The 111,112-nt window shown below is 73.4% G+C and carries 105 protein-coding genes, 2 pseudogenes and 2 riboswitches (2 of these 109 cut by a window edge); of the genes and pseudogenes, 59 read left to right on the top strand and 48 right to left on the bottom strand.

What is annotated here, in order from left to right; genetic code table 11:
• The 7 genes from cobF to ABZ945_RS05980 form a co-directional block, all read right to left on the bottom strand.
• Positions 1–594, bottom strand: the 5' portion of a protein-coding gene (gene cobF, locus ABZ945_RS06010) for a precorrin-6A synthase (deacetylating) (RefSeq protein WP_361264532.1). 231 nt of this gene lie to the left of the window's left edge; the window shows 594 of its 825 coding nt (coding positions 1–594); its start codon is at positions 592–594; its stop codon lies off the left edge, out of view.
• 162 nt (positions 595–756) lie between these two features.
• Positions 757–1,560 (bottom strand): enoyl-CoA hydratase, encoded by an 804-nt coding sequence (locus ABZ945_RS06005; protein WP_361264529.1) that lies wholly within the window; start codon positions 1,558–1,560, stop codon positions 757–759.
• The gene (mmsB, locus tag ABZ945_RS06000) at positions 1,557–2,513 is read right to left on the bottom strand and encodes a 3-hydroxyisobutyrate dehydrogenase (RefSeq protein WP_361264526.1); all 957 of its coding nucleotides are present in this window, start codon (positions 2,511–2,513) and stop codon (positions 1,557–1,559) included. The genes ABZ945_RS06005 and mmsB overlap by 4 nt, the downstream gene beginning before the upstream one ends.
• Positions 2,510–3,622 carry an enoyl-CoA hydratase/isomerase family protein gene (locus tag ABZ945_RS05995; RefSeq protein ID WP_361264523.1) on the bottom strand — a complete coding sequence of 371 codons (1,113 nt, stop codon included), beginning with the start codon at positions 3,620–3,622 and terminating at the stop codon, positions 2,510–2,512. The genes mmsB and ABZ945_RS05995 overlap by 4 nt, the downstream gene beginning before the upstream one ends.
• The gene (locus ABZ945_RS05990) at positions 3,619–4,785 is read right to left on the bottom strand and encodes an acyl-CoA dehydrogenase family protein (RefSeq protein WP_361264520.1); all 1,167 of its coding nucleotides are present in this window, start codon (positions 4,783–4,785) and stop codon (positions 3,619–3,621) included. Before ABZ945_RS05990 ends, ABZ945_RS05995 begins: the two co-directional genes overlap by 4 nt.
• A 5-nt stretch (positions 4,786–4,790) precedes the next feature.
• Positions 4,791–6,290, bottom strand: a complete 1,500-nt coding sequence (locus ABZ945_RS05985) for a CoA-acylating methylmalonate-semialdehyde dehydrogenase (protein WP_361264685.1) — start codon at positions 6,288–6,290, stop codon at positions 4,791–4,793.
• Between the two features lie 676 nt (positions 6,291–6,966).
• Positions 6,967–7,161, bottom strand: a riboswitch (cobalamin riboswitch).
• A 90-nt stretch (positions 7,162–7,251) separates the two neighbouring features.
• Positions 7,252–7,464 carry a DUF4287 domain-containing protein gene (locus ABZ945_RS05980; protein WP_361264517.1) on the bottom strand — a complete coding sequence of 71 codons (213 nt, stop codon included), beginning with the start codon at positions 7,462–7,464 and terminating at the stop codon, positions 7,252–7,254.
• A gap of 207 nt (positions 7,465–7,671) precedes the next feature.
• On the opposite strand from ABZ945_RS05980, the gene ABZ945_RS05975 reads away from it, so the two are divergent.
• The 3 genes from ABZ945_RS05975 to ABZ945_RS05965 all read left to right on the top strand — a co-directional run bounded on the left by ABZ945_RS05975 (position 7,672) and on the right by ABZ945_RS05965 (position 9,523).
• Complete coding sequence (locus tag ABZ945_RS05975; RefSeq protein ID WP_361264514.1) at positions 7,672–8,613, top strand: aminoglycoside phosphotransferase family protein; 942 nt, start codon at positions 7,672–7,674, stop codon at positions 8,611–8,613.
• 139 nt (positions 8,614–8,752) lie between these two features.
• Complete coding sequence (gene tatA / locus ABZ945_RS05970) at positions 8,753–9,112, top strand: twin-arginine translocase TatA/TatE family subunit (protein WP_361264511.1); 360 nt, start codon at positions 8,753–8,755, stop codon at positions 9,110–9,112.
• A 15-nt stretch (positions 9,113–9,127) separates the two neighbouring features.
• Positions 9,128–9,523 carry a helix-turn-helix transcriptional regulator gene (locus tag ABZ945_RS05965; RefSeq protein ID WP_361264508.1) on the top strand — a complete coding sequence of 132 codons (396 nt, stop codon included), beginning with the start codon at positions 9,128–9,130 and terminating at the stop codon, positions 9,521–9,523.
• 172 nt (positions 9,524–9,695) lie between these two features.
• On the opposite strand, the gene ABZ945_RS05960 is transcribed toward ABZ945_RS05965, so the two are convergent.
• A complete protein-coding gene (locus ABZ945_RS05960) occupies positions 9,696–11,333 on the bottom strand; it encodes a helix-turn-helix domain-containing protein (RefSeq protein ID WP_361264505.1) in 1,638 nt (545 codons plus the stop codon).
• A 240-nt stretch (positions 11,334–11,573) separates the two neighbouring features.
• On the opposite strand from ABZ945_RS05960, the gene ABZ945_RS05955 reads away from it, so the two are divergent.
• The 7 genes from ABZ945_RS05955 (at position 11,574) to ABZ945_RS05925 (ending at position 19,773) form a co-directional block, all read left to right on the top strand.
• Positions 11,574–12,413 (top strand): FAD binding domain-containing protein, encoded by an 840-nt coding sequence (locus ABZ945_RS05955; protein WP_361264503.1) that lies wholly within the window; start codon positions 11,574–11,576, stop codon positions 12,411–12,413.
• Complete coding sequence (locus ABZ945_RS05950) at positions 12,410–15,331, top strand: molybdopterin cofactor-binding domain-containing protein (protein ID WP_361264501.1); 2,922 nt, start codon at positions 12,410–12,412, stop codon at positions 15,329–15,331. The genes ABZ945_RS05955 and ABZ945_RS05950 overlap by 4 nt, the downstream gene beginning before the upstream one ends.
• Before the next feature lie 299 nt (positions 15,332–15,630).
• Entirely contained in the window at positions 15,631–16,155 is a 525-nt protein-coding gene (locus ABZ945_RS05945; protein ID WP_361264498.1) for a molybdopterin-dependent oxidoreductase, read from the top strand.
• A gap of 18 nt (positions 16,156–16,173) precedes the next feature.
• On the top strand, positions 16,174–16,632 hold the full coding sequence (locus ABZ945_RS05940) for an Rrf2 family transcriptional regulator (RefSeq protein WP_248635831.1): 459 nt from the start codon (positions 16,174–16,176) through the stop codon (positions 16,630–16,632).
• Between the two features lie 444 nt (positions 16,633–17,076).
• Positions 17,077–18,312, top strand: coding sequence for an acyl-CoA dehydrogenase (locus ABZ945_RS05935; RefSeq protein ID WP_361264494.1), 1,236 nt, complete (start codon positions 17,077–17,079; stop codon positions 18,310–18,312).
• Between the two features lie 206 nt (positions 18,313–18,518).
• Positions 18,519–18,854 (top strand): alpha-amylase, encoded by a 336-nt coding sequence (locus ABZ945_RS05930; protein ID WP_361264491.1) that lies wholly within the window; start codon positions 18,519–18,521, stop codon positions 18,852–18,854.
• Between the two features lie 187 nt (positions 18,855–19,041).
• Positions 19,042–19,773: an alpha/beta hydrolase gene (locus tag ABZ945_RS05925; RefSeq protein WP_361264488.1), complete on the top strand. Its 732-nt coding sequence runs from the start codon at positions 19,042–19,044 to the stop codon at positions 19,771–19,773.
• A gap of 102 nt (positions 19,774–19,875) precedes the next feature.
• Here the strand turns inward: ABZ945_RS05925 and ABZ945_RS05920 are convergent, their stop codons facing one another.
• From ABZ945_RS05920 to ABZ945_RS05905, 4 genes are all read right to left on the bottom strand, one after another.
• A complete protein-coding gene (locus tag ABZ945_RS05920) occupies positions 19,876–20,901 on the bottom strand; it encodes a hemolysin family protein (RefSeq protein WP_361264485.1) in 1,026 nt (341 codons plus the stop codon).
• Positions 20,898–22,262 carry a hemolysin family protein gene (locus tag ABZ945_RS05915; RefSeq protein WP_361264482.1) on the bottom strand — a complete coding sequence of 455 codons (1,365 nt, stop codon included), beginning with the start codon at positions 22,260–22,262 and terminating at the stop codon, positions 20,898–20,900. The genes ABZ945_RS05920 and ABZ945_RS05915 overlap by 4 nt, the downstream gene beginning before the upstream one ends.
• A gap of 225 nt (positions 22,263–22,487) precedes the next feature.
• Positions 22,488–23,429 carry a M56 family metallopeptidase gene (locus tag ABZ945_RS05910; protein WP_361264479.1) on the bottom strand — a complete coding sequence of 314 codons (942 nt, stop codon included), beginning with the start codon at positions 23,427–23,429 and terminating at the stop codon, positions 22,488–22,490.
• A gap of 5 nt (positions 23,430–23,434) precedes the next feature.
• Positions 23,435–23,899: a BlaI/MecI/CopY family transcriptional regulator gene (locus ABZ945_RS05905; RefSeq protein WP_361264683.1), complete on the bottom strand. Its 465-nt coding sequence runs from the start codon at positions 23,897–23,899 to the stop codon at positions 23,435–23,437.
• 215 nt (positions 23,900–24,114) lie between these two features.
• Between ABZ945_RS05905 and ABZ945_RS05900 the strand changes: the two genes are divergently transcribed.
• The 4 genes from ABZ945_RS05900 (at position 24,115) to ABZ945_RS05885 (ending at position 28,034) form a co-directional block, all read left to right on the top strand.
• Positions 24,115–24,510, top strand: a complete 396-nt coding sequence (locus ABZ945_RS05900) for a helix-turn-helix transcriptional regulator (RefSeq protein ID WP_248635824.1) — start codon at positions 24,115–24,117, stop codon at positions 24,508–24,510.
• Between the two features lie 20 nt (positions 24,511–24,530).
• The gene (gene modA, locus ABZ945_RS05895) at positions 24,531–25,373 is read left to right on the top strand and encodes a molybdate ABC transporter substrate-binding protein (RefSeq protein ID WP_361264475.1); all 843 of its coding nucleotides are present in this window, start codon (positions 24,531–24,533) and stop codon (positions 25,371–25,373) included.
• Between the two features lie 163 nt (positions 25,374–25,536).
• Positions 25,537–27,453, top strand: coding sequence for an ABC transporter permease (locus ABZ945_RS05890; protein WP_361264680.1), 1,917 nt, complete (start codon positions 25,537–25,539; stop codon positions 27,451–27,453).
• Between the two features lie 47 nt (positions 27,454–27,500).
• Complete coding sequence (locus tag ABZ945_RS05885; protein ID WP_361264472.1) at positions 27,501–28,034, top strand: GNAT family N-acetyltransferase; 534 nt, start codon at positions 27,501–27,503, stop codon at positions 28,032–28,034.
• 8 nt (positions 28,035–28,042) lie between these two features.
• Here the strand turns inward: ABZ945_RS05885 and ABZ945_RS05880 are convergent, their stop codons facing one another.
• Entirely contained in the window at positions 28,043–28,582 is a 540-nt protein-coding gene (locus ABZ945_RS05880; RefSeq protein ID WP_361264469.1) for a flavoprotein, read from the bottom strand.
• 209 nt (positions 28,583–28,791) lie between these two features.
• Between ABZ945_RS05880 and ABZ945_RS05875 the strand changes: the two genes are divergently transcribed.
• The gene (locus tag ABZ945_RS05875; protein ID WP_361264466.1) at positions 28,792–29,946 is read left to right on the top strand and encodes a protein kinase; all 1,155 of its coding nucleotides are present in this window, start codon (positions 28,792–28,794) and stop codon (positions 29,944–29,946) included.
• 24 nt (positions 29,947–29,970) lie between these two features.
• On the opposite strand, the gene ABZ945_RS05870 is transcribed toward ABZ945_RS05875, so the two are convergent.
• Complete coding sequence (locus ABZ945_RS05870) at positions 29,971–30,732, bottom strand: VOC family protein (protein ID WP_361264677.1); 762 nt, start codon at positions 30,730–30,732, stop codon at positions 29,971–29,973.
• A 795-nt stretch (positions 30,733–31,527) separates the two neighbouring features.
• Here ABZ945_RS05870 and ABZ945_RS05865 point away from each other — a divergent pair.
• The 4 genes from ABZ945_RS05865 to ABZ945_RS05850 all read left to right on the top strand — a co-directional run bounded on the left by ABZ945_RS05865 (position 31,528) and on the right by ABZ945_RS05850 (position 34,616).
• A complete protein-coding gene (locus tag ABZ945_RS05865) occupies positions 31,528–31,986 on the top strand; it encodes a hypothetical protein (RefSeq protein WP_361264462.1) in 459 nt (152 codons plus the stop codon).
• A 211-nt stretch (positions 31,987–32,197) separates the two neighbouring features.
• Complete coding sequence (locus ABZ945_RS05860) at positions 32,198–32,794, top strand: toxin (protein ID WP_361264459.1); 597 nt, start codon at positions 32,198–32,200, stop codon at positions 32,792–32,794.
• The gene (locus ABZ945_RS05855; RefSeq protein ID WP_361264456.1) at positions 32,791–34,017 is read left to right on the top strand and encodes an MAB_1171c family putative transporter; all 1,227 of its coding nucleotides are present in this window, start codon (positions 32,791–32,793) and stop codon (positions 34,015–34,017) included. Before ABZ945_RS05860 ends, ABZ945_RS05855 begins: the two co-directional genes overlap by 4 nt.
• Positions 34,014–34,616, top strand: coding sequence for a phosphatase PAP2 family protein (locus ABZ945_RS05850; protein WP_361264453.1), 603 nt, complete (start codon positions 34,014–34,016; stop codon positions 34,614–34,616). Before ABZ945_RS05855 ends, ABZ945_RS05850 begins: the two co-directional genes overlap by 4 nt.
• Positions 34,617–34,626: 10 nt before the next feature.
• Here ABZ945_RS05850 and ABZ945_RS05845 read toward each other — a convergent pair whose 3' ends face one another.
• The 5 genes from ABZ945_RS05845 to ABZ945_RS05825 form a co-directional block, all read right to left on the bottom strand.
• Positions 34,627–35,106 carry a nuclear transport factor 2 family protein gene (locus ABZ945_RS05845; RefSeq protein ID WP_361264451.1) on the bottom strand — a complete coding sequence of 160 codons (480 nt, stop codon included), beginning with the start codon at positions 35,104–35,106 and terminating at the stop codon, positions 34,627–34,629.
• Positions 35,107–35,205: 99 nt separating this feature from the next.
• Complete coding sequence (locus tag ABZ945_RS05840; protein WP_361264448.1) at positions 35,206–36,594, bottom strand: SidA/IucD/PvdA family monooxygenase; 1,389 nt, start codon at positions 36,592–36,594, stop codon at positions 35,206–35,208.
• A complete protein-coding gene (locus ABZ945_RS05835) occupies positions 36,591–38,066 on the bottom strand; it encodes a pyridoxal-dependent decarboxylase (protein ID WP_361264674.1) in 1,476 nt (491 codons plus the stop codon). The genes ABZ945_RS05840 and ABZ945_RS05835 overlap by 4 nt, the downstream gene beginning before the upstream one ends.
• Positions 38,067–38,125: 59 nt before the next feature.
• On the bottom strand, positions 38,126–39,508 hold the full coding sequence (locus ABZ945_RS05830; RefSeq protein ID WP_361264445.1) for a diaminobutyrate--2-oxoglutarate transaminase family protein: 1,383 nt from the start codon (positions 39,506–39,508) through the stop codon (positions 38,126–38,128).
• A 462-nt stretch (positions 39,509–39,970) separates the two neighbouring features.
• The gene (locus tag ABZ945_RS05825; RefSeq protein WP_361264442.1) at positions 39,971–40,387 is read right to left on the bottom strand and encodes an SsgA family sporulation/cell division regulator; all 417 of its coding nucleotides are present in this window, start codon (positions 40,385–40,387) and stop codon (positions 39,971–39,973) included.
• 150 nt (positions 40,388–40,537) lie between these two features.
• On the opposite strand from ABZ945_RS05825, the gene ABZ945_RS05820 reads away from it, so the two are divergent.
• The gene (locus ABZ945_RS05820) at positions 40,538–41,758 is read left to right on the top strand and encodes a D-alanyl-D-alanine carboxypeptidase (RefSeq protein ID WP_361264439.1); all 1,221 of its coding nucleotides are present in this window, start codon (positions 40,538–40,540) and stop codon (positions 41,756–41,758) included.
• A 44-nt stretch (positions 41,759–41,802) separates the two neighbouring features.
• On the opposite strand, the gene ABZ945_RS05815 is transcribed toward ABZ945_RS05820, so the two are convergent.
• Positions 41,803–42,408 carry a Uma2 family endonuclease gene (locus ABZ945_RS05815; protein WP_361264436.1) on the bottom strand — a complete coding sequence of 202 codons (606 nt, stop codon included), beginning with the start codon at positions 42,406–42,408 and terminating at the stop codon, positions 41,803–41,805.
• 154 nt (positions 42,409–42,562) lie between these two features.
• On the opposite strand from ABZ945_RS05815, the gene ABZ945_RS05810 reads away from it, so the two are divergent.
• Both ABZ945_RS05810 and ABZ945_RS05805 read left to right on the top strand, forming a co-directional pair.
• On the top strand, positions 42,563–43,357 hold the full coding sequence (locus ABZ945_RS05810; protein ID WP_361264671.1) for a nucleotidyltransferase domain-containing protein: 795 nt from the start codon (positions 42,563–42,565) through the stop codon (positions 43,355–43,357).
• A 34-nt stretch (positions 43,358–43,391) separates the two neighbouring features.
• Positions 43,392–45,245 (top strand): NHL domain-containing thioredoxin family protein, encoded by a 1,854-nt coding sequence (locus tag ABZ945_RS05805; protein WP_361264434.1) that lies wholly within the window; start codon positions 43,392–43,394, stop codon positions 45,243–45,245.
• Between the two features lie 40 nt (positions 45,246–45,285).
• On the opposite strand, the gene ABZ945_RS05800 is transcribed toward ABZ945_RS05805, so the two are convergent.
• Positions 45,286–45,513, bottom strand: coding sequence for a DUF6458 family protein (locus tag ABZ945_RS05800; protein ID WP_361264431.1), 228 nt, complete (start codon positions 45,511–45,513; stop codon positions 45,286–45,288).
• Between the two features lie 197 nt (positions 45,514–45,710).
• Between ABZ945_RS05800 and ABZ945_RS05795 the strand changes: the two genes are divergently transcribed.
• Positions 45,711–45,902 (top strand): DUF1059 domain-containing protein, encoded by a 192-nt coding sequence (locus ABZ945_RS05795; protein WP_361264428.1) that lies wholly within the window; start codon positions 45,711–45,713, stop codon positions 45,900–45,902.
• A 93-nt stretch (positions 45,903–45,995) separates the two neighbouring features.
• Here the strand turns inward: ABZ945_RS05795 and ABZ945_RS05790 are convergent, their stop codons facing one another.
• Entirely contained in the window at positions 45,996–47,288 is a 1,293-nt protein-coding gene (locus ABZ945_RS05790; protein WP_361264424.1) for a M18 family aminopeptidase, read from the bottom strand.
• Positions 47,289–47,465: 177 nt separating this feature from the next.
• On the opposite strand from ABZ945_RS05790, the gene ABZ945_RS05785 reads away from it, so the two are divergent.
• On the top strand, positions 47,466–47,882 hold the full coding sequence (locus ABZ945_RS05785; RefSeq protein WP_361264421.1) for a hypothetical protein: 417 nt from the start codon (positions 47,466–47,468) through the stop codon (positions 47,880–47,882).
• Positions 47,883–47,964: 82 nt separating this feature from the next.
• Here ABZ945_RS05785 and ABZ945_RS05780 read toward each other — a convergent pair whose 3' ends face one another.
• The 4 genes from ABZ945_RS05780 to ABZ945_RS05765 all read right to left on the bottom strand — a co-directional run bounded on the left by ABZ945_RS05780 (position 47,965) and on the right by ABZ945_RS05765 (position 53,447).
• The gene (locus tag ABZ945_RS05780; RefSeq protein WP_361264418.1) at positions 47,965–49,311 is read right to left on the bottom strand and encodes a cation:proton antiporter; all 1,347 of its coding nucleotides are present in this window, start codon (positions 49,309–49,311) and stop codon (positions 47,965–47,967) included.
• 31 nt (positions 49,312–49,342) lie between these two features.
• On the bottom strand, positions 49,343–50,971 hold the full coding sequence (locus ABZ945_RS05775; RefSeq protein ID WP_361264415.1) for a tryptophan 7-halogenase: 1,629 nt from the start codon (positions 50,969–50,971) through the stop codon (positions 49,343–49,345).
• 96 nt (positions 50,972–51,067) lie between these two features.
• Positions 51,068–51,349 (bottom strand): phosphopantetheine-binding protein, encoded by a 282-nt coding sequence (locus ABZ945_RS05770; RefSeq protein WP_361264412.1) that lies wholly within the window; start codon positions 51,347–51,349, stop codon positions 51,068–51,070.
• 271 nt (positions 51,350–51,620) lie between these two features.
• Entirely contained in the window at positions 51,621–53,447 is a 1,827-nt protein-coding gene (locus ABZ945_RS05765) for an acyl-CoA dehydrogenase (protein ID WP_361264409.1), read from the bottom strand.
• A 228-nt stretch (positions 53,448–53,675) separates the two neighbouring features.
• Between ABZ945_RS05765 and ABZ945_RS05760 the strand changes: the two genes are divergently transcribed.
• Complete coding sequence (locus ABZ945_RS05760) at positions 53,676–54,065, top strand: hypothetical protein (protein ID WP_361264406.1); 390 nt, start codon at positions 53,676–53,678, stop codon at positions 54,063–54,065.
• A 4-nt stretch (positions 54,066–54,069) separates the two neighbouring features.
• On the opposite strand, the pseudogene ABZ945_RS05755 reads toward ABZ945_RS05760, so the two are convergent.
• The 3 genes and pseudogenes from ABZ945_RS05755 to ABZ945_RS05745 all read right to left on the bottom strand — a co-directional run bounded on the left by ABZ945_RS05755 (position 54,070) and on the right by ABZ945_RS05745 (position 55,298).
• Positions 54,070–54,641: pseudogene (locus ABZ945_RS05755) on the bottom strand (GNAT family N-acetyltransferase).
• Between the two features lie 28 nt (positions 54,642–54,669).
• Positions 54,670–55,086, bottom strand: coding sequence for an ATP-binding protein (locus tag ABZ945_RS05750; RefSeq protein WP_361264403.1), 417 nt, complete (start codon positions 55,084–55,086; stop codon positions 54,670–54,672).
• Entirely contained in the window at positions 55,083–55,298 is a 216-nt protein-coding gene (locus ABZ945_RS05745) for a hypothetical protein (RefSeq protein ID WP_361264400.1), read from the bottom strand. Before ABZ945_RS05745 ends, ABZ945_RS05750 begins: the two co-directional genes overlap by 4 nt.
• Before the next feature lie 126 nt (positions 55,299–55,424).
• Here ABZ945_RS05745 and ABZ945_RS05740 point away from each other — a divergent pair, with 126 nt between their 5' ends.
• From ABZ945_RS05740 to ABZ945_RS05730, 3 genes are all read left to right on the top strand, one after another.
• On the top strand, positions 55,425–56,303 hold the full coding sequence (locus tag ABZ945_RS05740) for a helix-turn-helix transcriptional regulator (RefSeq protein WP_361264397.1): 879 nt from the start codon (positions 55,425–55,427) through the stop codon (positions 56,301–56,303).
• A 40-nt stretch (positions 56,304–56,343) separates the two neighbouring features.
• Positions 56,344–56,478: a DUF397 domain-containing protein gene (locus tag ABZ945_RS05735; RefSeq protein ID WP_361264395.1), complete on the top strand. Its 135-nt coding sequence runs from the start codon at positions 56,344–56,346 to the stop codon at positions 56,476–56,478.
• 313 nt (positions 56,479–56,791) lie between these two features.
• Positions 56,792–57,958: a lipase family protein gene (locus ABZ945_RS05730; RefSeq protein ID WP_361264393.1), complete on the top strand. Its 1,167-nt coding sequence runs from the start codon at positions 56,792–56,794 to the stop codon at positions 57,956–57,958.
• A gap of 83 nt (positions 57,959–58,041) precedes the next feature.
• Here the strand turns inward: ABZ945_RS05730 and ABZ945_RS05725 are convergent, their stop codons facing one another.
• Entirely contained in the window at positions 58,042–59,427 is a 1,386-nt protein-coding gene (locus tag ABZ945_RS05725) for a transcriptional regulator (protein WP_361264390.1), read from the bottom strand.
• A 261-nt stretch (positions 59,428–59,688) separates the two neighbouring features.
• Here ABZ945_RS05725 and ABZ945_RS05720 point away from each other — a divergent pair, with 261 nt between their 5' ends.
• The 8 genes and pseudogenes from ABZ945_RS05720 to ABZ945_RS05685 all read left to right on the top strand — a co-directional run bounded on the left by ABZ945_RS05720 (position 59,689) and on the right by ABZ945_RS05685 (position 66,944).
• Positions 59,689–59,832: a hypothetical protein gene (locus ABZ945_RS05720; protein ID WP_361264388.1), complete on the top strand. Its 144-nt coding sequence runs from the start codon at positions 59,689–59,691 to the stop codon at positions 59,830–59,832.
• A 100-nt stretch (positions 59,833–59,932) separates the two neighbouring features.
• Complete coding sequence (locus ABZ945_RS05715) at positions 59,933–61,642, top strand: asparagine synthase-related protein (protein ID WP_361264385.1); 1,710 nt, start codon at positions 59,933–59,935, stop codon at positions 61,640–61,642.
• On the top strand, positions 61,636–61,932 hold the full coding sequence (locus ABZ945_RS05710) for a PqqD family peptide modification chaperone (protein ID WP_361264382.1): 297 nt from the start codon (positions 61,636–61,638) through the stop codon (positions 61,930–61,932). The genes ABZ945_RS05715 and ABZ945_RS05710 overlap by 7 nt, the downstream gene beginning before the upstream one ends.
• Complete coding sequence (locus ABZ945_RS05705; protein WP_361264380.1) at positions 61,929–62,351, top strand: lasso peptide biosynthesis B2 protein; 423 nt, start codon at positions 61,929–61,931, stop codon at positions 62,349–62,351. The genes ABZ945_RS05710 and ABZ945_RS05705 overlap by 4 nt, the downstream gene beginning before the upstream one ends.
• A 197-nt stretch (positions 62,352–62,548) precedes the next feature.
• On the top strand, positions 62,549–64,375 hold the full coding sequence (locus ABZ945_RS05700) for an ATP-binding cassette domain-containing protein (RefSeq protein ID WP_361264377.1): 1,827 nt from the start codon (positions 62,549–62,551) through the stop codon (positions 64,373–64,375).
• Positions 64,372–65,494, top strand: a pseudogene (tgmC, locus tag ABZ945_RS05695) (ATP-grasp peptide maturase system methyltransferase). The gene ABZ945_RS05700 and the pseudogene tgmC overlap by 4 nt, the downstream one beginning before the upstream one ends.
• A gap of 513 nt (positions 65,495–66,007) precedes the next feature.
• A complete protein-coding gene (locus ABZ945_RS05690; protein ID WP_361264374.1) occupies positions 66,008–66,745 on the top strand; it encodes a hypothetical protein in 738 nt (245 codons plus the stop codon).
• A 10-nt stretch (positions 66,746–66,755) separates the two neighbouring features.
• Complete coding sequence (locus tag ABZ945_RS05685) at positions 66,756–66,944, top strand: hypothetical protein (protein ID WP_361264371.1); 189 nt, start codon at positions 66,756–66,758, stop codon at positions 66,942–66,944.
• A 112-nt stretch (positions 66,945–67,056) separates the two neighbouring features.
• On the opposite strand, the gene ABZ945_RS05680 is transcribed toward ABZ945_RS05685, so the two are convergent.
• Entirely contained in the window at positions 67,057–68,553 is a 1,497-nt protein-coding gene (locus ABZ945_RS05680) for an FG-GAP and VCBS repeat-containing protein (protein WP_361264369.1), read from the bottom strand.
• A 101-nt stretch (positions 68,554–68,654) separates the two neighbouring features.
• Complete coding sequence (locus ABZ945_RS05675; protein WP_361264365.1) at positions 68,655–69,203, bottom strand: PadR family transcriptional regulator; 549 nt, start codon at positions 69,201–69,203, stop codon at positions 68,655–68,657.
• A 67-nt stretch (positions 69,204–69,270) separates the two neighbouring features.
• Between ABZ945_RS05675 and ABZ945_RS05670 the strand changes: the two genes are divergently transcribed.
• From ABZ945_RS05670 to ABZ945_RS05650, 5 genes are all read left to right on the top strand, one after another.
• Positions 69,271–70,728, top strand: coding sequence for an MDR family MFS transporter (locus tag ABZ945_RS05670; RefSeq protein WP_361264362.1), 1,458 nt, complete (start codon positions 69,271–69,273; stop codon positions 70,726–70,728).
• An 82-nt stretch (positions 70,729–70,810) separates the two neighbouring features.
• Positions 70,811–71,254, top strand: a complete 444-nt coding sequence (locus ABZ945_RS05665) for an SseB family protein (RefSeq protein ID WP_361264359.1) — start codon at positions 70,811–70,813, stop codon at positions 71,252–71,254.
• 185 nt (positions 71,255–71,439) lie between these two features.
• Positions 71,440–72,420: a pirin family protein gene (locus ABZ945_RS05660; protein ID WP_361264356.1), complete on the top strand. Its 981-nt coding sequence runs from the start codon at positions 71,440–71,442 to the stop codon at positions 72,418–72,420.
• A 260-nt stretch (positions 72,421–72,680) separates the two neighbouring features.
• The gene (locus ABZ945_RS05655) at positions 72,681–73,037 is read left to right on the top strand and encodes a VOC family protein (protein ID WP_361264353.1); all 357 of its coding nucleotides are present in this window, start codon (positions 72,681–72,683) and stop codon (positions 73,035–73,037) included.
• A gap of 159 nt (positions 73,038–73,196) precedes the next feature.
• On the top strand, positions 73,197–73,778 hold the full coding sequence (locus ABZ945_RS05650) for a DinB family protein (RefSeq protein ID WP_361264350.1): 582 nt from the start codon (positions 73,197–73,199) through the stop codon (positions 73,776–73,778).
• Between the two features lie 78 nt (positions 73,779–73,856).
• Here ABZ945_RS05650 and ABZ945_RS05645 read toward each other — a convergent pair whose 3' ends face one another.
• Complete coding sequence (locus ABZ945_RS05645; protein WP_361264347.1) at positions 73,857–76,037, bottom strand: SpoIIE family protein phosphatase; 2,181 nt, start codon at positions 76,035–76,037, stop codon at positions 73,857–73,859.
• A gap of 278 nt (positions 76,038–76,315) precedes the next feature.
• Between ABZ945_RS05645 and aspS the strand changes: the two genes are divergently transcribed.
• A complete protein-coding gene (gene aspS, locus ABZ945_RS05640) occupies positions 76,316–78,082 on the top strand; it encodes an aspartate--tRNA ligase (RefSeq protein ID WP_361264344.1) in 1,767 nt (588 codons plus the stop codon).
• 160 nt (positions 78,083–78,242) lie between these two features.
• Here the strand turns inward: aspS and ABZ945_RS05635 are convergent, their stop codons facing one another.
• Positions 78,243–79,253 (bottom strand): aldo/keto reductase, encoded by a 1,011-nt coding sequence (locus ABZ945_RS05635; protein ID WP_361264341.1) that lies wholly within the window; start codon positions 79,251–79,253, stop codon positions 78,243–78,245.
• Between the two features lie 166 nt (positions 79,254–79,419).
• Positions 79,420–81,147 carry a VWA domain-containing protein gene (locus ABZ945_RS05630; RefSeq protein WP_361264338.1) on the bottom strand — a complete coding sequence of 576 codons (1,728 nt, stop codon included), beginning with the start codon at positions 81,145–81,147 and terminating at the stop codon, positions 79,420–79,422.
• Between the two features lie 269 nt (positions 81,148–81,416).
• On the opposite strand from ABZ945_RS05630, the gene ABZ945_RS05625 reads away from it, so the two are divergent.
• From ABZ945_RS05625 to ABZ945_RS05590, 8 genes are all read left to right on the top strand, one after another.
• On the top strand, positions 81,417–83,474 hold the full coding sequence (locus ABZ945_RS05625; protein WP_361264335.1) for a PhoX family protein: 2,058 nt from the start codon (positions 81,417–81,419) through the stop codon (positions 83,472–83,474).
• Between the two features lie 147 nt (positions 83,475–83,621).
• On the top strand, positions 83,622–84,359 hold the full coding sequence (locus ABZ945_RS05620; protein WP_361264332.1) for a GntR family transcriptional regulator: 738 nt from the start codon (positions 83,622–83,624) through the stop codon (positions 84,357–84,359).
• A 153-nt stretch (positions 84,360–84,512) separates the two neighbouring features.
• Positions 84,513–84,644, top strand: coding sequence for a hypothetical protein (locus ABZ945_RS05615; RefSeq protein WP_361264329.1), 132 nt, complete (start codon positions 84,513–84,515; stop codon positions 84,642–84,644).
• Between the two features lie 8 nt (positions 84,645–84,652).
• A complete protein-coding gene (locus ABZ945_RS05610) occupies positions 84,653–84,775 on the top strand; it encodes a hypothetical protein (RefSeq protein WP_361264326.1) in 123 nt (40 codons plus the stop codon).
• A 50-nt stretch (positions 84,776–84,825) separates the two neighbouring features.
• Positions 84,826–85,569 (top strand): class I SAM-dependent methyltransferase, encoded by a 744-nt coding sequence (locus tag ABZ945_RS05605; protein ID WP_361264324.1) that lies wholly within the window; start codon positions 84,826–84,828, stop codon positions 85,567–85,569.
• Positions 85,566–86,744, top strand: coding sequence for a methyltransferase domain-containing protein (locus ABZ945_RS05600; RefSeq protein ID WP_361264321.1), 1,179 nt, complete (start codon positions 85,566–85,568; stop codon positions 86,742–86,744). The genes ABZ945_RS05605 and ABZ945_RS05600 overlap by 4 nt, the downstream gene beginning before the upstream one ends.
• A gap of 122 nt (positions 86,745–86,866) precedes the next feature.
• On the top strand, positions 86,867–87,742 hold the full coding sequence (locus ABZ945_RS05595; RefSeq protein WP_361264318.1) for a helix-turn-helix transcriptional regulator: 876 nt from the start codon (positions 86,867–86,869) through the stop codon (positions 87,740–87,742).
• A complete protein-coding gene (locus tag ABZ945_RS05590; protein ID WP_361264315.1) occupies positions 87,699–87,917 on the top strand; it encodes a DUF397 domain-containing protein in 219 nt (72 codons plus the stop codon). The genes ABZ945_RS05595 and ABZ945_RS05590 overlap by 44 nt, the downstream gene beginning before the upstream one ends.
• An 18-nt stretch (positions 87,918–87,935) precedes the next feature.
• Here the strand turns inward: ABZ945_RS05590 and ABZ945_RS05585 are convergent, their stop codons facing one another.
• Together ABZ945_RS05585 and cobN are read right to left on the bottom strand one after the other, a co-directional pair.
• Positions 87,936–88,640: a GNAT family N-acetyltransferase gene (locus tag ABZ945_RS05585; RefSeq protein ID WP_361264312.1), complete on the bottom strand. Its 705-nt coding sequence runs from the start codon at positions 88,638–88,640 to the stop codon at positions 87,936–87,938.
• Complete coding sequence (gene cobN, locus ABZ945_RS05580) at positions 88,637–92,404, bottom strand: cobaltochelatase subunit CobN (protein ID WP_361264309.1); 3,768 nt, start codon at positions 92,402–92,404, stop codon at positions 88,637–88,639. Before cobN ends, ABZ945_RS05585 begins: the two co-directional genes overlap by 4 nt.
• 37 nt (positions 92,405–92,441) lie before the next feature.
• Positions 92,442–92,576, bottom strand: a riboswitch (cobalamin riboswitch).
• 24 nt (positions 92,577–92,600) lie between these two features.
• Here cobN and ABZ945_RS05575 point away from each other — a divergent pair.
• The 3 genes from ABZ945_RS05575 to ABZ945_RS05565 are packed head-to-tail and all read left to right on the top strand — an operon-like array spanning position 92,601 to position 96,347.
• Positions 92,601–94,055: a cobalamin biosynthesis protein CobG gene (locus tag ABZ945_RS05575; RefSeq protein ID WP_361264307.1), complete on the top strand. Its 1,455-nt coding sequence runs from the start codon at positions 92,601–92,603 to the stop codon at positions 94,053–94,055.
• Between the two features lies 1 nt (position 94,056).
• Entirely contained in the window at positions 94,057–94,755 is a 699-nt protein-coding gene (locus ABZ945_RS05570; RefSeq protein ID WP_361264304.1) for a precorrin-8X methylmutase, read from the top strand.
• Positions 94,756–94,760: 5 nt separating this feature from the next.
• Complete coding sequence (locus tag ABZ945_RS05565; protein ID WP_361264301.1) at positions 94,761–96,347, top strand: precorrin-2 C(20)-methyltransferase; 1,587 nt, start codon at positions 94,761–94,763, stop codon at positions 96,345–96,347.
• Between the two features lie 28 nt (positions 96,348–96,375).
• Here the strand turns inward: ABZ945_RS05565 and ABZ945_RS05560 are convergent, their stop codons facing one another.
• From ABZ945_RS05560 to cbiE, 5 genes are all read right to left on the bottom strand, one after another.
• The gene (locus tag ABZ945_RS05560; protein WP_361264298.1) at positions 96,376–96,762 is read right to left on the bottom strand and encodes a toxin-antitoxin system, toxin component, PIN family protein; all 387 of its coding nucleotides are present in this window, start codon (positions 96,760–96,762) and stop codon (positions 96,376–96,378) included.
• Positions 96,752–97,408, bottom strand: coding sequence for a DUF433 domain-containing protein (locus ABZ945_RS05555; RefSeq protein ID WP_361264295.1), 657 nt, complete (start codon positions 97,406–97,408; stop codon positions 96,752–96,754). The genes ABZ945_RS05560 and ABZ945_RS05555 overlap by 11 nt, the downstream gene beginning before the upstream one ends.
• A 106-nt stretch (positions 97,409–97,514) precedes the next feature.
• Positions 97,515–98,270, bottom strand: a complete 756-nt coding sequence (locus ABZ945_RS05550) for a cobalt-precorrin-6A reductase (RefSeq protein ID WP_361264292.1) — start codon at positions 98,268–98,270, stop codon at positions 97,515–97,517.
• Between the two features lie 74 nt (positions 98,271–98,344).
• Positions 98,345–99,094, bottom strand: a complete 750-nt coding sequence (gene cobM, locus ABZ945_RS05545; RefSeq protein ID WP_361264288.1) for a precorrin-4 C(11)-methyltransferase — start codon at positions 99,092–99,094, stop codon at positions 98,345–98,347.
• Positions 99,091–100,473, bottom strand: coding sequence for a precorrin-6y C5,15-methyltransferase (decarboxylating) subunit CbiE (cbiE, locus tag ABZ945_RS05540; protein ID WP_361264667.1), 1,383 nt, complete (start codon positions 100,471–100,473; stop codon positions 99,091–99,093). The genes cobM and cbiE overlap by 4 nt, the downstream gene beginning before the upstream one ends.
• 274 nt (positions 100,474–100,747) lie before the next feature.
• Between cbiE and ABZ945_RS05535 the strand changes: the two genes are divergently transcribed.
• Genes ABZ945_RS05535 through ABZ945_RS05525 form a run of 3 tightly spaced genes read left to right on the top strand, consistent with a single transcriptional unit; the run spans position 100,748 to position 103,009 of the window.
• Positions 100,748–101,833 carry an LLM class flavin-dependent oxidoreductase gene (locus ABZ945_RS05535; RefSeq protein WP_361264664.1) on the top strand — a complete coding sequence of 362 codons (1,086 nt, stop codon included), beginning with the start codon at positions 100,748–100,750 and terminating at the stop codon, positions 101,831–101,833.
• Entirely contained in the window at positions 101,834–102,523 is a 690-nt protein-coding gene (locus ABZ945_RS05530) for an FMN reductase (RefSeq protein WP_361264285.1), read from the top strand. It abuts the gene before it with no gap.
• A gap of 18 nt (positions 102,524–102,541) precedes the next feature.
• Complete coding sequence (locus tag ABZ945_RS05525) at positions 102,542–103,009, top strand: universal stress protein (RefSeq protein WP_361264282.1); 468 nt, start codon at positions 102,542–102,544, stop codon at positions 103,007–103,009.
• Positions 103,010–103,143: 134 nt separating this feature from the next.
• On the opposite strand, the gene ABZ945_RS05520 is transcribed toward ABZ945_RS05525, so the two are convergent.
• From ABZ945_RS05520 to ABZ945_RS05510, 3 genes are all read right to left on the bottom strand, one after another.
• Positions 103,144–104,010 (bottom strand): ABC transporter permease, encoded by an 867-nt coding sequence (locus ABZ945_RS05520; protein WP_361264279.1) that lies wholly within the window; start codon positions 104,008–104,010, stop codon positions 103,144–103,146.
• Positions 104,007–105,062, bottom strand: a complete 1,056-nt coding sequence (locus ABZ945_RS05515) for an ATP-binding cassette domain-containing protein (protein WP_361264276.1) — start codon at positions 105,060–105,062, stop codon at positions 104,007–104,009. The genes ABZ945_RS05520 and ABZ945_RS05515 overlap by 4 nt, the downstream gene beginning before the upstream one ends.
• 222 nt (positions 105,063–105,284) lie before the next feature.
• On the bottom strand, positions 105,285–105,779 hold the full coding sequence (locus ABZ945_RS05510; RefSeq protein ID WP_361264273.1) for a hypothetical protein: 495 nt from the start codon (positions 105,777–105,779) through the stop codon (positions 105,285–105,287).
• Positions 105,780–106,099: 320 nt separating this feature from the next.
• Here ABZ945_RS05510 and ABZ945_RS05505 point away from each other — a divergent pair, with 320 nt between their 5' ends.
• Positions 106,100–107,665: an APC family permease gene (locus ABZ945_RS05505; protein ID WP_361264270.1), complete on the top strand. Its 1,566-nt coding sequence runs from the start codon at positions 106,100–106,102 to the stop codon at positions 107,663–107,665.
• 62 nt (positions 107,666–107,727) lie between these two features.
• A complete protein-coding gene (locus ABZ945_RS05500; RefSeq protein ID WP_361264267.1) occupies positions 107,728–108,699 on the top strand; it encodes a hypothetical protein in 972 nt (323 codons plus the stop codon).
• 6 nt (positions 108,700–108,705) lie between these two features.
• On the opposite strand, the gene ABZ945_RS05495 is transcribed toward ABZ945_RS05500, so the two are convergent.
• Together ABZ945_RS05495 and ABZ945_RS05490 are read right to left on the bottom strand one after the other, a co-directional pair.
• Positions 108,706–108,933, bottom strand: a complete 228-nt coding sequence (locus ABZ945_RS05495; RefSeq protein ID WP_361264265.1) for a hypothetical protein — start codon at positions 108,931–108,933, stop codon at positions 108,706–108,708.
• 56 nt (positions 108,934–108,989) lie between these two features.
• Complete coding sequence (locus tag ABZ945_RS05490) at positions 108,990–109,796, bottom strand: nitrilase-related carbon-nitrogen hydrolase (RefSeq protein ID WP_361264262.1); 807 nt, start codon at positions 109,794–109,796, stop codon at positions 108,990–108,992.
• 248 nt (positions 109,797–110,044) lie between these two features.
• Here ABZ945_RS05490 and ABZ945_RS05485 point away from each other — a divergent pair, with 248 nt between their 5' ends.
• Positions 110,045–110,869 carry a maleylpyruvate isomerase family mycothiol-dependent enzyme gene (locus ABZ945_RS05485; RefSeq protein WP_361264259.1) on the top strand — a complete coding sequence of 275 codons (825 nt, stop codon included), beginning with the start codon at positions 110,045–110,047 and terminating at the stop codon, positions 110,867–110,869.
• An 11-nt stretch (positions 110,870–110,880) separates the two neighbouring features.
• Here ABZ945_RS05485 and ABZ945_RS05480 read toward each other — a convergent pair whose 3' ends face one another.
• Positions 110,881–111,112, bottom strand: the 3' portion of a protein-coding gene (locus ABZ945_RS05480) for an MFS transporter (protein ID WP_361264256.1). Its footprint extends 1,070 nt past the window's final position; the window shows 232 of its 1,302 coding nt (coding positions 1,071–1,302); its start codon lies beyond the right edge, outside the window; the stop codon is at positions 110,881–110,883.

Here is a 111,112-nt window from a genome sequence, read left to right as displayed (position 1 = left end):
GTCGAGCATCACCACGGTGTCGCCGTCGTGGGCAATGGCGGCTTCGGGGAGGCGGCGGGCGGGGGTGATGTGGATGGGGCGGCCGACGCGGTTGAGGGTGGTGCGGTGGCGGGCGGCCAGGGTCTGGACGCTGGTGATCCCGGGGATGACCTCGATGTCCAGGGCGACCGTGCCGCGGTCCTCGATCTCGGCCAGGATGGCCAGGGTGCTGTCGTAGAGGGCGGGGTCGCCCCAGACCAGGAACGCCCCGGTCTCGCCGGGGGCCAGCTCGTCCAGGATGAGCCGCTCGCAGACGTCGGCGCGGCGGCTGCGCCAGTCGTGGACGGCCGCCGTGTAGGAGCCGCGGTCCTGCTCGGAGCGGTCCCGCCAGGGGTCCTGGCCCTCGGCGACGCGGTAGCCGGGGCGGGCGTGCTCGTCCAGCATGGCGCGGCGCAGATCGGTGAGGGAGGACTTCTCCGGGCCCTTGCCGAGGATGAGGAAGACATCGGCCCGGCGGATCGCCTTGACCGCGGCGAGGGTGAGGTGGTCCGGGTCGCCTGCCCCGATGCCGATGACGAGGAGGCTGCGCCGGCTGCCGGGCTGCTGGGTGGTCATAGGACGAGACCTTAGAGGGGGCGGGGCGGGGATCGGGACGCAGGGGGCGGGGGGCGGGGGCGGGGGCCGGCCGCCCCGCCCCGTCGCGGCCGGGGTGGATGGCCGACCGCCCCCGCCCGGGACCGGTCGGCTGGGTGGTCGGCCGGTCCCGCCTCGTACCGGTCAGCGGTGGGTGAACTCCGGGGGGCGCTTCTCGGTGAACGCGGTCATGCCTTCCTTCTGGTCGGCGGTGGCGAACACGGCGTGGAAGACGCGGCGCTCGAAGCGGACGCCCTCGGTGAGCGTGGTCTCGAAGGCCCGGTTCACGGCCTCCTTGGCCATCATGGCGACCGGCGCGGACATCGAGGCGACCGTCTCGGCCACGGCCAGCGCCTCGGTGAGCAGGTCGTCGGCCGGGACGATCCGGGACACCAGCCCGGCGCGCTCGGCCTCCTCGGCGTCCATGGTCCGGCCGGTGAGGCAGAGCTCCATCGCCTTGGCCTTGCCGACGGCCCGGGTCAGCCGCTGGGAGCCGCCGATGCCGGGGATGACGCCGAGCTTGATCTCCGGCTGACCGAACGTCGCGGTGTCGGCGGCCAGCAGGATGTCGCACATCATGGCCAGCTCGCAGCCGCCGCCCAGCGCGTAGCCGGCGACCGCCGCCACGGTGGGGGTGCGCACCGCGGCGAAGCGGTCCCAGCCGGCGAACCAGTCGGCCTGGTACATGTCCATATAGGACTGCGGGCGCATCTCGCCGATGTCGGCCCCGGCGGCGAAGGCCTTGGCCGATCCGGTGATCACGATGCAGCCGGTGTCCGGGTCGCGGTCCAGCGCCTCGGCCGCGGCGACCACCTCGTCCATCAGCTGGAGGTTGAGGGCGTTGAGCGCCTTGGGGCGGTCAAGGGTGATCAGGGCGGCCCGGCCCTTGCGCTCGACCCGGATGGTGGAGAAGGGATGGGTGGAGGGGTCGAGGACGGTGGTGGTCACGACAGGGGTCCGATCTCGGGAGAGGGAGACGGGGAAGTGGGGGCAGGGTCGCGGAAGGTGCGGATGATGGCGGAGAAGTCCTGCTCGGCGCCGGGTCCTTCGGCGAAGGCCGCGTACATCCGGGCGGCGGCCAGGCCGAGGGCCGCGTCCACCCCGCCCTCGCGAATGGCGTTGGCGGCGAGGCCGAGGTCCTTGGCCATGAGCGGGGCGGCGAAGCCCGGGCGGTAGTCGCGGTTGGCGGGGCTGGAGGGGAGGGGGCCGGGCACGGGGCAGTTGACGGTGAGCGCCCAGCACTGGCCGGAGGCGGTGGAGGCCACGTCGAAGAGGGCCTGGTGGGACAGGCCCAGGCTCTCGCCGAGCACGAAGGCCTCGCCGACCGCGATCATCGAGATGCCCAGGATCATGTTGTTGCAGATCTTGGCGGCCTGCCCGGCGCCGGCCGCCCCGCAGTGCACGGCCTTCTTGCCCATGGCCGCGAGCACCGGTTCCGCCTCGGCGAACTCGGCCTCGCCGCCACCCGCCATGAAGGTGAGGGTGCCGGCCTCGGCGCCCATCACCCCGCCGGACACCGGGGCGTCCAGCGCGCGGTGCCCGGCCGCGGCCGCCGCCGCATGGGCGGCCCGGGCGTCGGCCACGTCGATGGTGGAGCAGTCCAGGAAGAGGGTGCCGGGGCGGGCGGCGGCCAGCAGGCCCTGCTCGTCGTAGAGGGCGAGGACATGGCGGCCGGCCGGGAGCATGGTGATGACGAGTCCGGCCTCGGTGGCGGCGGCCGGGGCGGAGGGGGCGACCTCCACTCCGGCGGCCTCGGCGGCGGCCAGCGATTCGGGCACCAGGTCGTAGCCGACCACCCGGTACCCGGCCTTGACCAGGTTGGCGGCCATCGGCCCGCCCATATGGCCGAGGCCGATGAAGGCGATGGTGGGGAGGGGGGTGAGGGAACGGGGGGAAGTCACCAGGGCACCTCCTGGGCCGGGTCGTCGGTGGTGGAGGGGGCGGACAGGCGGAGTTCGCGGTCGTCGCCGAGGGGGGCGAAGAAGCGGCGTACGTCCTCGTCGGAGACTTCGGCGAGGGTGGCGGGCCGCCAGCGCGGCTGCCGGTCCTTGTCGATCACCTGGGCGCGTACGCCCTCCACGAAGTCCGGGTGGGCGAGAGCCGCGCAGGAGACCCGGTACTCCTGCTCCAGGACCCGCTCCAGCGGCCCGAGCCGGCGGGCCCGGCGCACCGAGGCCAGGGTGACCTTCAGCGCGGTCGGCGACTTGGCGGCCAGGGTCTCGGCGGCCTCCTTGGCGGCGGGCGCACCGTGCGCGAGCAGCCGTTCGATGATCTCCTCCACGGTGTCCGCGGCGTAGCAGGCGTCGATCCACTCCCGGTGCCCGTCCAGTTCGCCGGGCGGGGCGGGGTGGACATGGCGGGAGACGACTTCGTGGACGGGGTCGGTGGTGAGGTCGGTGAGGAGGGTGGGGAGGGCGGTGGAGGGGACGAAGTGGTCGGCGAGGCCGCAGAGCAGGGCGTCCGCGGCGCCGACCGGGGTGCCGGTGAGGGCGAGATGGGTGCCCAGCTCGCCGGGGGCCAGGCCGAGGAGATAGGTGCCGCCCACGTCGGGGACGAAGCCGATGCCGGTCTCGGGCATGGCCACCCTGGAGCGCTCGGTGGTGATCCGTACGGTGCCGTGGGCCGAGACCCCGACGCCGCCGCCCATCACGATGCCGTCCATGAGGGCGACGTACGGCTTGGGGTAGCGGGCGATCCGGGCGTTGAGGCGGTACTCGTCCCGCCAGAACGCGGCCGCCTCCTCGGTGCCCGCCCGGGCGGAGGCGGAGATGGCGCGGATGTCGCCGCCCGCGCACAGCCCGCGCTCCCCGGCGCCGCTGATGACCACGGTCTGAACGGCCGGGTCGTGCTCCCAGGCGTCCAGGGCGGCGGCCAGGGTGGTCACCATGGGGTGGCTGAGCGCGTTGAGCGCCTTGGGGCGGTTGAGGAGGAGGTGGCCGGCCCTGCCCTCGGTCCGTACGAGGACGTCGGAGCTCTCGGTGTCCGGGGTCGGGGTCGGGGCCGGGGTCATCGGAGGGCCTCCGTGAGGCCTCGCGCCACGATCACGCGCATGATCTCGTTGGTTCCTTCCAGGATCTGGTGCACCCGCAGGTCGCGGACGATCTTCTCGATGCCGTACTCGCTGAGGTAGCCGTACCCGCCGTGCAGCTGGAGGGCCCGGTCGGCGACCGTGTACCCGGTGTCGGTGGCGAACCGCTTGGCCATCGCGCACAGCTGCGGCGCGTCCGGGCTGCCCCGGTCCAGGGCGTCCGCGGCCTGGCGGACCAGCGCCCGGGCGGCCGCCAGCTCGGTGGCCATGTCGGCGAGCCGGAACTGCAAAGCCTGGGCGTCCAGCAGCGGTGTGCCGAAGGCCTCCCGGTCGGCGAGGTAGGCGAGGCTGCGGTCCAGGGCGCTCTGGGCACCGCCCAGCGAGCAGGCCGCGATCCCGAGCCGGCCGCCGTTGAGCCCGTGCATGGCGATCCGGAAGCCGTCGCCCTCGGCGCCCAGCCGCCGGTCGGCCGGCACCCGCACCCCGTCCAGGATGACCTGGCGGGTGGGCTGCGCGTTCCAGCCCATCTTGCGCTCGTTGGGCCCGAAGGAGAGCCCGGGGTCGTCCCGTTCGACGACGAAGGCGGAGATCCCGCCGGGGCCGGAATCGCCGGTACGGGCCATCACCACGTACACGTCGGAGGCGCCGGCGCCGGAGATGAACTGCTTGACCCCGGTGAGGACATACGCGTCCCCGTCCCGTTCGGCGCGGGTGCGCAGCGCGGCGGCGTCGGAGCCCGCGCCCGGCTCGGTCAGGCAGTAGCTGCCCAGCTTCTCGGCCGCGCACAGGGCGGGCAGCCAGCGCTCGCGCTGCGCCTGGTCCCCGTACCGGTCGATCATCCAGCCGACCATGTTGTGGATGGAGAGGTAGCCGGCGATGGACGGGCAGCCGGTGGCCAGCACCTCGAAGACGAGGACGCCGTCGGAGCGGGTGAGGGCGGAGCCGCCGTGCTCCTCGCGGACGTAGACGCCGCCGAGGCCGAACTCGGCGGCCCGGCGCAGGACGTCCAGCGGAAAGTGCTTGTCCTGGTCCCAGGCGACGGCGTGCGGGGCGAGGTGCTCCTGGGCGAAGTCGAGGGTGACTTCGGCGAGGGCGAGTTGGTCCTTGCTGAGGGCGGTGCCCCCGCTGGTGGTCGTGGTGGTCATCGCGGTCAGCCCATCGTGGGGATGGTGAAGCTCGCGCCCTCCTTGACCCCGGAGGGCCAGCGGGAGGTCACGGTCTTGGTGCGGGTGTAGAAGCGGATGGCGTCCGGTCCGTGCTGGTTGAGGTCGCCGAAGCCGGACCGCTTCCAGCCGCCGAAGGTGTGGTACGCCACCGGGACCGGGATGGGCACGTTGACGCCGACCATGCCGGTGTCCACCCGGCGGGTGAAGTCGCGGGCGGTGTCCCCGTCCCGGGTGAAGATGGCCACGCCGTTGCCGTACGGGTGCTCGCTGGGCAGCCGCAGCGCCTCCTCGTAGTCGGCGGCGCGCACGACCGAGAGCACCGGGCCGAAGATCTCCTCGCGGTAGATCCGCATGGAGGGGGTGACCCGGTCGAAGAGGGTGGCCCCGGCGAAGAACCCGTTCTCGTGCCCGGGGAGAGTGAAGCCCCGTCCGTCCACGACGAGTTCGGCGCCCTCGTTGACGCCGATGTCCACATAGCGGGTGACCCGCTCCAGGGCGTCCCGGCCGACCAGCGGACCGAAGTCGGCCTCGGGGTCGTCGGAGCGGCCGATCCTCAGGGTGGCGATCCGCTCCTTGAGCTTCGCCACCAGGGCGTCGGCGGTCTCCTCGCCGACCGGCACGGCCACCGAGATCGCCATACAGCGCTCACCGGCCGAGCCGTACCCGGCGCCGATCAGGGCGTCCACGGCCTGGTCCAGATCGGCGTCCGGCATGACGATCATATGGTTCTTGGCACCGCCGAAGCACTGGGCGCGCTTGCCGTGCTTGGCGGCGGTGGCGTAGATATGCGCCGCGATCGGTGTGGAGCCGACGAAGCCGAGCGCCCGTACGCGGGGGTCCTCCAGCAGGACGTCCACGGTCTCCTTGCCGCCGTTGACCACGTTGAGCACGCCGGGCGGCAGGCCCGCCTCCAGGAAGAGCTCGGCGAGCCGCAGCGGGACCGAGGGGTCGCGCTCGGAGGGCTTGAGGATGAAGGCGTTGCCGCAGGCCAGCGCGGGCGCGGCCTTCCAGAGCGGGATCATCGCGGGGAAGTTGAACGGGGTGATGCCGGCGACCACGCCGAGCGGCCCGCGCAGCGAGTGGACGTCGATCCCGGTGCCGGCGTTGTCGGTGAACTCGCCCTTGAGCAGATGCGGGATACCGGCCGCGAACTCGACCACTTCCAGCCCGCGTTGGATGTCGCCGTGCGCGTCGGCGACCGTCTTGCCGTGCTCGGAGGAGAGCAGCCGGGCCAGTGACTCCCGCTCGCCCTCGATGAGTTGGAGGAAGCGGAGCATGACCCGGGCGCGGCGCTGCGGGTTCCACGCCGCCCACTCGGGCTGCGCGGCCTCGGCGTCGGCGATGGCGGCGAGGGTTTCGTCCCGGCCGGCCAGCGGCACCCGGGCCTGGACCTCGCCGGTGTTGGGGTCGTGGACGTCGGCATACAGCCCGGAGGTGCCGGGGGTGTGCTTTCCGCCGATGAAATGGGTCAGTTCGCGGACCATGGAAGCCTGCTCTCGTCGGGTGAGACTCACGTCAGGGGTGATCCGGGCATGGCACGGCAGCCCGGCGCGACGCACCGGTCGGATGCGCGCACGCCGATCGGCCGCCGCGGGACACGAAGGCGCGGGGATCGGGGGCGGGGCGGGCGCGGGGGTAGGGGCGGGGGCGGGGCTACGGATGCCCGGTCGCGCCCGGAGGCACGGACCCGCCCGGACGCCCGGAGGCGCCTGGGTGCGCGGACATGCCTGGGTGCGCGCCGGCGCCCGGGGACGCGGGTGCGCGCCGGGGCGCGGGAACGCACGGGTGCGCAGGTACGTGCCGGTGCACGGCTACGGACCGGGGCGCGGGAACGCCGCGGTACGCGGATTCGTGCCGGTACGCGGGTACGTGCCGGTACGCGGGAACGCACGGGTGCGCAGGTACGTGCCGCTTCACGGCCGCGTACCGGTGCGCGGGGACGCAGAGGTACGTGGGTACGCGCCGGTACGCGGGAACGCCGGGGCACGTGGGTACGTGCCGGAGCGCCGGTACGTGCCGGAGCGCGGCTACGCCGGGGTGCGCGGGTACGGGCCGGGGTGCGGCAACGCCGCGGTACGCGGGGGTGCGCGGAAGCCTCGCCGGATCACCAGGGTCACGGGTACGGACCGGTGCCATGCGTGTCTGCTCCATCCTCGTGGACAACACGGAACACCCCGCGGCCGGTATCCTGACTCCCGGTTCGGCGCACGCTCCCCGGCCTTCCCAGCGGATGGCTCCACCAGTGGCCTGACCTGCCTCTTCGGCAGCTTCTTCGGTAACGCGCTCCCCGGTCACAGTGGCGGGACCGTGCCGGATTCACACCGGCTTCCCTGCACCGCGGGCTTTTTCACGACGATATAGTTGGACGTCCTAGTAAGTCCATACCCCGCCGCGCGCGGCGGGGCGAGCGGACGCCCGGTCATCCACCGTGGTCCTCGGCGCCGGTCACTTCCCGCTGTCCTCGGCCAGGGTGTGGGCGACCAGGGCGTTGGCGTGGCCGTGACCGAGACCGTGCTCGGACTTCAGCCAGGAGACCAGCTCCATGTGCTTGCTCAGCGGCGAGGAGCGGATGAGCTCCTTCCATTCGGCGATGGGCCGGCCGTACTTCTTCTCGATCGAGGGGAAGTAGCTGGCGGGGCCCTTCACTGCGTCGGCCATGACGAGGTCCTCCGGTCTCTGCGAACCTCCGCACGTCACTGCGGGGGACTGCGGATCTTGTGGTGTCACCCGCTATGACCGGCGGAGTGACGCCGACTCATCGGCTGTGCGGTGTGCACCGCGTCACATCCACCGGGTACGGCCTCCCGCCGCCCGGGGGCGAAAAGCCGTGGCATCCCGTACCGCCCCGCGACCAGACTGCGCCGGGTGAAGCTGCATCTGAACGAGGTCCCCGTCGACGTACCACTGGTGCGCTCCCTGCTGGCGGCCGAGCGGCCGGAGTGGGCCGGGCTGCCGCTGGTGCCCGCGGGCTCGGGCACCGACAACGTCATGTACCGCCTCGGCGACGAGCTGCTCGTGCGCGTACCCCGGGACGCCGACCGGGCCCGGCCGCTGCGCAAGGAGCAGACCTGGCTGCCCCGGCTGGCGCCGCTGCTGACCCACCGGGTGCCCGAGCCCGTCCATGCCGGGGCGCCCACCGGGGCCTTCCCGCTCCCCTGGTCGGTGCACCGCTGGATCGACGGCGAGCACCCGGGCCCGGACACCGTGCACGACTGGGCCGCCTTCGGCGCGGACCTGGCCACCTTCGTACGCGGACTCCACACCGCCGACCTGATGGGCGCGAGCCGCGCCGGCGGGGACCTCGACTGGTACCGGGGCGGCACCCTGGCCCCCTGCGACGAGTGGGTCACCCGGGACCTGGCCGCCTGCCGCGCCCACGCCGGGACCGACCCCGCGTCCGAAGAAGCGGACCCCGCACTCGACTTCGACGCCCTGGAGGAGTTGTGGCGGGCGGCACTCGCGCTGCCCGAGCCGTCCGGGCCCCAGGGCTGGCTGCACGGCGACCTCAGACCGGCCAACCTCCTGGTCCGGGGCGGCACGCTGGCCGCGGTCATCGACTTCGGCGGGCTTTCGGTGGGCCACCCCGACGCCGAGCACGCCCCGGTCTGGGACCTGCCACCGGCCGCCCGGGACGCCTACCGGGACGCCCTGGCGCTCGACACCCCCACCTGGACCCGCGCCCGCGGCTGGGCCATCGCGGTCGCCGTCAGCGGGCTCGCCTACTACCGGCGCAGCTACCCCGCCTTCGCCGCCGAGTGCCGGGCCCGGCTGCGGGCCATCCAGGCCGACGCGGGCGGGCGTCGCTGACCTCGGCGGGGGCCGCCTTGCCGCCGTCTCGGCCGCACTTCTAGAGTGACCTTTCAGAGGGACCTTCTACAGCAACGTAGAACCGCCGGAGCGCCTCCGGAGACCGACGGTCCCAGAATGGTTCCGGAGGGCGGAGACCGTGTTCGGACTGAGTGAGCTCGCGATACTGCTGATCGTCGTCCTGCTCGTGTTCGGCGCCAAGAAGCTGCCCGAACTGGCGCGCAACGCCGGCAAGGCGGCCCGCATCCTCAAGAGCGAGGCGCGCGCCATGAAAGCCGAGAACGCGGAGCCGGAGCCGGAGCCGGTCGCCGAGCCTCGTGCCGGTGCGGCGACCGGCCCCGGTACAGCGAGTGGCCCGGCCCAGGACACCGCCGCCGGTGGCCCGGAGTCCGCGCGGCCCGGCGGCCAGGGCGGTGGGCCGGTGCTCCAGGGGCGGATCGTGGACCCGGGCGAGCGGATCGGCTCGGCCGACCCGGACGGGGCGCGGCGGCAGCCGTAGCCCTACAGTGCACGGATGCCGTCGTACAGCATTGGACAGGCCGCCCGGCTCCTGGGCGTCAGCCCGGAGACCGTGCGCAGATGGGCCGACAGCGGGCGGCTGCGCATGGACCGGGACGGGACCGGCAACCGGGTGATCGACGGGGTCGGGCTCGCCGCCTTCGCCACCGAGCGGGCGCGCGGCGCCCACCAGGTGCCGGACAGCGTGGTCACCTCGGTGCGCAACTCCTTCGCCGGGATCGTCACCGGGCTCGCGGTGGATGAGGTCGCCGCGCGGGTCGAGGTGCAGTGCGGCCCCCACCGGGTGGTGTCCGTGGTGACCCGTGAGGCGGTGGAGGAGCTGGGGATCGAGGTCGGGGTGACCGTGACCGCCCGGGTGAAGTCCACCAACGTCCATATCGACCTGGTCTGACACTTCGGCGTACGTGAAGGGCCGTAGGTGACCGGTCGTACGGGAAGGCGCGCATGAAGAGGCCCCGCCCCCAGCGACGGAGGGGGCGGGGCCGGGCGGTGCCGCCCCCGGCGACGGTGGGGGCGGAACCGCGTCCTTACGCCGGCGGCCCGCTGGGCGGGCGCCGGCGGTCTCAGCGGCAGAGCAGCGCCGCGTAGAGGTCGAGCTTGTGGTCCAGCCGGGTCAGGTCCCGGCCGGTCAGATCCTGGATGCGGCGGATGCGGTAGTGCACGGTGTTGACGTGCAGATGGAGCGCCTCGGCGGTGCGCGCCCAGGAGCAGTTGTGGGCGAGGAAGGCCTCCAGGGTGCGCAGCAGGGTGGCGTGCCCGGGTGAGCCTCCGTCCAGGAGGGGGCCGAGGGTGCGGGCGCTGAAGACCTCCCGTACGGCGGTGGGCATCCCGGTCAGCAGCGCCGGCAGCGTGGTCAGTTCGTCGGCCGCCCGCACACCGCCGGTCTCGGGGGCGGTCGCCCGGGCCGCGTCCCGTGCGTAGCGCGCCTGGGACAGCGCGGTGGACAGCGCGCCCGGCCCGGCTGCGGGCAGGCTGATCCCCGCGTACAGCGGCACCTCCGGGCGGGCGCCCAGGACCAGCGGCCAGAGGGCGGCGAGCCGGGCCGGCGTCTCGGCGTCGGCCTCCGGGTCGGTACGCACCACGGCGACCGCCTCACCGCGCCCGGCCGGGGCCACCGCGAAGGCGACCGGCCCCAGCAGCGCCAGCGCCTCCGCGAGCGCCCCCTCGGTGGGCGTCCTCTCCGTGAGCGTCTTCTCGGCGCCGGTCGGCGGGCGCGGCTCCCCAGCCTTCGCCCTCTCCGCCCTCTCCGCCCTCTCCGCCGTCTCCGCCGCCTCCGCGACGACCAGCCGGTACGGGCCGCCGTCGCCCGGCAGCCCCGCCGCCGCGAGGGCGGCCGCCAGTGCCTCCGGGTCGGGCGCGGGCGCGGCCAGCAGCCGGACCAGCTCACCGGCGGCCCGGCGGCGCACCGCGTGGCGGCCGGTGAGCGCCTGCCGGTACTGGGCCAGCACGTCGGCGATCTCGTGCAGCACCCGGGGCGGTGCCTCGGCGGCGCCCGGCACATGGAGGTACCAGGTGTCGTACGGGGTCCCCGCCTCCGCCCGTACCCGCAGCGTGGTCGCCGGAGAGGCGGGCCCGCCGGGCGCCGACGATGCTCGGGGGATCACCGCGGCCGCGCGGTCGGGCGGCAGCGGGGGCGCGCCCGGGGTGCGGGCGACGGTGCGGCCGGTGGCGGTGAGCAGATGGCCGGCCAGCGGGCCGAGGTGGGCGAAGGCCCGTTCCAGCAGCTCGTCCGGACCGGCCCCGCGGTCGATCAGCCGGCCGAGCTCGGCGCGGACGCCGCCGGGCAGCGCGTAGTGGACGCTGGGCGACCGGCTGAGATCGCCCCACCGGCGCAGGTACACCGCCTCGGTGACGGCCCGGAAGGTGGTGCGGGCGGGCACGGCGAGCAGCGCCACCCGGTGCTCCCGGCAGGACGCGGCCAGTTCGCCGGGGACCGCCCCGTGCGTCTCCTCGCCCGCGAGCAGCGCCGACACCCCCGCCCCGCGCAGCGCGGAGACGAACCGGTCGATCTTGCCGCGGCCGTCCCCGGGGGCCCACCAGACCAGGCCGCTGAGCACGATCTCGCCGGACTGGAGGAAGCGGGCCGGGTCCTCCAGATCGGTGGCGGTGACCCCGCCGATCTCCCGGGACAGCAGCTCGTCCTCGGCCCAGACGAGGTCGAGACCGAGGCCGTCGAGCTGGAGGAGGTGTCCGACGTGCACGCCCTGCCCCCTTCCCTCGGCCGAGTGGAGGGTGATCGGTCGTTCATCCGTCGCGATCTCACATTCACCAGGCGAAACTGGTGCTCAGGATTGTAAGTGCCAGGTCGAGGCCCGGGAAGGGCTCTTGGGTGATCACCCAACGGGGTGCCGTTTCCGCCTGGCGTTTTCCGTGTTCCAGCCCAGTCGTCTTCGGCCGGTGCCCCCGCTTCACTGGCCGTACCACCGATCGGCGGGAAGCCCATGGACCTGAACACCATCACCGAGGTGCGCGACGCCCGGCGCGGCGGCCCCTGGCGGCCGGGCGACGCCTGGCTCGGCGGCGGCACCTATCTCTTCTCCGAGCCGCAACCCCGGCTACGGCGGCTGCTGGACCTCGGCCGGATGGGCTGGCGGCCGCTGACCACGCTGCCGGACGGCGGCCTGGAGATCGCGGCGACCTGCACCATCACCGAGCTCTCCCGCTTCGGGCGGAGCCTGCGGGCCCCGGTGGCCGGGCTGGTCGAGCAGTGCTGCCGGGCCTTCCTCGCCTCGTTCAAGATCTGGAACATGGCGACCGTCGGCGGGAACCTCTGCAACGCCCTGCCCGCCGGCCCGATGATCTCGCTGACCGCCGCCCTGGACGGCGTCTGCCTGCTGCGCGCCCAGGACGGCTCCCTCCGGCGCGTCAAGGCGGCCGACTTCGTCACCGGGGCAGGCCTGAAGGACCTGGGCGAGGGGGAGTTGCTGCGCTCGGTCACCGTCCCGGCCCGTGCCCTCGCCTCCCGTACCGCCTTCCGCCAGGCCTCCCTCTACGGGCTGGGCCGCTCCGCCGCCCTGGTCATCGGGGCCCTGGACCCGGTGGACGGCTCGCTCGCGGTGACGGTGACCGCCGCGACCGTACGGCCGGTCCGGCTCTGGTTCCCGCTGCCACCGGACGCGGCCGGGCTGCGCGGCGCCCTGGCGGCCGCGACCCGCGCGCAGGACTGGTTCGACGACATCCACGGGCTGCCCGAGTGGCGGCGGCACATGGCCTTCCGGTACGCCGAGGAGGTCCGCCGCGAGCTGGCGCACCCCGTCCGCGGAGAGGGCGGTACGCGATGAGCTTCGGCATCCGGGTCAACGGGCGGGCCCACGGCGAGGAACCGCGGGCTGGGCAGTGCCTGCGCACCTATCTGCGCGAGCGCGGCTGGTTCGGCGTGAAGAAGGGGTGCGACGCGGGCGACTGCGGCGCCTGCACCGTGCAGGTGGACGGCCGTCCGGTGCACAGCTGCGTCTACCCGGCCGTCCGCGCCGAGGGCCGTACGGTCACCACCGTCGAGGGCCTGTGCTCCCCCGCCCGCCCGCCGGCCGGCGGCCCCACCGCGGCCCCGGGGGCCGAACTCCACCCCGTACAGCAGCGGTTCCTGGACGCCCAGGGGTTCCAGTGCGGCTTCTGCACCGCCGGGTTCCTGATGACCACCGCCGCCCTGGAGGCCGAGCGCGGCACCGAGGACGACGACGGCAAGCTGGACGACCTGCCGCGCGCCTTCAAGGGCAACCTCTGCCGCTGCACCGGCTACCGCGCCATCGAGGACGCCGTACGCGGGGTGAAGCACACCGAGCGGCCGGAGGCGGGCGCCGCCGTGGGGCGGAAGGTCGGCGCACCGGCCGGGCCCCACGTGGTCACCGGCACCGCCCGCTACACCTTCGACATCGAGGTGCCCGGGCTGCTGCATATGAAGCTGCTGCGCTCACCGCACCCGCACGCCCGGATCACCGCCATCGACACCGCCGCCGCCCTCCGGGTCCCCGGGGTGGTCGCCGTGTTCACCCACGAGGACGCCCCGGACCGCCTCTACTCCTCCGCCCGCCATGAGCATCCCACCGAGGACCCGGACGACACCCGGGTGCTGGACTCCACCGTCCGGTACGTGGGACAGCGGGTGGCCGCCGTGGTCGCGGAGAGCGAGCAGGCGGCCGAGGAGGGGTGCCGCAGGGTGGAGGTGGTCTACGAGCAACTTCCGTATGTCACCGACCCGGAGGCGGCCATGCGGCCCGGCGCGCCCGCGCTGCACGGTGACAAGGGTCCCGAGGCGCGGATCGCCCGGGCCGAGGTCAATGTGGCCGGCGAGGTGCACGGCGAGACCGGCGATGTGGAGGCGGGCTTCGCCGAGGCGGACGCGGTCTACGAGGAGACCTTCCGCACCCAGCGGGTGCAGCACGCCAGCCTGGAGACCCACGGCTGCGTGGCCTACTTCGAACCGCGTGGATCGGGAGGTGGCGAGGAACCGCACGGGTCGGGGGGCGGCGAGCGGCCGACCGAGGAGCCGACGGGCGGCCGGCGGCCGACCACGGAACCGGGGGACGCCGAACGGCTGGTCGTACGGTCCTCCACCCAGACCCCCTTCCTGACCCGCCGCGCCCTGTGCGCCCTGTACGACCTGCCGGAGGAGGACGTCCGGATGGTGGCGGGCCGGGTCGGCGGCGGCTTCGGCGGCAAGCAGGAGATGCTGACCGAGGACATCGCCGTCCTCGCCGCGCTGCGGCTGCGCCGCCCGGTGAAGCTGGAGTTCACCCGGGCCGAGCAGTTCCACGGGACCACCACCCGCCACCCGTTCACCGTCACCGTCAAGGCCGGCGCCCGCGCCGACGGCACCCTCACCGCGCTGCGGATGCGGGTGGTCTCCGACACCGGGGCGTACGGCAACCACGGGCCAGGCGTGATGTTCCACAGTGTGGGCGAGTCCTTCGCGGTCTACCGCGCCCCGCACAAGAAGGTGGACGCCTTCGCCGTCTACACCAACTCCGTCCCGGCGGGCGCCTTCCGCGGCTACGGCCTCGGCCAGGTGCTCTTCGCCCTGGAGTCGGTGATGGACGAACTCGCCCACCGGCTGGGCCTGGACCCGCTGGTGATCCGGGAGCGGAACGCCATCGGCCCCGGCGACCACCTGGTGAGCCCCGTCGGTGAGGAAGAGGAGGACCTGCACATCGCCTCCTACGGTCTGGACCAGTGCCTCTCGGTGGTCCGCCGGGCCCGGGCCGAGGGCACCGGCGCCGCCGAGGTCCCGGACGGCTGGCTGGTCGGCCAGGGCAGCGCGCTCGCCATGATCGCCACCAGCCCGCCCGGCGGCCACCACGCCGACGCCCGGGTCTCCCTGCTTCCCGACGGCGGCTACGACGTGGCCGTGGGTACCGCCGAGTTCGGCAACGGCACCACCACCGTCCACCAGCAGCTCGCCGCCGGGGCGCTGGCCACCACCGAGGACCGGGTCGCCATCCGCCAGTCCGACACCGACATCGTCCGCCATGACACCGGCGCCTTCGGCTCGGCCGGCACGGTGGTCGCCGGCAAGGCCGTGCTGCTCGCCGCGACCTCGCTGGCCGAACGGCTGCGGGGCTACGCCGCCCGCCTCAGCGCCGCCGCCCGCCATCTCTGCGTCCTCGGGCCCGAGTCGGTGGACTGCGCCGGCCGTACGGTGACCCTGAAGGAGCTGTGCGAGGCGGCGCACACGAGCGGGCACCTGGCGGAACTGTCCGCCGACGGCCACTTCGGCGGCACCCCGCGCTCGGTGGCCTTCAACGCCCAGTGGTTCAGCGTCGCGGTGGACCCGGACACCGGGGAGATCCGCATCCTGCGCAGCGTGCACGCCGCCGACGCGGGGGTGGTGATGAACCCGATGCAGTGCCGGGGCCAGGTCGAGGGCGGCGTCGCCCAGGCGCTCGGCGCCACCCTCTTCGAGCACGTCCGGACCGACGAGCGCGGGGAGGTCACCACGGCTGCCTTCCGCCGCTACCGGCTGCCGCAGTACGCCGATGTGCCCCGCACCGAGGTCCACTTCACCGAGACCCGGGACGCCATCGGGCCGCTGGGCGCCAAGTCGATGAGCGAGAGCCCGTTCAACCCGGTGGCGCCCGCCTTCGCCAACGCCCTGCGGGACGCCACGGGCATCCGGTTCACCGAGCTGCCGGTCACCCGGGACCGGGTCTGGCTGGCGATGGCCCGAGCGGCGAAGCGGTCGGAGGTGGATCCCGGCGACTGAGACCGCCCAGCGGACGGGACCGCTCGGCCAACAGGACCGCCCGGCGCACGAGACCGCCCGGCGGACGGGACCGCTCAACGCACGAGACCGCCCGGCGGCTGGCGCCTCTCGGCGGATGAGACCGGGAATACGAGCCCTCCTCTCGTACCAAGCTCACAACTGCGAAGTAACAAGCGCCCTTTGACTGACATACGGGATTGGCGATCGACCCGGCCGGGTAATCCCCGCCCAGCCGCGTCAGCCGCGCCGGAGGCGTACCGCCCCGGCCGCCGCCCGCCCGCCGTTCGGAGGGGACCCCGATGACCGCCCGCACCCCCATCACCGACACCACCCCCGTCCCCTCCCCCTCTCCCTCCCTCTCCGCCCGCCCCTTCCGGGTGCACGGGCAGGTCGCCCGGCCGCTGACCCTGACCGTGGCCGAGCTGCGCACGCGCTGGAGCGGGCACCGCGCCGAGGTCGTCTTCCACTGCGCCCAGAGCGGGCCGCGCCGGCACACCTTCCACGGGCCGCTGCTCCGCGAGGTGCTGGCCGCCGCCGCGCCTCGCTTCGACCCGCGCCGCCGCAAGGACCGCTCACGCTTCCTGGTCGCGGTCGGCGGCCGGGACGGCCACCACACGGTGCTCTCCTGGGCCGAGATCGACGCCGACTTCGGCGACGCCCCGCTGCTGCTCGCCACCCGGATGGACGACCGCGACCTCGATCCGGACGGCTGCCAGCTGGTGGTGCCCACCGACCACTGCGGCGCCCGCTACATCAGCGCGGTGACCAGCGTCTGGGTCGGCGCCTGCGGCCTCGATGGGACTCCGCCCGCCGCTCCTCGATAAAGCCCCCATAATGCCCCCATGCGGATCTCAGCCAGAGCGGACTACGCGGTGCGGGCCGCCCTGCTGCTCGCGGCCGGGTCCCCGACCGGCCCCCTGAAGGCGGAGGCGATCGCCGACGCCCAGGACATCCCGCACAAGTTCCTCGAAGGCATCCTCAACGACATGCGGCGCGGCGGCCTGGTCATCAGCCAGCGCGGGGTGAACGGCGGCTACCGGCTCGCCCGACCGGCGACGGAGATCAGCATCGCGGACGTGGTACGGGCGGTGGACGGCCCCCTGGTCTCGGTACGGGGCGTCCGCCCGCCCGAACTCTCCTACAGCGGCCCCGCCGAGTCGCTGCTGCCGCTGTGGATCGCGCTCCGGGCCAATGTCCGGCAGATCCTCGAAGGGGTGACCCTGGCGGATGTCACCTCCGGCCGCCTGCCCGCCGAGGTGCACGCCCTCACCGAGAACCCGGCCGCCTGGACCAATCCCTGACGACCCCTGACGACCCCTGAGGGCTTCTGTCGGCCGACCGCTCCGAACTGGCACTTCTCTCCCATCGAGACGGCGCCGTCCGCCATACGGGCGCCCCTTGCCGTACCACCGGGCTCGCGCGGACCATATCCCTACCTTTCCGATAGGAAAACTCTGCCATTCGGCAGCGCCCGTCCGCGCACCACCCGAACCGAGCGAGGTGACCGACCGTGAGCACCCTCCTCCTGCCGGCACCTGCCGGACTCGGCGCCCAACTCGCGTACCGCAAACCGGGGATGGCATACGGCGGCACCTCCACATCGCCCGGATCGGCGCCCCGGGCGCGGTGGGCGGCCTCATCGTGCTGACCGACGTCCGCACCCCGCCGCACGACCCGGTCACCGACCCGGCCCCCTCCCCCGACGTCTCCGGGTCCCCCACCCCCGCCCCCGAAGGGAGCACGCGATGAGCACCGCCCTGTCGTGCGAACCCCCGTCCCCCGCCCCCGAGGTCTCCCTCCCTCCGGCCCCGGTCGACTCCCCCGGGCGGCCGTTACTGCTCCGGACCGCGCGGGAGGTGGCCGACGACCTCGCCGCCGACGCCGTCGACCGGGACCACGCGGGCAAGCCCCCGGTGGACGAGGCCGGCCGGCTCCGCGACGCCGGGCTGCCCGCCGCGCTCACCCCGCCGGGACGGGGCCGCGGCACCGACTGGCGTACCGGCTGCGCGGTGATCCAGGAGGTGGCCGCGGCGGACAGCGCCGTCGGCGAACTGCTGGCCCGGCACTACGTCCACGGCTGGGACGTGCGCTTCTACGGCTCCGCCGACCGCGCCCCCGCCCCGGAGCGGACGGCCGTCCACGGCGGCCCGCTGTGGGCCGGCACGGTGCACGCCTCCGCCGCCGACCCGGCGCGCGGCCCGGAGCTGACCCTCACCCCCACGGGCGCCGCCTATCTGCTCCACGGGACCCGGGCGGTGGACACCGCGGTGACCGTGGCGGACCAGTTCCTGGTGGACGCCGTCTGTACGGTCACCGGTGACGTCCTGCTCGTCCGGGTGCCGGCCGACCGCCCGGGGGTCGGCGTCGAACCGGCCACCGACCGCCTGGGCCAGCGCGTCGCCGGGGCGGGCACGGTCGCCTTTGACGGCGTCCCCGTGGACGCCCCGCAGGTGGTCGGCGTCCGCCCGCCCGACGAGGAGGCCACCCCGCCCTTCACCGCGCTCGCCCCCTCCGCCCTGCGGCTGGCGCTCGCCCATGTCGGCCTGGGCATCCTGCACGGCGCCCTCGCCGAGGCCCGCGACCTCAGCCGCAACACCCCCCACCACCGGACGCACCATCCCGCCGCCCTCCCACCCGCCGAGGACCCCGACCTCCTCCTCGCGTTCGGCGAGCTCGCCTCCGCCACCCACACCGCGACCGCCGTGGTCGAGCGCGCCACCGACGCCCTGGCCGCCGCCCTCGCCCCCGGTGCCGTACTCGACGGCGACCAGCCCGCCGACATCGCCGCCCTGGTCGCCACCGCCGAGTCCGTCACCACCCGGGCCGCCCTCCAGCTCACCGCCCGCGTCCTCGAACTCGCCGACACCCCCGGCCTGGACCGCCACTGGCGCAACGCCCGCACCCTCACCGCCCACCGCTCCCCCACCCACCTCCTCCGCGGCATCGGCGACCACTACCTCAACACCGCCTACCGCCACTGACGACGACACCCCGGCCGGCCACTTCCGGCAACGTCCGGCAACTTCCAGCCACTTTCTGAAAGTTTCAGAAAGTAGTTACAGAACGACCGTGCGCGCTCCTACGCTGGCGCCGACCGTTCACCGGATGAAGGCAGGGGAACCTCATGCGCCGATCCAGCGGATCCATCCGTCCGACTTCCGTCCGTCCGACTTCCGTCCGCACGGCTTTGGCCACGGCCCTGGCCACGGGCACGGGCATCGTCGCCGTCGGCCTCGCGGCGCTGCTCTACGCCGCCGGGGGCGCGGCGGCGACAGCCACGGGGGCGGGCGAGGCAACCGGCGGCAGCACCTCCGCGCCCTCCTGCCTCGGCCTCTCGGCGAGTTGGCGCTACACCCAGGTCACCAACGGCTGCGGTGCGGCGCACACGGTGACCGTGGAGTACCGCTCGGGCTGGTCGGTGCCCTGCCGTACGGTCGCCCCCGATGCGACCGTCACCTTCCCCGGCTACGGCACCCAGGGCGACGAGGTCACCGGGATACGGCTGTGCACCGCCGCCTCGTAGCGAACCCGGCGCGAAAAATTGCCGGGCGGACGACGGCGGACGCTGCTAGGTTCTCGCCAGACCGCGAAGGACCGAGGAGGTGTTACCCGTGAACGCAGTATCGACATGGGTGCTCCCCTCCGGGGTCGCGGTCGGGCGATAGGTCGTCCGGGAGCGCCGCTTCAGCGCACTCCCGAAAGGCACGACCATGCACCTCACCTCCGAACAGCGCCTCGACGACGGCGTCGTCGAGCGCGAGTTCACCCTCGGCGAGATCCCCGGCACCCTGTGGACGCCCGGGCCGGACACATCCGCCGCGCCCGTCCCGCTGATCCTGATGGCCCACAACAACGGCCTGCCCAAGGCGCAGTCCCGGCTGGTCGCCCGGGCCCGGCACACCGCGGCGGCCGGCTACGCGGTGGCCTCCATCGACGCCGCCGGGTGCGGCGACCGGCCGCGTTCCGACGCCGACGAGCGGGCCCGCGCGGACTTCCGGCGGGCGGTACAGGCCGGCGAGGCGGACGAGGGGGTCTTTGAAGCCTTCGTCGGCCCGCTGGTGGAGCAGGCGGCCCCGGACTGGCGGACCACCCTGGACGCCCTCCTCGCGCTACCCGGGATCGGCGGGCCGGTCGGGTACTCGGGGTGGACCGCCCTGGGCATCCGCCTCGCGGTGGCCGAGCCGCGCATCGCGGCCGCCGGCTTCTTCGCCGGGGGTTACGTCCCCCGCGCCCAGCGCGAGGAGGCCCGGCGGCTCAGCATCCCGCTGCTGTTCCTGCTGCAATGGGACGACGAGGGGAACCCCCGGCAGCGGGCCCTGGACCTCTTCGACGCCTTCGGCAGCAGGGAGAAGACGCTCCACGCCAACCTGGGCGGGCACACCGGCACCCCGTGGTTCGAGCTGGAGGACGGGTTCCGGTTCTACGACCGGCACCTGACGTAGCCGTCGTCACCGGCACCTGACGTAGCCGCCGGGCCGCAGACGCGGCCGTGCCCGGCCCCCTGGTGATCAGAGAGGGCCGGGCACGGTACCGCTGCCGGCGGCTCAGCCGGCCGGGGCCGGGGCGGGGCCGACCAGTTCCTCCAGGACGTCCTCCATCGTCACGTACCCGATGACCGCGCCGCCCTCGCCGGTGACGGCGGCCAGATGGCTGCCGGCGGCGCGCAGGGCGGTGAGGGTGTCGTCCAGCGGGGTGTCCAGGGCGACCCGGGTGACGGTGTGCAGCGCCGAGCGGGGGAACGGCTTGTCCCGTTCGGCGACGCCCAGGGTGTCCTTGATGTGCAGGTAGCCGAGGACCGCGCCGGACGGGCCGGTCACCGGGAAGCGGGAGAACTTGGCCTCCACCGCCGTCCGCTCCAGCTCGTCCGGGGTGACGGTGTGCGGCACCGTGCGCATCCGGGGCGCCGCGACCAGGACCTCGCCGACCGGCCGGGTGCCCAGCTCCAGGGCGTCCCGCAGCCGCTCGCCGTCGGCCGGGTCGAGCAGGCCCGCGTCGCTGGAGTCGGCCACCATCCGGGCCAGTTCGTCGTCGGTGAAGGCCGACTCCACCTCGTCCTTCGGCTCCACCTTGATCAGCCGCAGCAGGGTGTTGGCGAAGGCGTTGATGGCGAAGACGAACGGCTTGAGGGCCCGGGTGATCGCCACCAGGGACGGGCCGAGCAGCAGCGCGGTCCGGGCCGGGGCGGCCAGCGCGATGTTCTTGGGCACCATCTCGCCGATGAGCATATGGGCGTAGGTGGCGGCGGCCAGCGCGATCACGAAGGCGATCGGGTGGACCAGCGCGTCCGGCACGCTGACGGCCGCGAACACCGGCTCCAGCAGATGCGCGATGGCCGGTTCGGCGACCGCGCCCAGCACCAGCGAGGAGACGGTGATGCCGAGCTGGGCGGTGGCCATCATCTGGGAGATGTGCTCCAAGCCCCACAGGGTGGTCCGGGCGCGCTTGTCGCCCTGCTTGGCGGCCGGTTCGATCTGCGCGCGGCGCACCGAGATCAGCGCGAACTCGGCGGCCACGAAGAAGGCGTTGGTCAGCAGGGTGAGCAGGCCGATGAGGATCTGCACGGTGGTCATCGGGCCTCCTCCAGCTGGCGGCGGGCCCCGGCCACGACCGGGACCTCGGGGGCGGCCTCGCCGGCCGGCTCGGTGATGTGGACCCGGTCGGCGCGGTGGTGGCTGACGTCGAGGACGTCCAGCTTCCAGCCGGCCACCTCCACGGTGTCGCCCTGGGCCGGGATCCGGGCCAGCCGGTTGGCGATCAGCCCGGCGACCGTCTCGTACGGGCCGTTGGGCGCGCTCAGCCCGATCCCGGCCAGCTGGTCTATCCGGACGCTGCCGTCCGCCTCCCAGGTGGACCGGCCGTCCTCGGTCGCGGGCGCCGGCAGCAGGTCGGGGACCTCCAGCGGGTCGTGCTCGTCGCGCACCTCGCCGACGACCTCCTCCACGATGTCCTCCACCGTGGCCACACCGGCCGTGCCGCCGTACTCGTCGATGACGACGGCCATGGTCCGCTCGGCCCGCATCCGCTCCAGGAGGCGGTCGGCCGGCAGGGAGTCGGGCACCAGCAGCGGCGGGCTGGCCAGCGCGGTGACCGGGGTGGTGGCCCGCCGGTCGGCGGGCAGCGCGAGCACATCGCGGATGTGCACGGTGCCGACCACCTCGTCCAGGCTCTGCCGGTAGACCGGGAAGCGGGACAGACCGGTGGCGAGGGTGAGGTTCGCGGCGTCGGCGGCGGTGGCGCCGGCCTCCAGCGCCAGCACCTCCACCCGCGGGGTCATCACGTTCTGCGCGGTCAGCTCGCCCAGGTGCAGGGTGCGGACGAACAGCTCGGCCGAGTCCTCCTCCAGGGCGCCCTCGCGTGCCGAGTGCTCGGCCAGCGCGACCAGTTCCTCCGGCGTACGGGCGGAGGCCAGCTCCTCGGCCGGCTCCAGGCCGACGCGGCGCACGAACCGGTTGGCGGTGGAGTTGAGGTGGCGGATGAACGGGCCGAAGGCCGCGGTGAACCCGCGCTGCGGGGTGGCCACCACCCGGGCGACCGCCAGCGGGCGGGAGATCGCCCAGTTCTTCGGCACCAGCTCGCCGATGACCATCAGCACCACCGTGGACAGGGCGACGCCCAGCACGGTGGCGACGGAGGAGGCGGCGGCGCCCAGGCCGATGGCCCGCAGCGGTCCGCCCAGCAGGGCGGCGAAGGACGGCTCGGCCAGCATGCCGATGACCAGGGAGGTGACCGTGATGCCGAGCTGCGCCCCGGAGAGCTGGAGCGTCAGCTTGCGTACGGCCGCCAGGGCGCTCGACGCGCCGCGCTCACCGGCGGCGGCCGAGCGTTCCAGCTCGCCCCGCTCGACGGTGGTCAGGGAGAACTCGGCGGCCACGAACACCGCGCACGCGAGAGTGAGGGCCAGGGCGGCGAGCAGCAGCAGGACCTCGGTCACCGTGCCACCCCCGTTCCCCGGCTCGAATCGTGCGGGCGGGCGGTGGCACGGCTGGTACTGGGAGGTTCACCCATCGCGGGTCCGTGGCTCCTTGTCGGTGGTGTGGGTGGGGGCGGGCGGGAAGAGGCACCCGCGCGCGAGGAAGCCGCTGTGCGTCGCGGCTTCTACAGCCACTGTAAAGGAATCGCCAAAAAGTGGGAGTCCCCCCTTGGTCACCGAGGTCGCTCAGAGCGGGGTCGCCGCCCGCAGGACGAAGAAGAGGGTGACCGCGGAGTTGGCCGAGGACCAGGCCGAGGCCGCCACCCCGGCCGTGGCGCCCCAGGCGGCCAGCCCCGCCGTGGTCCGCAGCGGCGGCCAGCGGTACCCGGCCGGGGCGGGCCGCAGCAGCGCGGCCACCCGGCGCGGGACCGGGCCCGCCGCGGCCAGCCCGGCGAGGGTCGGTACGGGCGCTCCCCGCGAGACCAGCGCCGCCTTGCCGATGGCCCGTGCCACCGTGCGCCGGCTGCCCACCGCCACGGCGGCCTCCTCGTCGGCCCACCGCTCGGCGGTGTACGCCACGGCGGTGCCGAGCGGCCGCAGGAACGGGTTGGCGCCCGCGGCCAGCCGTACCGCCAGCAGATAGCGGTGGTGGCCGGCCGCCAGATGGGCCCGCTCATGGGCGAAGAGCGCCCGCCGCTCGGCTGCCGTCAGCCCGGCCAGCATCCCGGTGCTCACCACCACCCTGCCCCCCGTACCCCGTACGCCGCCGGGCAGCGCGTACGCGTACGGGACCGGGTCCGGCAGCACCGCCACCGAGGACGGGCGCAGCGCGCCGAGCGCCCGGCCGGCCCGGCGGCGCACCCGCCGGTGCCGCCACCCGGTGCGCACCGCCGCGGCCACCACCGCGAGCAGGGCCGGGATCGCGGCCGGGCCCGCCACCTCGTCGTACGGCACGGCCGCCCGTACCTCCGGGTCGGACCAGCCGTCCGGCAGCGGGTTGCCGGGCAGTTGGGCGGTGCCGACCACCATCAGCAGCGCCAGGCACAGGGTGCTGCACAGGGCCAGGACGACGGCGACCACGCCCAGCAGCCGGGTGGCCGTACGCGGGTGGAGGTGCTGCTCGGCGAGGCGGGCCACCGGCCAGGCGCTCAGCGGCAGCACCAGCGGCAGGAAGACGAAGACGCCCACGGCGGTCAGCCCCCCACCCCGCCGCCGGCCCCGTCCCCCTCGTCGTCCCCTTCCCCCTCCTCGGTCTGGGCGAGCAGCCCGCGCAGCAGCTCCTCGTCCCCGGGCGGCAGCGCGGTGACGAAGCTGGCCAGCACCGCGCCCCGGTCCGGCTCCCCGTCCAGCACCCGGCGCATCCGCAGCGCGGCGAGACCCGCCTCGTCGGCCGTCGGGGTCCAGACGAACGACCGCCCGGAGCGCTCCCGGGTGACCGCCCCCTTGGCGTGCAGCCGGGTCAGGATGGTGATCACCGTGGTGTACGCCAGGCCGGTCCCCAGGCGCTCCTGCACCCAGCCGGTGTTCACCGGAGTACGCGCCTGCCGCAGCGCGGCCAGCACCTGCGCCTCCAACTCGCCCTGCCCGCGCCTGCGCGGCGGCTCCGGGGCACCGCCCCGCGCCCCGCCGCCGTCCCCCGCCCGGTCCCGCCCGGTCATCCCCGCTCCCTCCGCCATCCCGCTCCCTCCACCCACCGCAGCTCGCCGCCCACCGCGCTCTCCGCCGGTCGCCCAGCGTAGTGGCCGCCCCCCGCAGGGCGCCGGGCCATCCGCCGCCCCTCCCCTTGGAGGATCCTCCGACCACCCTCGCATCTGCCATGGCCAATGCGCTGAAACATTGCAAACAAGAGGTCATGGTGCCTACCGTTCCGGACATGCAGTCCTACACAATCGGTCAGGCCGCGCGGCTGCTGGGCGTCAGCCCGGACACCGCGCGCCGCTGGGCGGATGCCGGACGGGTCGCGACCCATCGCGACGAAGGCGGCCGCCGCCTCATCGACGGGCAGGCCCTGGCCGCGTTCTCGATCGAGGTGGCGCAGCAGGGCAACGGGGAGGAAGACGTCCCCTACACCTCCGCCCGCAACGCGTTCCCGGGCATCGTCACCGCGATCAAGCTCGGCGATGTCGCGGCCCAGGTCGAGATCCAGGCCGGGCCGCACCGACTGGTTTCCCTGCTCACCCGTGAGGCCGTCGAGGAACTGGGCCTGGAGGTCGGCATGCAGGCCACGGCCCGTGTGAAGTCCACCAGCGTCCATATCGACCGCCCCTGACGACTCCAGGAGTCGCCCCGATGTCCCTGTCCCTGCCCCCGCTCCCCGCCCGCCGCCGCGCCGCGGCCGCCCTCGCCGGTACCGCGCTGCTGCTCCCGCTCGCCGCCTGCGGCTCCGACGCCGACTCCGGCACCAAGGACGAGGGCCGGAGCGCCTCGCCGTCCGCCTCCGCCCCCCAGGCGCCCGCGGCCGATCTCACCGTGCTGGCCGCGGCCTCCCTCACCGACGTCTTCAAGACGGCGGGAGCCGCGTACGAGAAGAGCCACCCCGGCACCAAGCTGAACTTCTCCTTCGCCGGCTCGCAGGAGCTGATCGCCCAGATCCAGAACGGCGCCCCCGCCGACGCCCTGGTCACCGCCGACACCAAGAGCATGGACAAGGTGAAGGCGGACGCCGAGGCGCCGGTGGTGATCGCCAAGAACCGCCTGGTCATCGCCACCGGCGAGGGCAACCCCGAGAAGGTCGACGAGCTGAAGGACCTCGCCGACCCCAAGCTCAAGGTGGTGCTGGCCGCCCCCGAGGTGCCGGCCGGCAAGTACAGCAAGCAGGTGCTGGACAAGCAGAAGATCACCGTGAAGCCGGTTTCCCAGGAGGCCAGCGTCCGCGCGGTGCTGAGCAAGGTCCAGCTGGGCGAGGCGGACGCGGGCCTGGTCTACAAGACGGACGCCGACAGCGCCCCCGACAAGGTGGACGCCGTCGAGATCCCGGACGACCAGAACGCCATCGCCGAGTACCCGGCCGCCGCGCTGAAGGACTCCAAGAACGCGGCCGCCGCCAAGGCGTTCGTCGCCTGGCTGTCCGGCCCCGAGGGGCAGAAGATCCTCCTGGAGGCCGGCTTCCAGTCGCCGAAGCCCCAGGCCTGAAGCGGCAAGGCTGAGAGCGGCGGCTGAGAGCCGCAGGGCTGAGAGCGGCAGGGCTGAGTCGCAGGACACGGACGGCAGGAACGAACGCATGGGCATGAAGGACCGGGTGCGGGCAGGGGCGCGTGCGGGCGCACGCCTCCGTGCCCGGGACGGGCACCCGGCCATGCCCCGGACCCGGGTGCCCGTCCCGCTCGTCCTGCCCGCCCTGCTCGCCGTCGGCTTCCTTCTCCTGCCGCTCGTCGGCATCCTGGCCCGCACCTCCTGGGGCGAGCTGGGCGCCCACCTCACCAGCCCGGAGGCACTCCAGGCGCTGCGGCTGTCCCTGCTGGTGTCCTTCTGGGCGCTGGGGCTGTCGCTGCTCCTCGGGGTGCCGCTGGCCTGGCTGCTGGCCCGGGTGGACTTCCCCGGCAAGGCCCTGGTCCGCTCGCTCGTCCTGCTGCCGATGGTGCTGCCGCCGACCGTGGGCGGGGTGGCGCTGCTGCTCGGCTTCGGGCGGCGCGGGCTGCTCGGGCCGTGGCTGGAGGACTGGTTCGGCGTCACCCTGCCGTTCCACACCTCCGGGGCGGTGGTCGCCGCCACCTTCGTCGCCATGCCGTTCCTGGTGATCAGCCTGGAGGGCGCGCTGGCGGGCCTGAACCGGCGCTACGAGGAGACCGCCGCCTCCCTGGGCGCCTCCCCGGCCCGGGTGTTCGCCACGGTCACCCTGCCGATGGTGGCCCCCGGCCTGGCCGCCGGGGCGGCGCTCACCTGGGCGCGGGCACTGGGCGAGTTCGGCGCCACGATCACCTTCGCGGGCAATCTGCCCGGCAGTACGCAGACCCTGCCGCTCCAGGTGTACCTGCTGCTCCAGGAGCGCCCCGAGGCCGCGACCTCGGTCTCCCTCCTGCTGCTGGCCATCGCCATGGCGGTGCTCATCGCCCTGCGCGGCCGCTGGTCCACCACCCCCAGGGACCGCCACCCGACCGCCCCGGAACAGCCCGCCGACCCCGTCCCCCCAAGCCCGGCGGCACCGCCCCCGCACCAGGAGGCATCGCCCCCCACCACCCCCTGGTCCCTGCACGCCGACCTCACCGGCTTCCTCCAGCTCACCCTGGACGCCGAGCCCGGCACCACCATCGCCGTGGTCGGCCCCAACGGCGCCGGGAAGACCACCCTGCTGCGCGCCCTGCTGGGGCTCACCGACCGGGCCACCGCCCGGCTCCGGCTCGGCGGCGACGAGGTCAGCACGCTGGCCCCGCACCGCCGCCAGGTCGCCTGGGTGCCGCAGGACGGCGCCCTCTTCCCCCACCTCACCGCCCTCGCCAACACCGCCTACGGGCTGCGCGCCCAGGGCACAGCCCGCACCGAGGCCCGGCGCACCGCCCAGGAGTGGCTGGACCGGCTCGGGGTCGGGCAGCTGGCCCACCGCCGCCCGGCCCAGCTCTCCGGCGGCCAGGCCCAGCGGGTCGCCCTGGCCCGGGCGCTGGCCGCCCGCCCCCGCCTGCTCCTCCTCGACGAACCGCTGGCCGCGCTCGACCAGACCACCCGCGCCCATGTCCGGCACACCCTCCGCCGCCATCTGGACGGCTTCGGCGGGGTCTGCCTGATGGTCACCCACGACCCGGTGGAGGCGGTCTCGCTGGCCGACCGGGTCCTCGTCCTGGAGGACGGGCGCCCGGTGCAGTACGCCGCCCCCGCCGAGGTCGCCCGGCACCCCCGCTCGGCCTGGGTGGCCCGGATGCTGGGCCGCAACGCCTGGCCGGGCACCGCCACCACCGAAGGCCTGACCGTCCCCGGCGGCGCGGCCGTGGTCGCCGCCGAACCCCTCATCCCCGGCACCGAAGCCCTGGCGATCATCGCCCCCGAGGCCGTCTCGCTGCACCGCGAACCACCCGGCGGCAGCCCGCGCAACACCTGGCCGGGCACGGTCCGCGAGATCACCGCGGTCGGCTCCCGCCTGCGCACCCTGATCACCTGCGCGGACGCCCCCGACCTGGTAGCCGAGATCACCCCGGCCGCCGCCGCCGACCTCGCCCTCACCGACGGCACCCCGGTGTACGCGGCCGTCAAAGCCACCGAGGTCGTCCTCGTCCCCCGCTGAGCCCTCATCTACCCGACACCCGGCCCCCGGGGATAGGTTCAGCCCTCATGCGGCACTTCGAGCGGGACATCCTCACCGTGGCCGACCAACTCGCGGAGGTGTACGCGGAGGTCTTCACCGCCCCTCCCTGGCAGCACCGGGACCGTGCGGAGACCCGGGCGGCGTTTCGGGCGCGGCTGGAGACCGACGCCTACCGCCCCGGGTTCCGGGCCGTGCTCGCCCTGTCGGACGGCGGCGGGGTCGACGGGTTCGCCACCGGGTGGACCACCCTCGCCCCGTTCCGTACCGACCGCGCCTACCCCCGGGTGACGCGCCGGCTCGGCGCCGAGCGGGTGGCGGAGTTGCTGGTCGGCGCCTTCGAGGTGGACGAGCTGGGGGTGCGGGAGCACGCCCGGGGGACGGGGCTGGGGCGGCGGCTGCTGGGCGCCCTCACCGAGGCGGTGCCGGACGGGCGTGCCTGGTTGCTGGCCTGGGGCGGGGCACCGGACACGCTCGCGTTCTACCGCCGGATGGGCTGGCAGGAGCCCGCACCACTGCCCGGGGACCCGACGGACGTCGTGGTCTTCCTCGCGCCGAGATGATCCTTCGGTTACGCGGCTCCGCCGGTGAGCCGTAGCCGGGCGGGCTCCAGCAGTTCCAGGGCCTCCGCCCAGCGGAAGCCGTTCCCGCCGCCGATCAGGACGCCCATCTCCCGCAGGGTGGCCAGGCTGCGGGCGTACGCGGGGTGGGCGCTGAGCGGGGGGCCGACGGCCGGGAGTGCGGCGGTGGGCACCCCCTTCCCGTAGGCCTCGCAGAGGATGCCCAGGGCCAGGGTGTCGGCGATCCCGGCGGCCCACTTGTTGAGGGTGTTGAAGGTGGCCGGGGCGACCGCCAGGGCGTCCGGGTCGCGTGACGGCCGCTCCTCGCCGGGCAGCCGCCAGGCCGACCGGACCGGGCGGCCGGTCGCCGCCTCCACGGCGGCGCGGTCCAGGAAGCCCAGCCCCTGCGGGGTGGCGATCACCCCGGTCTCCCAGCCCCGCTCCCGGGCCTGGGCCAGCAGTTCGCCGACGCCGACGGCGACCCCGGCCGCGCAGACGACCACCCCCAGCAGCGGCCGCCGGGCGGTGTCCTCGGCCTCGCCTGCGGTCATTGCGGCTCCTGACTCCGGGGGACGGCCAACGGGCGGACGGTACACCGCCCCTGACACCGTGCCGGTCCCGCGGTCGTCCGTCCCACCGTCCTGTCGGGGCACCCGAGCGGGTGAGTACCCTGAGCCTGTCGCGGACTCGCCCCCCACCACGCCCCCTGCGGCGCGGCCGATCCGCCGGAACACTTCAGAGCAGTCGGTCAGGCGGGTAGGTGCACAGGGTGCTGGTGGCGGACCGTTACCGGGTGGAGTCGGCCATCGGCCGCGGTGCGATGGGAGAGGTCTGGCGCGCCACGGACGAGGTGCTGGGCCGGCCGGTGGCACTGAAGCTGCTGCTGGGCGACGACTCCGACGCGGAGACGGCGGCGCGCTTCCGGCTGGAGGGGCAGACCGCCGCCCGGCTGAGCCACCCGCATGTGGTCGGGGTTTTCGACTTCGGCGCCTGGGACGGCCGGTTCTACCTGGTCATGGAGTACGTGGCCGGGCACAGCCTGGCCCAGGAGCTGGCCGGGGCGGGGGCACTCACCCCCGACCGGGTGGCCGTGGTCGCCGCGCACACCGCCGCCGGGCTGGCCCTCGCCCACCGGCAGGGCATCGTGCACCGGGACATCAAGCCCGGCAACCTCCTCACCGACGCCGACGGCACGGTGAAGCTGGGCGACTTCGGCATAGCCCGGTTCGTGGACGACCCGGCCGCCGCGCTGACCACCGCGGGGCAGATCGTGGGCACCAGCCTCTATCTGGCCCCCGAACGGGCCCTCGGGCAGCCGGCCGGGCCCGCCTCGGACGTGTACTCGCTGGGCTGTGTGCTGTACCAGCTGCTCACCGGGCAGCCGCCGTTCCACGCCGACACCTCCACGGCCATCCTGTACCAGCACATCGACTCCGCGCCGGTGCCGCCGACCACCCTGGGGGTGCCGGTCACCCCGGAGTTCGAGCGGCGGCTGCTGGCCATGCTCGCCAAGCGGCCCGAGGCGCGGCCCAGCGCCCAGGAGACCGCCGACTTCTTCGGCTCCGGCGTCTGGCGCACCGCCCCCGCCCACCTGGCCCCGGCCGTCCGCCCGGCCCCGGCGCCCACCACCCGGCCCTCCGGCCCCACCACGTACGCCCTGCCGGGCACCGCTGCCCCGCGTACCGGCCGCGGCCGGCGCGCCCAGCCCACCCGGCGCCCCACCACCTCGGCCCGCGCCTTCGTCAGCCGCCGCCCCCGGGTGGCCAGCGCCATCGCCGGGACGGTGGCCTTCCTGGCCGCCGTCTGGCTGGGCATGGCGATCTTCGCGCCCGACACCGGCTCGGCCAACACCCCCGCCGAACCCACCACCGGCGCCGTCACCGCCCCGGCCGCCTCCACCACTACGGGGCGGTGACCGGGCCGTCCGCTCGCGCCCCCGTCAGGACACGTCCTCCATCCGCGGCATCTCGCCCTTCACCGTGTGGATGTCGATCACCGAGAACGCCGCGCCCATCGGGTCGCCCAGCGCGGCGAACCTGCCGAACGGGCTGTCCATCGGGCCGTAGTAGACGCTGCCGCCCAGCTCGCGGGTCCTGGCGCAGGCCCGGTCCACGTCGTCCACGGTGAAGTAGACGTTCAGATAGGGCGGCATCTCGGGCGGGAAGTCCTCGCCGCTGATCGACATCCGGCCCAGCACGGTGTCCTCGCCCAGGTTGTAGAGGCGGAAGTCGCCGCCGGGGTCGTCCATCCGCTGCTGCCGGTAGCCGAAGACCGCCTGGAAGAAGGCGTCGGCGCGCTCCGGTTCCCGGGTGAAGACCTCGGCCCAGCAGTAGGCCCCGCGCATCGGCGGCCGGGCGTCGAAACCGCGGTGGGTGCCGGGCTGCCAGACACCGAAGACGACGCCGCTCGGCTCCCGGGCCAGCGCCATGGTGCCGAAGTCGCCGACGGTCATGGGCTCCATCAGCAGCTGCCCGCCGTTCCGGCGGATCTTCTCGGCGGTGGCGGCGGCGTCCGGCGAGGCGAGGTAGAGGCACCACGCCGAGAAGTCCTCCGCGCCCGGCATCGGCGGCACCACGGCGGCGGCCGCCTTGCCCTCGGCGTACGCCTGCGTGTAGTTGCCGTACTCGGTGGACGCCTCGCCGAACGTCCAGCCGAGCACCTCCGCGTAGTAGCTCTTGGCGCCCGCGAGGTCGGCGAACATGGCGTCCGCCCAGATCGGCGTGCCCTCGCGCACGTCGGCCTGGCCGGCCGCGGTGGCGTGGACGGTCGGCTCGCTCCCGGCGGCCTGGCCGGTCCGGGTGGACGGTGCGGGTTCTGCGGGGTGTGCGGTCATGGCGATGCTCTTCTCTCCCACTCGGCCGCCGTACGCCGATCCCGTACGCCGATCCCGTACGTCGATCCCGTACGGGGGACCCGATCCCCCCCCTCGGATCGCCCCGGGAGCGCACCCGGGGCTCCTTTCGGATCCCTCTCGGATCCCACTCGGATCCCTCTCGAAATCCCTCTCGGAGATCCCTTCGGATCCCACCCGCGCGCACCCGGGTCGGACGCGGGATCGGACGCGGATCGCACCCGTATCTCGTGCGGATCGCGCGCGGATCTCGCTCGTTCGGCGGACTGTCTCCGGAAAAACCGGCCCGAATTGTCACGCTAGCGAGGCTTGTCCCGTCCCGCGCGTCGAAAATCTGCGAGTCGGTCGGTACATCCGCTTGACGGGGTGTCATACTGAGGGCTGTAGCCCGTCGTGCATCCCCCGTCGCGACGGGCTACACCTATGCCCGCACGCGCCCGAGGGCCGGACCGGGCCATCCGGACCGGGCAAGCGCCAGGCACGGGCAAGGGACTCCCCTCGTGGCCCCCTGCCCGTGTTTTTTCGAGTTAACAGTGACGTAGAGTGGTTACGCAAGTCCGAATCCGCTGTGAAGGCGGAAGGGCGGTGGGCCACCGTACGGGGCCCGTGACCGTATGCGAACAACTCGCGACCGGGAGACACCGGATGACCGACGGCGAACAGCGCGCGCCCGAGCTGAGGACGCTGCAGCAGAAGGTCTCGTACATGGTCGAGCGGACCTTTCCCGGCCAACGGGTCTCCGGCCGGTTCTTCGCCGACCTGGTCAAGGAGCGCGGCGGCTCGCTCTCCCACAGCTACTTCTCCAACATCCTGGCGGGCAAGGTCACCCACCCCTCCGAGGAGATCCTGAAGGCGCTCGGGCTGGGCTTCGGCGTGGACTGGCGGTTCTTCAAGGAGGAGTCGGAGGTCGTCGACGATGTGGTGGCGGGGCTCCAGTTCCTCGCCAAGAGCCGCACCGGGGACATCGTCGGCATCGCGGCGCGCGGGATGGGCGAGGACGGAATTCCGGCCGAACTGCTGGAGCTCGCGCTCTCCCTCCTGGAGGAGGAGAAGCAGAACCGGGGGCAGGGGCGGCCCGGCGCCGCTCCCCAGGACGGGCCGTGAACACCGCCCGATAAGGCCCCGGTAGGGGCCCCGGCAAGGCGTCCGGCAAGGCGTCCGGCAGGGGCCGGAAGCGGAACGGCCGGTAGGATCATCCGGCGCATGTCACCGGCACGGGTGTGTACGCACAGCAACGCGCACCCACGCCCCCGCCGACCGGGCCCGCCTCCGGCACGGGGGAGCGGTCACGACCACACCGAGGCCTGGGGAGCCCATGTCCATGCGGGAGCTGCGCCGGGAGTGCGAGGCCGGGCTGGCCGATCTGCCGGTCCCGGTGCCCTTCACCGTGGAGGCGCTGGCCGCCGCGATGGCGGCCGCCCGCGGCCGGACCCTCGTGCTGCGGGAGCTGCCGGAACGATTCGCCCGGGTGAACGGCGCCTGCGGGCTGCGGCTGTCCGCCGGGGACACCAGCCTGGTCCTCTACCGGCGCCGCCCCACCGCGTACCAGACCCAGCACGTCATCCTGCACGAGCTGTGCCATGAGTGGTTCGACCACGGCACCGGACTGGACGCCGAGGCGCTCGGCCGGCTGCTCCCGGTCTTCGACGCCTCCCTGATCGGCCGGGTGCTGGGCACCGGGGCCACCGTGCAGGCCCGGGCCCAGTACGACACCCATGACGAGCGGATGGCCGAGCTGGGGGCCTCGCTCATCGGGCGGATGGCCCGCGACGCCACCAGCGACGACATGGTGGGCCGGCTCGACAACTCGCTGTCCCGGCCGGTGGCCCACCGCCGCGGGCCGCTGCTGCCGGGCCTGTTCCGCCGCCGCACCGCCACCCCCGAGACCACCGACCCCGAGGACCGCCCGTGAGCGCGCTCGACCTCGCCGGCTATCTGATAGCCGGAGTGATGACCGCCGTCGCCCTGTGGCGGATGCCCGCCGCCCTGTGGGGCGACGAGGAGGACCGGCGGCGCCGGGCCCTGTGGGGCTGCTACGCCGGGTTCGCCGCCGCGCTGTGGACCAAGACCAAGGCCGTGCGCACCGCGCTCAACGACAGCCCGGTGGTGGACCTCGCCGTACTGATCAAGCACTACACCGCGACCGTCGCCATCCTCGCCATCCTGAGCTACATCGTGGCGATCTACGGCCGCTACGAGGACGGCGGCGCCGTCCCCCGCCATGTGCGGTTCGCCCGGCTGGTCCAGCAGGTGGCGGCCAAGGCCTCCGCCGCCACCCTGGTCCTGCTGACCGTGCTCTTCTTCACCGTGGTGGACCGCTCGGCCCCCTCCGACCGGTTCGTCTCCGACCACGCCGGGCAGTGGGGCGCCACGCTCTACATGAGCGTCTTCTACCTCTACCTCGGCGCCGCCTCCGCCGTCTGCGCCTACCAGTGGGCGCTGGCCACCGGCGCCGCCACCGCCCGCCATCTGCGTGCCGGGCTCGGGATGATGACGGCGGCCATGTTCATCGGCGTCGGCTACACCGCCAGCCGGACCCTCTTCCTCTGGATCAGCGTCCTCGCTCCGCCCTCGCACACCTTCGCCCAGACCTTCGACAAGGCCACCGAGCTGGCGCAGATCGTGCTCTTCGCCCTGTTCGCGCTGGGCGCCTCGCTGCCCGCCTTCTCCAAGGGCTGGCGGCGGGTGCGGCTGTGGCGGGCGCAGGCCGCGCTCTACCCGCTCTGGCGCGAGCTGATGACCGCCTTCCCCGACCAGCCCTTCGAGCCGCCCGCCCCGCTCCTGCGCGAGCTGACCCGCTTCTCCACCCCCTCCGACCTGCGGATCGACCGCTGGGCGGCGGATATCGCGGACGCCGGCGAGAAGCTGCGCCACTATGTGCCGGACTCCCTGGCCCCCGCCGCCCGGGACGCCGCCGGCGGCCCCGGCCCGCTGGCCGACGCCTACTGGATCGCCGCCGCCCTCGCCCGCAAGGCCGCCGGGGCGCCCGCCGGACCGGCCGCCGCCGTGGACCCGCAGCACGCCACCGACCAGGACGGCGAGGTGGCCCGGCTGACCCGGGTGGCCGCCGCCCACCGCACCCTCGACCCCGACCGGGTCCGCGCCCTGGCGCACCCCCTGGAGCCCGCCGTATGACCACCGCCCCGACCCTCACCGCCGCCGAGCGCTCCCGGCCCCTCGCCCGGGCCGTCACCGACGCCCTCCAGCCGCGCAATGTGCTGTTGGCCGGGATGACCGGGATCGGCTGGGCGGCGGCCGGGCACTGGAGCGGGCTGCTCTGGGGGCTGCTGGGCGCGCTCTGCGCCGGGATCGTGCCCGCCGGGTACATCGAGTGGGAGCGCGGGCGCGGCCGCTGGGGCGACCGCCATGTGGTGGACCGCACCAAGCGCGCCCCGATCTTCCTCGTCATCCTCGGCTCGGTCGGCACCGGCGCCCTGCTGATGCTCGCCGGGCACGCCCCGACCGGGATCCTCCTCGCCATGCTGGGGCTGTGGGTGATGACCATCGGGCTGCTGGCGATCAACACGGTCTGGAAGATCTCGGTGGACGCCGCCGTCGCCTCGGCGGTGGTCGCGCTGCTCGCCGCCGTGCACAGCCCCTGGTGGCTACTCGGCTACGCGATGACGGCCGCCGTCTGCTGGACCCGGGTGGCCCTGGGCTACCACACACCGGGCCAGGTCCTCGCGGGCAGCGCACTGGGCGCGGCCACCACCCTGGTGTATCTGCCCTGGTGAACCCGCGGGATCAGCCGGGCCGCCCGCTGGCATCGCCCCCGCTGGGAGCCTCGCCCCCGTCCGGTGCCCCGCCCCCGCTCTGGGGCTCGGACCCGCTCAGGTCGGGGAAGGAGTGGTGCTCGTGCGCGACCACCCAGCGGCCCGCCTCCCTGCGCAGCCCCAGGGTCAACCGCATCCGGAAGCCCGGGCGGGCCGCGAGTTCCTCCTCGGTGCCGCACCGCACGAGTGCGTGGGCGAAGGCGACGTCCCGGCCGGCGGTGACCTCCAGTTCCTCGATGCCGAAGACGGCCCCCTGGGCCTGCCACGCGAAGAACGCCGGCCAGACCTCCCGGTACGCCCCGGCACCCCGCACGCCCCGGTAGGGCGGCGGAACGTCGAACATCACGATGTCCTCGGCGTGGTCCTCCACCACGGTGTCGATACGCCCCTGGTGCACCGCCTGGGCCCACCGTTCGATGAGCGCCCGGATCTGCTCGCTGTCGTCCCGCATGACTCCTCGGTCCTCCGCTCCGGGCGTCGGTGCCCCGTCGGCATGCCTCGGTAGGGGAGACCCGCGCGGCCCGGGAAACTCATCGGCCACCACCCTGGTCTACCCGGGCTGAGTCCCCTGGGGCCGGTGCAGGCCGAAGGTGGTGAAGGCGGTACGGGAGGGCAGCGGGTACGCCTCCGGGCCGCCGTCCGCACCGGTGAGCGCGTTGACGATGACCGCGGACCGCCAGGCGGCCAGCCCCAGATCGGGCACGCCCACCCCGTGGCTGTGCCGCTCGGCGTTCTGCACGAACACCGAGCCGCCCACCGCCGGATCGAGCACCAGCCGCTGCTCCCCGTCCACCAGCGGCCGCCCGCCCCCGTCCCGGCCGAGGTACTTCTCCAGCGGGCCGAGCAGCGCCTCCAGCGGCCGCTCGCGGTAGCCGGTGGCCAGCACCACGGCGTCGGTGGCCAGGGTCTCCCGGGCGTCCTGCCCCCGGTGCCGCAGCGCCAGCTCCAGCCGCCCGCCGCGGCGCTCCGCCCCGGTCACCTCCACCCCCGGGGTCAGCACCACGTCCGGCCAGCCGCCGCCCAGGGTGCGCCGGTACAGCTCGTCGTGGATCGCGCCCAGGGTCTCCGCGTCGACCCCCTTGTACAGCTGCCACTGCGCGGGCAGCAGCCGGTCGCGCTCCGCCTCGGGCAGCGCGCGGAAGTAGGCGGTGTAGTCGGGCGTGAACTGCTCAAGCCCGATCTTGGAGTACTCCATCGGCGCGAACGCCTCGGTGCGCGCCAGCCAGCTCAGCCCCTCCGCCCCGGCCGGACGGGCCCGCAGCAGGTCGAGCAGGATCTCGGCGCCGGACTGCCCGGCCCCGACCACGGTGACCCGTCGGGCGGCCAGCAGCTCCGCCCGGTGCTCCAGGTAGTCGGCGGAGTGCAGTACGGGCACCCCGGGGTCGGCGGCGAGGGAGTGCAGCGGCTCCGGTACGTACGGGGCGGTGCCGACGCCCAGCGCCAGGTGCCGCGCGTACAGCCGCCCGGGGCTGGTCTCCTGGTAGGTGAAGTCCACCGCGAACGCGGCCCGTTCGGCGTCCCAGGCCAGCCGCTCGACCCGGTGCCCGAACCGGCAGCCGCCCAGCCCCTCGCTGGCCCAGCGCAGATACGCCTCGTACTCGGCCCGGTCGATATGGAACCGCTCGGCGAAGTAGAACGGGAACAGCCGCCCGGTGGCGCGTACGTAGTTGAGGAAGGACCACCGGCTGGTCGGGTCCACCAGGCTGACCAGGTCGGCGAGGAAGGGCACCTGGAGGGTGGCGCCCTCGATCAGCAGCCCGGGGTGCCAGCGGAAGGCGGGGCGCTGCTCCAGGAACGCGGCCCGCAGCCCGGGCACCCCGTCGGCCAGCGCCGCCAGCGACAGGTTGAACGGCCCGGCGCCCACCCCCAGCAGGTCCAGCGGCCGCTCGGCGGTGCCGTCCGCGTCATCCATGCCGGATATCGGGTCGCTGGCGGTCATACGGTTCCTCCGTCGGTACGTGCGGTGGTGCGTGGTGCGGGTGGAGTGGGAGCGGCGGGTTCGGCGGCCAGGTCCAGCAGCCCGTCGAAGTCGGCGGCCCGGGCGTGCGGGTGGAGCAGGGTGGCCTTCAGCCAGAGCCGGGTCATGCCGGGGTCGGAGTCGGTCTCGCCGTCCTCGGCGCGGGCGCGGCCCAGCACCGCCCGCCCCTCCTGGAGCAGCCGCCGCCGCACCTCGGCCACCAGGGCGTCCCCCTGCTCCGGGGGCAGCCCGTCGGCGGCGGTGGGCCGGAACAGCACGGTGCTGATCCCCGTACCGCCGGGGCGGCGGCGCAGCCCCGGGTGGGCGTCGATCCGGGCGGCCAGCTCTTCGGCGGTGGCCACGCACCGCTCCACCAGCGCCGCCATGCCGTCCCGGCCGAGGGCCCGCAGGGTGGCGGCGATCTTCAGCGCGTCGGGGCGCCGGGAGGTGCGCAGCGAGCGGCCGAGCAGGTCCGGCAGCCCGGCCTCGGTGTCGTCGTCGGCGTTGAGGTAGTCGGCGGTCAGTTGCAGCGGCGCGAGGTACCGGGCGTCGGCGACGGCCAGCACCCCCGCGGCCACCGGTTGCCAGCCCAGCTTGTGCAGGTCGTAGGTGACCGAGTCGGCCCGCTCGACCCCGGCCAGCCGGGGGGCCAGCCGCTCGCTGAACAGCAGCGGCCCCCCGTAGGCGGCGTCCACGTGCAGCCGCGCCCGGTGCGCGGCGGCGGCGTCGGCGAGCGCGGGCAGCGGGTCGATCAGCCCCTCGTCGGTGGTCCCGGCGGTGGCCACCACCAGGGCGGCCGCGTCGGCGGGCAGCGCGGCCAGGGCGCCGCGTACCGCCTCGGGGTCCAGCCGCCCGCCCGGGCACTCTACGGCCACCGGCTCGGGCAGCCCGAGCAGCCAGGCGGCCCGCCGGACGCTGTGGTGGGCGGTGGCCCCGCACACCACCCGTACCGTCCGCCCGCCCGTGGCCCGGGCCTCCTCCCGGGCCAGCAGCAGCCCGAGCAGATTGGACTCGGTGCCCCCACTGGTGATCAGCGCGTCGGGGCCGGAGGTCCCCGGGTAGACCAGCCGGGCCAGCTCGGCGGTGACCGCCCGTTCGACGGTGGTGGCGGCGGGCGCCTGGTCCCAGGAGTCCATGGAGGGGTTGAGCGCGGAGGCGGCCAGGTCGGCGGCGGCGGCCACGGCCAGCGGCGGGCAGTGCAGATGGGCCGCGCAGGCCGGGTCGGCCGGGTCCGCGGCGCCCTCGGCGACCAGCTCCACCAGTTCGCGCAGCGCCGTCTCGGCGCCCACCCCGTGCCGGGGCAGCACCTCCAGCGCGCCGAACCGCTCCTCCACCCCCTCGGGCCCGCCCCCGGGCAGGGGCCCGCCCCGCCGCACCGCCCCGGCCCGCAGCGCGTCCAGCACCACGCCGGTCAGCGGCGCCAGCGCGTCCGCCCCGTCCACCCCTCCGGCCAGCGCGGCGCACCCCCGGGGGTCGGCGGTGGGACCGCCGATCAGGTTGTCCCGTACCCCGCTCACGCGCCCCGCCGCCCCTGCCGAGGGGCCCGCCGGCCACCCGACCGGCCCGGCGCGACCGCCGCCAGCGCCCCCGCGAGCCGCTCCAGCACCGCGTCCGCCTCCCCGTCCGTCAGGGTCAGCGGCGGCAGCAGCCTCAGCACGGTGTCCTCCCGCCCGCCGAGCTCCAGCATCAGTCCGCGCTCCAGGCAGGCGGCGCGCAGCGCGGAGGCCAGCACCGGGTCACCGGGCGGGTTGCCCAGCCGGTCCGGCGGGCCCGCCGGGTCCACGATCTCCACCCCGATCATCAGCCCCCTCCCCCGTACCTCACCGAACTCCGCCCGCCCCTCCGCCATGTCCCGCAGCTCCCGGCGGATCCGCTCGCCCAGTTTCGCGGCCCGCTCGGGCAGCTGCTCCGCCGCCACCGTGCGCAGGGTGATCTCCCCGGCGACCATCGCCAGGGTGTTGCCCCGGAAGGTCCCGGTGTGCGCGCCGGGCAGCCAGCGGTCCAGCTCGGAGCGGTACGCGATGAGGGCCAGCGGCAGTCCGCCGCCGACCGCCTTGGAGGCGACCAGGATGTCCGGAACCACCCCGGCGCGCTCGCAGGCCCAGAAGTGCCCGGTGCGGCCGACGCCGGTCTGGATCTCGTCCACGATCAGCAGCACCCCGTGCTCGGCGGTGATCCGGCGGACCTCGCGCAGCCAGCCGTCCGGCCCCTCCACCACCCCGCCCTCGCCCTGCACCACCTCCAGGATCACGGCGGCGGGCCGCTCGACTCCGCTGCTGGGGTCGGTGATCAGGCTCTCCAGCACCCGGGCCGACAGCTCCCCCGCCGCCTCCGGGGCGCCGCCGACGCCGAACGGGCAGCGGTAGGCGTACGGGTAGGGCACCCGGGTCACCGGCTGGGCGTCGGCCGGGCCGCCCGCCCGCATCCCCGCGGGCCCGGACACGGCCGCCGCACCCAGGGTCATCCCGTGGTACGCCCCGGTGAACGCGACGATCCCGCGCCGCCCGGTGGCCGTACGGGCCAGCTTCAGCGCCGCCTCCACCGCGTCCGTCCCGGCCGGACCGCAGAAGTGCAGCCGGGCGTCCTCGCGCAGCCCACCGGGCAGATGGCGCAGGAACTCGGCGCAGAACGCGTCCTTCTGCGGGGTGATCAGATCCAGCGCGTGCAGCAGCGCCCCGGAGGCCAGGGTGGCCTGGAGGGCGTCGATCACGGCGGGGTGGTTGTGTCCGAGGGCGAGGGTGCCCGCCCCGGAGAGGCAGTCGAGATAGGTCCGCCCGTCGACCCCGGTGACCTGGGCCCCGGCGGCCGTGGCCGGGGCGACCGGCAGGGTGCGGGCGTAGGTGCGAGCCGCCGACTCGCGCTGGGTCTGACGGTCGAGAAGCTGGGCTCGCAGCATGGCGGACAGCGCCCTTCGTCGTTCTGCGTCATCCTTCTGACGGTCAGTTAGGTTAGCCTAACCTGAACATGCGCCTCCGGCGACGGCCACCCGCCCCCACCACCGCACCAGGACAGCGTCCCACCGACACAACCGCCAACGACAGCCGCGAACTTGACGTCACGCCCGCATGGTCCCGCTTGCACGTACGTCCACTAATCGCCCGGAAGAGTGACGACTCGTCCGGTTTGCCCCGCCCCGTAGCGAGCACCCGCACCCCACGAAGGAACACGAAGGAACCGGACCACCGGCAAGGTGACATCGTGAGGAGGGCAGCCGACATGGCACCAGCGGCGACGTCCCCGTCCGCCGCGGCGACCCCACCGGCGACCGCGCAGACCGCAGAGGCCGCGGCGCAGGGCGCGAGGACGGCCACGGAGGCCGCGGGGGCGGCAGCACAGGGCGCGAGGACGGCGGTGCCGCTCAGCCCGCGGCCAGCAGCTCCGCGAGGAAGGCGTCCAGCTCCTCCAGGTTCTCCTGGCCGGCCGGGACGGACGCGTACGAGGAGGCGAGGAAGCGCTCCAGCGAGGGCGCCCAGACCGAGAAGACGGTCTCGCCCAGCAGCTCGATGCACAGCTCCTGACGGCTGCCGTTCAGCGCGGGCCACATCCGCACATCGCCCTCGCCCACCGTGCCCCGCATGCCCTCCCAGAGCATGTCCCGGTCCAGCCGCCATTCGGCGTAGACGCAGCCGCCGTGGGTGAAGCCGACGATGACGGCGTACGGGTCACGGGCGTCATAGGTCAGATGGGCCAGCACGGGCACCTCATGGCCCTCGGCGGACACCAGGCGCATGAAGACCTTGTCGCGCAGGACCGGGGTCATCTCGTCGGGAGCCATCTCGTCCTCCAGGGGTGGGGGTAGCGGGCAGGACAGCGACCTCTTCCCGGTGCCCCGGGCTATCCGCCTCATGCGGACGTTCACCCAGGTGTACTCCGTACGGCCGCGCTCCGGCGCGCGCCGGGCCGTCAACCTTCTTACCGTGACTGAATGATCGTCAGTTCGTTCGCCGCCGCCGTGCTGCCCGCCGTGCTGCTGCTCGCGCCCGCCGCGCCCCCCGCCGGGGCGCACTCCGCACCCGCCGCCGCGCGGTCGGTCACCGGGCCGCGCCCCGTGGAGCCCATGCCGCCGCGCCCGGCCGCGGCGGCCGGTTCCGCGCTGCTGCACCGCCCCGGCACCCAGGTCCGGGTGCCCCCCGGGGTGGCGGGCCCGCCGGCGGTGACGGCCCGGGCCTATCTGGTGGCCGACGCCCGCAGCGGCGACGTACTGGCGGCCCGCGACGCCCACCGGCAGCTGCCGCCCGCCTCCACCCTGAAGACGCTCTTCGCGCTGACCGCGCTGCCCGGGCAGTCCCCCGAACGGCAGCACACCGTCAGCGAGCACGAACTGCGCGGGGTCGGTGACGGTTCCAGCCTGGTCGGCGTCCGCGAGGAGGTCACCTACAAGCTGGCCGACCTGTGGCGGGGGGTCTTCCTCAGCTCCGGCAACGACGCGGTACGGGTGCTGGCCGGGCTGAACGGCGGCTGGCAGCGCACCGCCCGTGAGATGGAGGCCAAGGCCCGCTCACTGGGCGCCCTGGACACCCGGGTGAAGTCCCCCGACGGCTACGACACCGAGGGCCAGGTCTCCTCCGCGTACGACCTGGCGGTCTTCGGCCGCGCCGGGCTCCAGAACCCGGACTTCGCCCGGTACGCGGCCACCGCCGAGGCCGACTTCCCCGGCGGCGGCTGGTCGTACGGCATCCGCAACACCAACCGGCTGCTCACCGGCGACGACGGGGTGGGGCGCTACCCCGGCATCCTCGGCATCAAGAACGGCTACACCACCAACGCCGGGCACACCCTGGTCACCGCCGCCCGGCACGGCTCGCGCACCCTGGTGGTCTCCGTGATGAACCCCCGCAGCGGGGGCGCCTTCGACGTCTACGAGGAGGCCCGCCGCCTTCTCGACTGGGGCTTCGCCGCCGCCCCCAAGGCCCAGCCGGTCGGCTCCATCCTCCCCCCTCCCCAACCCCCCAAGATCCACGCCGCCGCCCCTCCGGCCCCTCCCTCGAAGCCGAAGCCCACCCCCCCGACCCCCGCCCCGGTCACCGCCTCTGCCGCCACCCCCACCGACGACGGCCCCCACCTCCTCCTCCCTCTCACCGTCGTCGGCGCCGCCCTCCTCGCCGCCGCCACCCTCTGGTGGACCCGCCGCCGCCCCCACCGCTGACGCCGAGGGTCACCCGAAAGCGGGACATCGCCGAGCGCACGGGGTCACCCCGGCAGGTCGCCCGGCCCCTCGAAGGTCCGGGAGAACAGCGGCTCCGTCCACACCCGGTCCGCCCGTCTCTGATCCGGCAGCTCGTCCAGGTCGAGGGTGAAGGTGCGGCCGTCGGCCAGCGGAGCGGCCAGCTTGCCGGTGCCGTACGCGCGGGTGTGCGCGGTGCTGTAGCCGGTGGCGGTGGGCTCGGTGTGCAACACCACCTCTCGGGCGTACGGATCGACGACCAGGTAGACGGGGACGCCGTAGCGCCCGTACTTCTCGGTGCAGTCGTCGTAGTCCCTGCGGGCCGAGGCCGTCGAGACCACCTCGGAGATCAGCAGGACGTCCACGAAGCCGTAGTGCGCGCCCTCCCGGCTCGCGTCCTCGCGGAGGACGGCGAAGTCGGGTGCGGAGTGCTCACCGCCCGGGAAGTCGAGGTGCACATCGGAGAGGACCTTCGCCTGGCGGCCGAGGGTGTGGGCGGAGGCGATCTGCATCGACCTGATCGTGCTGGAGTGCACCGCACTCCGGGGGGTCAGGATCACCTTGCCGTCGGTGCCGAAGAGGACTGTGTAACCCTCGGGGAACTCGGTGCGCGCGATCGCGTCGCCGCTCATGGTCGTTGCTCCTTCCGGTGTGCCGTCACCGTACGGCGGCGACCGGACCCCTCAGCACGCAGCGGAAATCCGGCTGCCCCCGCGCCCCCTCCCCCCGCACACTCACCCCATGGCTTCCTCCCTCCTGCTCCCCCTCCCCGCCCCCATTCAAGAAATGGCCGACCGACTCACCCACATCCCCGGCGTCGTCGGGGTGATGCTCGGGGGCAGCCGGGCTCGGGGCGAGGGGCGGGCGGACTCCGACTGGGACCTCGGCGTCTACTACCGCGCACCGCTCGACCTCGCCGCCCTGGGCGCGCTCGCCGGGGACGGGGTGGAGGTCGCCGCCCCGGGTGCCTGGGGGCCGTGGGTCAACGGCGGGGCGTGGCTGCGGGTCGGGGACTGGGCCGTGGACTGGATCCTGCGGGACCTGGACCGGGTGGGGCGGGTGTGGCGGGAGTGCCAGGAGGGGCGGTACGAGGTGGGCGTCCAGGCCGGGCACCCGCTCGGCTTCTGGTCGCCCTGCTACCCCGGCGAGGTCGCCCTCGGCCGGGTCCTCGCCGACCCCTCCGGCGAGCTGACCGCCCTGCGCGCCGCCACCGCCGCCTACCCCGAGCCGCTGCGCCATGCGCTGCTGGACGCCGCCTGGGAGGCGGAGTTCCTGATGGAAGGGGCTGCGAAGGGGGCGGCCGGTGCCGACCCGCTCTACGTCTCGCTCTGCCTCTCCCGCGCCCTCGGGGTGCTCACCCAGTCGCTGCACGCCCACGCCCGCCGCTGGTGCCTCAACGAGAAGGGCGCCCTGGCCACAGCCGAGACGCTGCCCGCCGCCCCGCCCGGCTTCGGCCCCCGGGCCCGCGCCCTGCTCGGCTCCCCGGGTGCCACGGCCGCCGAGCTGTCCGCCACGGTGGCGGCCGCCCGCGCCCTGGTGGCCGAGACCCGCGCCGCCCTGGCCGCCGACGCGGACGCGTGACCCGCCGTTCACACCCGGATGGCACCCTTGAACCATGAACGACTCCACCCCCGCGCCCCGCAGCCGTGCCCGTGTCCGCGCCCCCGAGCTGGTTGGCCGGGGCGGCTGGCTGAACACCGGCGGTGAGAGCCTCACCCTGGCCGGGCTCCGCGGCCGCATCGTCATCCTGGACTTCTGGACGTTCTGCTGCATCAACTGCCTGCACGTCCTGGACGAGCTGCGCGAGCTGGAGGAGAAGCACCGCGACACCGTGGTGGTCATCGGCGTGCACTCGCCGAAGTTCGTCCACGAGGCCGAGCACCAGGCCGTGGTCGACGCCGTCGAGCGGTACGAGGTGCACCACCCGGTGCTGGACGACCCGGAGCTGGCCACCTGGAAGCAGTACGCGGTACGGGCCTGGCCCACCCTGGTCGTGATCGACCCCGAGGGGTATGTCGTCGCCCAGCACGCCGGGGAGGGCCACGCGGGCGCCATCGCGACGCTCGTCGCGGAGCTGGAGGCCGAGCACGGGCCCAAAGGCACCCTGCGGCGCGGCGACGGGCCCTACGTACCGCCGGAGCCGGTCGCCACCCATCTGCGCTTCCCCGGCAAGGCGCTGCCGCTGCCCGACGGCACCTTCCTGGTCTCCGACACCACCCGCCACCAGCTGGTGCGGCTGGCGGCGGACGGGGAGACGGTGGAGCGGCGGTACGGGCACGGGGAGCGCGGCCTCGCCGACGGCCCCGCCCAGCACGCCCGGTTCAGCGAGCCGCAGGGCCTCGCACTCCTCCCGGACGGCCGCGTCATCGTCGCCGACACCGTCAACCACGCGCTGCGGACGCTGGACCCGGAGAGCGGCGAGGTGGCCACCGTCACCGGGACGGGGGCCCAGTGGTGGCAGGGCTCGCCCACCTCCGGCCCGGCCCGCGAGGTGGCGCTCTCCTCACCGTGGGACGTGGCCTGGTGGCGCGGCGAGGTATGGATCGCCATGGCGGGCGTCCACCAGCTGTGGGCCTACGACCCGGCGGCCGGAACGGTACGCGTGGCGGCGGGCACCACCAACGAGGGCCTGGTGGACGGACCGGCCGCCGAGGCCTGGTTCGCCCAGCCGTCCGGGCTCGCGGTCGCGGCCGACGGCACACGCCTCTGGGTGGCCGACTCGGAGACCAGCTCCCTGCGCTGGGTGGAGCCTCAGGACGACGACTACGCCGTCCGCACCGCCGTCGGCACCGGCCTCTTCGACTTCGGCCACCGCGACGGCGAGGCCGGACAGGCGCTGCTCCAGCACCCGCTGGGGGTGACCGCCCTGCCCGACGGCTCGGTCGCCATCAGCGACACCTACAACCACGCGCTGCGCCGCTACGACCCGGCCGCCGGCGAGTCCGGCGAGGTCACCACCCTCGCCACCGATCTGCGCGAGCCCAGCGGCGCGGTGCTGGCCGGGGAGGACATCGTCGTCGTGGAGTCGGCCCGCCACCGGCTCACCCGGCTGCGGCTGCCGGAGCAGGCCGTGCGGGTGGACGCGGTCGCCCACCGCACCCGGCGCGAGGCCACCGCGATCGCCCCGGGCAGCCTCCGGCTGGACGTGGTCTTCCGGGCGCCCACCGGCCAGAAGCTGGACGAGCGCTACGGGCCGTCCACCCGGCTGCTGGTCTCGGCCACCCCGCCCGAGCTGCTCGCCGACGGCGCGGGCACCGGCACCGACCTCTCCCGGACGCTCACCCTGGACCCCTCGGTCACCGAGGGCGTGCTGCATGTCTCGGCGATGGCCGCCTCCTGTGACGACGACCCGGCCAACGATTATCCGGCCTGCCATGTGCACCAGCAGGACTGGGGCGTCCCGGTCACCGTCCGCGAGGGCGGCGCGGACCGGCTCCCGCTGATCCTGGCGGGGATGGACGAGGGCTGACGACGGGCCGGTACGACCCCGCCCACTCCCGCGCCGGTGCTCAGTAGCGGCGCTCGTCGTGGGTGGGGTCGACCACCGTCGGGGCGACCGGCTGGACAATCGCGCGGCGGCGCCGGGCGATGCTGGTGAAGGTCGCGACACCGATCAGACCGACCGCCATCAGGATCAGCCCGACCAGGTCGAGGTTGACGCCACTGGCTTCCCAGTCCGTCGCGAAGGTCAGGATCGCCCCGACCGCAATGAGGATGATGCAGCCACCCAGGCCCATGATTCCCGCCTTCTCGTCGGTTCTCCGGACCTGCGGGTACCCCCGGCCACCCCGAGTACGCAACCCCGCCGCAGGGGTTGACAACTGACGGACCGCTACCGGGCCACCGGCGGGCCGCCGCCCCCGCCCCCCTGCCGGCCGCCCTCGGCCGTCCTACGCTGGGAGAAGCGGCACATCGCACCACCCGGGAGGCCGCCATGACCAGGAAAGTCGCCGACTGCCGGAGGTTCCCCAGCGAGTCCGGCTGCACGCTCACCATCGCCGGTGAGGAGGAAGAGGTCCTGAGGGCCGCGACCGATCACGCGGTCGCCGTCCACGGCCACGCGGACAGCCCTGAGCTGCGGGAACAGGTCCGCGGCATGCTGGAGGACGAGAAGGTCCACGCCTGACACCGACGCCACCGAAGGGATCGCCTCCGGGGCCGCACCGACCGGCTGAACGCCCTCGGTACGGCCCCGGGGCCGCTACCCGCCGAAAGGGCCTCAGCCCAGGAACGCCGCCACCGCGCTCGCCAGCAGATGCGGGTCGTCCGCCCCGCACAGTTCCCGGGCGCTGTGCATGGACAGGATCGCGATCCCGATGTCCACGGTCCGGATGCCGTGCCGGGCGGCGGTGATCGGGCCGATCGTCGTCCCGCACGGCATGTCGTTGTGGGAGACGAAGGTCTGCCACGGCACCCCCGCCCGCTCGCAGGCCCCCGCGAACACCGCGCGCCCGCCGCCGTCGGTGGCGTACCGCTGGTTGACGTTGACCTTGAGGATCGGGCCGCCGTTCGCCCGCGGGTGGTGCGTGGGGTCGTGCCGCTCGGCGTAGTTGGGGTGCACCGCGTGCCCGGTGTCGGAGGAGAGGCAGACGGTGCCCGCGAAGGCGCGCGCCCGGTCCTCGAACCCTCCCCCGCGCGCGTACACCGACCGCTCCAGCACCGTGCCCAGCAGCGGCCCCTGGGCGCCGGTGTCCGCCTCGGAGCCGTTCTCCTCGTGGTCGAAGGCGGCGAGTACGGGGATGTACGCGGGCTTCCCGGCCGCCGCCACCGCGGTCAGCGCGGCCACCCCGGCGTGCACCGAGACCAGGTTGTCCATCCGGGGCCCGGCGACCAGCTCCCGGTCCCGGCCCAGGTACGCCGGGGGCTCCACCGAGTGGACCATCAGGTCCCAGCCGGCCACCTCACCCGCGTCCACCTCGGCCTCCCCGGCCACGAAGTCGATCAGGTCGCCCTCGCGGATGTCCTCACCGAGGCCCCAGATCGGCTGCATATGGCGCTGTCGGTCCAGCTTCAGGCCGTCGTTGGCCGCCCGGTCCAGATGGATGGCGAGCTGCGGTACGCGCAGCAGCGGCCGGTCCACGTTCACCAGCCGGTGCCCGCCGTCCCGCAGGGTCAGCCGCCCGGACAGCCCCAGGTCGCGGTCGAGCCAGGTGTTCAGCAGCGTCCCGCCGTACGTTTCCACGGCCACCTGCCGCCAGCCGTGCGCGCCCATGTCCGGCTGCGGCTTGACCCGCAGGTTCGGTGAGTCGGTGTGCGCGCCGACGATACGGAACGGGGTGTGCGCCTCGGCTCCCTCGGGGACGTACCAGGCGATGAGCGCCCCGCCCCGCACGATGAACGCCCCGCCCGCCGCCCCGTCCCAGGCCGCGGTCTCGTCGAGCTGCCGGAAACCGGCCTTCTCCAGGCGGTCCGCGGCGTTGGCGACGGCGTGGTACGGCGAGGGCGACTCGGCCAGGAAAGCCATCAGGTCATCGGTGTGGCCGCGGTCGAAGCGGGGCGTAGAGCTGGTCATGAGGCCCACCCTACGGGCGGCCCCGGCCCGCCTCCCAAGGGTTCCCCGGGCCCGTTGTCAGTGGTGCCTGCCACCATCGGAAGCGGATGGACCAGCAGGAGCAGCAGGAGCAGTGAGAGCAGTTCGGATGACAGGTGCGGGCCGCACCGGCCCGCCGACTCGACCGGAGGTCCCGAGGTGACCACGACGACGAACGGATCCGTGCCGCTGCCCACCCCGCGGGCGCGGCGGATCCCCGGGCGCCCCGCCCGTCCGCCCGAGCACGCCCGGGTGCCGGACCCTCCCCGTACCACCGCCGAGCCGCCCCGCCCGGCCGGGCATCCGTACGAGGCCGCCGCCCCCGGCCCCGTCTGCGCCGCCTGCGGTACGGCGCCGGGCACGGTCTGGAGCCGGCCGCTGGCCCGCTCGGTGTGGGCGGGCCCGCCCGGGCTGCCGCTCTGCGCCCACTGCGCCGGCACCGCCTCCGGCACACCGGACCGCGAGCCGGTGCTCCTCGGCGACCTCCTCGCCGTGACGGCGGCCGCCCTGCGCATATCCACCCCGCCCCCGACCGCCCCGGAGGGCACCCCGGGCCCGGCGACGGCCGCGGCGTAGCGGCGGGGCCGGGCAGACCGGGCCGGGGGGCCGGGGCCGCACGGGCCGCCGGGCCACGGAGGCCGGGGCGGGGTTACACGGATCACCGGGCCGCGCGGACCGGAGCGGCGCCCGTCTCCGTGTCCGTCGCGGCGCCCGTCTCCGGGTACCCCTCCGTGTCCGTCGCGGCGCCCGTCTCCGCGTACCTCTCCGTCGCCTCCTCCGTTTCCGGGGCCGCTTCGGCGTCCCGGCGGAACCAGCTCAGCAGCGGCCCCGTCATGGCGGTGGTGACGACGGCCACGACGACCAGCAGGGCGTACCAGCGGTCATCGAGCAGCCCCGCCTGCTTGCCCACGTTGAGGGCGATGAGCTCGGTCAGGCCCCGGGTGTTCATCAGCGCCCCGATGACCGCGCTCTCCCGCCAGGACCGGCCGCCCAGGCGGGCCGCGCACGCACAGCCGCCGAGCTTGGCCGCGATCGCCACGGCCAGCAGCACGACCAGCAGCAGGAGGTCTCCCGCGCCCAGTCCGCCGATGTCCACGGAGAAGCCGGTGGTGATGAAGAAGACCGGCAGCAGCAGACCGCCGACCCGGTCCGCCCAGGAGACCAGCCCCGGGTCGGGCCGCCCGTCCCCCCGGCGCGGCATCAGCAGCCCCGCCAGAAAGGCCCCGAACACGGCATGCAGACCCAGCGCGTTGGTCGCCCACCCCGACAGCAGGGCCGCCGCGATCAGCGGCCCGTCCCGCAGCATGCCCGGGAGGGCGTAGGCCCGCCGCAGCACCGGGCGGACCAGCAGCAGCATCACCAGCAGATAGCAGACGAGCAGACCGCCCACCACGGCCGGGGAGTGGGCCTCGGTACCGGCGAGCGCCACCACCCCGGCCAGCACCAGCCAGCCGACGACATCGGTGAGGGCCGCCGCCGCGGTGGCCACGATGCCCGGCACGGTGCCGGCCAGCCCCCGGTCCCGGATGATGCTCGCCAGGACCGGCATCGCGGTGATGGACAGGGCGACCGCGAGGTAGAGCGGGAACGCCCAGCCGTTCGGTACGCCCTCGGGTTCGGCGCCCCGGGCGACGACGGCCCACCCCAGGGCCGCGCCCGCCGCCATGGGGACGGCGAGCGCGGCGAGGGACACCGAGGTGACGGTGCGTCCCTGATGGCGCAGGAGCGAGGTGTCCAGTTCGCAGCCGACGGAGAACATGAACAGCACCAGCGCCACCTGGCCGAGCACTCCGAGGTAGGGCAGCACCTCGTCCGGCACCAGCATGGCGCTGGGGTCGCCGGGCAGATGGCCCAGCACGCTCGGGCCGAGCACGATGCCCGCGAGCACCTGGCCGATGACCGGGGGCTGCCCGATCCGCCGGGCGAGCGCGGAGAGCGCGGCGGCGAGCACCACGACCGTGCTGGTGGCGAGCAGCACGCTCGTGGTGATCTGCTCGGCTGTCACCGGACGTGCCCCGAACGGTCAGTGAGCGTCCTCACGCCGCCGTACCGCCACCACCGTCGGAGCCGGCCCCGACCCCGGCCCCGGAGCCGATCCCAGCCCCATCCCCGGCCCCGACCCCCGCCCCGGTCCCGGCGAGTTCGGCCGTCACGGTGTCCACCGCCGTCTCCGCCACCGCGGGGTCGGCCCAGCCCAGGCCGTCCGGCGAGGCGACCAGTCCGTCCGGGAACAGCGGCTGCTCCAGGGTGGTGGCCCCGCCCAGGGAGGCACGGGCCTGGATCTCGTTCATCCCCTGCATCACCTCGGTCACCACCGTGGTGCCGAACAGCTCGCCCATCCGCTCGCCGCTCTCGGACTGGGCGGGCCCGGTCCGGTCCACGGCGTCGGCGAGGTCGCGGGAGGAGGTGCCGAAGCGCTCCTTGAGCGTGTCGAGGTCCATCAGCGCCGACTCGCCGGAGGAGACACCTCCCACCAGTTCCACGAAGGCGCGCAGGTCGGTGGCCTCGGCCCGGGAGACCTTGCGGGCCTGCCAGAAGTAGGAGTCCTCGTTGTGCTGCATGTCGTAGAAGGCGAGCAGGAACTCGTAGAAGACGCCGTACTCGCGGCGGTAGCGGCGCTCGAACTCGCCGAAGGCCCGCTCCTCGTCCAGGTCGCCGGCGAGCGCGCTGTTGATCGAGCGGGCGGCCAGCAGCCCGCCGTAGGTGGCCAGATGGACCCCGGTGGAGAAGACCGGGTCCACGAAGCAGGCCGCGTCGCCCACCAGCACCATGCCGGGCTGCCAGAACCGCTCCATCGCGTACGAGTAGTCCTTGCGCACGCGCAGTTCGCCGTACGGGCCCTCGGTGACGCGGGTCGCGTCCTTCAGATAGTCCTTGATCATCGGCGCGCGTTCGATGAACTGGGCCATGGCGGCCTCGGGGTCGCGGGAGAGCGTGCCGACCTGGGAGCGGTTGACGACCGCGCCGACGCTGGTGAGCGTGTCGGTCAGCGGGATGTACCAGAACCAGCCGTCGTCCCAGGCGCAGCAGAGGATGTTGCCGGCGTCCGGCCCGGGCAGCCGCTTGCCGCCCTCGTAGTAGCCGTAGAGGGCCACATTGCGGAAGAAGTCGGAGTAGTTGCGGGTGCCGACGGTACGGGCCAGCCTGCTGTTGCTGCCGGAGGCGTCGACCACGTACCGGGCGCCGGTCTCATGAGTCTTGCCGTCCTCGTCGGTCCAGCGCAGCCCGGTGACGCGGTCGCCCTCGGACAGGGTCGCCACCCCCGTGCACCGCTCGCGGACGTCCACGCCCAGCCGGCGGGCGTTGTCCAGCAGGATCTTGTCGAACTTCATGCGCTCGACCTGGTAGGCGGTGCTGGTGGGGCCCGACATCAGCGGGGAGTAGGCGAAGAGGAAGTTCCACGGCTCGGGGTTGGAGCCCCAGCGGAAGGTGCCGCCCCGCTTGGGCATGAAGTTCGCCTTCTCCAGCTCCTCGGTGACCCCCAGGAACCGGCAGACGCCGTGGATGGTCGCGGGGAGCAGCGACTCGCCGATCTGGTGGCGCGGGAAGGACTCCTTCTCCAGCAGCAGGACGCGATGGCCGGCCATCGCCACCAGCGCGGCCGTGGTGGAGCCGCCGGGGCCGCCCCCGACCACGACGACGTCATAGGGGCCGGACTGGGTCATGGGTTGTCTCCCTCAGCATCAGGAACATCAAGGTGGCGGCACACGGAAGGGACGGGCCGGCGTCGGCCGCCCGGTACGGACCGGACTCCGGACGGTTCAGGACCCTGCCTGCGTCGCAGCGGTCTGCGGGACCGTCCGCGGGGCGAGGAGCGCGGCCCACGCGCTCAGGGTCGGCCGCTCGGCCAGTTGGGTGAAGTCGACCTCGGCGCCGTCGGCGCGCCAGCTCTCCAGCAGGGTCATGGTCCGGATGGAGTCCATCCCCTGGTCGAACACGTTCTCGTCGTCGGCGAGCTCGTCGGCTTCGACGTAGAGCACCTCGGCCACGTCCTCACGCAGGCGCGCCAGCGTGAAGGGCCGTGGTTCGGGCGTACCACTCATGCGCTTGTCTCCGTCCATGAAGGACCACGAAGTCCATGAAGGACCACGAACGACCATGAGCGACCTCCGTTCCCGAGGGCCCTCCGGTCACTCCGAGCAAGCTACTTAGGTAAGCCTTGCCTTACACACCAAGTCCCGGTCAAAACCAGGTCAGTTAATGCCCTCGCAACGACCACGCACGGGAAAACGACCGCGGCCCGCCCCCGGGGTCATCCCGGGGACGGGCCGCGGCCCAACACCTTGCCTCAGCCGGTTCGGCTGACCGCTCCGGTCAGAAGGCCGCCTCGTCCAGCTCCATCAGCGAGTTGTCGACCGACTCGGCGATCAGCCGCTCGGTGGAGACGTTCGGCAGCACGTTGGCCGCGAAGAACTTCGCCGCCGCGATCTTGCCCTGGTAGAAGGCGCGGTCCTTGGCGGACGCGGTCTCCAGCTTCTCGGCGGCCACGGCCGCCCCCCGCAGCAGCAGGTAGCCGACGACCACGTCACCGGAGGCCAGCAGCAGCCGGGAGGTGTTGAGGCCGACCTTGTAGATGTTCTTGACGTCCTCGCCGGTGGCGGTGAGGTCGGTCAGCATCTGCCCGACGATCGCCTCCAGGTCCACGGCCGCCTTGGCGAGCGCGTCGCGGGCCGGAGCCAGCTCCGCCCCACCCGTCCCGACCGCCAGGAACTTCTTGATCTCCTCGGCCAGCGCGTTCAGCGAGGCGCCCTGGTCGCGGACGATCTTGCGGAAGAAGAAGTCCTGGCCCTGGATGGCCGTGGTGCCCTCGTAGAGGGTGTCGATCTTGGCGTCCCGGATGTACTGCTCGACCGGGTACTCCTGGAGGTAGCCGGAGCCGCCGAAGGTCTGGAGCGACTGGGCCAGCTGCTCGTAGGACTTCTCCGAGCCGTACCCCTTCACGATGGGCAGCAGCAGGTCGTTCAGGCCGACCAGCGCCTTCACGTCCTCCCCGGCGGACTCCTTGGCGGCGATCTCGTCCTGCACGGTGGCCGTGTAGAGGACCAGGGCCCGCATGCCCTCCGCGTACGCCTTCTGCGTCATCAGCGAGCGGCGCACATCCGGGTGGTGGGTGATGGTGACCTTGGGCGCGCTCTTGTCCATGAAGTTCGCCAGGTCGGGGCCCTGCACCCGCTCCTTGGCGTACTCCAGGGCGTTGAGGTAGCCCGTGGAGAGGGTGGCGATCGCCTTCGTGCCGACCATCATCCGGGCGAACTCGATGATCCGGAACATCTGCCGGATGCCCTCGTGCTTGTCACCGATCAGCCAGCCCTTGGCCGGGTGGCGGTCGCCGAAGGTCATCTCGCAGGTGTTGGAGGCCTTGAGGCCCATCTTGTGCTCGACGTTGGTGGCGTAGACGCCGTTGCGCTCGCCCAGCTCGCCGGTCTCGAAGTCGAAGTGGTACTTCGGGACGAGGAAGAGCGAGAGGCCCTTGGTGCCCGGACCGGCACCCTCGGGGCGGGCCAGCACGTAGTGGAGGATGTTCTCCGACATGTCGTGCTCACCGGAGGTGATGAAGCGCTTCACGCCCTCGATGTGCCAGGAGCCGTCCTCCTGCTGCACCGCCTTCGTGCGGCCCGCGCCCACGTCCGAGCCGGCGTCCGGCTCGGTCAGCACCATGGTGGAGCCCCACTGCTTCTCCACGGCCACGGACGCGATCTTCTTCTGGACCTCGTTGCCCTCCTCGAAGAGGATGCCCGCGAAGGCCGGGCCGGAGGAGTACATCCAGACCGCCGGGTTCGAGCCGAGGATCAGCTCCGCGTACGCCCAGATCAGCGAGCGCGGGGAGGTGGTGCCGCCGATCTCCTCGGGCAGCCCGAGCCGCCAGTACTCGGAGTCCATGAACGCCTGGTACGACTTCTTGAAGGAGGCCGGGACCGGGGCGGTGTTGGTCTCCGGGTCGAAGACCGGCGGGTTGCGGTCGGCGTCCGCGAACGACTCGGCGAAGTCGTTCTCCGCGAGGCGCGCCAGCTCGTCCAGAACGCTCTTGGCGGTCTCGACGTCCATCTCCTCGAACGGACCGGTGCCGTACACCTTGTCGCGGCCGAGGACCTCGAAGAGGTTGAACTCGATGTCGCGAAGATTCGACTTGTAGTGCCCCATGGCGAAGGCTCCGTAAGGCTCGGGGAGGCGGTTTCGGCGCCTCGTACACGCTGTCCACGTACCAGGCAGTAGCTACGATGATGCTACCCGTCGGTAATAAGAGCAACCCCTACCGGGCAATCCGTGACGAGCCCCGCACCGCTCCCCCGCACCGCCCGGTGAATCTTCCCCAACCCCCTGCGCGGAAGGTCCCCACTCGCTCACACTGAGTACAGGAGGTGCCGCACCATGTCCCGTTTCAAGATCAGCTGCCCCGCCCGGATCGTCTTCCGCGACGACGAGATGCGGATGATGGACGCACTCGACGGCGGCTTCCAGCTTGAGCAGCTTCTGTACTGCACGCTGGAGGCCGGCCACACCAGCCTCCACCACACGATCGCCCAGGGAGTGGCCGGTACCGAGACCACCCCGCCGTGGAGCCTGCACGCCCGCTGGGGCGACAACCCGCACGGCCCGGAGCGCGAACTGCTCCGCCTGGACGACTGCCCCGTGACCTCTCTGCCGGGCAGCGTCAAGTCCGAGTCCTGCTGGCTCCAGAAGGACCATGAAGGCCGCCACGCCTACGAGTTCGGGCCGCTCGCCGAGCGCCGCGAGCGCGAGTCGCTGCGACGGGGCTGAGCCCTCAGCGCAGGTCGAGCCGCATCAGCACCCGGGGATGCCCGGCCAGCACCGAGGTGGTGTCGGCGGCGTGGACGAACCCGGCGCGCTCGAAGTTCTTCCGGATCCCCGCGTACGCCATGGTCGTGTCGACCCGGCCGGCGCCAGGGTCGAGCGGGTACGCCTCGACCACCGGCGCCCCGTGGGCCCGGGCGAACTCGACCGCACCCGCGATCAGGGTGTGCGAGATCCCCTTCTTGCGGTGACCGGGACGCACCCGCACGCACCACAGCGACCAGACCGGCAGCTCGTCCACACGCGGAATGGTCCGGCTGTGCGCGAAGGAGGTGTCCGAGCGCGGCGCCACCGCCGCCCAGCCCACCGGCTCCTCCCCCTCGTACGCGAGCACCCCGGCGGGAACTCGGCCCGGCACAGCCCGGCCATGTACTCACCCCGGGCCGGTCCACGAAGCTCGTTGTTGAGCTTGGACGGAAGCCGGTAGCTCAGGCACCAGCAGACGGTGGCCCCCGGCGACTTCGGCCCCACCAGGGCCCGAACGTCCTCGAAGGCCGACGCGGGGCGAACCTCGATGGTCATGGACACCACGATGTCACGCCCCGCCCGCCTAGTCCTGACGGCAGACGCCCACGGACTCCGGCCGGAAGACCGGCCCGGGCCGCACGGCCGGCAGCTCGCACCAGACCGTCTTGCGCCCCGGTTCCGGCACCACCCCCCACCGCAGCGCCACCGCGTCCAGCAGCGCCAGCCCCCGCCCGCCCTCGTCATCCGGCTGGGCGGAGCGCAGAGTCGGCAGGGCACGCGGATCAGGATCGGTCACCTGGACGTGCACGAGGCCGTTGGCCGTGGTGATCAGCACGGTGACCGGGGTGCCCTCCCCCACATGCGTGATCACATTGGCCAGCAGCTCGCTCACACACAGCTCCACCTCGGGGCAGGGCGCCCCCAGATGCGCCCGCACCGCCCGTCGCAGATCAGGCACCTCCTTGGCCACGGCGAGCAGCGAGGCCGTGAACACGCTCACCGCTCGCCCTTCGCCCGCAGCACGTCCACCAGCGCGCGGGCGGTCGCCAGGTTGCAGTTGCCGAGGATGACCAGCGGCGGGTGCCCGAAGTCCCGCCCCAGGGACGGCAGCTTGATCCCGTGCTCGGCGAGGATGGCCCGAAGGTCGTCCACGGTCTCCCGGGTGACGAGGTCCGGGTCGGCGTCGGGGGTGTGGGGGTGGTGGTCGGTCATGGGGATGGCCTGCCTCTCGCACTCGTACGCACCTGCTGTGACGAATCGGTCACACAGTGGCGTGTCGGCCGCTACCGTGGAAGAGGTTTCGGCTACTCGGCAACGGGCGTTGAAAGGCGGGCAACCATGGCCGCGCGCAAGAAGAACGACGACTTCATCACCGTGTCCAAGCTGTACGGCAAGGAGTTGCGCCACAAACGCAACGAGGCCAGGCTGACACTGGAGCAGTTGGCGGAGGACAGCTTCTACGGACTGGGCTTCATCAGCGAGATCGAACGCGGCAACCGCTCCATGCCGGAGGACCTCGCCTCGCATGTGGACCGGGTCCTCAAGACCGACGGCTACTTCCTCCGGAACTGCGAGGACGTCCGCAAGGCCCGCCTCAACGGCCACGCCCCGTATTTCGAGACGGTGCTGGAGGCGGAGCGGCGGGCACTGACCATCGAGCAGTGGTCTCAGTCCATGTTCCCAGGCTTGCTCCAGACCGAGCCCTACATCCGCGCGCTGTTCAAGGCGGACCCGCCGCTGGAGACCGCCGAGGAGATCGAGAAGAAGATCATCGGTCGACTGGAACGCGCCGAGCTGTTCGCGCAGGACCCGATCAGGCCCGAGTACTGGATCGTGCTGCACGAGATCGCACTGCGGAAGCCGGTGCTGCCGCCCGACCTGATGGCGGAGCAGTTGGAGCATGTCGCGGCACTGGTGAGGTCCGGCCGGATCACTCTTCAAGTGCTTCCGTGGAACGAGGGCGCTCATGCCCTGATGGCGAACAACGCCATGATCCTCACCTTCGCCGACGAGCCGCCGCTCTTCTACACCGAGTCGCAGTACCACGGCCAGACCATCGACTATCCGCCGCTCGTGAAGCAGTACCGCAGGTCGTACGATCGGCTGCGGGCCGCCGCCCTCTCACCGGAGGCGTCCCTCGCCCTGATCGAGCAAGCTGCGAAGGACTGGCGTAATGGCGCACACGGCACCGGACTTGAACACCGCGGGTTGGCGTAGAAGCAGCTACAGCAACACCTCCGGTGGAGACTGCGTCGAGGTGGCCGACAACGTCCCCGGCCTCGTCCCCGTCCGCGACTCCAAGGTGACCGAGGGCCCCGTCCTCCTCCTCGCCGCCACCGCCTGGGCGCCGTTTGTCTCCGCGGTGAAGGGCATGGGGCTGCGGGGCGAGTAGTCCGGAAGCCGGGTCGCCGGAGCCCGCACAGGCGGCTTTCGGCGGGGGCGTACTCACTCCGGTGCAAGGGGACGGGGCCCGGTCTGTCCGGCGGGTAGAAGTTTTTTCCGGTCTGTTTCCGGGTGGTGGGGCCGTTGCTACGGTCGCGGACACGAATCCCGGCCGATGGATCCGCCATCCCTCGGCATGTCCGGAACGAGGAGTACCCGTGCCCTCATTACTCGATTCCGCGCGCCCATTCGCGCCCCACAAAAAGCCTCTGATTCACCGGGCCGTCGCCGCCCTGGCCGCCGTTGGCGCGCTGCTTCTGCTGATGATGGTCGCCGCCCCGCAGGCCGGCGCCGACGAGGCCTTCTACGTCCCGCCGTCCCCGCTGCCCGCGGGCGGCAACGGCGAGGTGATCAAACAGCAGCCCTCGAACTACCCGGGCACCAAGGCCACCCGGATCATGTATCTGAGCCGCAACGCCAAGAACCAGCCCATCCCGGTCACCGGAACGATCATCGTGCCTACCCAGGCCTGGACCGGCGCGGGGCCCCGGCCCATCGTGGCGTACGCGCCCTTCACCTCCGGCATGGGCGACCAGTGCGCGCCGTCGAAGACCCTGGTGGGCGAGGGGGCGCCGGATATGACCACCAGCTTCCAGAACAGCTTCGTCAACGGTCTGCTCGGCAAAGGCTTCGCTGTCGCCCAGACCGACTACGAGGGCCTGGGCACCCCCGGTGAACACCCCTACGCCATGCGGCTGTCCGAGGCCCGCACGACACTGGACGTGCTGCGCGCGGCCCAGCGGCTGCCGGGCACCGGCCTCGATCCCCGGGCGCCGCTGGGTATAGCGGGCTATTCGGAGGGCGGCGGCGCCGCGGCCTCCGCCGCCGAGATGGCATCGAGTTACGCGCCCGAACTCCCCATCAAGGGTGTGTACTCCGGTGCTGCCCCCGCCGACAAGGCGACGCTGGCGAAGGCCCTGGACGGCGGCATGTACGCGGGTTTCCTCGGCTATGCGCTGATCGGTATCGACACCGCGTACCCCGAATCGCATATCGGCGACCTGGCCAATGCCGCGGGCCAGCAGTTCCTGGAGGAGGCGCGTAAGACCTGCACGGTGGAAGCCGTCTTCAAATACCTGTTCAAGCAGAGCAGTTCGCTGACCAAGGACGGGCGTCCGGTGTCCGCGTATCTGAGTCAGGCGCCGTTCGACCGGATCGTGGCGGAGAACCGTATCGGCACGGCCAAGCCCGCCGCGCCCGTCCTGGTCCAGCACTCGGCCTTCGACGACGTCATCCCGTACAACGTCGGCAAGCAGCTGGCGAAGGACTGGTGCGCCCAGGGGGCGGACATCGAGTTCCGCGACCTCTTCGTCTTCTCCCCCTTCCTCGCCCACGCGCTCGGGCTGACCTCTGCCGCGGGCGAGGCCTCGAACTGGCTGGCCGACCGTTTCGCGGGCAAGCCCACCGCGAGCAACTGCGCCAAGCCCTGACCGGGACCAACCGCACGGCCGCCCATTCGTCACCGCCGTGAAGGACGGGGGGCCGCTGCAGGGCTGAGCCCGGCCCCGTAGCGTCAACTCGGCTGGAGCGCGGCGCGAATGCGGCCTCGGCTGTCGCTCGTGGCGGCGTCGGCCGGGGCCGCTGCCAGTTCGGTGTCCAGTTCCCGCAGGCGGTCGCTGACGCGAGTGGAGTGCACCTCGCCCATGAGCGTGAGTGCCGTGGTGGTCGCGGTGTCGGCGGCTTCCGTCTGCCCGGCGCGGACATGAGCGCGGGCCAGGGCGATGTGGTCGAAGGCGCGGCTGCGGACCCGCTCGGCCGGCCGGTGTGCGGTGCCCTGGGTGATCAGATCGATGGCGCGCGCCGAGCGGACGGGTACGTGCTCGGCTGCGATGAACTCGCAGACCCCGGCGGTGACATGGAACTCGGCGGTGTCGAACCAGGCGGCCCAGCTCGGGGCCGGGTCGTCACCCTCGCCCGTCAGCGCGTGCTCGGCGGCGGCGGTGGCGCGTTCCATCCCGCCGATGTCGCCCAGGACCGCGTGGCAGCGGGCTTCCAAGGAGGCGAGCAGGGCACGTAGTCGTCCGGGGGGCAGTTTGCGGGTGCCGTACTGGGCGGCTTGGACGAGGTCGAGGGCGTCGTGGGCGTGGCCGAGGTGGTTGGCCTGGCGGGCGAGGCAGTTCAGCAGGTGCCCGCCGATGCCGGTGCCGTCGGGGCCGGCCTGGTGGGCGGCCCGCAGCCCGAGGAGGAGGTAGCGCTGGGCGTCGTCGTGGACGCCGGCGTCATGGGTCATCCAGCCGGCGACACTGGCGAGTTCGGCGATGGCCGCGAACAGGGCGCGGCCGGTCTCCTCGGTGTAGGTGGCGGTGGCGGCGAGGTGGGTGACGTGCTGGAGCTGGCCGACGACGGCCAAACGGGACAGGGCGCCCCCGTGCTCGTTGTCGAGGAGGCGGAAGGCGGCGGTGGTCGCTTGGATACGGGTGACGTCGGACCGGCCGACGTGGCTGCCGGGCCGTACGGGCTCGGGCAGGGGTTCGCCGTCGGGGAGGCGTAGCCAGGGCTGCACGGCCTCCACCAGCGCCGGGCCGGTCAGCAGGCGGGAGAGGGAGGGCGGGCGGGTGTCGGTCACGGCATCGCTCCGGGTGGTGTCGAGTAGGGCGGCGACGACTGCGCGAGCCGACCACCCCTCTGCGCCCGGGCGCGGCGGGCCGGTGGCGAAGCCGAGATCGGCCGGGGTCAGCCGACGGCCACACAGCCGCGTCAGCGCCTCGGCGAGGAACGCGGGCACCGGCGGGCGCGGCTTCTCCGCGTGGTTGATCCACCGGGAGAGCCGGGAGCTGTCCGGCTGGACGTCATACCGCCCGTGGGCGGCCGCGACACGAGCGACCTCCGCGGCGATGTGGCTGTAGCTGGCCTGGGATAGCCGCACCCAGTGCGCCAGCTGGTCATTCGGCTGCGACACCGTGTTCCTCCAGCTCAGAGATGGTGAAGGCGTGGTGCGGTCCAAGGCCGTGCGCTGCTCTCCAGAGTACGAGGCAAGGAGCCGGCCCGGCGCGGTTCGACCGTGGTTCGCAGCGACTCGCAGCGCTCCCGCAGCGAACGGAGGTCCGGCCGAGCGCAGCGAACCGCCCTGGTAACGCCGTGGAGACGCCGCGGCTGCGGGCGCTGAACTGGGTGCAGCCCGGCCGCCACCGCGCCGGAACCCCTCAGGGAGGTCACCCTCATGCAGGACGCCCAGAGCACCCAGCAGACCGCCGACGTGGAGCCGACCGGCTTCGAGCCGAACGTCCACTCGGTGGACGCGGCCACCCTCGGCTCGCAGAACTACAACGACTCCGACAAGGAGCGGTACTTCGAGGGCATGTGACCCTCTCGCTCCACCACCGGGGCCCGGCCCGTGGGCGGCATCGGCCGTCCCGCGAACCGGGCCTCGGCTCGTCCACCGCGTTGCCGAAAGGGGAGCACTGATGGAGAAGAGTGGTGGCGCCACCGCCGAGGAGCTGCGGGCACTGTGCCGCGGACCGGTGAGAGTGGCGTTCGACGGTGGATGTCGGCTCGTCGTGGCCGGGGACTGCGGTGTCGATCGGGCCGGGCTCGACCAGGCGCTGCGCACGGTCGCCGATCACCGTTGGACGGAGCTGACCCGCTGGCCCGGCTCGTACTGGGTCATCGCCCGGACGCCGGACGGCACCCGGTTCATCGCCGGGGACCTCGCCGGGTTGCGCCCGGTGTTCCTCAACCGGACCGGGACCGGCCCACTGTGGGGGCCGGATCTCGGCGACTTGGCCCGCCTCACCGGTGCGCCGCTCGATCTGGGGCTGCTGGCGGCCCGGATCACCCATGGCGAGCATCACTGGCCGCACCGCGCCCCCTACCGGGGCATCGAACTCGTCCCCGGCGGAAGCGCCGTGGTGGTGCGCGGCAGCGAGGTGAGCATCGTGGACGTGTCGGGGATCGAGCCGGCCGCCGACCTTCGCAGCGGTGCCGAGGCGTTCGGGTCCGCGCTGACTCGGGCGGTGCAGCGACGCGTACGCGAGGCCGCGGCGGAAGTCGGGGCCGACCTGTCCGGTGGGCTGGACTCGGGCACGGCCGTGCTCCTGGGGGCCGCGATCGGCCCGGTACGGGCGGTCACCTGCACCGATGCGTACACCAGCGCCGAGGACACCGCGTACGCCTCCCGTATCGCCGCGTACGCCGGCATCGAGCACCACATCGCCTCCGGCTCGGCCGAGCACCTGCCGTTCGCGCTCACCGACGTGCCGCCCACCGGCGAACCGGCCGCCGCAGCGGTGAACTGGGACATGGACCGGCTCTACCGGGCGCCGGTGGCCGGGCATCCGCTGCACCTGACCGGCCACGGCGGGGACGCGGTGCTGGATGCCACCACGGCGGCCTGGGTCGGCATGATCCAGCGCGGCCACCTACGCGACGCCAAGCGGCACGCCTGCACCTGGGCGCGGCTGCGCGGGCAGGCGCCCGGCCCGTACGGGAAGGCGTTGCGGCGGGCCGCCCGCACCGGTCGGCGCGAGAGCCTGCTGTACGCCGCCGGGGCGCTGGAAACCGGCAGGGTGGCCGAGCACCCGCTCGGGTGGGCATGGGTCCCTACCGGCCAGGCCACGAGGTGGCTGACCGGCACCGGCCGGGCCACGGTCGCCGCGCTGCTGCACGAGGCCGCCGACAGCGCCCAACCGGAGTTCGCCGACGAAGCCGACCAGTGGACGGCGCTGCGCTCGACCGGCGCGGCCGCCCGCGCCGAACTGCCGCTGTACGAGGCCATGGGGCTGAACCCGGTCCATCCCTACCTCGACAACCAGGTGGTGCGGGCGGCATTCGCCGTGCCGGCGGCGGAGCGCCGCGGAGTGGCCACCTTCAAGCCCCTGCTGGCCGCTGCCCTGCCGCAGCTTCCCCCCTGGCTGACCGGCCGCCGCTCCAAGGGGTCCTTCACCGCGCAGCGGATCGCCGGTCTCGCCCGCCACCACCGCGCGCTGGATCGCCTGATCACCGACAGCCCGCTCGTCCAGGCGGGCCTGCTCGACGCGGACGCGGCCCGCCGCACGCTACGAGCGACCGCCGCCGGGCAGAGCGCCGCCCCGATCGGGGAGCTGCACTATCTCCTGATCACCTGCCAGTGGCTGGCCACACGCCCCGCTGCCGCAGAGCGGGGGTCGGCATGCTGAGCGTCGCCCCGGGCGTGTATCACGCCGGCACCGAGCAGGGCACGGCCATCCTCGACACGCGGACCGGGCAGTGGCTGTCGCTGCCCCCGGCCGCCGCGCAGGTATGGCGGGAGGCTCTGCGCCTCGGGTCCGTCGACGGGCTGGCCGACCGCATCGCCGTCCCCGCCGGACTCGACCCGGCCGCCACCCGGGCCGCCGTCGCCAAGTGCGTCGCCGACCTGCTGGAACGCGGGGTCCTCATCGACGTCGCCCGCCCGGCTGTCCGGCGGCGAAGGAGGTGGTGGAGATGAGCGTCGTCGCCTCGGGCCCCCGTCCCACCGCGCCCTGGCCGGACCGGGCCCTGGCCTTCATCGCGCTGGTGGCCGCCCTCGCCCTCTCCCGCCTCCCGCTGCGCCGGCGGCTGGCCCTCGTACGCCGGACCCGGCACCTCCCCTACGCTTCCCCATCCCGGCTCGACGCCCTCTACACCGCGGCGTGCGCGGCCGCGCCATGGTGGTGGCCGGGCCGGATCGCCTGTATGGAGCTGAGCCTGGCAACCGTGCTGGCCGCCGCGCTCACCGGGCGCCAGGCCCGCTGGGTCTTCGGCGTCCGGTTCCGGCCGGACGCCTTCCATGCCTGGGCCGAGGTGCCCGGGCACAGCGTCGGCCGGGACATCGGCGACGCGGGCGACCGGCCATGGACCCCCGTGATGACCGTGCCGGATCGCTAGCAGACCTCACGGCCCGCGGCAAAGCTCCCACCCCGAGCCGTCGCCCCGAACAGGTGAATTCATTGCACGTAACTTGACGTCACGCTGACCTGAGCTGGTCCGATCGTCCGGGCGCCCGGATAAAGGCGTTGCCGCCGCCTCGGTGGGGGCCGCTTCCTCTACGGGTGACCTCCACTCCCGGCCGGCAGGCCCCGCACATGCGACTTGCCGCGGACCGGCACCATGACGCCGGCACCCGCCTGAGCACCCGGGCCGTCGCCCGGCGCCTGCCCTCGACCCTGGGCCGGGCCGCCCGGCTCGGCTGGCACGTGGACCGCACGGCCGTCCTCGCCCTGCTTGCCGCCCAGGTCACCGCGGCCGTCCTCACCGCGTTCGCCCTCACCACCACCGCGCACCTGCTCACCACCCTGTCGGCCGCGGACAGTCTGATCCTCGGTATCCAGGGCAACACCACCGCCCTCGCGGCCGTCACCGGCGCGGTGGCCGGCCGCTACCTCGCCGACGCGGGGGCCAGGGCGGCCGCGGCCAGGCTGGCGCCCAAGGTCGTTCGCGAGGCCGATTTGCAGGTCATCGCCGCCGCCAACGGCGCCGAACTCGTCGCGTACGAGGATCCCGACTTCACCGACGCCCACCAGGCGGCCGGCGACGGCGCCGACGCCACGCGCGATCTGATCCTCGACGCCCAGCAGATCACCGGCGCCCTCGCCCAGCTCACCGCCGCGGCCGCCGTCGCCACCGCCCTGCATCCCCTGCTCGTACCACTGCTCGCCATGGCCGCCCTGCCCTGCGCCTTCGGCGCCCTGCGCGCCGCCCGTATCGAGCACACCGCCCACCACCGCAACCTCTCCGACACCCGGTTGCGAGCCGTCCTGCGCAACTACGCCGCCGAGCGCTCCACCGCCGACGAGGTCCGCGCCGGCACCATGGCCCCCTTCCTCATCGACCAGTACCGCGCCGTCTCTGCCCGTCTGGAGACCGAACAGCTCACCGCCTCCCGCCGCGCCCTCCTCGTACAAGGAGTCGGCGACGCCCTGTCCGCCTGCGGACTGCTCCTGACCTGGGCCGCGCTGCTGACCCTGGTCGCCACCGGCCGCATGGAGCCGGCCGCCGCCGGTGCCGCCGCGCTGGCCGTACGCACCTCCAACACCGCCCTGACCACCTCGGTACGGGCTGGCGCCCGCCTCTTCCGCACCTCGCTGTCGCTGGCCGACTGGACCCGGTTCCTGAGCCTGGCCCGGCAGTGGGCCGGCACCCGCGGTCCCGCCCGGATCACCGCGGCGCCCGGCACCATCACCGCCCGCGCGGTCGGCTTCACCTACCCCGGGGCGAGCACCCCGGCGCTGACCGGCATCGACCTCACCCTCCACCGCGGCGAAGTCCTCGCCCTGGTCGGCGAGAACGGCTCCGGCAAGACCACCCTGTCCAAGCTCCTCACCGGCCTGTTCCTCCCCACCACCGGCCGTGTCGTCTGGGACGGCCACGACCTCGCCGACACCGACCCCGCCTCGGTGTACCGGTGCATCGCCGTCGTCCCGCAGGACTACACCCGCTGGCCGCTGAACGCCCGCGAGAACATCACCCTCGGCCACCCCCAGCCCACCGGTGACCACGCCGTCCACACCGCCGCCGAAGCCGCCGGCGCCGACACCGTCCTGGCCCGGCTCCCGCACGGCCTGGACACCTCCCTGGCCCGCTCCTGGTGGGGCGGACACGAGCTGTCCGGCGGCGAATGGCAGCGCGTCGCACTCGCCCGCGCCTTCCACCGCGACGCCCCCGTCCTGGTCATGGACGAACCCACCGCCGCCCTCGACGCCCGCGCCGAGCACCGGATCTTCAGCCGCCTGCGTGACCTCGCCGCCGGGCGCACCACGATCTTCATCACCCACCGCCTGATCAACACCAAGCTCGCCGACCGCATCGCCGTCCTGGACCACGGCCACATCGTCCAAGTCGGCACCTTCGACGAACTGTCCACCGGCACCGGCCCGTTCCACGACATGCTCAAACTCCAGGAGGACCGATGACGTCGGCAAGGCAAGGGCTGGCCGAGAAGATCGCCGCCGCCGACCCCACCCTCGACCCCGCCTGGTGTGACGCCGTCGCATCAGGGCCGCGCGAACTCTTCCTCGGCGACGCCGTCTTCCTGCAGACCCTCGCCGCATGGGAGCCGCTGCGGCGGTCGGAGGTCGGGGAGGACGAGTGGCTGCGGATGGTCTACTCCGACCGGACCTGGGTCACCCAGGTCGACGGGCGAGACGCCGACGGCGCCGCCGGCCCCGTCGTCGGGAAACCCACGTCCTCATCCACCCTGCCTCGCTGGTCGTGCGCACTGCTCAGGTGGCGGAGCTCGCTCCGGGGCAGCGGGTCCTCGAAGTGGGCACCGGCACCGGCTACTCGACCGCGATCCTGAGCCGACGCCTGAGACCCGAGGCCGTGGTCAGTGTCGAGTACGACGCCAGCGTGGCGAATCGCGCAGCCGTCCACCTGGCTGCCGCGGGGGTCGCACCGACGCTCGTCGTCGGTGACGGCCTTCGGGGGAGTGCGGAGCACGGCGACTATGACGCGATCATCGCCACCTGTTCCGTACGGACTATTCCACCGTCGTGGTTCTGGCAGCTCGAAGAAGGCGGGTCGATCACCACCACCATCTGCGGATGGATGGACGCGGCCGGTCTGATCCGTCTCGTCCTGGACGACGAGGGCACCGCCCATGGCCGCTTCGTGGACGACACCATCACCTACGTGCTTGCCCGGCCGCACGAGCGGCCCCCGTCCGCGCGCTTCTTCCGGTTGGACGGTGACGTCCGCCCGACGCTCGTGAACCCCGCCTTCTGGACGAATGGGCCGGGCTGTTCGTCGCCCAACTCGCTGCGCCTTCCGCCGAACTACACACCACCGGCTCCGGCATCGTCCTCCGCGACGTGGCCACCGGTTCACAGGCATGGACCGAGGCCGCCGCCCAGGGATGGCTGGTGCACCAGAACGGACCGCTCCGGCTCTGGGACCAGGTTGAGGAGGCGCTGATCCTGTGGGAGAAGACCGGGGCCCCGACGCTGTCCGGGTTCGGGATGACCGCCACACCCTATGAGCAGACGGCGTGGATCGGCAGCCCGGGCGGGCCGAGTTGGCGGCTCCCGCTCTGACCCGGCCCGGGGCCCGTACCAGCGGGCCGGCCTCGACTCCACCATCCGCCATGACGAAGGGCGGCCCGCGCTGCCCGGTCAACGTGCAGAAGGTGCCCTCGGGCCGAGCGGGGCGTGAAGGTACTGTCCGCCGGGTCCGGCCCCAGCGCCGCCGACAAGGTCCTCCTCCACCACGCCCGTCAGGGAGCGGTCAGCGGCGTCACGCACTTCGTCGTCTCAGCCGACGCCGGCCTCGCCACCCTCGTCGCCCCCGGAGGACTGCGCGTCCCGGCCTGGGAGCACCAACCCGGCCGACGCTACCTCAGGTCTTGATCAACTTTCCGATCTCGGGGGCATCAAGCAGCTAGTTTGACGGTGCGCGCACAAAGAGACCGAGCGCGAGGGGGGCACGGTTCCGGCTGACCACCGGATGCCGAGTCGAACTAGTCATTCAACTTCACATCGCGCTTGATACTTGAAGGGGAAAGTATCTTGCTTATTGCACGACACCGGGGGACGTGGAACCAGGCCGCCATGGCAGTGGTCTCCGCAGCAGCCTTGCTGGCGACCGTGGCGCCCGGGGCAGCGCAGGCGGCGACCAGCGACCAAGCGCCGGACCCGGCGGTGGCGGCGGCGCTCCAGCGAGTGGCCAACGGCTCCTGGACGAAGAGCGACATCTCGCTGCTGAAGTCGATTCCGGAGGTCGCCGCCGGCGTGGTCGACCCGACCAAGCCGGCTGAGGTGACCATCAAGGAAGCCGCCTTCGAAGCCAATGGACAGGCCGTCTCACCGGCCAACGGCGAACCCCTGACGGGCGCCGAACTGGCCGAAGTCACTCCTCCCAGCCACCTCACTGGCCAGCCTCAGCCGGGTGAGCAGACTCTGCCCGCCGAGGGTGAGCCTGTGACGATCGCTCCGCGCATCACCGGCGGCAGGTGGAAGATGACTCACGTCACCCACACCCACCGCAGCCTGCTCGGATCCACGATCTTCAAGTACCACACCTGGGCCGAGTTCAACTACGGCAGCGGCAAGGTCCGCGCCTGGCGCTTCCGGGACGACGACATCACCAACGCCCAATCCATCGTCAACGTCGGCGACCGACGCATCGTCGCTTCCAAGACAGCCGTGGGCACCAGCCAGGCGACGTCCAAGATGAAGCGCAAGATCGAGCTGTGCGTGGCCAAGTACGGCTGCTACGCGACCATGTACCCCTACGCTTACACCACGGTGAAGGGCAGCGGCAGCACCAGCTTCACCAGCGGCGTATAAGGAGACCACCATGAACGCTCTCGTCGGAAAGATCGTCCTCGTCCTGGCCGCCTTCATCACGGCACCCTTCCTGCTCGGCAGTGGAGTGGGGATCATCGAGCTGAGCATCTGGTGCGCGGCCCTCGTCGTGGCACTGGCCGTCACGATCAGGACGCACCGCCGTAAGAGCCGGCACCACGAGGCTCCCGGCGAGGCGTGAACGGCAGCCACCTGACGAAGCACCGGTAGTACGCCTGAGGGGCCTCCACGGATGGAGGCCCCTCAGTGCTGGACGGGCTGCCGCCCGGTGTCGAAAGGAGCCCTGGGGGGGCTCAGCGGGTCAAGTAGGTGCCCAGGGTGCGGTACTTCAGCTTCAGGGAGTCCAGGGTGAAGTGCTTCGCACCGCTCGTGGTGGTGCCGGAGGGCGAGCCCTTGAGGATCTGGACCAGGCCCCAGCGGTTCTTGCCGCCCAGCTCCTCGTTGACGTTGACCAGCAGGTCGGCGCGGCCGTCCCGGGTGTAGTCGGCCAGCTTCAGCGTCAGGCCGAACGCGTCGTCCACCTCCGGGGTGTCGGCCACGTTCGCCGTGCTCTGGTCGAACGCGGTGGCGCCCTTGCCGGTCAGCCCGCCGGAGCCGCCGCGCAGCACGGTGACCATGCCGGTGTTCCGCAGCTTGCCCGCGTCCTCGCCGAACGCGCCGACGGCCAGGTCCGCGTAGCCGTCACCGTTGACGTCCCCGGCGTCCAGCGCCGAGCCGAAGTTGTCACCGTCCTCCGCGGCGCCGGGGACCCCGGCGGTGTCCTGGCTGAGGGTCTGCGTCCGCTTGGGGCGGCCGTCGGCGCTGCCGTAGTGGACGATCACCGAGCCGCGCCCCCGGTCGGTGTTCTCCAGGCCTCGGCCAACCGCCAGGTCCCCGAAGCCGTCCTTGTCGAAGTCGCCGATGACGGAGAGGCCGGGGCCCTGCTGGCCGCCGCCGTCGTCGGGGACGCGGAGCGTGTGCACGGGCCGGTCGGCGAACGAGGCCCCGCCGCGGTGCAGGAAGACAGGCTGCTGCTTGGCGGGGATGTTCTGGTAGAGGTCGTAACCGACGATGTAGAGGTCGGTGCCGCCCTTGCCGTCCACGTTCCCCGCGATCAGCTCCGACACGTTGAGGTAGCCGTAGCCGCCGAGGGGCTGCTGACCGCCGTACTTCCCGGCCCGGCTGAAGGGACCCTTGAGGAACAGCGCACCGGCCGGGCTGTTGCTGGAGGAGACGATGTCCTGGTCGCCGTCCCCGTCGAAGTCACCGGTGACCATGGTCTCGCCGAAGAAGTCGCCCTGGTCGGGTCCCCCGGAGGTCTGGGTGGAGTGCAGGGTGGTGCCCGCACCGAGGCCGGACTTCCCGCCCCAGATGATGGTGAGCCCGCCCCGGTACTTCACCCGGCCGACCTGCTCGCCGGGCGCGGAGACGATCAGGTCGCCGTAGCCGTCGCGGTCCAGGTCGGCGGTGGCCGAGGCCACGCCCCACATGTCCCCGGTCTCGACGGCACCGGGGATGCCCGGGGAGTCCTGGTGGATGACCTGGGTGCGGGTGCCGGGGCCGGAGGCCGTCCCGTAGACGACGGTGACCCGGCCGTCCTTGCCGTGGTCGCCGTTGCCGATGACGAGGTCCCGGTAGCCGTCGCCGTTGAAGTCGTCGCCGAACTTGGCGGGCTTGGCCGGGGCGGCGGGCGCGGCAGCGGACAGGACGCCCGGCACCGAGGCGGTGGCGGACGGGGCGGTCAGCAGGACGCCGCCGGTCAGGGCCGACGCCACCAGGGTGGCGGCGAGGGCGGTGGAGGTGGGGCGCACGGAACTCCTTCGGACTGCGAACGGCCGAGGAGCCCTCGGTCGCTGAACACGCGTTCGACCAAGAGACCCCGTACGGGCGGCGACGGTTGTACGCCCGCCCCTTATCCCCCGCCCTCGGCGGCGCGGCGCTCCAGGTCCTCGGCGGTCTCCTGCGCCCAGTCGCGCAGCACGGTGAAGGTGCGGATGCCGAGGTCCAGCGCATAGCCGCCGAACGGCGGTTCGCCGGGTGCGTCGCCCCGGGCCTCGATCTCGGCCCGGTCCTTCAGCAGGTCGTCCAGGAGGGCGGCGTGCCGCTCCGCCAGCCCCCGCATGGTGGCCGCCGCCCGGTCCGGCGGCAGCAGCGGCAGCAGGAAGGCGCGCAGAGCGGTCTCGTTGCGGACGGCGCGGTGGGGTTCCGGGTGGGCCACCCACGCGTCGATCTCCGTCCGCCCGGCCTCGGTGATCGTGTAGACCTTGCGGCCGCGCCCGCCGCCCGTCTCCTCGACGGTGACCGCCCCGCTCTCCACCATCTTGGCCAGCTCCGGATAGATCTGGCTGTGCTTGGCCTGCCAGACCTGGTTGATCACGTCGTCGAAGGTCTTGGCCAGTTCATAGCCGGAGGCCGGGCCCTTGGAGGCCAGCGTTCCGAGCAGGGCGATGCGCAGGGACATAGCGGAAGGGTACCTCCGGCCATGCCTCCACCTTGACGTGTCAGTCTCTACATGTCACTTTCTTCCTATGACCGATAAGACGCGTGACCGGTCCGGCAACGGACTTCTTCTCGTCGCCGTGCTCGGCGGCATGTTCCTGGCGATGCTGGACCAGACGATCGTCGGCACCGCGCTCCCCCGGATCACCCAGGACCTGGGCGGGGCCAGCCTCTACACCTGGACCGTGACGGCGTACCTGCTGACCTCCACGGTCACCGTCCCGCTCTACGGGCGCCTCTCCGACCTGCACGGCCGCAAGCCGCTGCTCCTCATCGGCATCGTGGTCTTCCTGCTCGGCAGCGTGCTGTGCGCGCTGTCCCAGAACATGGGCCAGCTGATCGCGTTCCGCGCCGTCCAGGGCCTGGGTGCCGGCGCCCTGATCCCGCTCTCGCTGGCCCTGGTCGCCGACACCGTCCCGGCCGAGTGGCGCAGCCGGGCACAGGGCGCGGTGGGCGGGGTCATGGCCCTCAGCTATGTGGTCGGGCCCTACCTGGGCGGGCTGTTCACCGACCACGCCAGCTGGCACTGGGTCTTCCTGGTCAACCTGCCGCTCGGCGCCGCCGTGCTCGCCGTCATCTGGCGCAAGCTGCCCCGGGTGGCCGGGATACCGGGCGGCGGGCGGCCCGACTACGCGGGCATCGCCGTGCTGACCGCGGGCATCAGCGCCCTGCTGGTCGGGCTGACCATGAAGGGCATCGACGGCCATGGGTGGACGGACGCGGTGGTGGTCGGGCCGATCGTGCTCGCGGCCGTGCTGCTGGTGCCGTTCGTGCTGATCGAGAACCGGGCCGCCCAGCCGATCATGCCGATGGGCCTGTTCCGCGACCGGGCCTACACGGTGGCCAACCTGGCCTCGTTCTTCTCCGCCTTCAGCCTCTTCGCCGCGGTGGTGTTCCTGCCGCGCTTCTTCCAGGAGGCGCAGGGGCACAGCGCGGCCGCCAGCGGCCTGCTGATCTACCCGCTGATGATCGCCATGGTGGCCGGCAGCTTCCTGGCCGGGGCCCTGATCAGCGGCACCGGCCGGACCAGGCCGTGGCTGATCGGCGCGGCCGTGCTGGGCGCGGCGGGGTCCCTGCTCTTCACCGGGCTGACCCTGGACACCTCGCGGTGGACCATGGCGCTCTGGATGGCGCTGATCGGCCTGGGCGTCGGCCCGATGCTCTCCGGGCTCACCATCGCCGTGCAGACCGCGGTGGACCCGGCCCACCTGGGCACCGCCAGCTCGAACATCGCCTTCTTCCGCCAGATCGGCGGCTCGATCGCGCTGGCCGTCGCGGGCACGCTCTACGCCGACACCCTCACCGGCCACCTGGGCGAGGGGCTGCACCAGGCCCAGGCCGCCGCCACCGCCACCGCGCTGCCCTGGCTCGCCACCCTCGGCGCGGCCGCCGCCCTGCTCGCCCTCCTCTTCCTGCCCGGACCCCGGCGGGAGGTACGGGAGGCCCCGGCCCCGACCTCGGCCGAGTCTCTCGGCGCATCGGCCTGAGCCGCGCCATCGCCCGGGGGCGGGGCCGGGCAACGGCCTGGAGCCGCCCCCGCGTTCCCTACCGGCCGATAGGCTGGTCCGCATGTACGGGTACGAGCAGACACAGGGCGCCTACGCCCCGCCCCAGCAGGGGTACGCGCAGCAGCAGCCGCTGTATCCGGAGCCGTCTCCCCCGTCGCTCGCGGACGCGGTGCGGGCCTTCACCACCGGGTCGATGACCCCGGAGGACTTCCAGCAGGTCTTCGCCACCTCCAAGGTGTACTGCCCGCGCGGCGACAACCCCGGATTCCTCGCCCTGCACAGCACCCAGCAGCCGGTGATCCCGATGTTCACCTCACTGAAGGAGCTGCGCCGGTACGCGGGCAAGGAGTCCAAGTACTTCGTGATCACCGGCGCCGAGGTGATCGACCTCCTACCGACCGGCTACGGCTTCGTCCTCGACATGGAGGGCGACCACCGGATCGTCTTCGACGCCAAGGCTGTGGAGGAGATGGTCGACTTCGCCATGCGGCGCATGTACGGCTGACGGCTGACGACTGACGGCGACGACTGCGGACGACGTTTCTGACGTTTCACGTGAAACCAAGGACCCGGTGGGAATGCCCGCCGGGTTCTTCGCGTTCCGGGTGGCAAGAAGTTCATCGTTCAACTAATCTAAGGGTACGCAGTCGCCGGGGCAGCCCCTCAGCGGCCCCTCAAGGAGGTCCCGCCATGCCTGCCGTCACCGTCGAGAACCCGCTGGCCCTGCCGCGCGTCACCGCCCCGGCCGGGTCGGACGCGCCCACTCGTCCCGTGCTGGCCGTGACCACCGCGCCCAGCGGCTTCGAGGGCGAGGGCTTCCCGGTGCGGCGGGCGTTCGCCGGCATCGCGTACCGGCATCTGGACCCGTTCATCATGATGGACCAGATGGGCGAGGTGGAGTACGCGCCGGGCGAGCCCAAGGGCACCCCCTGGCACCCGCACCGCGGCTTCGAGACCGTCACCTACCTCATCGACGGGACCTTCGTCCACCAGGACTCCAACGGCGGCGGGGGCACCATCACCAACGGCGACACCCAGTGGATGACCGCCGGATCCGGCCTGCTGCACATCGAGGCCCCGCCGGAGTCCCTGGTGATGTCCGGGGGCCTCTTCCACGGCCTCCAGCTGTGGGTGAACCTGCCCGCCAAGGACAAGATGCAGGACCCCCGCTACCAGGACATCCGCGGCGGCCAGGTCCGGCTGCTCACCTCCGCCGACGGCGGCGCCCTGCTCCGGGTCATCGCCGGCGAGCTGGACGGGCACCAGGGGCCGGGCATCACCCACACCCCGATCACCATGGTCCACGCCACCCTGCGCCCGGGCGCCGAGGTCACCGTGCCCTGGCGGTCCGACTTCAACGCCCTGGCCTACGTCCTGGCCGGACGCGGCTCGGTCGGCGCCGAGCGGCGGCCCCTCACGATGGGCCAGACCGCCGTCTTCGGCGAGGGTTCCACCCTGACCATCCGCGCCGACGAGACCCAGGACGGCAACACCCCGGACCTGGAGATCGTCCTGCTGGGCGGGCAGCCCATCCGGGAGCCGATGGCCCACTACGGCCCGTTCGTCATGAACACCCAGGCCGAACTGCGCCAGGCCTTCGACGACTTCCAGGCCGGCCGCCTCGGCCGCGTCCCCGCCGTCCACGGCATGACCGCGGGCGGTCTGAGCTGAGGCCCTGGGCTGAGGTCCTGAGCTGGGGCCCTGGGCTGGGCCGCACCCGCCTGGCGGCGAGCCCGGCGGGCGCATCAGCAACCGCGCCCCACGGGTGTGGCGTCCGGCTGACGCACCGTCCACGTCCGGGGGGGAGGTCGTGGTGCTCCGCCGCCGTGCCCACGGAACCGGGTCGCTACGGCATCGGCTCCCGCTGCCGGCTCTACCCTGCTGGGACCGGGTGGCCGCCGGGTGGCCGCCCGGCACCGAGGGAGGCAGTGATGGCCGTACGCCGGGTCGTGCCCAACGTCCGCTCGGAGGGCGCGGAGGACGCCGAGGACAACCGCGTCTTCTACGGTCTGCTCGGGTTCGAGGAGGTCATGAACCACGGCTGGATCATGACGCTCGCCCCACCCGGCGCCCCGACCGCGCAGATCAGCTTCATGACCGCCGACCAGGCCGCCCCCGTCACGCCCGACCTCAGCGTGGAGGTGGACGACGTGGACACCGCGTACGCGACGGTGCGCGCGAGCGGCGCGGAGATCGTGTACCCGCTGACGGACGAGGAGTGGGGCGTGCGCCGCTTCTTCGTCCGCGACCCCGGGGGCCGGGTGGTCAACGTACTGAGCCACCGCTGACGCCGGGGCGCGCTCCGGGTGGCGCCGCCCCCGCCGTCCGGACGGATCGCCGTATCCCGTCGTGGCTTCGTGCGCATGGCGGTCACGAACTGTCCTAAATGCCTGTGATCGTGGTGGCACACCGACACCCGGGAAACCGCCGGAAGGGACTGGACCACCATGAGCGACACCACCCCCACCGCCCCCGCCACCGAGCTCGACGCGGAGCGGACCGATCTGCTGGCCGCACTGGCCGCCGCACGCGCCGCCCTGACCGCCACCGTGGACGGGCTCACCGACGAGCAGGCCGGGGAGCGCCCCACGGCCAGCGCCCTCTGTCTGGGCGGACTGGTCAAGCACGTCACCCGCGTCGAGGAGCGCTGGCTGCGCTTCGTGGTCGAGGGGCCCGGGGGCATGCACGCCCGTCTGCCCGAGGGCGTCAGCTGGGGCGACATCATGTCCGGCGCCGCCGAACCCCCGCAGTGGATGATCGACCACCAGCAGGCATTCACCATGCGGCCCGGCGAGACCGTGGCCGAGGTACTCCGCAGCTACGAGGAGGTCGCCGCCCGGACCGCGGAGACCGTCGCCGCCCTGCCGGACCTGTCGGCCGCGCACCCGCTGCCCGAGGCCCCCTGGCAGCCGCCGGGCCAGTCCTGGAGCGCCCGCCGGGTGCTGGCACACGTCATCGCCGAGACCTCCCAGCACGCCGGGCACGCCGACATCATCCGCGAGACACTCGACGGCCGCACCGCCACCTGAGCAGGCGGCCGGGGCCCGGGCCATCGCCCACGTGGGCGGCGGCCACCAGGCCCCGCGCAGGCCCCGCGCCCCTCTTCCTCAGTCCTCGGCCGCCCGCTCCTCGTAGAGCGCGAACCAGATCGACTTGCCCTCGCCGCGCGGGTCGACGCCCCACTCATGGGCCAGCATCTCCATCAGCACCAGGCCCCGGCCGGAGGAGGCCATCTCACCGGGGCGGCGGCGGTGCGGGAGCTCGTCGCTGGTGTCGGCGACCTCGACCCGCAGCCGCCGCCGGCCGTGGTCGCCGGTGGCCTCCACCACCAGCAGGGCGTCGCCGTCGGTATGGACCAGCACGTTGGTGACCATCTCCGACACCATCAGCACCGCCGAGTCGACCTGCTCGGCGTCCGCCCAGTCGTGCAGCAGGGCCCGCAGATGGCGGCGGGCAGCCGAGATCCGCTCCGGCTCGGCCTGCGCCACCGTCATCACACTGCGCCGGATCGCCGCCGGCCGGGCGTCGGCCCCGGTACGGGAGAGCAGCAGCACCGCGATGTCGTCCTCGCGGCGGTCGGCGAGGCGACCGGTGTTGTAGTGCGAGCCGGGCCCGTGCACGGCCTCGATCAGCCGGTCCGCCAGCGCCTCCAGCCCCTCCCCGGCGAGGTCGTGCTCCTCAAGGAGGGCGCAGATCCGGGCCCAGCCGGTCTCCAGGTCATGGCCGCCGGTCTCCAGCAGCCCGTCGGTGCAGACCATCAGCGTCTCCCCGGGCTCCAGGATGAGCCGGGTGGTCGGGTAGTCGGTGTCCGGGATGATGCCCAGCGGCAGCCCGCCTGCCGTGGGGCGGACCATCACCGTGCCGTCCGCCATCCGGATCGCCGGGTCGGGGTGGCCGGCCCGGGCGATGTCGAGCGTCCCGGTGGCCGGGTCCACCTCCAGATACAGGCAGGTCGCGAACCGCGCCGAGGCGTCGATCCCCCCTCCGACGCCTCCCGCACCTCCCGCACCGAGGCCTCCGCCCCGCATCTGGACCCCGCCCAGGCTCCCCGCCCCGGCGCTGCCGCCCCCGTCGGCGATACCGCCCTCGGTGATGCCGTGCAGGAAGCGGGAGGCGCGGGAGAGCACCGCGTCCGGCCGGTGCCCCTCGGAGGCGTAGGCGCGCAGCGCGATCCGCAGCTGGCCCATCAACCCGGCGGCCCGGACGTCATGGCCCTGGACGTCGCCGATGACCAGCGCCACCCGGCCGCCGGGGAGCTGGATCATGTCGTACCAGTCGCCGCCGATCTGGAGCCCGCCGCCGGTCGGCACATACCGGGCGGCGACCTCCATACCCGGGATCGCCGGGCCAAGCACCGGCATCATGGCCCGCTGGAGGCCCAGCGACAGCTCCCGCTCCGACTCGGCGACCCCGGCCCGGGCGAGGGCCTGGGCCAGCATCCGGGCCACGGTGGTCAGCACCGACCGCTCGTCCGGGGAGAAGCCCACCCGGTAGGTGAAGGCGGCCATCCAGGCGCCCATGGTCCGCCCCGCCACGGTGAGCGGCAGAAAGGCCCAGGACTCCCGGCCGTAGGGCTCGGCCAGCGGCCAGGTGGCGGGGAAGCGGGACTTGTACTCGTCCGGGGTGGGGAGGTAGATCGCGCGGCCGGTGCGGATCACCTCGGCGGCCGGGTAGTCGATGTCGAGCGCCATCTCCGTGAACGGGCTCTCGTCGGTGACACCGTGGCCATGGTGGCCGATCACCGTCAGCCGGTCGCCCTGCACCCCGAAGACGGCGAGCCCGTCCGGGGAGAAGCCCGGCATCGACAGCGAGGCCGCCACCCGCAGCACCTCCGCCGTGGAGCGGGCCTCCGCCAGCGCGCGCCCGGCGTCCAGCAGGAACGCCTCCCGCGAGCGCCGCCAGTCCCCGGTGACCGGGGTGCGCGCGGCGGTGCCCGGCTGAGCGTCGGCGACCTCCTGCAACATCCCGACCAGCTCGAAGTCGCCGCCCTTGACATACGGCTTGGAGCGGCTGCGCACGGTTCGCAGCACCCGGCCCTCACCGTCCACGATCCGCAGCCGGGCCTCGGCGAGGGTGCCTTCGGCGACCGCCAGGTTCACCACACCGTCGATCTCGTTCCAGTCCACCGGGTGGAACCGGGAGCGCACGGCCGCCTCGGTCAGGGTGACCCGCTCGGCGGGCAGCCCCAGCAACCGGGCGGCTTCTGCGTCCAGAGTGACGATCCCGGACGCGTTGTCCCATCGCCACAGGCCGGTCACGGTGGCGGCCAGGACGTCCTCGGTGCGCATTGCCCCACTTTAAGAAGACGAACCGACCGGTCGCCACCGGCCCCACCCCCGGCCGTCGTCCCCGCCCCCCGCCGAATCCCCGGGCAGCGATCTTGCGACGACCGGTAACCTTGACGGGTCACGCGAGTCGTTTGACGCGACTGACGCGAGATGTTTCACGTGAAACACGCGCGGGGCGGACCCCAGCCGCCGCCGAACCAGGCCGGAGGCACGCCACCCGCCCACCCGCGCGACACCACACGCACGACCACCCAACTCCGAAGACTGGATGAACGACGATGCATCGGTACAGGTCCCACACCTGCGGCGAGCTCCGCGCCTCTGACGTCGGCACCGACGTCCGGCTGAGCGGCTGGCTGCACAATCGGCGCGACCTGGGCGGCATCCTCTTCATCGATCTGCGCGACCACTACGGCATCACGCAGCTGGTGGCCCGTCCCGGCACGGCCGCCGCCGAGGTGCTGGACAAGCTGACCAAGGAGACCGTCGTCCGGGTGGACGGCAAGGTCGTCTCGCGCGGCGCGGAGAACGTCAACCCCGAGCTGCCCACCGGTGAGATCGAGATCGAGGCCGCCGAGGTCGAGGTGCTCGGCGCGGCCCAGCAGATCCCGTTCACCATCAACGCGGACGACGGCGTCAACGAGGAGCGGCGCCTGGAGTACCGCTTCCTGGACCTGCGCCGCGAGCGGATGCACCGCAACATCATGCTGCGCTCGGCCGTCATCGCCGCCATCCGCTCCAAGATGGTCGCGCTCGGCTTCAACGAGATGGCCACCCCGATCCTCACCGCCACCTCCCCCGAGGGCGCACGTGACTTCGTGGTGCCCTCCCGCCTCAACCCGGGCAAGTTCTACGCGCTGCCCCAGGCGCCGCAGCAGTTCAAGCAGCTGCTGATGGTCTCCGGCTTCGACCGCTACTTCCAGATCGCGCCCTGCTTCCGCGACGAGGACGCCCGCGCCGACCGCTCGCCGGGCGAGTTCTACCAGCTCGACGTGGAGATGAGCTTCGTCGAGCAGGAGGACGTCTTCCAGCCGATCGAGAAGCTGATGACCGAGCTCTTCGAGGAGTTCGGCGGCGGGCGCCACGTCACCTCGCCTTTCCCCCGTATCCCGTTCCGCGAGGCGATGGACAAGTACGGCTCCGACAAGCCGGACCTGCGCGCCCAGCTGGAGCTGCTCGACATCACCGATGTCTTCGAGGGCTCGGAGTTCAAGGCCTTCGCGGGCAAGCACGTACGGGCGTTGCCGGTGCCGGACACCGCCGCCCAGCCCCGTAAGTTCTTCGACGGCCTCGGCGACTACGCCGTGGAGCAGGGCGCCAAGGGCCTGGCCTGGGTCCGCGTCGGCGAGGACGGCGGGCTCACCGGTCCGATCGCCAAGTTCCTCACCGAGGACAACGTCAAGGTCCTCACCGAGCGCCTGGGCCTGGCCGCCGGGCACGCCGTCTTCTTCGGCGCGGGCGAGTACGACGAGGTCTCCAAGATCATGGGCGCGGTCCGCGTCGAGGCCGCCAAGCGGGCCGGCCACTTCGAGGAGGGCGTCTTCCGGTTCTGCTGGATCGTGGACTTCCCGATGTACGAGAAGGACGAGGAGACCGGAAAGATCGACTTCTCGCACAACCCCTTCTCCATGCCGCAGGGCGGCGCCGACGCCCTGGAGAACCAGAACCCGCTGGACATCCTCGCCTGGCAGTACGACATCGTCTGCAACGGCGTCGAGCTGTCCTCGGGCGCGATCCGGAACCACGAGCCCGAGATCATGATCAAGGCCTTCGAGATCGCCGGCTACGACCGCGACACCGTCGAGCACGAGTTCGCCGGCATGCTCCGCGCCTTCCGCTTCGGCGCCCCCCCGCACGGCGGCATCGCCCCCGGCGTGGACCGCATCGTGATGCTCCTCGCCGACGAGCCCAACATCCGCGAGACCATCGCCTTCCCGCTCAACGGCAACGCCCAGGACCTGATGATGGGCGCCCCCACCGAGCTGGACGAGTCCCGCCTGCGCGAACTGAACATCCAGCTCCGCAAGCCGGCCGCCGACAAGTAACCCGGCCACCGACCCCACCCAGGGCCCCGGCCCCGAGAACCATCTCGGGACCGGGGCCCTGCCGGTACGTCGGACTAGCCTCAGTGGGCACCGGCGCCACCGACGGGCCATGCGAGGGGGAACCGCGCCGAAGCCGGCACCAGTACAGCGGCCGCCCGGACTACCGGGAGCCCGCCACAGGCTGCCGCTTGTAGAAGGACTCCTCCAGATAGGCGGCCGCGTGCGGCTGGTAGGGCTCCTCCAGGTAGGCGGCCTCGTCCTCGTCGAGTGCGACGTCCACCGCGGCGACCGCGTCGGCCAGTTGGGCCGGCTTGGTGACCCCGACGATGGGCGAGGTCACCACCGGGTTGCGCATGACCCAGGCCAGGGCGACCTGGGCCGGGGACAGACCCCGCTTGCCCGCGACCTCGTGGACGCGCTCGACCACTGCCCGGTCCTCGTCGCGGTAGAGGATCTCGCCACCCGGGTCGGTCCCGGCACGCGCCGTGGCGGTGTCCCCGACCCTCGTCAGCCTGCCCCGCGCCAGCGGGCTCCACGGGATCACGCCGATGCCCTGGTCGGCGCAGAGCGGAAGCATCTCCCGCTCTGCCTCCCGGTGGATGAGGTTGTAGTGGTCCTGCATCGACACGAACCGGGTCCAGCCGTTCAGGTCGGCCAGGTACAGGGCCTTGGCGAACTGCCAGGCGTACATGGAAGAGGCTCCGATATACCGGACCTTCCCCGACCTGACCGCGTCGTGCAGTGCCTCAAGGGTTTCCTCGATCGGGGTGCCGTAGTCCCAGCGGTGGATCTGGTACAGGTCGATGTAGTCGGTCCCCAGTCGCTTCAGGGAGGCGTCGAGCTCGGCGAAGATCGCCTTGCGGGACAGCCCGGCGCCGTTCGGGCCGGAGCGCATCCGCATCCAGACCTTGGTGGAGAGAACGACCTCCTCGCGCCGGGCGAAGTCCTTGACCGCCTGGCCGACGATCTCCTCGCTGCTTCCGGCGCTGTACCCGTTGGCCGTGTCGAGGAAGTTGACGCCGGACTCAAGGGCCTGCCTGATGATGTCCCGGCTGGCGTCCGCGCCCAGCGACCAGGGCTCGCCGCCCCGGTCCGGCTCGCCGAAGCTCATGCAGCCGAGGGCGATGGCGGAGACTTCCAGTCCGGTCGTTCCGAGTTTGCTGTATCGCATGCCTCCGAACCTAGGAATGGGAGTGCGCTCCAACGCAAGTACGTCTCGGTCCGGAATGCGGAGCCGTACGGCATGCGCGCCCTGTCAGGCTTCGGCCGGGCCCGGTCCCGGGCCCGGAACCGGACGCGGACGGGCCGCGCTCCGGCCCCCGGGCCTCCCAGCGGGCTCAGGACGCGGGCGTCCAGTCCGCCAGCAGCTCGCGGTAGAAGGTGGCGTGCGGCACCTCGGCCGGGGCCGGGCCCGCATGCTGGAAGCCGAACCGCTCCGCCCCGTCCTCCTGGAGCTTGCGCAGGTAGTCAAAGGCCTTCGCGTCCTTCTCGCCGAACGCGACGAACCGCCACTCGATCTCCGGGCTGCCCTCCGCCGCCTCGGCGAGCGCCTTGGTGGCCGCCGTCCGGGACTCGGGCGCCCCGTCCGTCTGGAAGACGACCAGCGCCGGGCCGCCCGCCGCCTCCGAGGCCGCGTGCAGCCGCCGGACCTCCTCGATCGCCTGCTCGTAGTGGGTGCGGCCCATCCGGCCCAGCTCGTCGTGGAGGGCCTCGATCCGGCCCTCGACGTCCTCCAGCGACACCTCGCCGGTGCCGTCCACCTCGGTGGAGAAGAAGACCACCGGCACGGTCGCCCGCTCGTCCAGGTGCGCGGCCAGCGCGAGCGCCTGCTCGGCCAGGTGCTGGGCGCCGCCGTCCTTGTAGAACGACCGCATCGAACCGGAGCGGTCGAGCACCAGGTACACCGTCGCCCGCGCCCCGGTCAGCCCCTGCTTCCTCAGCACCGCCCCGGCCGCCTTGTACGCCTCCGCCAGCTGCGGCGCCCGCGACTTCACCCGCGCCAGCGTGAACGCGGGCTTGGCGGTTGCCTTCTCGGCGGCGGGCTTGGCGGTCGGCTTCTCGGCGGCGGGATTGCCGGTCTCCTTGCCTGCGGGCTTCTCCGCTGCCTTCCCGGCAGGCTTCTCGGGTGCCTTCTCGGCGGACTTCTCCGTCGCCTGCTCGGCGGACTTCTCCGCCGACTTCTTCTCAGCCGCCTTCTCGGACTTCTTCGGTACGGGCTTCGCCTCGGGCGCCGTCTCCTGTTCCGGCGCGGGCTCGACCGCCGGCTCCGTCGCAGGTCCGGCGGTGGGCTCAGGCTCGGCCTTGCGCTCCGGCGCGGACGGGGAGGTCTGCGCCGGGATGCCCGCCTTCGGCTCCGCCTCCCGCTGCTCGTCCTGGTCGCGCTCCGGGACGGTCTCGTCGCGGGCGGCCGGGACCTGGGCGCGGCGCGCACGCGGCTGGTCGAAGGAGGCGGCGACCAGGTCCGCGGCCGACTGCTCGGCCGGAGAGGGGGCCGCCGGGGACGGCACCGTCACCGAGGAGGCGGCGGCACCCGAGGAAGCGGCCACCGGCTCCGTACCGCCGGAAGCCTTCGCGCCCCGCGAACCGCCACCGCCTCCGGAACCCGTCCCCGTCCGCGTACTCGTACCCGTACCGGCGGAACCGCCGCCACCACCGTCGGAAGCATCCGACCCCTCAGAGGCATCCGCCACAACCGACTCGTCAAACTCGTCGGACTCATCGGGCGCATCCGCCGGGCGGGATGCCGTCGGCTCGTCGGAGGGGCGGTCCGCGCCGGAGCCCTCGCCGCCGGTTCCGGGCTCCACCGTGTCCGGGCGGTCCTCGCCCGGCCCGTCCTCGCTCTGCCGCCGATCACCACCGTCGTCCGCCCGGCCCGCATCCGCAGCGCGGTCCTCGCCCTCGTCCTCCTTCTTCTCCTTGCCGCCCTCATCCGCATCGGCGGCCGGGGCGGGGGTGTCCTGGGGCACCGCGCGTCCCGTCTGGGGCGGGACGGAGACGGTCGCCGTCTCCTCGCTCTCCGCACGGTCGCGGCTGAACACCTTGCGCAGCAAGCTCCGAATGCCCATGGGGAGAGGCCTTTCGCATGTGGGGTGCCGTGTATGTCCACACTGGCCTGTTATCGGGGAAATCATCCATGGCCAGCGGCGATACGTAAGGTTAGCCGTCCCGCGCGACGGCGAAAGGCAAGGGGCGATCGCGTCAACATCGCTCCGGACGTGCCGCATTCACCGGCCGTTCATCGTGCCGCCGCCGACCTGCACACCTCCGCCCCTAACGTCGCGGCCGAAGGATTACCGACACGATGTCGGCGCGGCCCGCGCCGAAGGAGGACCACGTGCGCAAGCTGCTGCCGCTGCTCGGCAACCACCCGCATGGGGGCGGCCGGTCCGCCCTCACCTGCCGCTACCGGTGCGGGGACGCGTGCTTCCAGGAGGTGCCGAACACCAGCGACAACGAGTACGCGGGCGATGTGATCGCCGGGGTGTTCTCGCGGCGCTCGATGATGCGGGCCACCGCCGCGGTGACCGTGGCCACCGCCGCCGGCGGCGCGGTGCTCGCCCAGGGCGCGGGCGCCCCGGCCGCCCAGGCCGCCGTGCCCGCACGCCATGGACACCACGGTCCGGGCGGGGCCCGCGGGTTGCGCTTCGCCCCGGTCGCGCCCAACAAGGACGACAAGGTCACCGTGCCCGAGGGGTACGCGCAGAGCGTGGTCATCCGCTGGGGTGAGCCGATCCTGCGCGGGGCGCCGGCCTTCGACGCCGACAAGCAGAGCGCCAAGGCGCAGGCCGGGCAGTTCGGCTACAACAACGACTTCCTCTCGCTGCTGCCGCTGAAGGGCGAGCGCGGCCGCCAGGTGCTCGTGGCCAACCACGAGTACACCGACGAGGTGCTGATGTTCCGCGGGTACGACGCGGCGAACCCGACCCGTGAGCAGGTGGAGATCGCCTGGGCGGCGCACGGGCTCTCGGTGGTCGTGGTGCAGGAGCAGCACCGCGACGGCCGGCTGACCCCGGTCTCCCGGCACCCGCTCAACCGCCGCCTCACCGCCACCAGCCGCTTCGAGCTGACCGGCCCGGCCGCGGGCTCGCCGCTGCTGCGCACCTCGGCCGACCCGAGCGGCCGCCGGGTGCTGGGCACGCTCAACAACTGCGCGGGCGGCACCACCCCGTGGGGCACCACGCTGCACGGCGAGGAGAACTTCAACCAGTACTTCGCCAACGCGTCGAGCCCGACCGACAAGCGGTACGGGATCGGCAGCGGGGCGACCGAGCGCAAGTGGGAGCGGTTCGACAAGCGCTTCGACGTGGCGCAGGAGCCCAACGAGCCGCACCGCTTCGGCTGGGTGGTGGAGCTCGACCCGTACGACCCGGAGTCCACCCCGCGCAAGCGGACCGCGCTCGGCCGGTTCAAGCACGAGGCGGCGCAGCCGAGGCTGACCCGGGACGGGCGCCCGGTCGTCTACATGGGCGACGACGAACGCTTCGACTACTTCTACAAGTTCGTCTCCTCCAAGCGGATGATGAAGGGCGACTCGCGGCGGGCCCGGGAGCACAACCTGACCCTGCTGGACGAGGGCACCCTCTACGTCGCGAAGATCACCGGCGACTCCCCCGCCGCCGAGATCGACGGCACCGGCAAGCTGCCCGCCGACGGGGAGTTCGACGGCTCCGGCCACTGGATCCCGCTCGCCACCGGGGACGTCTCGCACGTGCCGGGGATGACCGCGGAGGAGGTGTACGTCTTCACCCGCCTCGCCGGGGACAAGGTGGGCGCGACCAAGATGGACCGCCCCGAGGACGTGGAGCCCTCCCCGCGTACCGGGCGGGTCTACGTGGCCCTCACCAACAACACCGACCGCGGCAAGACGGGCAAGGCCGGGGCGGACGAGGCCAATCCGCGCAACCTCAACAAGCACGGGCAGATCCTGGAGCTGGCCGAGCACTGGGACGACCCGTCCTCGGACGGTTTCGCCTGGCGGCTGTTCCTGGTCGCGGGCGACCCCAACGACCCGGCCACCTACTTCGCGGGCTACCCCAAGGAGAAGGTCAGCCCCATCTCCTGCCCCGACAACGTGGCGTTCGACCCGCATGGCAACCTGTGGATCTCCACCGACGGCAACCAGCTCGGCTCGCACGACGGGCTGTTCGGGGTGGCCGTCCACGGCGAACGGCGCGGTGAGCTGAAGCAGTTCCTCACCGTCCCCACCGGCGCGGAGACCTGCGGCCCGATCATCCAGGACCGCCGCGTGCTGGTCGCCGTCCAGCACCCGGGCGAGGTGGACGGCGCCTCCGTCGAGAAGCCCGCCTCCACCTGGCCCGACGGCCCCGGCCGCATCGTCCGCCCGTCGGTCGTCGCCGTCTACCGCAAGGACGGCCGCGACATCGGCGTCTGAGACCTGCCTACGCGTGAGGGGCCGGTCACCACCACGGTGACCGGCCCCTTCGGCGTCCCGCAGCGGGCGGGCCCTCCCAGGTGCCCGCGATCGTGGGCACTGTGCCAGGGTGGAAGGAGGCCACCCTAGGGAAGTGAGGGCACAACGATGGCGGAGAGTGCCAGGCAGATCGCGGACGAGCTGCGCGAGCGCATCCGCTCCGGCGAGCTGGCACCGGGTGCGCGGCTGCCGGGCGAGCCCGCGCTCGTACGCGACCACGGGGTGGCCAAGGAAACAGCGCGGCGGGCGCTGACCCTGCTGGTCACCGAGGGGCTGGCCGTCCGCAGACGAGGCAGCGGAACATACGTACGCGACTTCCGGCCGATCCGGCGGGTGGCCAACCGGCGGCTGGCCCGGGACAGCTGGGCGGCCGGGCGCTCGATCTGGCAGGCGGACCTGGAGGACCGGCCCCTGTCGGTCACCGACCTGACCGTCGAGGAGGCCCCGGCGCCGCCCCGTGTGGCCCAGGCCCTCGGCCTGGCGGAGGGCGCGGCCGTCCTCGTCCGGGACCGCCGGTTCGTGGTCGAGGACCAGCCGGTCCAGCTCGCCACCTCCTACCTCCCGGCCGAGCTGGTGCGTGACACCGCCATCGCCCGGCCCGACACCGGCCCCGGCGGCACCTACGCACGGCTGGCGGAGCTGGGCCTCTCGCCCGACCGCTTCGTGGAGGAGCTGCGGGCCCGCATGCCTGCCCCGGACGAGGCAGAGCGTCTTCAACTCGCCGAGGGAACGCCGGTGGTGGAGGTCTGGCGTACCGCCTTCACCGAGGACGGCCGTGCCGTGGAACTCAACCGGATGCTGCTGGATGCCGGGGTCTACGTCATGGAGTACCACCTGAGCAGCTGAAACGATTCCATGGTGGAGGGAGACCAGCCGCACCCGGCTGGTCTCCCTTCGCGTACCCATGTGCCACTCCCCATAGAGGGGGTTGACCTCCCTAGGGATGACACTCCATCATCTCCCTAGGGATGATTCCAACCACTCCGGAGGGAGTACGTCATGGCATGGGGAACCGGCCCGGGCGCGAGTGGCGGCGACGGGAAGCATTCGGGCAAGAAGGATCCGGGGACGGCCAAACCGTCGTCGGACACCAAGCAGCCCAGGCCCGAGCCGAAGCACAAGAAGGACTGAACAGTCCCATGACGCACAGTGAGACGACCGAGCAGGGCGCCGCCATGCGCGCCATGCTCCACATGGTGGCGCAGGGCTCGGGCAACGTCTTTCAACCTGGCGACCAACTGACCGCCTTCTTAGGGGAATGACCGGCCCGCCTGGGCTTGGCCGACCGGCGCGGTGCCGGTCGGCCGGCGCCATGACCGAGAACGGAACCGCGATGACCGACACCCGTCCTGCCGCCTGGGACAGCTATGCGCGCACGAAGCCTCAGCGGCGGAGAACGAACGCCAAGGGTGAGACCACGTGGTTCAACTGGACCCAGCACCCCGACCACGGCCCTGGGGCCGAGCTGCTGTCTCTGCCGACCGGAGGCCGCGTGCTGGACCTCGGTTGCGGGTCCGGCGGAAATCTGGCCCATCTGGCCGGGCTCGGCATGCGCGCCCTAGGTGTTGATCTGTCCCCGGCGCAGCTCGCCAAGGCCCGCGAGCGCTGGCCCGACGTACGCGGGATGGAGGTGCACCAAGGCGAGGCCCTCGACTTCCTGGCAGCACAGGACCCGCTCGACGCGATCTACTCCGTCTTCGGGGCCGCCTACTTCACCGACCCCCGGCTCGCCCTCCCCGCCGTGTTCGATCGGCTCCGGCCCGGCGGGGTGTTCGTGATGTCCCAGCGCCCTGCCGTGGAAGGGTGCTACGGCTGCCAGGCGTCATACATCCCCCGAGGCCCCGAGGAAGACCCGGCCATCGTCAGGCGGTGGGATTACACGCCCGAGACATGGGCGCTCATCCTCAGACAGTTCGGGTTCGAGGACGTCACCGCCACCGTTCTCCCCGCTCCGGCAGCCGGCAGTGGCCGCATCGGCACGCTCCTGGTCCGGGGCGCACGCCCCGCCCGCCATATCGAACCGGCCACCAGGCGAGAGGGACCGCATTCCCCATGACGCAGAACGAAGCCACGCAGCAGAACACGGCCATGCGCGCCCTGCTCCACATGGTGGCCCAGGACCTGGGCAGGCCCCTGTCCAGCGAGTGGGAGAAGGCCTATTGGGCGGTGCCCCGGCACCGCTTCCTGCCGGAGCGGTTCCATCAGGGGCCGGAGTGCGTGCCCGTGGACCGGCGGGAGGAGCCAGCGGAGTGGCTGCGGGCGGCGTACGAGGACGAGCCCGCCATCACCCAGCTCAACGACGGCGAGGAGGCCGGGGAGGACGACACCCCCTGGCCGTCCTCCTCGGCGTCCGCGCCCTCGATCGTGTTCCGGATGCTGGAGCTGCTCGATGTACGGGACGGGCAGCGGGTGCTGGAGGTCGGCACCGGGACGGGGTGGAACGCGGGGCTGCTGGCCCAGCGGCTGGGCGGTTCGGGGCGGGTGACCAGTGTGGAGGTGGACCCCGCGCTCGCAGAAGGGGCGGCAGCCCGGTTGCGGGAGGCGGGGCTCGGGGTGCAGGTGGTCACGGGGGACGGAGCCGAGGGGTACGCGCCGGGGGCGCCGTACGACCGAGTCGTGGCCACCTGCTCCGTACGCCAGGTCCCGTACGCCTGGATCGAGCAGACGGCTCCGGGTGGGGTGATCCTGACACCTTGGGACGCGCCCTGGTGCTGCTACGGGCTGCTGCGGCTCACCGTGGAGGGCGACGGCACGGCGTCCGGGCGGTTCGCCCCGCACTCCGCGTTCATGGTGATGCGCGGCCACCGCGCCGATCTGCGCATCTTCCGGGACGTGGTGCGGGAAGGCCAGGTGCCGGAGGGGTCGGTGACCGAGCTCTCCCCGTGGGCGGTGGCGGGGAACGATCTGGACGCGCGGTTCGCGGTCGGGCTGCTGGTCGGGGACGTCTGGCACGCCTGGCAGGAGGACCCGGACGTGGAAGGAGTCGCCGCCCGGGTGTGGGTGGCCACGGTGGACGGGACGTCCTGGGCGGCGGTGGACTTCGATGGGGAGGGGGAGAGGGACTTCGTGGTGCACCAGTACGGAAGCCGGCGGGTGTGGGACGAGGTGGCGGCGGCGTACGCGTGGTGGCGGGGGGCCGGGTCGCCGGAGGTGGGCCGGTTCGGGCTGACGGTCGGGGCGGGCGGTGCCCGGCGGGTCTGGCTGGATGACCCGGCGAACGCGGTGCCCTGACTAGGCCGCAAGGCTCCCACTCTCGGAGGATGTTGTGGCGAATCGGCCACGCGGGGTGGCGTATATCCCTACCGTTTTAGGAACTTCAGGACCACAGCGGATGTGTTGAGGGGTGTCTCCACATGGGCGCACGCAGGGAGATCGACGGTTCGGCCGGTGTCGCCGCCTTCTACGGCAAGGAGTTGCGACACAAGCGCGAGGGAGCGGGGCTGACGCTGGAGCAGTTGGCGGAGGGCAGCTTCTACGGATTCGCGTACATCAGCGAGATCGAGCACGGGAGGCGCACCATCCCGCGCGATCTGGCCGCGCACGCGGATCGGGAGCTGGACACGGACGGCTTCTTCGCCCGAAACCGTGAAGATGTGCGCAAGGCGCGTCTTGGCGACTACGCGCACTACTTCGCCGATCTGGTGACTTTGGAGAAAAAGGCACGAGGAATCGAGGAGTGGAGCCCCACGCTCGTTCCCGGACCATTGCAGCTGGAACCGTATATCCGTGCGGTCGTGCACGCCTCCCATCCTTCGGATACGGAAGAGTCCGTGGCGGGCAAGGTGAGCGATAGGCGTGAACGCGCCTGGGTGTTCGAAGACCGCGAGGGGCCCGCTTCGTGGGCCGTCCTCCACGAAGGTCTTCTCACCGATCCGATCATGGGCTTTGGCGACATGGCGGAACAACTCGCGCACATCGCTGCCGTGGGACGCACGCGTGCATTCCTTCCACAGATTCTGCCGCGCAACGCAGGCGCCCATCCCTTCATGATGGGCACCACGTGGCTCATGACCTTTGATGATGCGCCGCCGCTTATGTACACGGAGGGCATGTACACCGGCCAGCTGGTCGATGATCCGGCAACAGTCGCGCAGTACAACCAGGCGTATAACCGTCTTCGAGCAGCGGCGCTCCCACCGGAGACGTCTCTGCGCCTTATCGAAGCGGCAGCAGAGGACTACCGAAATGGCAAGCAACCTCAACCCATCGACCTGTCTCTCTTGGCGTAGAAGCAGCTACAGCAACGGAGCCGGTGGATTCTGCCTGGAAGTAGCCGATGGCCTCCCCGGCCTCGTCCCCGTTCGGGACTCCAAGGTGACCGGCGGCCCGGTGCTCATGCTCACCGCCGCCGCGTGGGCGCCGTTCGTCGCCGCGCTGAGGGGCGGCCCGGCCCTCTCCAGGTAGCCGGCCGCCCCGGCGTCGTCAGCCGTGGATTTCGCCGACCTCCAGCACCCGGATCTGCGTGCCCGTCGCGCGGGGGTCCGGGCGGTCGGGGTCGGCGAGGTAGGCGGACTCGGAGGGGAAGCGGAGGAGGTGGACCTCGGAGCGGCCGTCGGGGGTGGTCAGACGGCGCTCCAGGTGGCCGCCGTGGCGGGAGAGGAGGGCGAGGGCGGCCTCCTCGGCGGCGCGGGCGGGGGCGGTGTCGTCGGCCGGGTAGTCGACGATCGCGGTGAGGTGGAAGGGCGGGGTGGGGGCGGCCGGGGCCAGGGGCTTGGTGAAGTAGACGTCGGCGTGGCCGCCGGGGACGCCCTCGATGCGGCCGGTCTCGGTGTAGCCGAGGCGGCGGTAGAACGGCGGGGCCTGGAAGGTGTACGAGGACACCTCCATGACGGTGCAGCCGCGGCGGGCGGCCTCCTCCTCGGCGGCGGCCATGAGTCGGCCGCCGAGACCGGAGGCGCGGTGGGCGGGGTCCACCCAGAGCATATGGATGCTGCCCAGGGTGCCCCAGGTGGAGGCGGTGAGGCCGCCCACCAGGGCACCGGAGGCGTCCTCGGCGCGGACCGAGACCTCCGCCTCCTCGGCGTCGACCGCGGCGCGGTTGTAGGCGGTCAGCTCGCGGTCCAGGCGGTCGGACAGCTCCTGGTCCTCGCTGCCGACGGTCAGCCGTGCTTCCGGGTACGGGGTCACTCGCCCTCCAGCTCGCCCTCGGTCTCCAGGAACACCTGGCGCAGCCGGTCCAGCACCTCGGGGTCGGGCTGGGCCCACATGCCGCGCGACTCCGCTTCCAGGAGGCGTTCGGCGATGCCGTGCAGGGCCCAGGGGTTGGCCTCCTGGAGGAACTTCCGGTTCTCCGAGTCCAGGACGTAGGTCTCGGTGAGCTTGTCGTACATCCAGTCGGCGATGACCCCGGTGGTGGCGTCGTAGCCGAAGAGGTAGTCCACGGTGGCCGCCAGCTCGAAGGCGCCCTTGTAGCCGTGGCGGCGCATCGCCTCGATCCACTTGGGGTTGACCACCCGGGCGCGGAAGACCCGGGAGGTCTCCTCGACCAGGGTGCGGGTGCGGACCGTCTCGGGGCGGGTGGAGTCGCCGATGTACGCCTCGGGGGCGGTGCCGCGCAGGGCGCGGACGGTGGCCACCATGCCGCCGTGGTACTGGAAGTAGTCGTCCGAGTCGGCGATGTCGTGCTCGCGGGTGTCGGTGTTCTTCGCGGCGACCGCGATCCGCTTGTACGCGGTCTCCATCTCCTCGCGCGCCGGGCGGCCGTCCAGTTCGCGGCCGTAGGCGTAGCCGCCCCAGACCGTGTACACCTCGGCCAGGTCGGCGTCGGTGCGCCAGTCGCGGGAGTCGATCAGCTGGAGCAGACCCGCCCCGTACGTCCCCGGGCGGGAGCCGAAGATACGGGTGGTGGCGCGCCGTTCGTCGCCGTGCTCGGCCAGGTCGGCGCGGGTGTGGGCGCGGACGAAGTTGTCGGTGTCGGCCTCGTCCAGGGTGGCGGCGAGGCGGACGGCGTCGTCCAGCAGGCCGACGGTGTGCGGGAAGGCGTCCCGGAAGAAGCCGGAGATCCGCAGGGTGACGTCGATCCGGGGGCGGCCCAGCTCGGCGAGCGGCACCGGCTCCAGGCCGGTGACCCGGCGGGAGGCGTCGTCCCAGACCGGGCGGATGCCGAGCAGGGCGAGCGCCTCGGCGATGTCGTCGCCCGCGGTGCGCATCGCGCTGGTGCCCCAGAGGGAGAGGCCGACGGAGGTGGGCCAGTCGCCGTTGTCCTCGCGGTAGCGGGTGAGCAGGGAGTCGGCGAGCGCCTGGCCGGTCTCCCAGGCGAGCCGGGAGGGCACCGCCTTCGGGTCCACGGAGTAGAAGTTCCGGCCGGTCGGGAGGACGTTGACCAGGCCGCGGAGGGGGGAGCCGGAGGGGCCCGCGGGGACGAAGCCGCCGTTGAGGGCGTGGACGGCGTGGTCCAGCTCGTCGGTGGTGGCGGCGAGGCGGGGGATCACCTGGCGGGCGGCGAAGTCCAGGATGTCGGCGACGGCCTGGACGTGCCCGGCGGCGACGGTGGCGACGGCGGCCGGGTCCCAGTCGGCGGCCTCCATGGCCTCGACCAGTTCACGGGCCTTCGCCTCGGCCTCGTCGGCGGTCTTCAGGGTCGCGGCGGACTCGTCCAGGCCGAGGGCCTCCCGGAGGCCGGGCAGGGCCTGGGTGCCGCCCCAGATCTGGCGGGCGCGCAGGATGGAGAGGACCAGGTTGACCCGCTCGGGGCCGGCCGGGGCGCCGCCCAGGACATGGAGCCCGTCGCGGATCTGGGCGTCCTTGACCTCGCAGAGCCAGCCGTCGACATGGAGCAGGAAGTCGTCGAAGCCGTCATCGTCCGGGCGGTCCGCCATACCGAGGTCGTGGTCGAGCTTGGCGGCCTGGATCAGGGTCCAGATCTGCGCGCGGATCGCGGGCAGCTTGGACGGGTCCATGGAGGAGATCTGCGCGTACTCGTCCAGCAGCTGCTCCAGGCGTGCGATGTCGCCGTAGGAGTCGGCGCGGGCCATCGGCGGGACCAGGTGGTCGATCAGGGTGGCGTGCACGCGGCGCTTGGCCTGGGTGCCCTCACCCGGGTCGTTGACCAGGAAGGGGTAGACCAGCGGCAGGTCGCCGAGGGCGGCGTCGGGGCCGCAGGCGGCGGACAGGCCCGCGTTCTTGCCGGGCAGCCACTCCAGGTTGCCGTGCTTGCCCAGGTGGATCATGGCGTCGGCGCCGAAGCCGCCGTCCTCGGCGGGGGCGGCGATCCAGCGGTAGGCGGCCAGATAGTGGTGCGACGGCGGCAGATCGGGGTCGTGGTAGATCGCGATCGGGTTCTCGCCGAAGCCGCGCGGCGGCTGGATGACGATCAGCAGATTGCCGCGGCGCAGGGCGCCGAGCACGATATCGCCATCGGGGTCGCCCTCGGCGGTGCGGGAGCGGTCCAGGAACATCTCGCCGGGGGCCGGGCCCCAGTGCTCCTCCACCTGCTCGCGCAGCGCCGCGGGCAGGGTGGCGTACCAGCGCCGGTAGTCGGCGGCCGGGATGCGGACCGGGTTGCGGGCCATCTGCTCCTCGGTCAGCCACTCCTGATCGTGGCCGCCGGCGTCGATCAGCGCCCGGATCAGCTCGTCGCCGTCGCCGGAGACCAGCCCGGGGATCTCCTCCTCGGGCCCGAAGTCATAGCCCTCGGCGCGCAGTCGGCGCAGCAGCGCCACCGCGGAGGCGGGGGTGTCCAGGCCGACCGCGTTGCCGATCCGGGAGTGCTTGGTCGGGTACGCGGAGAGGACCAGCGCCAGCTTCTTGGCGGGGTTGGGGATGTGCCGGAGCTTGGCGTGCCGGACGGCGATCCCGGCGACCCGGGCGGCGCGCTCGGCGTCCGGCGCGTAGACCGGCAGCCCGTCCTCGTCGATCTCCTTGAAGGAGAACGGGACGGTGATCAGCCGCCCGTCGAACTCGGGCACCGCGACCTGGGTGGCGGCGTCCAGCGGGGAGAGCCCCTCGTCGTTCTCGTCCCAGGCGGCCCGGGACCCGGTCAGGCAGAGCGCCTGGAGGATCGGCACATCGAGCCCGGCCAGCGCCCCCGCGTCCCACGCCTCCTCGTCCCCGCCCGCCTGGGCCTCGGCGGGCTTGGTGCCGCCGGCCGCGAGCACGGTGGTGACCACGGCGTCGGCGGCCCCGAGGCGGTCGATCAACTCCGGCTCGGGGGCGCGGAGCGAGGCCACGTAGAGCGGGAGCGGGCGGCCCCCGGCGTCCTCGATGGCACCGCAGAGCGCGTCCACGAAGGCGGTGTTCCCGCTCATGTGGTGGGCGCGGTAGTAGAGGACGGCGATGGTCGGGCCGTCGACCGCCCTGGTGGTGCGCTCCAACACGCCCCAGGTGGGCGCGGGGGCGGGCGGTTCGAAGCCGTGGCCGGTGAGCAGCACGGTGTCGGAGAGGAAGCGGGCCAGCTGCTCCAGGTTGGCGGGGCCGCCGTGCGCGAGGTAGGCGTGCGCCTCGGCCGCCAGGCCGATCGGCACGGTGGAGGCCTCCATCAGCTGGGCGTCGGGCGCCTGCTCGCCGGTGAGCACGACCAGCGGAAGGCCGCTGTCGCGCAGCACGGCGAGCCCGTCCTCCCAGGCCCGTACGCCGCCGAGGAGGCGGACGACCACCAGCCCGGCGCCGTCCAGCAGCGCGGGCAGGTCCTCCTGCGGAAGGCGGGAGGGGTTGGCGTACCGGTACTCGACCGGGCCGCCGGCCGCGCGGGCGCTGAGCAGGTCGGTGTCGGAGTGCGAGAGGAGGAGGACCGGGGCGGGGGCCCCTTCCGGCGCGGGGGCGGCCCCCGCCGGTGCTCCCTCGGTTATCCCCGGCTGCGGCCCGGTGGGCGACACAGGCGCGTCGGGTGCGGCGGCCGCATGGGGCGCATCGGGCGCGTCGGGGGTCGTCGTCGGCTCGTCGGCGTGCGTCATCGCTGCGCTGGCCTTCCTCGGGGTGTCCGCGCCCCGGGTGGTGATGAGGACGGCGGGAGTTCCTGACTCGCCCGGACCGCCTCCGCGGCCGGACTCACAGTGGCGGGACCGCGCCGGATTTCCACCGGGCTTCCTCCCTCGGGCCCTGGGACCCTGTGCCGTCTGCATAGTAGAGGCTGCGCGTATGGTGGCCGCCATGCCGTCCAGCTCACCCAAACGCCCCGAACCGGGCGAAGGTCATATACGGACCCGCCGCTCCGGCCGCGTCCGTGACCGCGGTGACGCCTGCCCCGGGGCGCTGCGGCTGCACCGCGCCGACGACGGCGCGCTGGCCCGGCTGCGGCTGCCCACCGGTGTCCTCACCGAGCAGCAGATACGGGTGCTGGCGGACGCCGCCGACCGGCTCGGCGACGGCCATCTCTCGCTCACCTCGCGCGGCAACCTGGAGCTGCGCGGCCTCGGCGAGAGCTGCGGGCTGGAGCTGGCGGAGCTGCTGCGCGGCGCCGGACTGCTGCCGGACTCCGAGGCGCATGAGCGGATACGGAACATGGTGGTCTCGCCGTTGGCGGGCCCCCGGGTGCAGGCCGCGGCCCGCGCGTTGGACGTGCTGCTGTGCGGGGAGGCCTGGACGACCGGGCTCTCCGGGCGCTTCCTGTTCGCGGTGGACGACGGCCGGGGGGATGTGGCGGCGCTCGGCGCCGATGTGACCCTGCGGGCGGCGGCCGAGGGGGACTCCGGGACTGATGGAGACTCCAGGGCTGATGGAGACTCCAGGGCTGATGGAGACTCCAGGGCTGATGGGGACTCCAGGGCTGATGGAGACTCCGGGGCTGATAGGCACTCCAGGGCTGATAGCGGCTCCGGGGCTGATGGAGACTTCGGGGCCGGCGGGGCCTTCCTCCTCGTCGTCGCCGACCGGGCGTACGAGGTCGGCGGACCCGACGCCCCGGCCGCCGCGCTGGCCGCCGCCCGGGCCTTTCTGACCGCCGCCGAGGCCGCCGGAACCGGTGCCTGGCGGGTGGGTGAACTACCCGACGGCGGACGCGGGATGGACGTGGCCGGGGAGCTGGCCCGGGCGGGAGTGACGGCCTCCCCCGCCCCCCGGCCGGTCACCCCCTCCCCAGGCTCCGGCCCCCCGCCCGGCATCCTCGACGGCGGTTTCGTCTCCGTATCGGCCCGGCTCGGCCGGGTGACCGGCGACCAGTTCCGCGCACTGCTCCCGGCCGCCGAGATACGGGTCACCCCCTGGCGCGGGTTCGTCCTCCCCGCCTGGCCGGACCAGGCTGCCGCCCGGGACCGGCTGGCCGAGCTGGCGGCGGCCGGATACCTCACCGCCCCGGACACGCCCTGGGCCACGGTGAGCGCCTGCACCGGGCGGCCCGGCTGCGCCAAGTCGCTGGCCGACGTCCGGGGGGACGCCCGCCCGCTGGACGGTGGGCTCCCGGTCCACTGGTCCGGCTGCGAGCGGCGTTGCGGGCACCCGCGCGGCGACTGGGTGGACATGGTCGCCACCGGTGAGGGCTCTTACCAGCAGACGGTGCACACTCGTGCCGGTGCGCCCGGCGCGATGTTTCACGTGAAACACGCTGTCGCACAGGATGTTTCACGTGAAACCGTCCCCGGGCCCCGCCCACCCCTCCATGAGCAATGAGATGAGCGAGAGCAGCACAGTGACAGGGTTCGACGCATCCGCCTCCGCGGAGGGCTACGCCCATGAGAAGGCGGACGGCTACGCCTATGAGAAGGACGGGGCGGAGATCTACCGCCAGTCCTTCGCCACGATCCGCGCCGAGGCGGACCTCGCGGGCCTGCCGGCCGAGGTGAGCCAGGTCGCGGTACGGATGATCCACGCCTGCGGGATGACCGACCTGGTCCGCGACCTCGCCTACAGCCCGGATGTCGTCCTACGGGCCCGGGCCGCGCTGCGCGCCGGGGCGCCGATCCTGTGCGATGCGCAGATGGTCGCCAGCGGAGTCACCCGCAAGCGGCTGCCCGCGGAGAACGAGGTGCTCTGCACCCTCTCCGACCCGGCCGTCCCGGCGCTCGCCGCCGAGCTGGGCACCACCCGCAGCGCCGCCGCGCTGGAGCTGTGGCGGGACCGGCTGGAAGGCTCGGTGGTGGCCATCGGCAACGCGCCCACCGCGCTGTTCCGGCTGCTGGAGATGATCGCCGACGGGGCGCCCCGTCCGGCGGCCGTGCTCGGCATCCCGGTCGGCTTCATCGGCGCGGCCGAGTCCAAGGAGGCGCTGGCCGCCACGGAGGGTCTGGAGTACCTGGTGGTCCGAGGCCGGCGCGGCGGCAGTGCGATGGTGGCGGCGGCGGTCAACGCGATCGCGAGCGAGGCGGAGTGAGCACCATGGACAGCAGTCACGCGATGGCCAGCGGCCGGACGGAGTCGGTGACGGAGCCGGAGACGGAGCCGGAGACGGAGACGCATGAGGGGGCCGTCCCGCCCGGGAAGCTCTACGGGGTGGGGCTCGGGCCCGGCGATCCCTCGCTGATGACCGTACGGGCCGTCGAGGCCATCGCGGCGGCCGATGTGGTCGCGTACCACTCGGCCCGGCACGGCCGGTCCATCGCGCGCTCCATCGCGGCGAAGCACATCCGCGAGGACCACATCGAGGAGCGGCTGATGTACCCGCTCACCGTGGAGACCACCGACCACCCCGGCGGCTACCGGGGCGCGCTGGACGACTTCTACGCGGAGGCCTCCGACCGGCTGGCCGCGCATCTGGACGCGGGGCGCACGGTGGCGGTGCTGGCCGAGGGCGATCCGCTCTTCTACGGCTCCTACCAGCACATGCACAAGCGGCTGGCGCACCGCTACGACACCGAGGTGATCCCCGGGGTGACCTCGGTCAGCGCCTCGGCGGCCCGGCTGGGTGAGCCGCTGTGCGAGGCGGAGGAGACACTGACGATCATCCCCGGCACCCTGCCGGAGGAGGAGCTGACGGCCCGGCTGGCCGCCGCCGACTCGGCGGTGGTGATGAAGCTCGGCCGGACCTTCCCGGCCGTGCGCCGGGCGCTGGCGCGGGCCGGGCGGCTGGAAGGCGCCCGGTATGTGGAGCGCGCCACGATGGCGGGTGAGCGCACCGGCAAGCTGACGGACGTGGACCCGGAGTCGGTGCCGTACTTCTCGGTGGCGGTGCTGCCGTCCCGGATCGACGCCGTACCGCCGGAGCCCCGCCCCGGGTCGGGTGAAGTCCTGGTGGTCGGCACCGGCCCGGCGGGCGCGGGCTGGCTCACCCCGGAGACCCGGGGGGCGCTGGCCTCCGCGACCGACCTGGTCGGCTACACCACCTATCTCGCCCGGGTGCCGGAGCGGCCGGGGCAGCGGCGGCACGGCTCGGACAACAAGGTCGAGTCCGAGCGCGCCGAGTTCGCCCTGGACCTGGCCCGGCGCGGGCACCGGGTCGCGGTGGTCTCGGGCGGCGACCCGGGCGTGTTCGCCATGGCGACCGCCGTCCTCGACGTGGCCGCGCAGGAGGTGTACGCGGACGTGCCGGTCCGGGTGCTGCCCGGGGTGACCGCGGCCAACGCGGCGGCCGCCAAGGCAGGCGCTCCTCTCGGCCACGACTACGCCACGATCTCCCTCTCCGACCGGCTCAAGCCCTGGGAGGTGATCGCCCGCCGCCTCGCCGCCGCGGCCGCCGCCGACCTGGTGCTGGCCCTGTACAACCCCGGCTCGGCCAGCCGCACCTGGCAGGTCGCCAAGGCCCGTGAACTCCTCCTGGAACACCGCGCCCCGGACACCCCGGTGGTCGTCGCCCGCGACGTCGGCGGCCCCGAGGAGTCGGTCCGCGTCCTCCCCCTCGCCGACCTGGACCCCGCCGAGGTCGATATGCGCACCCTGCTGCTGATCGGCTCCTCCCAGACCCGCACCACCACCCGCCCCGACGGCACCCGGCTGGCCTGGACCCCGAGGACCTACCCGGACAGCTGACCCAGCACGGCGGTCGCAGGGGCTCCGGTCACGGCCAGGTGCGGTCGACGCGGCCCACGCGCACGGCGTAGGCCGCGGGGCCGCCCTGGGCGATGGCCTGGTGGATGGCGTCGCGGCAGGCGTGGAAGCGCTCGACCATCTCCAGGGTGCGCAACTGCTGGTTGTCGAGGTAGAAGAGCACGGCCGCGCACTCCCTGACGGGCTGGATCTCCTGGTCCCGGGACTTGATGCGGCCGTCCTTCGACAGCGGAACCCATCCCCGGCCGAGGCCATGGGCGATCCACTCCTCGTCGGGAACGTCCTGGCCGTCGTTCGGGAACACGTCTCCGATCCGGTGGATGCGCCAGCCGCGAGCCGTCAGTTCCTCGGCCACTCGGCGTCCCAGGTTGCGGTCCAGGAAGAACTCAGGCGGCAAGGCGCACCACGGCCTGGCAGAGCGCGTCCACCTGCTCCGGTTCCATCCCGTACTCGTAGGCGATGTCCTCGACCGTCTCGCCGGCCTCCCAGAGGTCGGTAAGCGCCTTCACCGGCACCCGGTTGGCCTCGATGACGGGCAGCCCGCGGCCGAACCGGGGATCGATGACGACGGGGACCTCATCCGGGTACTGACTCAGCCGCAGGCTGAACGGAAAGTCGTCGTCCGCCTCCCACGAGAGGTAGCGCAGGTACTCCGCGACCACCTCGTGGATGGGTGCCTGCCCGTCCCGGGCCCGGCGCAGGTCGCCGAGACCGTGCTCGACGAAGATGTCGACGCCGTCGGTGGCGATCCGTTTCGACACCAGTCCGTACGGGGTGTCGAAGGCGTCCCGCACCGCCGCTGCCGCCTCCCGGATCTCGCTCATCCTCAGACCGAGGGAGCGCAGCGACCGCAGTACGTAGGCCTCCGCCACGGCCACGAAGGGAACCGACGGCTGCTGCGAGCGCACCGCTTCGACCTGGTGCACCAGTGGTGAGCCGGCGGCCTCCCCACGCAGCCAGCTCCGCAGTGTGGAGTCAGGGATCTGCAGATAGGAGGACGTCTCCGGCACGGTGAGAAGTCCATCCGTGAACCTGTCGACCATGACCCTCTCCTCCCTGCCCAGGTGCTCGGTAGATCGATCCTTCCACACCGGGCCCTGGCCCTCAGGGCGAACGCCGTAGCCGGTGGCCGCTGGTCCAGGGCTCCGGTCAGGGGTGGGCCAGGGCTCTCGCCCAGGCGGCCGCCTCGGGGACGGTGGTGGTGACGGGGGTGTCGGGTGGGGGTGGGGGGCGATTGACGATGACGACGGGGATGGCCGCCTCGCGGGCGGCGGTGAGCTTGGGGGCGGTGGCGGCACCGCCGCTGTCCTTGGTGACCAGCACATCGACGGCGTAGCGGCGCAGCAGCTCCCGCTCGCCGTCCAGGGAGAAGGGGCCCCGGTCGAGCAGCACCTCCAGGCGTGGCGGGTGCGGCGGCTCGGGTGGGTCCACGGAGCGGACCAGGAACCAGGGATCGGCCAGGTGTGCGAAGGCGGCCAGGCCCATCCGGCCGGTGGTGAGGAAGATCCGCTGCCCCAGCCGGGCGGCGGTGTCGGCGGCCTCGGGGAGGCCGGGCACCCGGTGCCAGTCGTCGCCCTCGGTGGGGGCCCAGGCAGGGCGGCGCAGCATCAGGAGTGGGACGTCGGCGCTGCGGGCGGCGTGGGCCGCGTGGGAGCTGATGGTCTCGGCGAAGGGGTGGGTGGCGTCGACGACCGCGTCCACCCGGTGCTCGCCCAGCCAGCGGGTGAGGCCCTCGACCCCGCCGAAGCCGCCGATCCGCACCTCGCCACCGGTCGGCAGCCGGGGCGCGGCCACCCGTCCGGCGAGCGAGCTGGTGACCCGGAGGGACGGGGCGGCGGACGGTGAGGTGAGCTCCTCGGCGAGTCGGCGGGCCTCGGTGGTGCCGCCGAGAATCAGCAGGTGCACGGGACGTCCAGAGTCCTTCCGTGGTGTTGGAGGGGCCAGGCGGCCGCCGCGTACCACCGGCCGACGGGCCCGCGTCAGCAGCTGTGGCGGTCGCGCTCCGGCGAGTAGAGGTGGCTGTCGCGGAACTGGGTGGCGGCCAGGGTGCGGCCCACGATGATCACCGCGGTACGGGTGATACCGGCGGCCCTGGTCGCCTCCGCGATGTCCGCCAGGGTGCCGCGCAGCACGATCTCGTCGGGGCGGCTGGCCATGGCGACCACGGCGGCCGGGCAGTCGGCGCCGTAGTGCGGGGTCAGCTCGGCCACCACCCGGTCCACGTAGCGGGCCGCCAGGTGGAGCACGATCAGGGCGCCGGAGCGGCCCAGGGTGGCCAGGTCCTCGCCGGGCGGCATCGCGGTGGCCTGCTCGGCGATCCGGGTCAGGATCACCGTCTGGCCCACCGTCGGCACGGTCAGCTCCCGCTTGAGGGAGGCGGCCGCGGCGGCGAACGCGGGTACTCCGGGCACCACCTCGTACGGCACCCCGGCCGCGTCCAGTCGCCGCATCTGCTCGGCGACCGCGCTGAACACGGCAGGGTCGCCGGAGTGCAGCCGGGCCACGTCCTGCCCGGCCTCATGGGCGGCGACCAGTTCGGCGGTGATGGCGTCCAGGTCGAGCCGGGCGGTGTCCACCAGACGGGCGTCCGCCGGGCACTCGGCCAGCAGCTCGGGCGGCACCAGCGAACCCGCGTAGAGGCAGACCCGGCAGGAGGCGAGCAACCGCGCCCCGCGCACGGTGATCAGATCGGCGGCGCCGGGGCCGGCCCCGATGAAGTAGACGGTCATGGAGCATCACCTTGAGATGAGGGCCGGGGGGCATCGCTGTCGGACGGGGGCGGGAGGGTGCCGCTGCCGGATGAGGGCCGGGGAGCGTCGCTGTCGTCGGACGGGGGACGGGGGGCACCACTGTCGCCGGACGGGGGCGGGGGAGTTCCAGCGCCGGACGGGGGCGGGGGAGTGGCACTGCCGGACGGGGGCTTGGTGGCGGACCACTGGGTGACCGGCATGGCCTGCCGCCAGCCGGTGAAGCCGCCGACCGGGACGGCGTGCGCCACGGCGAGGCGGACCAGTTCGCCGCCGTGCCGGCGGTAGGCGTCGGCGAGCAGTGCCTCGGACTCCAGGGTCACCGTGTTGGCGACCAGCCGGCCGCCCGGCCGCAGCGCCGACCAGCAGGCCTCCAGCAGTCCGGGCGCGGTCAGCCCGCCGCCGACGAAGACCGCGTCCGGGGCGGGGAGGGCGGCGAGGCCGTCCGGGGCGGCGGCGTGCACCACCCGCAGCGCCGGTACGCCCAGGGCGGCGGCGTTCCGGCCGATTCTGGCCGCCCGCGCCTGGTCCCGTTCCACCGCGATCGCCCGGCAGGAGCGGTGGGCGCGCATCCACTCCACGCCGATGGAACCCGAGCCGCCGCCGATGTCCCACAGCAGCTCACCGGGGGCCGGGGCCAGGGCGGCGAGGGTGGCGGCCCGCACATGGCGCTTGGTGAGCTGGCCGTCGTGCTCGTACGCCTCGTCCGGCAGGCCGGGAACGGAACCGAGCCGTAGCGCTCCGGGCGCCCGGACACAGGAGACGGCCACGATGTTGAGGGCATCGCCGGGTGGGTGCGGCCAGTCGTCGGCGGTGCCGGTCAGGATCCGCTCGCGGTCGGAGCCGAGCTGTTCGAGGACGGTGAGGGGGCTCGGCCCGTAGCCCCGGTCGCGGAGCAGGGCGGCGACCTCCCCGGGGGTGGCCGGGCCGGCGCTCAGCACCAGCAGCCGCCGCCCGTGGTGCAGCGCGGCGGCCAGCGCGGCGAGGGGACGGCCGACCGCGGTGACGGTCTCGGTGTCCTCCACCGGCCAGCCGAGCCGGGCGCAGGCGTACGAGACGGAGGAGGGGTGCGGCAGCACGCGCAGCCGGTCCGGGCCGACCGTCTCGCCGAGAGCGCGGCCGATCCCGTAGAACATCGGGTCGCCGCTGGCCGGCACGGCGATCCGGCGCCCGGCGTGCTCGGCGAGCAGCCGGGGCACGGCGGGCCGCAGCGGCGAGGGCCAGCCGATCCGCTCACCGGGGCACTCCTCCGGCGGCAGCAGGTCGAGCTGGCGGACGCCGCCGATCAGCACCTCGGCCGCGCGCAGCGCCTCCCGGGAGGCCTCGGGCAGCCCGGCCCAGCCGTCGGCGCCGAGGCCCACGACGGTGACGGGGTGGGGGTGCCCGGTGGGCCGGGGGCCGGGGGCCGGTTGCCCGGTGTCGGTGCTGCTCACGGGCGCGACCCTATCGGCCGCTGGCACAGCGGCGTACCGGCGGGCCCCCGGCCCCGCACCCCTCCCGCATCCCCCGCCGGGACGGCGGAATAGCGGAGACGGTGGCGCCGTTGAGCAGGATAGTTTAAGCTTCAACCAGTTCAACAACCGCGGCGGTCCGGTGAGAGACCGGGGCCCCGACGGAAGGCGAGAGGTGAGCACCATGCAGTTCGGCATCTTCACCGTCGGCGATGTGACGGCCGACCCCACCACCGGCCGCACCCCGACCGAGCGCGAGCGCATCAAGGCGACCGTCGCCATCGCGCTCAAGGCCGAGGAGGTCGGACTGGACGTCTTCGCCACCGGCGAGCACCACAACCCGCCGTTCGTCCCCTCCTCCCCCACCACCCTGCTCGGCCATATCGCCGCCCGCACCGAGCGGCTGATCCTCTCCACCTCCACCACCCTGATCACCACCAACGACCCGGTGAAGATCGCCGAGGACTACGCGGTCCTCCAGCACCTCGCCGACGGCCGGGTGGACCTGATGATGGGGCGCGGCAACACCGGGCCGGTCTACCCGTGGTTCGGCCAGGACATCCGCCAGGGCATCCCGCTCGCCATCGAGAACTACGCCCTGCTGCACCGGCTGTGGCGCGAGGACGTGGTCGACTGGGAGGGGAAGTTCCGCTCCCCGCTCCAGGGGTTCACCGCCACCCCGCGCCCGCTGGACGGCGTCCCGCCGTTCGTCTGGCACGGCTCGATCCGCTCCCCGGAGATCGCCGAGCAGGCCGCCTACTACGGTGACGGCTTCTTCCACAACAACATCTTCTGGCCGCAGGAGCACACCCGCCGGATGGTCGAGCTCTACCGCAAGCGGTACGCGCACTACGGCCACGGCACCCCCGAGCAGGCCATCGTCGGCCTCGGCGGCCAGGTGTTCATGCGCCACAACTCGCAGGACGCGGTACGGGAGTTCCGCCCGTACTTCGACAACGCACCGGTCTACGGGCACGGCCCCTCCCTGGAGGACTTCACCGAGCAGACCCCGCTCACCGTCGGCTCCCCGCAGCAGGTGATCGAGCGGACCCTCGGCTTCCGCGAGGCGGTCGGCGACTACCAGCGCCAGCTGTTCCTGATGGACCACGCCGGGCTGCCGCTGAAGACCGTGCTGGAGCAGCTGGACATCCTCGGCGAGGAGGTCGTACCGGTGCTGCGCAAGGAGTTCGAGAACCTGCGCCCGGCGGACGTCCCCGCCACCGCGCCGCTGCACCCGGCGCTGACCGACACCGTTCCGGAGGTCTCGTAAATGTCCGTCGCCCCTGTCCGTATCGTGGCCGTCTCGGCCGGGCTGAGCAGCCCGTCCTCCACCCGGCTGCTCGCCGACCGGCTCGCGGAAGCCGTCACCAAGGCCGCCACCGCCCCGGTGGAGGTCCAGGTGGTGGAGCTGCGCGATCTGGCCGTAGACATCGCCAAGCACCTGGTCACCGGCTTCCCGCCGCCCGCGCTGCGCGCCGCGCTGGACGCGGTGACCGGGGCGGACGGGCTGATCGCGGTCAGCCCGGTCTTCACCGCCTCCTACAGCGGGCTGTTCAAGTCCTTCTTCGACCTGGTCGACCCGGACGCGCTGACCGGGATGCCGGTGCTGATCGGGGCGACCGGCGGTACCGCCCGGCACTCCCTGGTGCTGGAGCACGCGCTGCGCCCGCTCTTCGCCTATCTGCGGGCCGTGACCGTCCCCACCGCCGTCTACGCGGCCTCCGAGGACTGGGGCGCGGCTGGCGGGCGGAGCGGGGACGGCGGCCTGGCGGAGCGGATCACCCGGGCGGGCGGCGAGCTGGCCGCGCTGGTGGCGGGCCGCCCGGTTGCGGCGGCGCGTTCGGGTAAGGAGGACGGTGAGGGTGATCCGCAAGGGCCTCGGTCAAGGGGTCCGGAAGCGGACGACCTGGAAGCGGATCTCGTACCGTTCGAGCAGCAGCTTGCGCGGCTCGGCGGCTGACACTCGGAGGTGGTGGCCATGGCGGCGAACCGGATCGTGGTGGGCGTCGACGGCTCCGAACCGGCCCTGAAGGCCCTGGTGTGGGCGGCGGGCCAGGCCCGGCTGACCGGCGCCGCGCTGGAGGCGGTGATCTGCTGGGAGTACCCGCCCAACGCCTGGGCCGGGCTCACCACCGGGATGGGCCCCACCGCGCCCGCGCTCCCCGACGACTACGACCCCGAGCAGCTGGCCCGCAAGGAGCTGGACGAGGCCCTGGCCGCCGCCCTGGACGGGACCACCGCGGCGGGCGTGGTCCGGCGGATCGTCGCGGGCCACCCCCCGCAGGTGCTCACCGAGCTCGCCGAGGGCGCCGACCTGCTGGTGGTGGGCGACCGCGGCTACAGCGGGGTACGCGCCGCGCTGCTCGGCTCGGTCAGCACCCATGTCGCCCAGCACGCGCCCTGCCCGGTGGTGGTGGTACGCGGGGAGACCCCGAGGTCCAGCTGAGACGCGGGCCCGCCCAGGGCCGTACGCCCGCCTGAGACACGGGCCGCCCGGGACCGTACGCCCGCCTGAGACGCGGGCCGGGGGCCGGGGGCCGTCAGAGGCGCTCACCTCCGACGGCCCCCGGCCCGTACGCGCTACTTGCGGTTGTAGAGCCGCATCGTCACCGTCCCGAAGACGACCACGAACAGCGCCGCCCACCCCAGCGACCAGGCGATGTCGGCGGCCGGCCACTCGCCCGCCATCAGCCGGCGCACCGCGCTCGCCACATGGGTCACCGGGCTGTTGTTCACAAAGGCCTGCAACCAGCCCGGCATGGTCCGCGGGTCCACGAAGACATTGCTCAGGAAGGTCAGCGGGAAGATCACCATCATGCTGACGCCCATCACCGACTTCTCGGTGCGCAGCAGCAGCCCGAACATGGTCCAGATCCACGAGAAGGCGAAGCAGAAGACCAGCAGCAGCGCCACCCCGGCCAGCACGCCGAGGACCCCGCCCTCCGGCCGGTAGCCGATCGCCATCCCCACCGCCAGCATCACCACGGAGGCGATCACATAGCGGACCACATCGCCCAGCAGATAGCCGACCATCGGCGCGGGCCGCCAGATCGGCAGGGTGCGGAAGCGGTCGAAGACGCCTTTCTGGATGTCGGTGTTGACCGCCACCCCGGTGTACATGGTGATCATCACCACGCTCATGGTGAGGATGCCGGGGAGCAGGAACTGCACATACCGGTCGACCGATCCGGCCAGCGCACCCCCGAAGAGGTACGTGTACATCAGCACCATCATGATCGGGAACGCGGTCACGTCGAAGAGCTGCTCCGGCACATGCTTGATCTTCAGCATGGCCCGCCAGCCGAAGGTCAGCGAGGCCGACAGGGCGCTGGGGCGCGGCGGCCGCCGGGCCGATACCAGCAGCGCGGCCAGGTCCTCGGCGCGGGGCGCGGTGAAGGCGGTGTCCTCGACCGGCCCGGAGGTCTTGGTGGTCGTGGTGGTGCTCATCGGGCCGTCGTCCTCTCGGTCGGGTCGTCGGTCGGGTCGTCTGCCTGCGTGCCGTCCTCGACGTCCCGTCCGCCGCCCGCCCGGCGGTCGGTGAGGGCGAGGAAGACCTCGTCCAGGCTCGGCTGGCCCAGCGCGAAGTTGTCCACCGCGATCCCGGCCCGGGCCAGCTCGGCCAGCGCCCTGGCCGCCTCCTCGGCGGCGCCCAGCTCGCCGGCCCGGCCGTCCACGGTGGCGGTGAGCGCCACCGGGTCGGGGTCCAGGGTGACGGTCGCGTCCAGTACGGAGGTGAGCACCCGGGTCGCCGCCGGCCGCTGCTCGGCCTCCCGCAGGCGTACGTGCACCGAGCCCGAGCCCACCGACGCCTTCAGCTCGCCCTTGGTGCCCTCGGCGATGACCTTGCCGTGGTCGATCACCGCGATCCGGGCGGCCAGCTGGTCCGCCTCGTCCAGGTACTGGGTGGTCAGCAGCACCGTGGTGCCCTGGGCGACGACCGCGCGCACGATGTCCCAGACCTGGTTGCGGCTGCGCGGGTCGAGCCCGGTGGTGGGCTCGTCCAGGAAGAGCAGGTCAGGGGTGTTGAGGATGGAGGCGGCGATGTCGATCCGGCGCCGCATCCCGCCCGAGTAGTTCTTGACCTGCCGCCCGGCCGCGTCCGCGAGGCCGAACGCCTCCAGCAGCTCGGCCGCACGCTGCCGGGCGGCCGCCTTGCCGTGTCCGAGCAGCCGCCCGAGCAGCAGCAGGTTCTCGGCGCCGGTGAGGTCCTCGTCCACCGAGGCGTACTGCCCGGTGAGGCTGACCCGGGCGCGTACCGCGTCGGCGTCCCGCACCACGTCCTTGCCGAACACCCGGGCCTCGCCGCCGTCCGGCCGCAGCAGGGTGGCCAGCATCCGTACGGCGGTGGTCTTGCCGGCGCCGTTGGGGCCGAGCACCCCGTAGACGGTGCCGGCGGGCACCCGCAGGTCGATGCCGTCGACGGCCCGGTTGGTGCCGAAGACCTTGACCAGTTGGTGGGTCTCGATGGCGGGAGGATCCGTGGCCGGGCCCGATGTCATGTCCGTATCCGTGTCTGTATCCGTGTCCGTGGTCGTCATCGGCGCGGTTCCCTGGTGCGGCGGCGGGCGGGCGTACGGGGGCGGGGCGCTCCCCCGCGGGGGTACGGAGGCGGGGCCCCGCAGGCGTACGGAGGCGTGGGGCTTCCAGTCTCCGACCGCCGCCCGCCCACCGCTACCCGTACATCCGTACGAGATCAGACCGTCACCAGCGGCCCCTGTCCCTCACCGCCGCACCGGGCGGGACTCCACGATCACCGGTGCGGCCTCGGCGGCCGCCTCGCGCTCGGCCGGGGACGGCTTCGGCGGTGCCTCGTGCACATAGAACGCGTAGTTCATCGCCACCGCGGTCGCCGCCGCGATCAGGACCGAGAGCACGATCGAGGTCAGCACGCTCTCCCTGGTCAGGCTGTGCAGCCAGCCCACGCCGATGCCAGTCACCGCGCCGTAGGCGGCGGCCCGCAGCCCGCGCGGCAGCCGGTGCTGCACGGCGCCGAGGAGCAGGCACAGCGCACCGAAGACGACGCCGCTGACCGCGCCCAGCACGGCCTGGGCGCCGGTGACCGGGCCCTCGCCGCTGCGGTCGATGAACTGCGCGTAGAAGCCGTAGAAGACGGCGAGCGAGATCGGCAGGACCACCCACAGATGGCGCCGCCGCCGCTCCTCCTTGATCCGGCGGTGCCGCGCCAGCCGCTGGGGCACCGGAACGTGTGTGACCATGGCGGACTCCTTCCGTCGCCGTCCCTCCAGGGCACACCGGGCCCGCCCGCCCGGCAAGTGGATCAGCAGGGCGACCGGGGAGCCGCCGCCGCACACCCGCCACCGGAGCGCCCCGTTCCACCTGTGCGATCAGGCTCGACACCTGTGCGACCGGGCTCGGCAACGATCCGGCTGCCGGTATGGCGCGAACCCCCCGCGCGCCCCCTACGGCCACTACGATGCGCACGACCCCGCGTGCCCGTGGTGACCGCCGCCGCCGTGCCCGCGCGGGGCGGTCCGCCGTCCACCGCCGTACGCCGTGCCACCCGAGGACAACAGCGATGCGCGCTCCCTCCCGCAGGATGTCCCGCCGGACCTCCGACCACCGCACCCCGGCCCCCGCGCCGCGCAGGGGCCGCCGGGCCGCGCCCCGCTCCGCCCGCGGGCTCCAGCCGAACGCCCTCGGCACCTTCGACACCGTCGTCATGGCCGTGGCGGGCAGCGCCCCCGCCTACTCGCTCGCCGCCACCACCGCGGTGCTGGTCGGCGCGGTCGGCGTCGCGGCGCCCGCCGCCCTGCTCTACTGCGCGATACCCATGCTGGGGATCGTCCTGGCGTACAGCAGGCTCGGCCGCATCGACATCAACGCGGGCGCCGCCTACTCCTGGGTCGGCCGGACCCTGCACCCCTCGCTCGGCTTCCTGTGCGGCTGGGCGCTGGTGGTGGCCGCGACCCTGTTCATGGTGGCCGGATCGCTGCCGGCCGGTCAGCTCACCCTCGCCCTGTTCGACCCGGCGCTGGCCTCCCGCACCGGGCCGGCCGCGGTGGTCGGCGCGGGCTGGTTCCTGGTGATGCTGCTGGTGGTGCTGGGCGGGGCCCGGCTCACCGTACGGGCCCAACTCCTCATGACCGGCGTGGAGCTGGCGATCCTGCTGCTGTTCATCGGCGGGGTGGTGCTGCACCGGGGCGCGGCCGCCGCCTTCGACTGGTCCTGGTTCGGCTTCGGGCACTTCGACGGGGCGGGCGGCTTCGCCTCGGGCGCGCTGGTGGCCGCGTTCTACTTCTGGGGCTGGGACGTCACCAGCAACCTCAGCGAGGAGACCCGCGACAGCCGGCGCACCGCCGGACTGGCCGCGCTGGTCGGGCTCGCCGTGGTCTTCCTGATCTTCGAGGCGTTCACCGTGGCGGTCAACGTGGTGCTGGCCTCGGGCAAGGTGACCGCCGGCGGGGCGGACGTCCTGGTGCTGCTCGGGGACGCGGTGTGGCCCGGGATCGGCGGGAAACTGCTGGTGGTGGCCGTGATGCTGTCCACGGTGGCCACTTTGGAGACCACCCTCATCCAGGTCACCCGCTCGCTCTTCGCGATGGGCCGGGACCGCGCCATGCCGTCCGGTCTGGGCGCGGTGCACCGCCGCTGGAACACCCCGCACATCGCCATCGGGGCGGTCGGGGCGGTGGCACTGGTGCTGTTCGGCGCCGCGAGCGCCCTCGGCTCGGTCGCCGACATCGTTGCCGAGGCGGTACGGGCCATGGGCCTGCTGGTCGCCTTCTACTACGGGCTGGCCGGCATCGCGGCCGTGGTCGCCTACCGCCGCACCCTGCTGACCTCGCCGCGCGAACTGCTGCTCGGCGGGGTGTGGCCGCTGGTGGGCGCGGCCTTCATGCTCTGGGTCTTCTTCGAGTCGCTGGGCGCGCTGCCCACCGCCTCGGTCGCCATCGGCCTCGGCGGACTGCTCGCCGGGGTGGTCCCGATGGCCTGGTACTGGCGCCGGGGCAGCCCCTACTACCGCCCGGCCCCGCTCGACGCGGCCCGCGCGCTGGCCGCCGCGGCGCCCTACGGCGTACCGCGCCAGGACGGGCGGAGCAGCGCGGACGGCTCCCCGGAGACCCTGGCCACCGACTTCTGACGGCCGTTCGGCAACCGGTAACCGACACCTGGTCACCGACACACTGGGAGGGGGGTGGCCGCATGGCCGTACGCCGCAGCCGCCGCGCCGCGCGCTTCACACCCGAGTTCGACCGGGACTTCGGCGACCGGGCGCTCACCGAGGCCCGCCACGACATCGTCATCGGCCGCTGGCAGGGCGTGCGCGACCTGCTGCGCGCCACCGGCTCCGCCTGGCCGGCCAGGACCCAGCGGCTCCGCCTGCTGGCGCACGCCGCGGCGGCCAGCGGCGCGGTGGAGGCCTGGTGGGCGGCCGAGCCGGACGACCCGGACGCGGCGGTGCTGCGCGCGGCGACCGAGGTGGTACGGGTCTTCGACGCGGCGATAGCCGCCGGGCGGGGTGCCGTGGTGGACCGGGGGCGGCTGGACACCACGGTGATGACCTGCCTGGTCGCCGCCGACGCCCGGCCCGCCGACCCGATGCCCTGGGTGTCGCTGCTGACGGTGGCCCGGCTGTACCAGGGCGGGGTGGGGCGGGCGGAACTGCGCGCCTGGTGGGAGGAGTTGCGGCGGCGGGACCCGGACAACCTGGAGGGGCACGTCCAGGTGCTGCGGTACCGCTCGGCGCGCTGGCACGGCACCCATGGCGCGATGTACGACTTCGCCCGGGACGCGGCCGGGGCGGCGCCGCCCGGCTCACCGCTGCCGGTGCTGGTGCAGATCGCCCGGGTCGAGGAGTACCGCTATGTGGCCGACGCCTCCCGCGGCCGGGCCCCGGTACGCGGTTTCGACCAGCACTGGAAGCACGAACTGGCCGCCACGGAGGCGCTGCGCACCTGCACCCGCTGGCTGGACGCCCGCCCCTCGGGCCCGGTACGCCCCGAGGAGGTCGAGCCCCTCAACTACCTGGCCCACGCCGCCTGCCTCGCCGGTCTGACCGACCGCGCCCGCGCCCTTTTCGCGCTGCTCGGCCCGCGCGCCGCCTGGGTCCCCTGGGCCTACACCGGCGAGCCCGCCGAGCAGTTCACCCGCTGGCGCCATCAACTCCTGCCATAAGGCCGGTCAGTCCTCGCCCCGCACGATGACGACCCGGTGCTGCCCGGTCGCCTCACCACCGCCCCGGTCCACTCCCCCGTCCACCACCGCCGGCCGGCACCACCGCACCCGCCCCTCGACCTCCCGGCACACCGCCACGGGCCGGTCGAGCACGGCTATGTCGGGAGAATCGGCGACGGGCCCGGCCTCCGGCCCCGTACGGTCACTGCGTCGTCCACCATCCTGCGTGTCCATACCCTACGGGTACCCGCCCCGACGGGACGAAACGGGCGTACGCCGTGATCCGGGCCTCAGCCGGCGGCGCCGGGCGCCGGAACCGGCACCCCCAGCCGCCGGTCCTTCAGGGCCGGGAAGCGGTCACGGAGGGTGGTCGCCTCCTTGGGGTCCAGCTCGGCGCGGAGGACGAGTTCGTCGGCGCCGGCGGCCTCGGCGAGGAGTTCGCCGGAGGGGGCGACGATCAGGCTGCGGCCGGCCTGGGGGGTGTGGGCGTGGGTGCCGGCGGTGCCGCAGGCCAGGACGTAGGCCTGGTTCTCCACGGCGCGGGCGCGGGCCAGCACCGTCCAGTGCTCGTGGCGGGCCTCGGGCCAGCCGGCCGGGATGGCGAAGGCGAGGGCACCGGCGTCCACCAGGCCGCGGAACAGCTCGGGGAAGCGCAGGTCGTAGCAGGTGGCGAGGCCGAGGGGGAGATCGGGGACGGGGGCGGTGACCAGCTCCTCGCCGGCGGCCATCAGCACCGCCTCGCCCTTGTCGAAGCCGAAGCGGTGGATCTTGCGGTAGACGGCGGCCAGTTCGCCGGAGGGGGCGAAGACGAGAGAGGTGTTGAACAGGCCCTCGGCGGCGCGCTCCACGATGCTGCCGGCGTGCAGCCAGACCCCCGCCTCGGCGGCGGCCGCGGACATCGCCTGGCGGGTCGGGCCGTCCAGCTCCTCGGCCGCGGCCTCGAAGGAGTCGAAGGCGAACGCGCCGACCGGCCACAGCTCGGGCAGCACCACCAGGTCCGCACCGCGCTCTTCGGCGATCAGTTCGGCGGCGCGGGCGCGGCGCTCGGCCACCGGTTCGGCGTCGTCCACTCGGATCTGGATCAGCGAGGCGCGCACATTACCACCGTCCTGGTCAACTGGGGCCGCTCACTTCGGCCTACGATCATCAGGCGTCAGGATCGTCGGACGTCGGGAACGTCGGACGAAAGCACTGCCGGGGTACCTGTCCGCAGCGTAACTTAAACGGACGGGAGCCCAGGAGAGCCGCCCGGCCCGCACCGCCCGCAGTCCAGCTCAGCACCGCCCGCAGTCCAGCCCAGCCCGCAGTCCAGCCCAGCCCGCGCACCGACCGCCCGAGGGGTCTCGTGACCGTCCATCCCAGTCTCCAGCCCTACGCCGACGCCTGGACGCACTCCACCGATGCGATATCCGAGCTGGTGAAGCCGCTCGTGGAAGGGGAGTGGAACCGCGCCACCCCCTGCCCCGGCTGGTCGGTGCGGGACATCGTCTCCCACGTCATCGGGATGGAGGACGAGATGCTGGGCAACCCGCGCCCCATCCACACCCTCCCCCGCGACCTGTTCCATGTCCGCAGCGAGTTCGCGCGCTATATGGAGGTGCAGGTCGACGTACGGCGGCACCACACCGGCCCGGAGATGACGGCCGAGCTGGAGTACACCCTGATCCGCCGGGCCCGCCAGATACGGAACGAGACCCGCGCCCCCGACACCCGGGTGCGGGCCCCGCTGGGCGCCGAGCAGTCCCTGGAAGTGGCGTACCGGATGCGGGCGTTCGACCTCTGGGTCCATGAGCAGGACCTGCGGGCCGCACTGGGCGAGCCGGGCAACCTCGACTCCCCCGGGGCGCTGGTGGCGCGGGACATCTTCCTGGAGGTGCTGCCCAAGACGGTCGCCAAGGACGCCGGCGCCCCGCCGAACAGCGCGGTGGTGCTCGATGTGCACGGCCCGGTGGAGTTCCTGCGGACGGTACGGGTGGACGCCGAGGGGCGGGGCAGTGTGGACGGCGCCCCCTCGCTGGGCCCGGCGGTGGCGCTCTCGCTGGACTGGGAGACCTATGTACGGCTCGCCTGCGGGCGGGTGCGGCCGGCGGCGGTCGCCGACCGGGTGAAGGTGGACGGCGACCCCGCGCTCGCCGACGCCATCCTCGCGAACTTCGCCGTCACCCCGTAGACCGTCAGGCGTTATGCGGGCACGTGGACGGCCTCCACCCGGCTGGCCACCAGCCGCTCCCGCTCGCGCCGTACCGTGCGGGCCCGCAGCCGGAGGATCTGGGCGACCCCGAGCGCCTGGAGCACGAACACCGAGGCGAACGCGATCCGGTAGTCGTCCCCGGTGGCGTCCAGCAGCACGCCGACCGCCAGCAGGGTGGTCATCGAGGCCGTGAAGCCGCCCATGTTGACGATCCCGGAGGCG

The sequence above is a fragment of the Streptomyces sp. NPDC046887 genome (assembly GCF_040644755.1).
Classification (GTDB): Bacteria; Actinomycetota; Actinomycetes; order Streptomycetales; family Streptomycetaceae; genus Streptomyces; species Streptomyces lichenis.
This window is presented reverse-complemented; position numbering and strand designations above follow the sequence as displayed.

Excerpts from the sequence above, each read along its gene's own strand:
- ABZ945_RS05995 (WP_361264523.1), bottom strand. The coding sequence starts at position 3,622 with ATGACCCCGGCCCCGACCCCGACCCCGGACACCGAGAGCTCCGACGTC.
- ABZ945_RS05990 (WP_361264520.1), bottom strand. The coding sequence starts at position 4,785 with ATGACCACCACGACCACCAGCGGGGGCACCGCCCTCAGCAAGGACCAA.
- ABZ945_RS05985 (WP_361264685.1), bottom strand. The coding sequence starts at position 6,290 with ATGGTCCGCGAACTGACCCATTTCATCGGCGGAAAGCACACCCCCGGC.
- ABZ945_RS05980 (WP_361264517.1), bottom strand. The coding sequence starts at position 7,464 with ATGGCCGACGCAGTGAAGGGCCCCGCCAGCTACTTCCCCTCGATCGAG.
- ABZ945_RS05965 (WP_361264508.1), top strand. The coding sequence starts at position 9,128 with ATGCCGTCGTACAGCATTGGACAGGCCGCCCGGCTCCTGGGCGTCAGC.
- ABZ945_RS05955 (WP_361264503.1), top strand. The coding sequence starts at position 11,574 with ATGGACCTGAACACCATCACCGAGGTGCGCGACGCCCGGCGCGGCGGC.
- ABZ945_RS05950 (WP_361264501.1), top strand. The coding sequence starts at position 12,410 with ATGAGCTTCGGCATCCGGGTCAACGGGCGGGCCCACGGCGAGGAACCG.
- ABZ945_RS05945 (WP_361264498.1), top strand. The coding sequence starts at position 15,631 with ATGACCGCCCGCACCCCCATCACCGACACCACCCCCGTCCCCTCCCCC.
- ABZ945_RS05940 (WP_248635831.1), top strand. The coding sequence starts at position 16,174 with ATGCGGATCTCAGCCAGAGCGGACTACGCGGTGCGGGCCGCCCTGCTG.
- ABZ945_RS05935 (WP_361264494.1), top strand. The coding sequence starts at position 17,077 with ATGAGCACCGCCCTGTCGTGCGAACCCCCGTCCCCCGCCCCCGAGGTC.
- ABZ945_RS05925 (WP_361264488.1), top strand. The coding sequence starts at position 19,042 with ATGCACCTCACCTCCGAACAGCGCCTCGACGACGGCGTCGTCGAGCGC.
- ABZ945_RS05920 (WP_361264485.1), bottom strand. The coding sequence starts at position 20,901 with ATGACCACCGTGCAGATCCTCATCGGCCTGCTCACCCTGCTGACCAAC.
- ABZ945_RS05905 (WP_361264683.1), bottom strand. The coding sequence starts at position 23,899 with ATGACCGGGCGGGACCGGGCGGGGGACGGCGGCGGGGCGCGGGGCGGT.
- ABZ945_RS05900 (WP_248635824.1), top strand. The coding sequence starts at position 24,115 with ATGCAGTCCTACACAATCGGTCAGGCCGCGCGGCTGCTGGGCGTCAGC.
- modA (WP_361264475.1), top strand. The coding sequence starts at position 24,531 with ATGTCCCTGTCCCTGCCCCCGCTCCCCGCCCGCCGCCGCGCCGCGGCC.
- ABZ945_RS05890 (WP_361264680.1), top strand. The coding sequence starts at position 25,537 with ATGCCCCGGACCCGGGTGCCCGTCCCGCTCGTCCTGCCCGCCCTGCTC.
- ABZ945_RS05885 (WP_361264472.1), top strand. The coding sequence starts at position 27,501 with ATGCGGCACTTCGAGCGGGACATCCTCACCGTGGCCGACCAACTCGCG.
- ABZ945_RS05880 (WP_361264469.1), bottom strand. The coding sequence starts at position 28,582 with ATGACCGCAGGCGAGGCCGAGGACACCGCCCGGCGGCCGCTGCTGGGG.
- ABZ945_RS05870 (WP_361264677.1), bottom strand. The coding sequence starts at position 30,732 with ATGTTCGCCGACCTCGCGGGCGCCAAGAGCTACTACGCGGAGGTGCTC.
- ABZ945_RS05865 (WP_361264462.1), top strand. The coding sequence starts at position 31,528 with ATGACCGACGGCGAACAGCGCGCGCCCGAGCTGAGGACGCTGCAGCAG.
- ABZ945_RS05860 (WP_361264459.1), top strand. The coding sequence starts at position 32,198 with ATGTCCATGCGGGAGCTGCGCCGGGAGTGCGAGGCCGGGCTGGCCGAT.
- ABZ945_RS05850 (WP_361264453.1), top strand. The coding sequence starts at position 34,014 with ATGACCACCGCCCCGACCCTCACCGCCGCCGAGCGCTCCCGGCCCCTC.
- ABZ945_RS05845 (WP_361264451.1), bottom strand. The coding sequence starts at position 35,106 with ATGCGGGACGACAGCGAGCAGATCCGGGCGCTCATCGAACGGTGGGCC.
- ABZ945_RS05840 (WP_361264448.1), bottom strand. The coding sequence starts at position 36,594 with ATGACCGCCAGCGACCCGATATCCGGCATGGATGACGCGGACGGCACC.
- ABZ945_RS05830 (WP_361264445.1), bottom strand. The coding sequence starts at position 39,508 with ATGCTGCGAGCCCAGCTTCTCGACCGTCAGACCCAGCGCGAGTCGGCG.
- ABZ945_RS05825 (WP_361264442.1), bottom strand. The coding sequence starts at position 40,387 with ATGGCTCCCGACGAGATGACCCCGGTCCTGCGCGACAAGGTCTTCATG.
- ABZ945_RS05820 (WP_361264439.1), top strand. The coding sequence starts at position 40,538 with ATGATCGTCAGTTCGTTCGCCGCCGCCGTGCTGCCCGCCGTGCTGCTG.
- ABZ945_RS05815 (WP_361264436.1), bottom strand. The coding sequence starts at position 42,408 with ATGAGCGGCGACGCGATCGCGCGCACCGAGTTCCCCGAGGGTTACACA.
- ABZ945_RS05810 (WP_361264671.1), top strand. The coding sequence starts at position 42,563 with ATGGCCGACCGACTCACCCACATCCCCGGCGTCGTCGGGGTGATGCTC.
- ABZ945_RS05805 (WP_361264434.1), top strand. The coding sequence starts at position 43,392 with ATGAACGACTCCACCCCCGCGCCCCGCAGCCGTGCCCGTGTCCGCGCC.
- ABZ945_RS05800 (WP_361264431.1), bottom strand. The coding sequence starts at position 45,513 with ATGGGCCTGGGTGGCTGCATCATCCTCATTGCGGTCGGGGCGATCCTG.
- ABZ945_RS05795 (WP_361264428.1), top strand. The coding sequence starts at position 45,711 with ATGACCAGGAAAGTCGCCGACTGCCGGAGGTTCCCCAGCGAGTCCGGC.
- ABZ945_RS05790 (WP_361264424.1), bottom strand. The coding sequence starts at position 47,288 with ATGACCAGCTCTACGCCCCGCTTCGACCGCGGCCACACCGATGACCTG.
- ABZ945_RS05775 (WP_361264415.1), bottom strand. The coding sequence starts at position 50,971 with ATGACCCAGTCCGGCCCCTATGACGTCGTCGTGGTCGGGGGCGGCCCC.
- ABZ945_RS05770 (WP_361264412.1), bottom strand. The coding sequence starts at position 51,349 with ATGAGTGGTACGCCCGAACCACGGCCCTTCACGCTGGCGCGCCTGCGT.
- ABZ945_RS05765 (WP_361264409.1), bottom strand. The coding sequence starts at position 53,447 with ATGGGGCACTACAAGTCGAATCTTCGCGACATCGAGTTCAACCTCTTC.
- ABZ945_RS05760 (WP_361264406.1), top strand. The coding sequence starts at position 53,676 with ATGTCCCGTTTCAAGATCAGCTGCCCCGCCCGGATCGTCTTCCGCGAC.
- ABZ945_RS05745 (WP_361264400.1), bottom strand. The coding sequence starts at position 55,298 with ATGACCGACCACCACCCCCACACCCCCGACGCCGACCCGGACCTCGTC.
- ABZ945_RS05740 (WP_361264397.1), top strand. The coding sequence starts at position 55,425 with ATGGCCGCGCGCAAGAAGAACGACGACTTCATCACCGTGTCCAAGCTG.
- ABZ945_RS05730 (WP_361264393.1), top strand. The coding sequence starts at position 56,792 with ATGATGGTCGCCGCCCCGCAGGCCGGCGCCGACGAGGCCTTCTACGTC.
- ABZ945_RS05720 (WP_361264388.1), top strand. The coding sequence starts at position 59,689 with ATGCAGGACGCCCAGAGCACCCAGCAGACCGCCGACGTGGAGCCGACC.
- ABZ945_RS05715 (WP_361264385.1), top strand. The coding sequence starts at position 59,933 with ATGGAGAAGAGTGGTGGCGCCACCGCCGAGGAGCTGCGGGCACTGTGC.
- ABZ945_RS05710 (WP_361264382.1), top strand. The coding sequence starts at position 61,636 with ATGCTGAGCGTCGCCCCGGGCGTGTATCACGCCGGCACCGAGCAGGGC.
- ABZ945_RS05705 (WP_361264380.1), top strand. The coding sequence starts at position 61,929 with ATGAGCGTCGTCGCCTCGGGCCCCCGTCCCACCGCGCCCTGGCCGGAC.
- ABZ945_RS05700 (WP_361264377.1), top strand. The coding sequence starts at position 62,549 with ATGCGACTTGCCGCGGACCGGCACCATGACGCCGGCACCCGCCTGAGC.
- ABZ945_RS05690 (WP_361264374.1), top strand. The coding sequence starts at position 66,008 with ATGGCAGTGGTCTCCGCAGCAGCCTTGCTGGCGACCGTGGCGCCCGGG.
- ABZ945_RS05685 (WP_361264371.1), top strand. The coding sequence starts at position 66,756 with ATGAACGCTCTCGTCGGAAAGATCGTCCTCGTCCTGGCCGCCTTCATC.
- ABZ945_RS05675 (WP_361264365.1), bottom strand. The coding sequence starts at position 69,203 with ATGTCCCTGCGCATCGCCCTGCTCGGAACGCTGGCCTCCAAGGGCCCG.
- ABZ945_RS05670 (WP_361264362.1), top strand. The coding sequence starts at position 69,271 with ATGACCGATAAGACGCGTGACCGGTCCGGCAACGGACTTCTTCTCGTC.
- ABZ945_RS05665 (WP_361264359.1), top strand. The coding sequence starts at position 70,811 with ATGTACGGGTACGAGCAGACACAGGGCGCCTACGCCCCGCCCCAGCAG.
- ABZ945_RS05660 (WP_361264356.1), top strand. The coding sequence starts at position 71,440 with ATGCCTGCCGTCACCGTCGAGAACCCGCTGGCCCTGCCGCGCGTCACC.
- ABZ945_RS05655 (WP_361264353.1), top strand. The coding sequence starts at position 72,681 with ATGGCCGTACGCCGGGTCGTGCCCAACGTCCGCTCGGAGGGCGCGGAG.
- ABZ945_RS05650 (WP_361264350.1), top strand. The coding sequence starts at position 73,197 with ATGAGCGACACCACCCCCACCGCCCCCGCCACCGAGCTCGACGCGGAG.
- ABZ945_RS05645 (WP_361264347.1), bottom strand. The coding sequence starts at position 76,037 with ATGCGCACCGAGGACGTCCTGGCCGCCACCGTGACCGGCCTGTGGCGA.
- aspS (WP_361264344.1), top strand. The coding sequence starts at position 76,316 with ATGCATCGGTACAGGTCCCACACCTGCGGCGAGCTCCGCGCCTCTGAC.
- ABZ945_RS05635 (WP_361264341.1), bottom strand. The coding sequence starts at position 79,253 with ATGCGATACAGCAAACTCGGAACGACCGGACTGGAAGTCTCCGCCATC.
- ABZ945_RS05630 (WP_361264338.1), bottom strand. The coding sequence starts at position 81,147 with ATGGGCATTCGGAGCTTGCTGCGCAAGGTGTTCAGCCGCGACCGTGCG.
- ABZ945_RS05620 (WP_361264332.1), top strand. The coding sequence starts at position 83,622 with ATGGCGGAGAGTGCCAGGCAGATCGCGGACGAGCTGCGCGAGCGCATC.
- ABZ945_RS05615 (WP_361264329.1), top strand. The coding sequence starts at position 84,513 with ATGGCATGGGGAACCGGCCCGGGCGCGAGTGGCGGCGACGGGAAGCAT.
- ABZ945_RS05610 (WP_361264326.1), top strand. The coding sequence starts at position 84,653 with ATGACGCACAGTGAGACGACCGAGCAGGGCGCCGCCATGCGCGCCATG.
- ABZ945_RS05605 (WP_361264324.1), top strand. The coding sequence starts at position 84,826 with ATGACCGAGAACGGAACCGCGATGACCGACACCCGTCCTGCCGCCTGG.
- ABZ945_RS05600 (WP_361264321.1), top strand. The coding sequence starts at position 85,566 with ATGACGCAGAACGAAGCCACGCAGCAGAACACGGCCATGCGCGCCCTG.
- ABZ945_RS05595 (WP_361264318.1), top strand. The coding sequence starts at position 86,867 with ATGGGCGCACGCAGGGAGATCGACGGTTCGGCCGGTGTCGCCGCCTTC.
- ABZ945_RS05590 (WP_361264315.1), top strand. The coding sequence starts at position 87,699 with ATGGCAAGCAACCTCAACCCATCGACCTGTCTCTCTTGGCGTAGAAGC.
- cobN (WP_361264309.1), bottom strand. The coding sequence starts at position 92,404 with ATGACGCACGCCGACGAGCCGACGACGACCCCCGACGCGCCCGATGCG.
- ABZ945_RS05575 (WP_361264307.1), top strand. The coding sequence starts at position 92,601 with ATGCCGTCCAGCTCACCCAAACGCCCCGAACCGGGCGAAGGTCATATA.
- ABZ945_RS05570 (WP_361264304.1), top strand. The coding sequence starts at position 94,057 with ATGAGCGAGAGCAGCACAGTGACAGGGTTCGACGCATCCGCCTCCGCG.
- ABZ945_RS05565 (WP_361264301.1), top strand. The coding sequence starts at position 94,761 with ATGGACAGCAGTCACGCGATGGCCAGCGGCCGGACGGAGTCGGTGACG.
- ABZ945_RS05555 (WP_361264295.1), bottom strand. The coding sequence starts at position 97,408 with ATGGTCGACAGGTTCACGGATGGACTTCTCACCGTGCCGGAGACGTCC.
- cobM (WP_361264288.1), bottom strand. The coding sequence starts at position 99,094 with ATGACCGTCTACTTCATCGGGGCCGGCCCCGGCGCCGCCGATCTGATC.
- ABZ945_RS05535 (WP_361264664.1), top strand. The coding sequence starts at position 100,748 with ATGCAGTTCGGCATCTTCACCGTCGGCGATGTGACGGCCGACCCCACC.
- ABZ945_RS05530 (WP_361264285.1), top strand. The coding sequence starts at position 101,834 with ATGTCCGTCGCCCCTGTCCGTATCGTGGCCGTCTCGGCCGGGCTGAGC.
- ABZ945_RS05525 (WP_361264282.1), top strand. The coding sequence starts at position 102,542 with ATGGCGGCGAACCGGATCGTGGTGGGCGTCGACGGCTCCGAACCGGCC.
- ABZ945_RS05520 (WP_361264279.1), bottom strand. The coding sequence starts at position 104,010 with ATGAGCACCACCACGACCACCAAGACCTCCGGGCCGGTCGAGGACACC.
- ABZ945_RS05515 (WP_361264276.1), bottom strand. The coding sequence starts at position 105,062 with ATGACATCGGGCCCGGCCACGGATCCTCCCGCCATCGAGACCCACCAA.
- ABZ945_RS05510 (WP_361264273.1), bottom strand. The coding sequence starts at position 105,779 with ATGGTCACACACGTTCCGGTGCCCCAGCGGCTGGCGCGGCACCGCCGG.
- ABZ945_RS05505 (WP_361264270.1), top strand. The coding sequence starts at position 106,100 with ATGCGCGCTCCCTCCCGCAGGATGTCCCGCCGGACCTCCGACCACCGC.
- ABZ945_RS05500 (WP_361264267.1), top strand. The coding sequence starts at position 107,728 with ATGGCCGTACGCCGCAGCCGCCGCGCCGCGCGCTTCACACCCGAGTTC.
- ABZ945_RS05495 (WP_361264265.1), bottom strand. The coding sequence starts at position 108,933 with ATGGACACGCAGGATGGTGGACGACGCAGTGACCGTACGGGGCCGGAG.